98 protein-coding genes, 3 tRNA genes and 2 riboswitches (2 of these 103 cut by a window edge) are annotated in these 115,343 nt (G+C 59.4%); of the genes, 52 read left to right on the top strand and 49 right to left on the bottom strand.

Annotated features, from left to right (window positions below; genetic code table 11):
- Positions 1–636: the 3' portion of a DNA-binding protein gene (locus tag ACRRSD_RS27840; RefSeq protein ID WP_435036433.1), read on the top strand. The gene continues 381 nt to the left of window position 1, outside the view; 636 of the gene's 1,017 nt are visible here — the last part of the coding sequence; its start codon lies beyond the left edge, outside the window; its stop codon occupies positions 634–636.
- Here ACRRSD_RS27840 and gorA read toward each other — a convergent pair.
- Both gorA and galU read right to left on the bottom strand, forming a co-directional pair.
- Complete coding sequence (gorA, locus tag ACRRSD_RS27835) at positions 633–1,991, bottom strand: glutathione-disulfide reductase (protein ID WP_435036432.1); 1,359 nt, start codon at positions 1,989–1,991, stop codon at positions 633–635. The genes ACRRSD_RS27840 and gorA overlap by 4 nt on opposite strands.
- 128 nt (positions 1,992–2,119) lie before the next feature.
- Positions 2,120–2,959: a UTP--glucose-1-phosphate uridylyltransferase GalU gene (galU, locus tag ACRRSD_RS27830; RefSeq protein ID WP_053120371.1), complete on the bottom strand. Its 840-nt coding sequence runs from the start codon at positions 2,957–2,959 to the stop codon at positions 2,120–2,122.
- A gap of 258 nt (positions 2,960–3,217) precedes the next feature.
- Between galU and ACRRSD_RS27825 the strand changes: the two genes are divergently transcribed.
- Together ACRRSD_RS27825 and ACRRSD_RS27820 are read left to right on the top strand one after the other, a co-directional pair.
- The gene (locus ACRRSD_RS27825; RefSeq protein WP_007912238.1) at positions 3,218–3,403 is read left to right on the top strand and encodes a hypothetical protein; all 186 of its coding nucleotides are present in this window, start codon (positions 3,218–3,220) and stop codon (positions 3,401–3,403) included.
- Between the two features lie 142 nt (positions 3,404–3,545).
- The gene (locus ACRRSD_RS27820) at positions 3,546–3,827 is read left to right on the top strand and encodes a hypothetical protein (protein WP_435038555.1); all 282 of its coding nucleotides are present in this window, start codon (positions 3,546–3,548) and stop codon (positions 3,825–3,827) included.
- Positions 3,828–3,830: 3 nt separating this feature from the next.
- Here the strand turns inward: ACRRSD_RS27820 and ACRRSD_RS27815 are convergent, their stop codons facing one another.
- Both ACRRSD_RS27815 and ACRRSD_RS27810 read right to left on the bottom strand, forming a co-directional pair.
- Positions 3,831–4,061: a hypothetical protein gene (locus ACRRSD_RS27815; protein WP_008082673.1), complete on the bottom strand. Its 231-nt coding sequence runs from the start codon at positions 4,059–4,061 to the stop codon at positions 3,831–3,833.
- Positions 4,062–4,132: 71 nt separating this feature from the next.
- Entirely contained in the window at positions 4,133–4,489 is a 357-nt protein-coding gene (locus ACRRSD_RS27810; protein ID WP_116028985.1) for a hypothetical protein, read from the bottom strand.
- Between the two features lie 210 nt (positions 4,490–4,699).
- Between ACRRSD_RS27810 and ACRRSD_RS27805 the strand changes: the two genes are divergently transcribed.
- From ACRRSD_RS27805 to ada, 5 genes are all read left to right on the top strand, one after another.
- Positions 4,700–5,002 carry a DUF1883 domain-containing protein gene (locus ACRRSD_RS27805; RefSeq protein ID WP_007912251.1) on the top strand — a complete coding sequence of 101 codons (303 nt, stop codon included), beginning with the start codon at positions 4,700–4,702 and terminating at the stop codon, positions 5,000–5,002.
- A gap of 28 nt (positions 5,003–5,030) precedes the next feature.
- The gene (locus ACRRSD_RS27800; protein ID WP_095120937.1) at positions 5,031–5,207 is read left to right on the top strand and encodes a hypothetical protein; all 177 of its coding nucleotides are present in this window, start codon (positions 5,031–5,033) and stop codon (positions 5,205–5,207) included.
- Between the two features lie 33 nt (positions 5,208–5,240).
- The gene (locus ACRRSD_RS27795) at positions 5,241–5,375 is read left to right on the top strand and encodes a 2OG-Fe(II) oxygenase (protein ID WP_435036431.1); all 135 of its coding nucleotides are present in this window, start codon (positions 5,241–5,243) and stop codon (positions 5,373–5,375) included.
- 5 nt (positions 5,376–5,380) lie between these two features.
- Entirely contained in the window at positions 5,381–6,046 is a 666-nt protein-coding gene (gene alkB / locus ACRRSD_RS27790) for a DNA oxidative demethylase AlkB (protein WP_435036430.1), read from the top strand.
- An 88-nt stretch (positions 6,047–6,134) separates the two neighbouring features.
- The gene (ada, locus tag ACRRSD_RS27785; RefSeq protein ID WP_435036429.1) at positions 6,135–7,202 is read left to right on the top strand and encodes a bifunctional DNA-binding transcriptional regulator/O6-methylguanine-DNA methyltransferase Ada; all 1,068 of its coding nucleotides are present in this window, start codon (positions 6,135–6,137) and stop codon (positions 7,200–7,202) included.
- Here ada and acuI read toward each other — a convergent pair.
- Positions 7,199–8,182 (bottom strand): acrylyl-CoA reductase (NADPH), encoded by a 984-nt coding sequence (gene acuI / locus ACRRSD_RS27780; RefSeq protein WP_435036428.1) that lies wholly within the window; start codon positions 8,180–8,182, stop codon positions 7,199–7,201. The two genes, ada and acuI, sit on opposite strands and share 4 nt — an antisense overlap.
- 433 nt (positions 8,183–8,615) lie before the next feature.
- Here acuI and ACRRSD_RS27775 point away from each other — a divergent pair, with 433 nt between their 5' ends.
- The 9 genes from ACRRSD_RS27775 (at position 8,616) to ACRRSD_RS27735 (ending at position 16,473) form a co-directional block, all read left to right on the top strand.
- Positions 8,616–9,680 carry an NAD(P)H-dependent flavin oxidoreductase gene (locus ACRRSD_RS27775; RefSeq protein ID WP_435036427.1) on the top strand — a complete coding sequence of 355 codons (1,065 nt, stop codon included), beginning with the start codon at positions 8,616–8,618 and terminating at the stop codon, positions 9,678–9,680.
- Positions 9,681–9,849: 169 nt separating this feature from the next.
- Positions 9,850–10,617 carry a molybdate ABC transporter substrate-binding protein gene (gene modA, locus ACRRSD_RS27770; RefSeq protein ID WP_435036426.1) on the top strand — a complete coding sequence of 256 codons (768 nt, stop codon included), beginning with the start codon at positions 9,850–9,852 and terminating at the stop codon, positions 10,615–10,617.
- Positions 10,618–11,298: a molybdate ABC transporter permease subunit gene (modB, locus tag ACRRSD_RS27765; RefSeq protein WP_435036425.1), complete on the top strand. Its 681-nt coding sequence runs from the start codon at positions 10,618–10,620 to the stop codon at positions 11,296–11,298.
- Between the two features lie 3 nt (positions 11,299–11,301).
- A complete protein-coding gene (gene modC / locus ACRRSD_RS27760; protein WP_435036424.1) occupies positions 11,302–12,381 on the top strand; it encodes a molybdenum ABC transporter ATP-binding protein in 1,080 nt (359 codons plus the stop codon).
- A gap of 72 nt (positions 12,382–12,453) precedes the next feature.
- Entirely contained in the window at positions 12,454–13,491 is a 1,038-nt protein-coding gene (locus tag ACRRSD_RS27755) for a DNA topoisomerase IB (RefSeq protein WP_435036423.1), read from the top strand.
- 147 nt (positions 13,492–13,638) lie between these two features.
- Positions 13,639–15,276 carry an ATP-binding cassette domain-containing protein gene (locus tag ACRRSD_RS27750; protein ID WP_435036422.1) on the top strand — a complete coding sequence of 546 codons (1,638 nt, stop codon included), beginning with the start codon at positions 13,639–13,641 and terminating at the stop codon, positions 15,274–15,276.
- A gap of 71 nt (positions 15,277–15,347) precedes the next feature.
- On the top strand, positions 15,348–15,578 hold the full coding sequence (locus ACRRSD_RS27745) for a hypothetical protein (RefSeq protein WP_435036421.1): 231 nt from the start codon (positions 15,348–15,350) through the stop codon (positions 15,576–15,578).
- Between the two features lie 118 nt (positions 15,579–15,696).
- Positions 15,697–15,927: a hypothetical protein gene (locus ACRRSD_RS27740; RefSeq protein ID WP_008082703.1), complete on the top strand. Its 231-nt coding sequence runs from the start codon at positions 15,697–15,699 to the stop codon at positions 15,925–15,927.
- A gap of 261 nt (positions 15,928–16,188) precedes the next feature.
- Positions 16,189–16,473 (top strand): hypothetical protein, encoded by a 285-nt coding sequence (locus ACRRSD_RS27735; RefSeq protein ID WP_435036420.1) that lies wholly within the window; start codon positions 16,189–16,191, stop codon positions 16,471–16,473.
- Positions 16,474–16,536: 63 nt separating this feature from the next.
- Here ACRRSD_RS27735 and ACRRSD_RS27730 read toward each other — a convergent pair.
- The 8 genes from ACRRSD_RS27730 to ACRRSD_RS27695 all read right to left on the bottom strand — a co-directional run bounded on the left by ACRRSD_RS27730 (position 16,537) and on the right by ACRRSD_RS27695 (position 21,465).
- Positions 16,537–16,623: transfer RNA gene (locus ACRRSD_RS27730), tRNA-Leu, on the bottom strand.
- A gap of 196 nt (positions 16,624–16,819) precedes the next feature.
- Positions 16,820–16,893, bottom strand: a tRNA-Cys gene (locus tag ACRRSD_RS27725).
- A gap of 46 nt (positions 16,894–16,939) precedes the next feature.
- Positions 16,940–17,015, bottom strand: a tRNA-Gly gene (locus ACRRSD_RS27720).
- A 60-nt stretch (positions 17,016–17,075) separates the two neighbouring features.
- A complete protein-coding gene (gene pgsA / locus ACRRSD_RS27715; protein ID WP_007950102.1) occupies positions 17,076–17,636 on the bottom strand; it encodes a CDP-diacylglycerol--glycerol-3-phosphate 3-phosphatidyltransferase in 561 nt (186 codons plus the stop codon).
- A 32-nt stretch (positions 17,637–17,668) separates the two neighbouring features.
- Positions 17,669–19,492: an excinuclease ABC subunit UvrC gene (uvrC, locus tag ACRRSD_RS27710; protein ID WP_435036419.1), complete on the bottom strand. Its 1,824-nt coding sequence runs from the start codon at positions 19,490–19,492 to the stop codon at positions 17,669–17,671.
- 2 nt (positions 19,493–19,494) lie between these two features.
- Positions 19,495–20,136 carry a response regulator transcription factor GacA gene (gene gacA, locus ACRRSD_RS27705; protein ID WP_016984198.1) on the bottom strand — a complete coding sequence of 214 codons (642 nt, stop codon included), beginning with the start codon at positions 20,134–20,136 and terminating at the stop codon, positions 19,495–19,497.
- Between the two features lie 127 nt (positions 20,137–20,263).
- Positions 20,264–20,707 (bottom strand): GNAT family N-acetyltransferase, encoded by a 444-nt coding sequence (locus ACRRSD_RS27700; protein ID WP_435036418.1) that lies wholly within the window; start codon positions 20,705–20,707, stop codon positions 20,264–20,266.
- A complete protein-coding gene (locus ACRRSD_RS27695; RefSeq protein ID WP_435036417.1) occupies positions 20,704–21,465 on the bottom strand; it encodes a carbon-nitrogen hydrolase family protein in 762 nt (253 codons plus the stop codon). The genes ACRRSD_RS27700 and ACRRSD_RS27695 overlap by 4 nt, the downstream gene beginning before the upstream one ends.
- A 616-nt stretch (positions 21,466–22,081) precedes the next feature.
- Here ACRRSD_RS27695 and ACRRSD_RS27690 point away from each other — a divergent pair.
- Positions 22,082–23,158, top strand: coding sequence for a 3-deoxy-7-phosphoheptulonate synthase (locus tag ACRRSD_RS27690; RefSeq protein WP_435036416.1), 1,077 nt, complete (start codon positions 22,082–22,084; stop codon positions 23,156–23,158).
- A 55-nt stretch (positions 23,159–23,213) separates the two neighbouring features.
- On the opposite strand, the gene ACRRSD_RS27685 is transcribed toward ACRRSD_RS27690, so the two are convergent.
- Entirely contained in the window at positions 23,214–24,293 is a 1,080-nt protein-coding gene (locus ACRRSD_RS27685; protein ID WP_435036415.1) for a hypothetical protein, read from the bottom strand.
- Between the two features lie 336 nt (positions 24,294–24,629).
- Between ACRRSD_RS27685 and ACRRSD_RS27680 the strand changes: the two genes are divergently transcribed.
- From ACRRSD_RS27680 to ACRRSD_RS27635, 10 genes are all read left to right on the top strand, one after another.
- Positions 24,630–25,499, top strand: coding sequence for a lipase family alpha/beta hydrolase (locus ACRRSD_RS27680; protein ID WP_435038554.1), 870 nt, complete (start codon positions 24,630–24,632; stop codon positions 25,497–25,499).
- A gap of 97 nt (positions 25,500–25,596) precedes the next feature.
- Positions 25,597–25,878, top strand: a complete 282-nt coding sequence (locus ACRRSD_RS27675; RefSeq protein ID WP_003445034.1) for a peptidylprolyl isomerase — start codon at positions 25,597–25,599, stop codon at positions 25,876–25,878.
- A 132-nt stretch (positions 25,879–26,010) separates the two neighbouring features.
- On the top strand, positions 26,011–27,879 hold the full coding sequence (locus tag ACRRSD_RS27670) for an extracellular solute-binding protein (protein ID WP_435036414.1): 1,869 nt from the start codon (positions 26,011–26,013) through the stop codon (positions 27,877–27,879).
- Positions 27,879–28,940 (top strand): microcin C ABC transporter permease YejB, encoded by a 1,062-nt coding sequence (locus tag ACRRSD_RS27665; RefSeq protein WP_435036413.1) that lies wholly within the window; start codon positions 27,879–27,881, stop codon positions 28,938–28,940. The genes ACRRSD_RS27670 and ACRRSD_RS27665 overlap by 1 nt, the downstream gene beginning before the upstream one ends.
- Positions 28,940–29,962, top strand: a complete 1,023-nt coding sequence (locus ACRRSD_RS27660; RefSeq protein WP_435036412.1) for an ABC transporter permease — start codon at positions 28,940–28,942, stop codon at positions 29,960–29,962. The genes ACRRSD_RS27665 and ACRRSD_RS27660 overlap by 1 nt, the downstream gene beginning before the upstream one ends.
- A gap of 9 nt (positions 29,963–29,971) precedes the next feature.
- On the top strand, positions 29,972–31,546 hold the full coding sequence (locus ACRRSD_RS27655) for an ABC transporter ATP-binding protein (protein WP_435036411.1): 1,575 nt from the start codon (positions 29,972–29,974) through the stop codon (positions 31,544–31,546).
- Between the two features lie 166 nt (positions 31,547–31,712).
- A complete protein-coding gene (locus ACRRSD_RS27650; RefSeq protein WP_435036410.1) occupies positions 31,713–33,119 on the top strand; it encodes a sigma-54 interaction domain-containing protein in 1,407 nt (468 codons plus the stop codon).
- Between the two features lie 296 nt (positions 33,120–33,415).
- Entirely contained in the window at positions 33,416–34,807 is a 1,392-nt protein-coding gene (locus tag ACRRSD_RS27645) for a GntP family permease (protein ID WP_077573126.1), read from the top strand.
- 7 nt (positions 34,808–34,814) lie between these two features.
- On the top strand, positions 34,815–35,588 hold the full coding sequence (gene hbdH / locus ACRRSD_RS27640; protein WP_141129477.1) for a 3-hydroxybutyrate dehydrogenase: 774 nt from the start codon (positions 34,815–34,817) through the stop codon (positions 35,586–35,588).
- A gap of 157 nt (positions 35,589–35,745) precedes the next feature.
- Entirely contained in the window at positions 35,746–37,701 is a 1,956-nt protein-coding gene (locus ACRRSD_RS27635; RefSeq protein ID WP_435036409.1) for an acetoacetate--CoA ligase, read from the top strand.
- Positions 37,702–37,724: 23 nt separating this feature from the next.
- Here the strand turns inward: ACRRSD_RS27635 and ACRRSD_RS27630 are convergent, their stop codons facing one another.
- Positions 37,725–41,573, bottom strand: a complete 3,849-nt coding sequence (locus tag ACRRSD_RS27630; RefSeq protein WP_435036408.1) for a hypothetical protein — start codon at positions 41,571–41,573, stop codon at positions 37,725–37,727.
- Positions 41,574–41,693: 120 nt separating this feature from the next.
- On the bottom strand, positions 41,694–42,803 hold the full coding sequence (locus tag ACRRSD_RS27625; RefSeq protein WP_435036407.1) for a PilT/PilU family type 4a pilus ATPase: 1,110 nt from the start codon (positions 42,801–42,803) through the stop codon (positions 41,694–41,696).
- A gap of 113 nt (positions 42,804–42,916) precedes the next feature.
- On the opposite strand from ACRRSD_RS27625, the gene ACRRSD_RS27620 reads away from it, so the two are divergent.
- Positions 42,917–45,454 carry a PAS domain S-box protein gene (locus ACRRSD_RS27620; RefSeq protein ID WP_435036406.1) on the top strand — a complete coding sequence of 846 codons (2,538 nt, stop codon included), beginning with the start codon at positions 42,917–42,919 and terminating at the stop codon, positions 45,452–45,454.
- A 51-nt stretch (positions 45,455–45,505) separates the two neighbouring features.
- Positions 45,506–45,781 (top strand): peptidylprolyl isomerase, encoded by a 276-nt coding sequence (locus ACRRSD_RS27615; protein ID WP_007912322.1) that lies wholly within the window; start codon positions 45,506–45,508, stop codon positions 45,779–45,781.
- 108 nt (positions 45,782–45,889) lie between these two features.
- Here the strand turns inward: ACRRSD_RS27615 and ACRRSD_RS27610 are convergent, their stop codons facing one another.
- The 8 genes from ACRRSD_RS27610 to ACRRSD_RS27575 all read right to left on the bottom strand — a co-directional run bounded on the left by ACRRSD_RS27610 (position 45,890) and on the right by ACRRSD_RS27575 (position 52,896).
- Positions 45,890–46,828, bottom strand: coding sequence for a sugar kinase (locus ACRRSD_RS27610; RefSeq protein WP_435036405.1), 939 nt, complete (start codon positions 46,826–46,828; stop codon positions 45,890–45,892).
- A gap of 132 nt (positions 46,829–46,960) precedes the next feature.
- A complete protein-coding gene (locus tag ACRRSD_RS27605) occupies positions 46,961–48,175 on the bottom strand; it encodes an amino acid deaminase (RefSeq protein ID WP_435036404.1) in 1,215 nt (404 codons plus the stop codon).
- 39 nt (positions 48,176–48,214) lie between these two features.
- Complete coding sequence (locus tag ACRRSD_RS27600; RefSeq protein ID WP_007912327.1) at positions 48,215–48,979, bottom strand: IclR family transcriptional regulator; 765 nt, start codon at positions 48,977–48,979, stop codon at positions 48,215–48,217.
- A gap of 476 nt (positions 48,980–49,455) precedes the next feature.
- Entirely contained in the window at positions 49,456–49,845 is a 390-nt protein-coding gene (locus ACRRSD_RS27595) for a RidA family protein (RefSeq protein WP_007912330.1), read from the bottom strand.
- A gap of 28 nt (positions 49,846–49,873) precedes the next feature.
- Positions 49,874–50,665, bottom strand: coding sequence for an amino acid ABC transporter ATP-binding protein (locus ACRRSD_RS27590; RefSeq protein ID WP_110719164.1), 792 nt, complete (start codon positions 50,663–50,665; stop codon positions 49,874–49,876).
- Entirely contained in the window at positions 50,662–51,324 is a 663-nt protein-coding gene (locus ACRRSD_RS27585; RefSeq protein ID WP_016984341.1) for an amino acid ABC transporter permease, read from the bottom strand. The genes ACRRSD_RS27590 and ACRRSD_RS27585 overlap by 4 nt, the downstream gene beginning before the upstream one ends.
- A 9-nt stretch (positions 51,325–51,333) precedes the next feature.
- Positions 51,334–51,996 (bottom strand): amino acid ABC transporter permease, encoded by a 663-nt coding sequence (locus tag ACRRSD_RS27580; protein WP_059405928.1) that lies wholly within the window; start codon positions 51,994–51,996, stop codon positions 51,334–51,336.
- A 51-nt stretch (positions 51,997–52,047) separates the two neighbouring features.
- On the bottom strand, positions 52,048–52,896 hold the full coding sequence (locus ACRRSD_RS27575; RefSeq protein ID WP_134177514.1) for a transporter substrate-binding domain-containing protein: 849 nt from the start codon (positions 52,894–52,896) through the stop codon (positions 52,048–52,050).
- A gap of 424 nt (positions 52,897–53,320) precedes the next feature.
- On the opposite strand from ACRRSD_RS27575, the gene ACRRSD_RS27570 reads away from it, so the two are divergent.
- Both ACRRSD_RS27570 and ACRRSD_RS27565 read left to right on the top strand, forming a co-directional pair.
- A complete protein-coding gene (locus ACRRSD_RS27570) occupies positions 53,321–53,728 on the top strand; it encodes a hypothetical protein (protein ID WP_435036403.1) in 408 nt (135 codons plus the stop codon).
- 92 nt (positions 53,729–53,820) lie between these two features.
- Entirely contained in the window at positions 53,821–54,258 is a 438-nt protein-coding gene (locus ACRRSD_RS27565; protein ID WP_435036402.1) for a thioredoxin family protein, read from the top strand.
- Positions 54,259–54,504: 246 nt separating this feature from the next.
- Here ACRRSD_RS27565 and ACRRSD_RS27560 read toward each other — a convergent pair whose 3' ends face one another.
- The 6 genes from ACRRSD_RS27560 to cobW all read right to left on the bottom strand — a co-directional run bounded on the left by ACRRSD_RS27560 (position 54,505) and on the right by cobW (position 65,078).
- A complete protein-coding gene (locus tag ACRRSD_RS27560; RefSeq protein ID WP_435036401.1) occupies positions 54,505–56,064 on the bottom strand; it encodes a TerC family protein in 1,560 nt (519 codons plus the stop codon).
- 377 nt (positions 56,065–56,441) lie between these two features.
- Positions 56,442–58,088 (bottom strand): phospholipase D-like domain-containing protein, encoded by a 1,647-nt coding sequence (locus ACRRSD_RS27555; RefSeq protein WP_435036400.1) that lies wholly within the window; start codon positions 58,086–58,088, stop codon positions 56,442–56,444.
- Positions 58,089–58,262: 174 nt separating this feature from the next.
- Positions 58,263–59,003 (bottom strand): vWA domain-containing protein, encoded by a 741-nt coding sequence (locus ACRRSD_RS27550; RefSeq protein ID WP_435036399.1) that lies wholly within the window; start codon positions 59,001–59,003, stop codon positions 58,263–58,265.
- Complete coding sequence (locus tag ACRRSD_RS27545) at positions 58,928–59,929, bottom strand: ATP-binding protein (RefSeq protein ID WP_435036398.1); 1,002 nt, start codon at positions 59,927–59,929, stop codon at positions 58,928–58,930. Before ACRRSD_RS27545 ends, ACRRSD_RS27550 begins: the two co-directional genes overlap by 76 nt.
- A gap of 223 nt (positions 59,930–60,152) precedes the next feature.
- On the bottom strand, positions 60,153–64,001 hold the full coding sequence (gene cobN, locus ACRRSD_RS27540) for a cobaltochelatase subunit CobN (protein WP_435036397.1): 3,849 nt from the start codon (positions 63,999–64,001) through the stop codon (positions 60,153–60,155).
- 3 nt (positions 64,002–64,004) lie between these two features.
- Positions 64,005–65,078 carry a cobalamin biosynthesis protein CobW gene (cobW, locus tag ACRRSD_RS27535; protein WP_435036396.1) on the bottom strand — a complete coding sequence of 358 codons (1,074 nt, stop codon included), beginning with the start codon at positions 65,076–65,078 and terminating at the stop codon, positions 64,005–64,007.
- 99 nt (positions 65,079–65,177) lie between these two features.
- Positions 65,178–65,389: riboswitch (cobalamin riboswitch) on the bottom strand.
- Between the two features lie 923 nt (positions 65,390–66,312).
- Positions 66,313–66,534: riboswitch (cobalamin riboswitch) on the top strand.
- A gap of 124 nt (positions 66,535–66,658) precedes the next feature.
- Here cobW and ACRRSD_RS27530 point away from each other — a divergent pair.
- The 4 genes from ACRRSD_RS27530 to cobM all read left to right on the top strand — a co-directional run bounded on the left by ACRRSD_RS27530 (position 66,659) and on the right by cobM (position 68,807).
- Positions 66,659–66,856 (top strand): CbtB domain-containing protein, encoded by a 198-nt coding sequence (locus ACRRSD_RS27530; RefSeq protein ID WP_435036395.1) that lies wholly within the window; start codon positions 66,659–66,661, stop codon positions 66,854–66,856.
- An 11-nt stretch (positions 66,857–66,867) separates the two neighbouring features.
- Positions 66,868–67,569, top strand: coding sequence for a CbtA family protein (locus ACRRSD_RS27525; RefSeq protein WP_435036394.1), 702 nt, complete (start codon positions 66,868–66,870; stop codon positions 67,567–67,569).
- Positions 67,566–67,979, top strand: coding sequence for a cobalamin biosynthesis protein (locus ACRRSD_RS27520; RefSeq protein ID WP_435036393.1), 414 nt, complete (start codon positions 67,566–67,568; stop codon positions 67,977–67,979). Before ACRRSD_RS27525 ends, ACRRSD_RS27520 begins: the two co-directional genes overlap by 4 nt.
- An 81-nt stretch (positions 67,980–68,060) precedes the next feature.
- Positions 68,061–68,807, top strand: a complete 747-nt coding sequence (gene cobM, locus ACRRSD_RS27515; RefSeq protein WP_435036392.1) for a precorrin-4 C(11)-methyltransferase — start codon at positions 68,061–68,063, stop codon at positions 68,805–68,807.
- A 144-nt stretch (positions 68,808–68,951) separates the two neighbouring features.
- Here the strand turns inward: cobM and nfuA are convergent, their stop codons facing one another.
- The 3 genes from nfuA to ACRRSD_RS27500 form a co-directional block, all read right to left on the bottom strand.
- Complete coding sequence (nfuA, locus tag ACRRSD_RS27510) at positions 68,952–69,536, bottom strand: Fe-S biogenesis protein NfuA (protein WP_007912592.1); 585 nt, start codon at positions 69,534–69,536, stop codon at positions 68,952–68,954.
- A 57-nt stretch (positions 69,537–69,593) separates the two neighbouring features.
- Positions 69,594–70,616 (bottom strand): acyltransferase family protein, encoded by a 1,023-nt coding sequence (locus tag ACRRSD_RS27505; RefSeq protein WP_435036391.1) that lies wholly within the window; start codon positions 70,614–70,616, stop codon positions 69,594–69,596.
- A 178-nt stretch (positions 70,617–70,794) separates the two neighbouring features.
- Positions 70,795–73,077, bottom strand: a complete 2,283-nt coding sequence (locus tag ACRRSD_RS27500) for a fatty acid cis/trans isomerase (protein WP_435036390.1) — start codon at positions 73,075–73,077, stop codon at positions 70,795–70,797.
- Positions 73,078–73,231: 154 nt separating this feature from the next.
- On the opposite strand from ACRRSD_RS27500, the gene metH reads away from it, so the two are divergent.
- A complete protein-coding gene (gene metH, locus ACRRSD_RS27495; RefSeq protein ID WP_435036389.1) occupies positions 73,232–76,942 on the top strand; it encodes a methionine synthase in 3,711 nt (1,236 codons plus the stop codon).
- 46 nt (positions 76,943–76,988) lie between these two features.
- Here metH and ACRRSD_RS27490 read toward each other — a convergent pair whose 3' ends face one another.
- Positions 76,989–84,209, bottom strand: coding sequence for a dermonecrotic toxin domain-containing protein (locus tag ACRRSD_RS27490; RefSeq protein WP_435036388.1), 7,221 nt, complete (start codon positions 84,207–84,209; stop codon positions 76,989–76,991).
- Between the two features lie 154 nt (positions 84,210–84,363).
- Between ACRRSD_RS27490 and ACRRSD_RS27485 the strand changes: the two genes are divergently transcribed.
- Positions 84,364–84,582, top strand: coding sequence for a DUF2970 domain-containing protein (locus ACRRSD_RS27485; protein WP_134177529.1), 219 nt, complete (start codon positions 84,364–84,366; stop codon positions 84,580–84,582).
- Between the two features lie 5 nt (positions 84,583–84,587).
- Here ACRRSD_RS27485 and ACRRSD_RS27480 read toward each other — a convergent pair whose 3' ends face one another.
- Positions 84,588–85,661 carry an ABC transporter substrate-binding protein gene (locus ACRRSD_RS27480; protein ID WP_435036387.1) on the bottom strand — a complete coding sequence of 358 codons (1,074 nt, stop codon included), beginning with the start codon at positions 85,659–85,661 and terminating at the stop codon, positions 84,588–84,590.
- Between the two features lie 524 nt (positions 85,662–86,185).
- Here ACRRSD_RS27480 and ACRRSD_RS27475 point away from each other — a divergent pair.
- On the top strand, positions 86,186–87,844 hold the full coding sequence (locus ACRRSD_RS27475) for a nitrite/sulfite reductase (protein WP_007912574.1): 1,659 nt from the start codon (positions 86,186–86,188) through the stop codon (positions 87,842–87,844).
- Positions 87,828–88,322, top strand: coding sequence for a DUF934 domain-containing protein (locus tag ACRRSD_RS27470; protein WP_038368934.1), 495 nt, complete (start codon positions 87,828–87,830; stop codon positions 88,320–88,322). Before ACRRSD_RS27475 ends, ACRRSD_RS27470 begins: the two co-directional genes overlap by 17 nt.
- 67 nt (positions 88,323–88,389) lie before the next feature.
- Here ACRRSD_RS27470 and sohB read toward each other — a convergent pair whose 3' ends face one another.
- Positions 88,390–89,424, bottom strand: coding sequence for a protease SohB (gene sohB / locus ACRRSD_RS27465; RefSeq protein WP_435036386.1), 1,035 nt, complete (start codon positions 89,422–89,424; stop codon positions 88,390–88,392).
- A gap of 205 nt (positions 89,425–89,629) precedes the next feature.
- Between sohB and ACRRSD_RS27460 the strand changes: the two genes are divergently transcribed.
- Both ACRRSD_RS27460 and ACRRSD_RS27455 read left to right on the top strand, forming a co-directional pair.
- Positions 89,630–90,340 (top strand): histidine phosphatase family protein, encoded by a 711-nt coding sequence (locus tag ACRRSD_RS27460; RefSeq protein ID WP_435036385.1) that lies wholly within the window; start codon positions 89,630–89,632, stop codon positions 90,338–90,340.
- 63 nt (positions 90,341–90,403) lie between these two features.
- On the top strand, positions 90,404–90,721 hold the full coding sequence (locus ACRRSD_RS27455; protein ID WP_007912567.1) for an SCP2 sterol-binding domain-containing protein: 318 nt from the start codon (positions 90,404–90,406) through the stop codon (positions 90,719–90,721).
- A 142-nt stretch (positions 90,722–90,863) separates the two neighbouring features.
- On the opposite strand, the gene ACRRSD_RS27450 is transcribed toward ACRRSD_RS27455, so the two are convergent.
- The 10 genes from ACRRSD_RS27450 to ACRRSD_RS27405 all read right to left on the bottom strand — a co-directional run bounded on the left by ACRRSD_RS27450 (position 90,864) and on the right by ACRRSD_RS27405 (position 105,096).
- Positions 90,864–92,483, bottom strand: coding sequence for an ABC transporter ATP-binding protein (locus ACRRSD_RS27450; protein WP_435036384.1), 1,620 nt, complete (start codon positions 92,481–92,483; stop codon positions 90,864–90,866).
- A 1-nt stretch (position 92,484) separates the two neighbouring features.
- Positions 92,485–93,507, bottom strand: coding sequence for an ABC transporter permease (locus ACRRSD_RS27445; RefSeq protein ID WP_435036383.1), 1,023 nt, complete (start codon positions 93,505–93,507; stop codon positions 92,485–92,487).
- Positions 93,507–94,571 carry a microcin C ABC transporter permease YejB gene (locus ACRRSD_RS27440; protein WP_435036382.1) on the bottom strand — a complete coding sequence of 355 codons (1,065 nt, stop codon included), beginning with the start codon at positions 94,569–94,571 and terminating at the stop codon, positions 93,507–93,509. Before ACRRSD_RS27440 ends, ACRRSD_RS27445 begins: the two co-directional genes overlap by 1 nt.
- Positions 94,558–96,399: an extracellular solute-binding protein gene (locus ACRRSD_RS27435; protein WP_435036381.1), complete on the bottom strand. Its 1,842-nt coding sequence runs from the start codon at positions 96,397–96,399 to the stop codon at positions 94,558–94,560. The genes ACRRSD_RS27440 and ACRRSD_RS27435 overlap by 14 nt, the downstream gene beginning before the upstream one ends.
- Positions 96,400–96,624: 225 nt before the next feature.
- Positions 96,625–99,279, bottom strand: a complete 2,655-nt coding sequence (locus ACRRSD_RS27430) for a TonB-dependent receptor (protein ID WP_435036380.1) — start codon at positions 99,277–99,279, stop codon at positions 96,625–96,627.
- 118 nt (positions 99,280–99,397) lie between these two features.
- Positions 99,398–99,901 carry an RES family NAD+ phosphorylase gene (locus ACRRSD_RS27425; protein ID WP_095120991.1) on the bottom strand — a complete coding sequence of 168 codons (504 nt, stop codon included), beginning with the start codon at positions 99,899–99,901 and terminating at the stop codon, positions 99,398–99,400.
- On the bottom strand, positions 99,898–100,374 hold the full coding sequence (locus tag ACRRSD_RS27420; RefSeq protein WP_081500502.1) for an antitoxin Xre/MbcA/ParS toxin-binding domain-containing protein: 477 nt from the start codon (positions 100,372–100,374) through the stop codon (positions 99,898–99,900). The genes ACRRSD_RS27425 and ACRRSD_RS27420 overlap by 4 nt, the downstream gene beginning before the upstream one ends.
- 270 nt (positions 100,375–100,644) lie before the next feature.
- On the bottom strand, positions 100,645–103,554 hold the full coding sequence (locus tag ACRRSD_RS27415; RefSeq protein WP_435036379.1) for a TonB-dependent receptor domain-containing protein: 2,910 nt from the start codon (positions 103,552–103,554) through the stop codon (positions 100,645–100,647).
- A 91-nt stretch (positions 103,555–103,645) separates the two neighbouring features.
- Positions 103,646–104,593 carry a FecR domain-containing protein gene (locus ACRRSD_RS27410; RefSeq protein ID WP_435036378.1) on the bottom strand — a complete coding sequence of 316 codons (948 nt, stop codon included), beginning with the start codon at positions 104,591–104,593 and terminating at the stop codon, positions 103,646–103,648.
- The gene (locus ACRRSD_RS27405) at positions 104,590–105,096 is read right to left on the bottom strand and encodes a sigma-70 family RNA polymerase sigma factor (protein ID WP_435036377.1); all 507 of its coding nucleotides are present in this window, start codon (positions 105,094–105,096) and stop codon (positions 104,590–104,592) included. The genes ACRRSD_RS27410 and ACRRSD_RS27405 overlap by 4 nt, the downstream gene beginning before the upstream one ends.
- Before the next feature lie 295 nt (positions 105,097–105,391).
- On the opposite strand from ACRRSD_RS27405, the gene ACRRSD_RS27400 reads away from it, so the two are divergent.
- The 4 genes from ACRRSD_RS27400 to ACRRSD_RS27385 all read left to right on the top strand — a co-directional run bounded on the left by ACRRSD_RS27400 (position 105,392) and on the right by ACRRSD_RS27385 (position 110,543).
- Positions 105,392–107,110, top strand: coding sequence for a hydrogenase maturation protein (locus ACRRSD_RS27400; protein ID WP_435036376.1), 1,719 nt, complete (start codon positions 105,392–105,394; stop codon positions 107,108–107,110).
- A 238-nt stretch (positions 107,111–107,348) separates the two neighbouring features.
- Positions 107,349–108,212 (top strand): LysR family transcriptional regulator, encoded by an 864-nt coding sequence (locus tag ACRRSD_RS27395; RefSeq protein ID WP_435036375.1) that lies wholly within the window; start codon positions 107,349–107,351, stop codon positions 108,210–108,212.
- Positions 108,213–108,324: 112 nt separating this feature from the next.
- On the top strand, positions 108,325–109,470 hold the full coding sequence (locus ACRRSD_RS27390) for a sterol desaturase/SRPBCC family protein (RefSeq protein ID WP_435036374.1): 1,146 nt from the start codon (positions 108,325–108,327) through the stop codon (positions 109,468–109,470).
- Positions 109,467–110,543 carry an SMP-30/gluconolactonase/LRE family protein gene (locus ACRRSD_RS27385; protein WP_435036373.1) on the top strand — a complete coding sequence of 359 codons (1,077 nt, stop codon included), beginning with the start codon at positions 109,467–109,469 and terminating at the stop codon, positions 110,541–110,543. The genes ACRRSD_RS27390 and ACRRSD_RS27385 overlap by 4 nt, the downstream gene beginning before the upstream one ends.
- Before the next feature lie 146 nt (positions 110,544–110,689).
- Here the strand turns inward: ACRRSD_RS27385 and ACRRSD_RS27380 are convergent, their stop codons facing one another.
- The gene (locus ACRRSD_RS27380; RefSeq protein WP_007912545.1) at positions 110,690–110,854 is read right to left on the bottom strand and encodes a hypothetical protein; all 165 of its coding nucleotides are present in this window, start codon (positions 110,852–110,854) and stop codon (positions 110,690–110,692) included.
- Positions 110,855–110,963: 109 nt separating this feature from the next.
- Positions 110,964–111,206: a DUF465 domain-containing protein gene (locus ACRRSD_RS27375; RefSeq protein WP_038368920.1), complete on the bottom strand. Its 243-nt coding sequence runs from the start codon at positions 111,204–111,206 to the stop codon at positions 110,964–110,966.
- Here ACRRSD_RS27375 and ACRRSD_RS27370 point away from each other — a divergent pair.
- Positions 111,205–111,381 (top strand): hypothetical protein, encoded by a 177-nt coding sequence (locus tag ACRRSD_RS27370; RefSeq protein ID WP_435036372.1) that lies wholly within the window; start codon positions 111,205–111,207, stop codon positions 111,379–111,381. The genes ACRRSD_RS27375 and ACRRSD_RS27370 overlap by 2 nt on opposite strands.
- Before the next feature lie 30 nt (positions 111,382–111,411).
- Entirely contained in the window at positions 111,412–111,933 is a 522-nt protein-coding gene (locus ACRRSD_RS27365) for a DUF4142 domain-containing protein (protein ID WP_007912543.1), read from the top strand.
- Positions 111,934–112,242: 309 nt separating this feature from the next.
- On the opposite strand, the gene ACRRSD_RS27360 is transcribed toward ACRRSD_RS27365, so the two are convergent.
- Entirely contained in the window at positions 112,243–112,506 is a 264-nt protein-coding gene (locus ACRRSD_RS27360; RefSeq protein WP_150651223.1) for a hypothetical protein, read from the bottom strand.
- A gap of 247 nt (positions 112,507–112,753) precedes the next feature.
- On the opposite strand from ACRRSD_RS27360, the gene ACRRSD_RS27355 reads away from it, so the two are divergent.
- The 4 genes in view from ACRRSD_RS27355 to ACRRSD_RS27340 are tightly spaced (at most 2 nt apart) and all read left to right on the top strand, a layout consistent with a single transcriptional unit that may run on beyond the window.
- Positions 112,754–113,605 (top strand): STAS domain-containing protein, encoded by an 852-nt coding sequence (locus tag ACRRSD_RS27355; protein WP_435036371.1) that lies wholly within the window; start codon positions 112,754–112,756, stop codon positions 113,603–113,605.
- Positions 113,606–113,607: 2 nt separating this feature from the next.
- Positions 113,608–113,970 (top strand): STAS domain-containing protein, encoded by a 363-nt coding sequence (locus ACRRSD_RS27350; RefSeq protein ID WP_007912539.1) that lies wholly within the window; start codon positions 113,608–113,610, stop codon positions 113,968–113,970.
- Entirely contained in the window at positions 113,967–114,371 is a 405-nt protein-coding gene (locus ACRRSD_RS27345; RefSeq protein ID WP_003225570.1) for an anti-sigma regulatory factor, read from the top strand. Before ACRRSD_RS27350 ends, ACRRSD_RS27345 begins: the two co-directional genes overlap by 4 nt.
- Positions 114,368–115,343, top strand: partial view of an ATP-binding protein gene (locus ACRRSD_RS27340; RefSeq protein ID WP_435038553.1) — the 5' portion only. It continues 35 nt past the right edge of the window; the window shows 976 of its 1,011 coding nt (coding positions 1–976); its start codon is at positions 114,368–114,370; its stop codon lies beyond the right edge, outside the window. Before ACRRSD_RS27345 ends, ACRRSD_RS27340 begins: the two co-directional genes overlap by 4 nt.

Genomic DNA, 115,343 nt, shown 5'->3' with positions numbered 1-115,343 from the left:
CGTGAGTCCGAAGCGCTTGGCAACACGCGGTCTATGCTGCAAACCGAACAAACCCGCAATGCCGGACTGAATCAGGCATTGGCCGACTTTGAATTGCGCCTGAAGGACAAGGACGAGCAGATCCGCTCACTGGAAGAAAAACACCTGCATGCCCGTGACGCGCTGGAGCACTACCGCAACGCCAGCAAAGAGCAGCGCGAGCAGGAACAGAGCCGCCACGAAGCGCAAGTGCAGCAGATTCAGGCCGAGCTACGTCAGGCGCAGCAAAGCGCACTGGTTCGTCAGGACGAGATCACGCAACTGCACCGCGACAACGAACGCCTGCTCACGGAAAACCGTGGCACTCAACGCGAGCTGAGCTTGCTGCAGGATCAGCTCAAGCAAAGCAATCAGCGTCAGGATCAACTGCTGGAGCAAGCGACCCGCGTCGACAGCGAACGCACCCTCCTCCAGGAACGCCTGCGCGTAGCCACACTGGAAAGCCAGACACTCAAGCAGAACGTCGAGGAGCAAACGCTGCTCAATCAGTCACTGGAAAAGGAATTGAACAAGGCTCAAGCGAGCCTGGAAGAAAGCCAGCGTCTGGCGGCTGCCGTTGCGGCAGCGCCAGACTCAGCCAAGCCGAAAGACGCTTAAGCGCCGACCGGCGTACGCATGGTGACGAACTCTTCGGCGGCCGTCGGGTGTACCCCGATCGTGTCGTCGAAGTCGCGCTTGGTCGCGCCAGCCTTCAACGCAATCGCCAAACCCTGAACGATCTCGCCAGCGTCCGGGCCGACCATGTGACAGCCGAGGACTTTGTCGGTCTTGCCGTCGACCACCAGTTTCATCAGGGTTTTTTCCTGGCACTCGGTCAGGGTCAGCTTCATCGGCCGGAAACGGCTCTCGAAAATCACCACCTCGTGACCAGCTTCGCGCGCTTCCTCTTCGGTCAAACCGACCGTGCCAATGTTTGGCAAGCTGAATACCGCGGTCGGGATCATCTTGTAATCCACAGGACGGTATTGCTCTGGCTTGAACAGACGTCGCGCTACGGCCATGCCTTCTGCCAGGGCCACAGGCGTCAGTTGCACACGACCGATGACATCGCCCAGCGCCAGAATTGACGGCTCGCTGGTCTGGTACTGCTCGTCGACTTTGATAAAGCCTTTGTCGGTAAGCTGCACATCGGTGTTTTCCAGGCCCAGATTGTCGAGCATCGGGCGGCGGCCTGTGGCGTAGAAAATGCAATCCGCTTCCAGTACGCGACCATCCTTGAGGGTGGCTTTCAAGCTGCCGTCAGCCTGCTTGTCGATGCGCGCGATGTCGGCATTGAATTGCAGATCCAGACCACGCTTGGTCAGCTCTTCCTGTAAGTGTTTGCGTACCGAACCATCGAAGCCGCGCAGGAACAAGTCACCGCGGTACAGCAGCGTAGTGTTCGCGCCGAGGCCATGGAAAATCCCGGCGAACTCGACCGCGATGTAACCGCCGCCCACCACCAGCACACGCTTTGGCAGCTCTTTGAGGAAGAACGCCTCATTGGAACCGATCGCGTGTTCGCGCCCCGGAATCTCCGGAATCTGCGGCCAGCCACCGGTGGCGATCAGAATGTTTTTCGCAGTAAAACGCTCGCCATTCACTTCAACCTCATGCGGGCCAACGATCTTCGCGTGCGCTTCATGCAGGGTCACGCCGCTGTTGACCAGCAGATTGCGATAGATGCCGTTGAGGCGATTGATCTCGCGATCCTTGTTGGCGATCAGCGTCGCCCAGTCGAAATTCGCCTCACCCAGGCTCCAGCCAAAACCGGACGCCTGCTCAAAGTCTTCGGCGAAATGCGCGCCGTACACCAACAGTTTTTTCGGCACGCAGCCAACGTTGACACAGGTCCCGCCCAGATAACGGCTCTCGGCCACCGCCACTTTCGCGCCGAACCCGGCCGCAAAACGCGCAGCGCGCACACCGCCGGAACCGGCACCAATCACATAAAGGTCAAAATCGTAGGCCATTTCTATCTCCTCGGCAGGGGATCAGCATACCTGCAGACACCCATTGGGCAAGCACTGCCAGTCATATGGGGGCGCAAAATGAAAAAACCCGCCGAAGCGGGTTTTTCTTACCAACCGATCAAGCGCTCTTAGTAAGCCTTGCCAGTCTTGTAGAAGTTCTCGAAGCAGAAGTTGGTCGCTTCGATGTAGCCTTCAGCGCCACCGCAGTCGAAACGCTTGCCTTTGAACTTGTAGGCCATGACGCAGCCGTTCTGGGCTTGTTTCATCAGGGCGTCAGTGATCTGGATTTCGCCGCCCTTGCCTGGCTCGGTCTGCTCGATCAGGTCGAAGATGTCCGGGGTCAGGATGTAGCGACCGATGATCGCCAGGTTCGACGGCGCGTCTTCCGGCTTTGGCTTCTCGACCATGCTGTGCACGCGGTAGATGTCGTCGCGGATCATCTCGCCGGCGATCACGCCGTACTTGCTGGTTTCCTGCGGATCGACTTCCTGGATGGCGATGATCGAGCAGCGGAACTGCTTGTACAGTTTGACCATCTGGGTCAGGACGCCGTCGCCGTCGAGGTTGACGCACAGGTCGTCCGCCAGGACCACGGCGAACGGTTCGTCACCGATCAGCGGGCGACCGGTGAGGATCGCGTGGCCCAGACCTTTCATTTCGGTCTGACGGGTGTAGGAGAACGAACACTCGTCGAGCAGTTTGCGGATACCGACCAGGTATTTCTCTTTGTCGGTGCCTTTGATCTGGTTTTCCAGCTCGTAGCTGATGTCGAAGTGGTCTTCCAGAGCACGCTTGCCACGACCGGTGACGATGGAGATTTCTGTCAGGCCAGCGTCCAGAGCTTCTTCAACGCCGTACTGGATCAGTGGCTTGTTTACCACCGGCAGCATTTCTTTAGGCATGGCTTTAGTCGCTGGCAGGAAGCGAGTACCGTAACCGGCTGCTGGGAACAAGCATTTCTTGATCATATAAGTCCTTGAAAGGGCTGTGTGTACGAGTTTCGGCGCAGTCTAATCAGGCGGCGTGCACCTTACAATGCCCCGCACTGGCTAACCGATGCCAACATAGAGAAATATTCTCGCCGATAGTTCCATCGACATCCGGGCGCAGCCAGATCAGCGTAGCTCAAAGCTGCCGGCAAACTGAATCACCATACGCTCATCGTCCCCCAATGTGAGCATTTGCCGGTATCATGGCGCCTTTGAACCAGCGAACGAGACAGATAGATGGCCGCGGTAAAAATCATCAATGGGTATGTGATCGACAAGAAAGACGGCAAGTGGACGCTGACCACCACCAATGGCGAGCACATCGCCGGGCCTTTCGACAGTGAGCAAATGGCGACCGATGTTGCTTCCGTATTCACCGACACTCCGGCATCGGCCAAGCGCCGTGGCAAAGATCAGGACTGATCAGCCCCGACACGCCCCAGCCCTGCCCTTGTGTAGGGCTTTTTTGTGCCCGCTGACAAACAAGTGGCCAAACGCTATAACCTTTTCACACCGGCGCTGTCAGAGCGTCTAGTCCCCCTCGCTGAAGACCACGAACATGACCCTGAAAAAACTTCTGCCACTGATTGCGCTATTGGCACTGGCCGGCTGTGCCACCTCGCAACCCACGTACCTGAACAATGGCGAACAGGGACTGTCGATCGACTGTTCCGGCGAAGCCAACTCCTGGGCGACCTGCTATGAAAAAGCCGATGCCTCCTGCGCGGGCACTGGTTACCGCATCGTTGGCACTGACGGCACGCCACAGCCGAAGGAAAGCGACAAAACCCTGGGCGTCGATGTCGGCAATTACAAAAACCGCAGCGTTGTCGTGGTCTGCAAATAGACCTTACATATGAATTTCGGCGAATTTGATCCCGAGTCCGCGCACGACTTCGATCAGATCGTCGAGACGGTTGAAGGATTCGACTTCGTCGTTATCGTCCACCAGAAAGTAACTGCGGCCGGCGCTCTTCTTGAAAAACACGATCCACTCCCCCGGATTCGCCGGGTTCTGGATGACATGGGTGGCAGAGATCAGGCCCTCTACGTGGCGCTCCCGTACTTGCTCTCGCTTCATCGCGACTCCAGAAATGAAAATGCCGTCACAGCATGACTGCGACGGCATCGGTGCTGATGACTGTCAGTCTATCAGCCGGAAATACACGCATTGGCGGCCTTTTGCACGTCACGCGGGCGAACCGGCACATTCGACATGCGCTCATGCAATTTGATGCTGCTGCCGCCGGAGCGATCTTCGATATCAAACACCGCTGCGGCGCCGGTGGAAAGTTTCCCCGGCACGATGACCCGAACCCCGTCCTTGTGCGGCTGCACTTGCAGCGCGCCACGGCTGTCTGCCAGTTTCTCGGCCAGACACTGGGCATATTCATGGGGTTTCTTGCCGGAGATCACGCTCATGGTCGGCAGCGTTTCATTGATTTCGGAAACACTCGCACAACCACCCACAGCCAGAACCAACGGCAGACACACCACACCCCACTTCATACAAAACCTCCGTTAAAGACCGTCCGACAGCACAAATGCCGTTTTTCTCCGGGGCCTTCTGCATTTAACCCGCATCCGATTGCGAATATCTGTTCAAAATTGTCAAACCAACGCCCGACGGCCAGATAATAACCCGTGCGGGCTGATAAACTGCGCGCAATTACAAGCTATCGTTTTGATTTTGTAGAAAAAGCCCTTCTGGAGGCGCCCATGAAATTCATTCACCAGCGCGAACACCTCAACGAAGACGACATCGTCGTCATCCAATGCTCGCAAATGTGCAACATCCGTCTGATGAACGACGCCAACTTCCGCAGCTTCAAGAATGGCGGCCGTCACACCTATCACGGCGGCGCCTTCGACACCTTCCCGGCCCGTATCACCGCGCCGAGCACCGGTTTCTGGAACATCACCATCGATACCGTCAACCGACGTGCGATCAGCGTGACCCGCAAGCCGACGCTGACCCACTCGATCAAGATCATCCGTCGCTCCAGCACCAAACTCAGCTGAGACACGTCGCTCAACCAGAAAGGAATGCATGACCGTGGCCCAAACGACCAAATACGTCATCAAGTACAAACTCAACGGTGAACGCCGCTTCGAGTTCGCGCAACTGGAAAACGGCACTGAAGAAGAAGCCAAAGTTGCCCTGGACGCGATTCACGGTCAGAGCGACGACGTGATCAGCGAAATCAGCGTCAGCAAAGCACTGTAAGACACGACAGCGAATTCGACCGCACGCGGCGGAGTGTTCTGTCGCGAGGACAGATCCAGACTGACTGCTTCGACCATGAGTCAAGGAGTGACCGTGCGTCATGGCGTCAGTCGCATGCACAGTGGAAAAAGGCATACCCTAGGCATCATCTTTCACCACGTCACCTGAGCACCATGCAACCGAACACTTTCGATCTGTTCGCCGATCATGAACCCGAACAACGCCCCCGCGCCGAGAAGATTGGCGAGCAATCGTGGCTGCTGCATGGGTTCGCCCTGCCATTGATCGAGCAGATCCTGCCGGCGCTGGACGCAATCCTTGTCGCAGCGCCGTTGCGCCACATGGTCACGCCGGGCGGCTTCAGCATGTCGGTAGGCACCAGCAGTTGCGGGCCATTGGGTTGGATCACCGATCGCCACGGTTACCGCTATTCAAGCGTCGACCCGCTCAGTGATTTGCCATGGCCAGCGATGCCGGAAGTATTCTCGACGCTGGCGCAATCGGCAGCGGCGCAAGCCGGATTTTCTGGCTTCAACGCCGATTCCTGCCTTATCAACCGCTATGTCCCCGGCGCGAAGATGTCGTTGCATCAGGACAAAGACGAAAAGGCCTACAGCGCACCGATCGTTTCGCTGTCACTCGGGTTACCGGCCATGTTCCTTTTCGGCGGCTTCAGTCGCAGCGACAAGAGCCAGCGCATTGCCTTGCTGCATGGCGACATGGTGGTCTGGGGCGGCGTTGATCGCTTGCGTTATCACGGTGTGTTGCCGATCAAGCAGGGCCGGCATCCGCTCCTGGGTGAACAGCGGATCAATCTGACCTTTCGCGTCGCCGGATAATCTGCAAAAAGTTTGACCGCAAGGCTCGGAGTGTTGCGCCTTGCGATGCTGGTTAACCTGAATCGAACAGGTCAACGGACAAACCATCATGAAAACGCTTTCTGCCCCCTTCAAGACCGAAAACGATCCACGCTGGGCCGCTGTGGTTGCGCGAGATCCACAGGCGGACGGGCAATTTGTCTACGCGGTGAAAACCACCGGCATCTACTGCCGCCCGAGCAGCCTCTCCCGCTTGCCGAAACCGCAGAACGTGGTGTTTTTCGATACGCCTGAACAGGCCGAAGCCGCCGGCTATCGGCCGAGCAAGCGTGCCAGTAAAGATCAAAGTGACGTCGCCGCGCAACATGCCGCGACCGTCGCCATTGCCTGCCGCCACATCGAATCCGCCGAGACATTGCCGGCGCTCAACGAACTGGCCGCAACCGCGGGTCTGAGTCCGTTTCACTTCCATCGCGTGTTCAAGGCCGCGACAGGGTTGACGCCCAAAGGCTATGCGACAGCCCATCGCTCGCGCAAAGTCCGTGAGCGCCTGGCAGACGGCGGCTCGGTGACGGGTGCGTTGTACGACGCGGGCTTCAATTCCAACAGCCGTTTCTATGAAACAGCGGATCAGTTGCTTGGGATGAAACCCGGCGATTATCGCGCTGCGGGAAAGAACAACGACATCCGTTTCGCTGTCGGCCAGTGCTCGCTAGGAGCGATTCTGGTGGCGCAAAGCGAGCGTGGGGTGTGCGCGATTCTGTTGGGTGACGATCCGCATCAACTGGTGTGCGATCTGCAGGATCAGTTTCGTAAAGCCAACCTTATTGGCGCCGATGCCGGGTTCGAACAACTGATCGCCAGGGTCGTGGGCTTTATCGAGGCCCCGGCGCTTGGCCTGGATCTGCCGCTGGACGTTCGCGGCACTGCATTTCAGGAGCGCGTGTGGCAGGCGCTGCGGGAAATCCCGGCGGGTCATACAGCCAGTTACGCCGAGATTGCCCAACGCATCGGCGCACCGACCTCCATGCGGGCGGTGGCGCAGGCTTGCGGGGCCAACCGTTTGGCGGTGGCCATCCCGTGCCACCGCGTGGTGCGCAGCGATGGCAATCTCTCGGGTTATCGCTGGGGTGTCGAGCGCAAGCGTCAGTTGCTGGAGCGCGAGACGCAGCCTTAGCGATTGACGTCCACCACAACCCGTCCGCGAAGCTGCCCGGCGAGCAATTCTGGCGCCGCATCGATGGCTTCACTCAGGCCGATTTCATGGCTGATCAATGCCAGCAAGGAGAAATCCAGATCCTTGGCCAGACGACCCCACGCTTCCAGGCGCCGCGCCTTGGGCTGGGTCACGCTGTTGATGCCGGCGAGGGTCACGCCACGCAAAATGAATGGCGCCACCGAAGCCGGGAAGTCCATGCCTTGCGCCAGACCACAAGCGGCAACGGTGCCCTCGGAACGAGTGCTGGCGCAAGCATTGGCCAATGTATGACTACCGACCGAATCGATCACCGCTGCCCAGCGCTCTTTGGCCAGTGGCTTGCCGGGCACTGACAAGGTCGCGCGGTCGATGATTTCACCGGCGCCTAACTGCTTCAGATACTCATGCTCGGAGACACGGCCGGTGGATGCGACGACGCGATAGCCGAGCTTGCTCAGCAACGCGATGGCGAAACTGCCAACGCCACCATTGGCCCCTGTGACCAACACTTCACCCTGATCCGGCGTCACGCCATTACGTTCGAGTGCCAGAATGCACAGCATCGCCGTATACCCAGCCGTACCGATGGCCATGGCTTGCGCCGCGGTAAAGGCCTTGGGTAATGGAATCAGCCAGTCGCCATTAAGTCGCGCCTTCTGCGCCAGACCACCCCAGTGATTCTCGCCGACACCCCAGCCATTCAGTAGCACCTGGTCACCCACCTTATAGTCGGGGTGCGAACTGGCTTCTACCGTGCCCGCCAGGTCGATCCCTGGCACCATCGGAAACCTGCGCACCACCGGACTGCTGCCGGTAATCGCCAGGCCGTCCTTGAAGTTCAGCGTGCTGTACGCAACGGCCACGGTGACATCGCCTTCGGGCAATTGCTCTTCGTTGATCTGTTGCAGGTTGGCGCGGTAACCGCTGTCGTCTTTGTCGATCACAATGGCGTTGAACATGACTGCCTCGCATGACTGTTTTCAGAATGTCGTGCCTTGAAATACCACATCGCAACACCCTGCCACATTCGACTTTGCGCCAATCGGCGAAACCGCCGGGTATTTCCATGGCGGGCGACTATGCTTTTTCGACGGTCGTGGCATTCGTGTCGACAACAGCAATTGGTACGCAGTCGAAAATGGCATCTGGTTCTCCGCCACCAGCGTGAGCGGCCCTTGGGTGATGGCCTGCTCCGTGTCGGCGGGCGATCAGCGCACCAATGACTTTCACAACTCCTCGCAATTCATGAATCACTCGTTTGGCGGCGGATTTCATCGACGCTGAAAAACTGCACGGGTTGTTCTGAATTTCGAACTGGCTGCGAATCCGCTTTTGCTGTTAAAAACCGGATCTGCCGTCCCTGCCCGTTACCTCGTTCGGAGAACAGCTTTCATGAGCCAATGGCCAGACACCCGCATTCTTGACCTGCTCGGCATTGAATTACCGATCATCCAGGGCCCGATGGCCGGTGCAACGAATTCGTCCATGGTCATCGCCGTATGCAACGCCGGGGGCCTGGGTTCGATGCCGGCGGCCATGCTGAGCATCGAGCAATTGCGCGAAGAGCTGAAAACCATTCGCCAACACACTGACAAGCCCTTCAACGTGAACTTCTTCTGCCACCAGCCACCGGCAGCCGATGAGCAACGTGCGCATGCCTGGAAGCAGTTGCTGGAACCGTATTACCGCGAACTGGGCGCCGATTTCGATGCACCGACACCAGTCTCCAACCGGGCACCGTTCGATGCGGCAGCCTGCGAGGTACTGGAAGAATTTCGGCCTGAGGTCGTCAGTTTCCATTTCGGTCTGCCAGAGAAATCCCTGCTTGATCGGGTCAAGGCAACCGGAGCGAAAATTCTCTCCTCGGCCACCACTGTCGATGAAGCGATCTGGCTGGAACAGCACGGCTGCGACGCGATTATCGCCATGGGTTACGAGGCCGGCGGCCATCGCGGCATGTTTCTCAGTGATGACCTGAGCAGTCAGGTCGGCACGTTTGCCTTGGTGCCTCAGATAGTCGATGCGGTAAAAGTGCCGGTGATTGCCGCCGGAGCCATTGCCGACGCACGCGGCGTGGCGGCGGCGTTCTTGTTGGGTGCCTCAGCGGTACAGGTCGGCACGGCCTATCTGTTCACGCCAGAAGCGAAAGTCAGCGCTTCTCATCACAAGGCGTTGCGCACCGCCAAGGACAGCGAAACGGCGATCACCAATCTTTTCACCGGGCGGCCGGCGCGGGGCATTCTCAACCGCGTCATGCGTGAGCTGGGACCGATGTCGCCGAAAGCACCGGCATTTCCCTTGGCTGGTGGGGCGCTGATGCCGTTGCGAGCAATCAACGAGGCAGAGTTTGCCAACCTCTGGGCCGGTCAGGCCTTCACCTTGGGCAAAGACATTGGTAGCGCTGACCTGACCCGGCAACTGGCTGAAGGTGCGCTGGCAAAACTCACTCGTCAGTGACGCCAGACAGAGTGAGGATTCAAGCATCCTCACTCCGGTTTTAACCAACACTTCCTGTTTGGCGGCATTTCGCTATATATTTCGCTATATAGCGAATCCACCCTCGTATCGGCGCAGTTCGCCTCCAACAATAGCTGCCCGCTGCACTCGCCAACAACGGAGCTGTTACATGCCCATTCGTGCCTCACGTTTTGCCCCAACCTGTCTGGCCTCTTTGCTTGCGGTCTTCGCCGTGGGCGCAGTTCAGGCTGATGAAGTGCAGGTGGCGGTTGCAGCCAATTTCACCGCGCCGATCCAGGCCATCGCCGCTGATTTCGAAAAAGACACCGGGCACAAACTGGTCGCAGCCTATGGCGCTACTGGGCAGTTCTATACCCAGATCAAGAACGGTGCGCCGTTTGAAGTGTTTCTCTCCGCAGACGACACCACCCCGGAAAAACTCGAAAAAGAAGGCGACACCGTCAAAGGCTCGCGCTTCACCTACGCCATCGGCACCCTGGCGTTGTGGTCGGCGAAAGAAGGTTATGTCGATGCCAAAGGCGAGGTGCTGAAAAAGAACGAGTACCAGCACCTGTCCATCGCCAATCCAAAAGCCGCGCCATATGGCCTCGCGGCCACGCAAGTGCTGGAAAAACTCAAATTGACCGAAGCCACCAAAGCCAGGATCGTTGAAGGCCAGAACATCACACAGGCTTACCAGTTCGTCTCGACCGGTAACGCCGAGCTGGGCTTTGTCGCCCTGTCGCAGATCTACAAGGACGGCAAAGTCAGCAGCGGTTCGGCGTGGATCGTGCCTGCGAGCCTGCATGACCCGATCAAACAGGACGCGGTCATTCTGAACAAAGGCAAAGACAACGCCGCCGCCAAAGCGTTGGTCGAATACCTCAAAGGCCCGAAAGCCGCTGCGGTGATCAAATCCTACGGGTACCAGCTGTAAATGGCGCTGACGAGTGCCGATTTCGCGGCGATCTGGCTGACCCTGAAACTGGCGTCCCTGACCACCGCGATTCTGCTGGTCGTCGGCACTCCGATTGCCCTGTGGTTGTCGCGCACCCGTTCGTGGCTGCGCGGCCCGATCGGGGCGATCGTCGCCCTGCCCCTCGTGCTGCCACCGACCGTGATCGGTTTCTATCTGTTACTGATGATGGGCCCGCACGGTTTTCTCGGCCAATTCACTCAATGGCTGGGCCTGGGCACTCTGACCTTCAGCTTCACTGGACTGGTGATCGGCTCGGTGATCTATTCAATGCCGTTCGTGGTGCAGCCGTTGCAGAACGCGTTCTCGGCGATCGGCACCCGCCCACTGGAAGTCGCCGCGACCTTGCGCGCCAATCCATGGGACACATTTTTCAGTGTGATCCTGCCGCTGGCGCGTCCTGGTTTTATCACGGCGGCGATACTCGGCTTCGCGCATACCGTCGGTGAGTTCGGCGTGGTGCTGATGATCGGCGGCAACATTCCCGACAAGACCCGCGTGGTTTCCGTACAGATCTACGACCACGTCGAAGCGATGGAATACGCGCAGGCCCACTGGCTGGCCGGGGCGATGCTGGCGTTCTCGTTTCTGGTGTTGCTGGCGCTGTACTCCAGCCGCAAGACCCGCGCAGGCTGGAGCTGATTGATGATTGATGTACGTCTGAACATTGCCTATTCGGGTTTCAGCCTCGATGTCGACCTGAACTTGCCCGGCCGAGGCGTGACTGCGCTTTATGGGCATTCCGGCTCGGGTAAAACCACCTGCCTGCGTTGCATCGCCGGGCTCGAACGCGCCGATCATGGCTTTATCCAGATCAACGACGAAGTCTGGCAGGACAGCGACAACGGCATTTTCGTCCCGCCACACAAACGCGCGCTCGGCTATGTATTTCAAGAAGCCAGCCTGTTCCCCCACCTGTCGGTGCTGGCCAATCTGCAATTCGGCCTCAAGCGTATCGCCCGATCCCAGCGTCGTGTCGACATGGCGCAGGCCACCGAACTCTTGGGCATCGGCCATTTGCTCGAACGTCATCCGCAGCATTTGTCAGGTGGCGAACGGCAGCGCGTCGGCATCGCTCGTGCCCTGTTGACCAGCCCGAAACTGCTGCTGATGGACGAACCGCTGGCGGCCCTCGACAGTCAGCGCAAACGTGAAATCCTGCCGTACCTGCAACGCCTGCATGACGAACTGGAAATTCCGCTGTTGTACGTCAGCCATGCGCAGGACGAAGTCGCGCGGCTGGCTGACCATCTGGTGTTACTCAGCGAAGGTAAAGCGCTGGCCAGCGGCCCGATCGGCGAAACCCTTGCGCGCCTGGATCTGCCGATGGCGATGGGCGATGACGCCGGGATAATCATTGAAGGCCAGGTGAGCGCTTACGATGCGCAATATCAATTGCTGAGCCTGCAATTGCCGGCCACCGAGATGAGCATTCGCGTCACACATGCACCGATGGATGTAGGCCAGACCCTACGCTGCAAAGTGCACGCCCGCGACATCAGCCTGAGCCTGCAGAACAGCGAGTTCAGCAGCATTCTCAACCGACTGCCGGTGACCGTGGTCAGCGAGCAATCGGCCGACAACGCCGCTCATGTGCTGATTCGCCTGGATGCGGGTGGCACCCCGCTGCTCGCACGCATCACACGCTACTCCCGGGACCAGTTAGGCGTACATCCGGGCCAGCATTTATGGGCGCAGATCAAAGCAGTCGCAGTCCTCGCCTAAATCATTCGGCACCACGGCAACGGCGTGCGGTCAATCGCTTTACAGACCGCCGCGCCATTAAAGGAAACTGCCATGCCCGACACCGTGCTGACTGCCGAATTGCCATCCGACCTGCATTACGTCGATGACACCCAGCCCGGTATCACCCGCAAGAAACTGCGCGGCAAGTTCTGCTACTTCGAACCGTCAGGCCAGCGCATCACCGACATCGACGAAATCAAACGCATCAATGCCCTCGCCGTGCCGCCGGCCTATACCGACGTGTGGATCTGCCCTGACCCGCGCGGTCATCTGCAAGCCACCGGCCGTGATGCCCGTGGCCGCAAGCAATATCGTTATCACGCGCGCTGGCGTGAGGTGCGCGATGCAGACAAGTATTCGCGCCTGCGCGAGTTCGGTCTGGCCTTGCCGAAACTGCGCAAGCAACTGGAAGCGCTGTTGGCCGCGCCCGGCTTCAGTCGCGACAAAGTCATGGCCACGGTGATCACCCTGCTCGACGCCACACTGATCCGGGTCGGCAATACCCAATATGCTCGCGACAACCGCTCCTACGGCCTGACCACCCTGCGCAGCCGACATGTCGAAGTCAACGGCAGCGCAATCCTGTTCCAGTTTCGCGGCAAAAGCGGCATCGAACACCAGATCACGGTCAAGGATCGCCGCCTGGCGCGCATCATCAAGCGCTGCCTGGAAATTCCAGGACAGAACCTGTTTCAGTATCTGGATGAAAACGGTGAGCGACACACCGTCAGTTCTTCCGACGTCAACGCCTACCTGCAAACCCTGACCGGTGCCGATTTCACCGCCAAGGATTACCGCACCTGGGCCGGAAGCGCTTTGGCATTGTCGGTCTTGCGTGAATTGCAGTGGGCATCCGAGACCGAGGCCAAACGCCATGTGGTGGAGATGGTCAAAAGCGTCGCCAAGCAACTGGGGAACACGCCGGCGGTGTGCCGCAAGTGCTACATCCATCCCGCGGTGGTGGAAAAATTCATGCTCGGCGCCCTCGCTGAACTGCCTCGTCCACGCGTGCGCAAAGGCCTGCGTGCCGAGGAAGTGGCGTTGGCGATGTTTCTCGAGCGCATGAGCGAAATGACCGACGCCCCTTGATCCACTGTAAAACGTCATCTAGGCTAACGACCTTCTCCTCCTCCCCGGACGACCGCAGAAGTGAACAACCCCGCCTCCTAAAAAATGTAATCGCGACACGCCGCTCTTGGCGCTTGTCAGTTTTCACGACATTTTCTGGAGGTGCCGATGACTCACGTCTCGCGTACAGCCGCACTCGTTTCCCTGAATAAACTGGGCTTTCAGTTCGCCAATGGCGCAACACTGTTTGAAGACCTGAATCTGAATTTCGATCATCAACCGACCGCTATCGTCGGGCGCAACGGTGTCGGCAAAAGCGTGCTCGCACGCCTGATTGCCGGACAGTTGCAGCCCACCTTCGGCGACGTGATACGTTCAGTTCCCGCGCATTACGTCGCGCAGACTTTTGTTATCACACCCGAGCAAAGCGTGGCCGAAGCAACGGGAACGACCCAGGTGTTCAGCGCACTGGAGCGACTTAAGCTTGGTGACGCCACTGCTGACGATTTCAATCTTATCGACGAACGCTGGGATCTGGCGGAGCGCCTGCGCCAGATGCTCGATGAGGCCGGGTTGGACGACATCACCTCTACGGACCTCACCGAAAATCTAAGCGGTGGTCAGCAGGCCAGAATTGCCCTGATCGGCGCGCTGCTGAGTCCGGCGCAAATGCTCGTACTCGACGAGCCGACGAATCACCTCGACGGTGCCGGTCGACAATGGCTGAGGAGCGCGCTTGAACGCTGGCGTGGCGGCCTGATCGTCGTCAGTCACGACCGGCAATTACTGGAGCAGATGCAGCGAATCATCGAACTTACGCCTACGGGGGCAAGCGTTTTCAGTGGAGTGTTTTCGGTATTCGACGAGCAGCGCCGAATACATCGACAGGCAGCACAGGCGCAACTCGATCAGGCTCGCACCGAGCGTCAGCGCGAACGCACGCGGTTACAACGCGAGCACGACACTATTCAGCGCCATGCCGCCGGCAGCCGGCGCAATGCGCAAACCGCCAACGTTTCGGGCTTCGAGCGGGCAGCCATGAAAGCGGCCGCGCGGGAAATCATGGGGCAGGTAAAGGTCGGCCACCAGGCACGCAAATCCGATCTGGATGAACGCGTCCGTGAGGCGTATGCAAACGTCCAGCCGGACGACAGCGTGCTGATCAATCTTCCGGGTAGCGTGGTTCCAGGCAATCGCCGGGTGTGCACACTCATCGACGCCTGTTTGCCATGGTTGTCCGCAGATGCGCCCAGCTCTCGGCTTGACCTCACCATTCAGGGGCCAATGCGCATTGCTGTCAGCGGTCATAACGGTTGTGGCAAATCGACGCTGTTGAAATTGCTGGCTGGCGAGTGGGCGCCGGTGAGTGGCGAGTGCATCACGCATGTGCCTTTTGCCTTTCTCGATCAACAGTTGAAATTGTTGAATGACGACACCTCCATTGTTGATCAATTGCAGGCACAGCAAACGCCTTTGAGCGAAGGTGAGTTGCGCAGCTTCCTCGCTCATCTGCAACTGGACGCACAACGTGTCACCCGGCCATGCGCCTCACTCAGTGGCGGCGAACGCTTGAAGGCAGCCCTCGCGTTGGCGTTGTGGCGCCAGACGCCCGCGCAATTACTGCTGCTGGATGAGCCAACCAATCATCTGGACCTGGAATCGGTGCAAGCTTTCGAACACGCCTTACAGACATTTCCCGGTGCGATAGTTGTGGTTTCCCACGATCAGGCATTTCTACGGGCGTTAAATCCAAGCCATCAGCTGATCTGGCACTTCGAAGGCTGGCGTTGGCAACCGACGAGCTGAGCTGTGTATTTTTTGCACGATTGCCGAGGGCTTCTATAGTTGATCTGACACGAATCAGCTGCGGTGACGCCATGGAAGACATTTTCGTCGTGAAGCGTTGCAACAAGATCATTATTCACGGTCGACGCGCCGGAGACAGTCCGCATGATCCAGCCGAAGCGCAGAGCTGGTTTCGCATCCGCGATACGCGTACGGGCGGTTTCATCGGCGATGGCTATGACAAAGAGGAAGACGCACAGCGCGAATGCAAGCGTCTCAACGCAGCGAGTTCCCCACTACCGGCCCGCGAGTCATCCGGCTGATGCCGATCAGAAGCGGGTCTATACTGAAACCAGCTGAAGGAGCGGCGCCCCACGGCAGAAGGCTCGCAACACGCGGGCTTTTTGCTGCAGCTCAGGTTTCATTGAACGGAGGTGTTCCATGTCCGAAAAAGAGTCCATCACCACCCTCCTCACCTTGCTTGACGCTCGCCAAGCGCGCCTCGCGGCCGCCTGCAAAGAGATCGCCGACTGGGTCGACCACCAAGGCGGACATCCGACTGCCCTGCGCATCCGTGACCGGCTGAACGATATAGAGAAGGATGCTCCGCTGATTCGCAATACGCTGTCGGCGCTCAAACCTGTCGATCGGCCGCTGCCTCGGTTCAGATGACAGCGACCTCGCCAAGGTCTCAGGATTTTGCCTGAAAAGCGGTGACACACAGGTCACCGCGCATTTGCCTGTCCGAGTTGCTTATTTTCCCGCGATTGCGGTTTTTCACATAACGATCACATCTGCGCGGCTACAGTGAAATCACTCCTTTGCACCCCCCTCACCCGCCCGCATGCGGGTGTTTTTTTGCCTGCGCCGCATTGCCGAACGGCACAGGAGGTGAGTTGTCCAAATTAATACACGTCGCAAAGGAGACAGTTCATGGTTATCCATTTCAACGTTGACGGGCATCTCGCCTGTGGCCACAAAGGCAAACAACTGTCGGCAAGCCAAGAACTCAATCGTGTGAAATGCCGCAGCTGCCGCAGTACCGATGCCTACAAACAGGCACGAAAAGATCAGCGTAATGCCGCCCGCAGATTGGCCCGCCAGACCAAAGCCACGCACAGCGAAGCAAACTGGCGAGCAGAATGGATCGAGCGGCTGACTGCAATGGCCGGACTTCAGCGCTTGCCTCGGGGTTTTAGCGGGCAGGCGTTCGTTTAGCCCTGCATAAAAAAGGCAAAAAAAGGCCTGCATGAGAAAACTCATGCAGGCCTTTGATATTCATGGTGCCCGAAGCCGGAATCGAACCGGCACGCCCTTACGAGCGGGGGATTTTAAGTCCCATGCGTCTACCAGTTTCGCCATTCGGGCGGTAGCGCGGTACTGCTCTCCTCCGCTATACAGTCGCAATCCTGAAAGGATCCAACCTTGAACAGCAGAGCGGGAAATATATACATCACTTCCCGGTGAAGCAAGTTTGCAATGGCCGTATTTCAAGACTAAATCTTGCAACGCAGTGCAAATAAAAAAGCTCCGTAAATCATGGATCTACGGAGCTTGTTTATAGTGGAGGCCGAGGTCGGAATCGAACCGGCGTAGGTGGATTTGCAATCCACTGCATAACCATTTTGCTACTCGGCCTCAAAGCATTTGCTGTCAGTAGCACAACAACAAATACGTACAAACTTGGAGCGGGAAACGAGACTCGAACTCGCGACCCCGACCTTGGCAAGGTCGTGCTCTACCAACTGAGCTATTCCCGCTTGGTGATGCGCATTCTATAGAATTAAGAAGCTCCGTCAACCCCTTGATTCAAAAAAGTTTTATTTCTTTTCGACATCGGTCTTCAGGTGCGGCCAAGCGGCGCGAAGGTATTGAACCATCGACCACAACGTCAGGCCGGCAGAGACCATCAGCAAGGCATAACCCAGGATAACCCAGAAACTGAAGTCCTTTGGATTGGCCAGCAGGATCACCAGTGCGAGCATCTGCGCGGCGGTTTTCCATTTACCGAGATTCGAAACAGCTACGTGGGCACGGGCACCAAGTTCGGCCATCCATTCACGCAAGGCCGATACCACAATCTCGCGACCGATGATGACAGCAGCCGGCAGCGTGAGCCAGAGATTGCCGTGCTCCTGGACCAGCAGCACCAGTGCTACCGCAACCATGAGTTTGTCGGCGACCGGATCGAGAAACGCACCGAACGGAGTACTTTGCTCCAGACGACGGGCCAGATAACCGTCCAGCCAGTCTGTCGCTGCCGCAAAGGCGAACACCGAGGCGGAGGCCATGTAACTCCACTGGTAAGGCAGATAGAACAGCAAAATGAAGATCGGGATAAGCAGGACGCGTAGAACGGTAATCAGATTAGGGATATTCATCGGCACAACTGGCTACGAGGTGAAGGGGCATTCTACTCGCTATGCAGGTTCGCATAAATCGACTCTGCGAGCTTTTTACTGATCCCCGGGGCTTTGGCGATCTCTTCGATGCTTGCACGAGACAGCTCCTGCAATCCACCAAAATGTTTCAACAAATCGCGACGCCGGGTCGGCCCGACACCCGCAACGCCTTCCAGCGTTGACGTACGGCGGGTTTTGCCGCGGCGGGCGCGGTGCCCTGTAATCGCGAAGCGGTGGGCCTCATCGCGGATCTGTTGAATCAGGTGCAGCGCCGGCGAATCGCCTCGCAAGGTGAACTCATGCGCTGCATCATTTAGATACAACGTTTCGAAGCCGGCCTTGCGCGTGGCGCCCTTGGCGACACCGAGCAGGATCAGATCCGGCACGGCCAACTCGTTGAGAACATCTCTAGCCATCGACAACTGGCCCTTGCCACCGTCGACCAGCAAGATGTCCGGCAACTTGCCCTCGCCTTCCTTGAGTTTGCTGAAGCGTCGTGTAAGGGCCTGATGCATGGCGGCGTAGTCGTCTCCCGCCGTAACCCCTTCGATGTTGTAGCGCCGGTAGTCCGACTTGATCGCGCCTTCCGGGCCAAACACTACACAAGACGCGACCGTTGCCTCACCACTGGAATGACTGATGTCGTAGCACTCCAGGCGCTGCGGCGGCTCATCCAGGTTCAACACTTCGGCCAAGGCCTCAAACCGCGCGGCAGTGTGTTGACGGTTGGCCAGGCGTGCGCCCAACGCCTGCTCTGCGTTGGTCACCGCCAGTTGCTGCCAGCGCGCACGAGTACCGCGAACCCGATGACTGATGGTCAGTTCGCGGCCACGCAACTCATGGATCGCCTCGATCAACGTCGGAAAATCTTCGTGAACCACATTGACGATCAGTTCACTCGGCAAATCCCGTTCAGGGCTGCTGATGAAGTATTGGCCGAGAAACGCGGCCATGACTTCCGACACATTCTCTTCGATACCGACTTGCGGAAAGAAATTCTTGCTGCCCAACACGCGTCCGCCACGGACGCTGATCAAATGCACGCAGGCACCACCGGGGTTGACGAATGCCGCGATGACATCGATATCCCCCGTACCGCCTTCCATGCTTTGCTGATCCTGGACCCTGCGCAACAGCGCGATCTGATCGCGCAACTCGGCAGCCCGCTCGAACTCCAGGTTGATTGCCGCCTCCTCCATCGCCGTCGACAATTCGTTGGTCAGCGCGTGACTACGCCCCTCAAGAAACATGACCGAGTGACGCACGTCTTCGGCATAAATCTCAGGCTCGACCAGCCCGACGCAAGGTGCCTTGCAGCGTTTGATCTGATACTGCAGACATGGCCGCGTACGGTTCTTGTAGTAGCTGTCTTCACATTGGCGAACGAAGAAGGTCTTTTGCAGCAGACTCAGGCTTTCGCGTATGGCGCCGGCGCTCGGATAAGGACCGAAGTACTTGCCCTTGGCTTTTTTCGCCCCGCGATGAATGCTCAGGCGCGGAAACTGCCCGTCGGAAAGAAACACGTAGGGATAGGATTTGTCGTCGCGCAACAGGATGTTGTACGGCGGCCGCCACTCTTTGATCAGTGTTTGTTCAAGCAGCAGCGCTTCGGTTTCGTTGGCGGTAATGGTCGTTTCGACCTGCGCAATGCGACCCACCAACGCAGCGGTTTTAGGCGCCAGACCGGTTTTGCGAAAGTAGCTGGCCAAGCGTTTTTTCAGATTTTTGGCCTTGCCCACGTACAGCAGGCGTGCATCGCTGTCGAACATGCGATAGACGCCCGGGCGCCCACTGACTGTCGAGAGAAACGCGCCGGAATCGAATGTGTCAGTCATGGTCAGAGGCTGGCATCAACCATGCCGTGACGAACCGCCAACAGTGTCAGCTCGACGTCGCTGCTGATCGAAAGCTTCTCGAAAATACGGTAGCGATAGGTGTTCACGGTTTTCGGCGACAGGCACAACTTGTCGGAAATGATCTGTACTTTCTGACAGCCGACAATCATCAACGCGATCTGAATTTCCCGCTCGGACAAGGCATCGAAAGGAGAATCGTTGGACGGTTGAAAGGATTTGATCGCCAATTGCTGGGCGATTTGCGGACTGATATAGCGTTGACCGGCAAACACCAGGCGAATCGCCTGAACCATTTCCGGCAAACCCGCACCCTTGGTCAGATAACCCGCAGCACCTGCCTGCAGCAAGCGTGTCGGAAAAGGATCCTCCTCACACACCGTAACAGCGACCACTTTGATATCCGGGTGACTGCGCAACAGTTTGCGCGTGGCTTCGAGGCCGCCGATGCCTGGCATCTTGACGTCCATCAACACCACATCGGGCTTCAACTCTCGGGCCTTGATCAGGGACTCTTCCCCGGATTCGGCCTGGCCAACCACCTGCAAGCCATCGATATCGGCCAGCATACGTGTAATGCCTGTGCGAACGAGATCATGGTCATCGACCACTAGCACCCTAATCAAGCAGACACCTCGCGATATGGTCATATTGGGATGCCGGACACCTTAGCAAAAAGTGCCACACAGACCTAGCGGAAAGCGTCATTTAAAAAGTTTCAATTCATCATTGAAGGCTTGCCGGCTGCGGGTTTCAGAGCACAGGTGTACTGATATCAAGCTGCATTCGCAGAAAACACTCGTCCGCGCCCTGAACCTGTAGGCCTTTTCTCTCGTACAAGTTTCTCGCCGGATTATTCTCGAATACGGTCAGTCGTACAGCCGGGCGTCTTTCTTTGCGGGCCATGTCGATAACCTGATCAATCGCCCAGGAACCAGCGCCCTGCCCCTGAAGCGTTTCAGCAATCTGCAATTCACGGATATAGAGCGCACGCAGATCCCGGCTGAGACTGAGAAAACCCACCGCCAGATCACCCCGCACTATCAACCAGCTCTGTCGCCCCGGCCACGCTACGTCAAATGCTTCGTCCTGCCATAACAGGTCATGGTCAATGTAATAGCGCAGCATGTTCTGACAGGTGAGATCGCGGGCAAATGCCAGGTCTTCTGGAGTCGCAAGACGTAAGTGGAATTTCATCGGGCTTGCGTAACAGGAACAACCCGTCCCTGCCATATACCTTCTTTGCGCTGAGCGACGACCAGAAGATCGCCCGCCCCCGGAGCTGCAACGATCAGCGAACCGTCTTCAGACCAGATGCAACTACGCCCAGCGGATTGCCAACCGCCGGTCAGCCCGCCGTGATTGGCCATTAGAACAGCCATCGAGTGTTGCCTGGCGTAGCCCTGAAGTATTGCCGTATCGACTGCGTAACCTTTCTCGCTGATCAATACGCCGGCTGCGTACAGGTTGGCGCCCCGATCGGCGGCCGCCGCGGCATGGCTGGCATGCGTGAAATCGGCGCACACCGCCAACGCGACGACGTCCCCGCCGATATTCAGCGTCGGGCCACCGAAACCAGGTGCAAAAACAAGTTCCTCGCCCGTGTGCAAATGCTGCTTACTGTAAACACCGAGAGAGCCATCAGCGCCCAGAACCAGAGCGCCAATGCGCACCGAATCATTGTCCTCCAGCCGAATTGGCATGCCGACAACGGCAGTTACCCCAAGCTTTCGGGCCAAATCCCCAAGAGGTTGCAACACGGCATCTTGCGGTTCGATCGCCAACGCTGCGGCCGGTTTTCCTTCATAGCCAGTCAGCGACAACTCGGGAAAAACCAGCAACTCGACACCCTGCTCCGCTGCGGCCTCAATGAAGCGGCAATGTCTTGCAATGTTCCCGGGGAGATCCCCGGCAAGGGAGAGGCTTTGGGCTGCGGCAATGGTCAGTGTCGACACGGTTCATCCTTGGCAATCAAGCAAAACGCTGAGTGTCACCACTCTTGCCCAAATCAGGCAATAGGCATTTTGTTGAGCGCGCGATAGCAATTTCTGATTGCTGAGCCGCATCGGCCTCTAGTAAGCTCGGCCCATTCATCGGAGACAGACCATGCTCAGCACCCTTTCACAGCTTCGTACCGCCAGCGCCCTGCGCTCGGTTGCGGCTGCCCGGGTGAATGACGTTTGCGCTCCGGTCAGCTTTTATTTTGGGTATTGGTTTAGCCACTGGCGCGCCTGATACCCAAACGGCGCCCATAACAACGGGTCGCCTACCAGAGATTTCTCAACCCCCGGTCGGCCTCCCGACCGGGGGTTTTGCTTTTTCAGCCCCGAATTTTTTCAGCACCACACCAGACACTTTGAGGATTCACGAAATGAACTACGCCACTTATTACCGTTACGACAGCTTTAGCGCCTGGCGATTTACCAGCTTCCGCTCGGGACAGCCTGCCGCCTCCGATCGGTCACCTACAGGTGGCAAGCACACACATATAGCCAATACGGCCAACTGTCGAACACCCCAATAGGGCCGAGCGTGCGGGACGAACCCGCCGCCAGCCCAGGAAGACCGAATATGAACTCGTCCGTTTCTGCTCTGCCACTGTCCACGCTGAACTCTGCCAACGAAGCATTGACCCTGCGTCTGCCCAGCTCGTTGCAACTCAAACAGCAATTGCCTCTGAGCAATGCCTTAAGCCTGCAAGTCGCCGGCCATCGCCAGGCAGTTCGTGCCATTCTCAATGGCCAAGATCCGCGACTGCTGGTTATCGTTGGCCCCTGCTCCATCCACGACCCACAATCGGCACTCGAATACGCCAGCAAACTCGCTCGACTGGCTGAAGCAGTCAGCGGCGAGATGCTGCTGGTGATGCGGGCTTACGTCGAAAAACCGCGTACGACGGTCGGCTGGAAAGGTCTGGCCTACGACCCGCACCTGGATGGCAGTGATGACATGGCTGGCGGCCTTACTCTGTCACGCGAACTGATGCTGGAAATGATCCGGCTCGGTTTGCCAGTGGCAACTGAGCTGTTGCAACCCATGGCTGCAGGCTACTTCGATGACCTGCTTAGCTGGGTGGCCATTGGCGCCCGTACCACTGAGTCGCAGATCCACCGGGAAATGGCCAGTGGCTTGAGCATGCCGGTAGGCTTCAAGAACGGCACCGACGGCGGTGCCGCCATTGCCGTTGACGCCATGCGTTCGGCAGCCCATCCGCACCGGCATTTCGGCGTCGATAGCCAAGGGCATCCAGCCATCATTCAAACGCCAGGCAACCCCGACACCCATCTGGTACTGCGCGGTGGCCATAAAGGTCCGAACCATGATCGCGAAAGTGTGGCCAACATCCACGCCGATCTGAACCGCCTGAAAATTCCCGGCCGGATCATGGTCGACTGCAGCCACGCCAATAGCGGCAAGGATCCTTCACGTCAGCCAGGCGTATTCAACGAAGTACTGGAACAACGCTTGCAGGGTGATCGAGCACTCATCGGCATGATGCTCGAATCTCACTTGTTCGAAGGCTGCCAGCCGCTCAGCCCATCCTTGCAATACGGTGTTTCGATTACCGATGGTTGCCTTGGTTTCAGCGCAACGGAACACTTGCTGCTTGACGCCGCGCAGCGTCTCTCCGCAAACGCCATAGGTTGAGTATCGGGCTCGCCCTCCGGACTCTTCAAGAACCGGAGGGTTGGCCACGTTACCGCTAGGCCTCCACTCGTACCTGCGTCACCGCGGATTCCTGACTGACATCGTCCAGACGTTCAACCGTGTAGGCCACTCGCACAGTCGTGCCATGGTGCTCACGCCAGAACCGGTGCGGAACGATAAAGATCAGCGGTTTTCCTGCGGTCTCCCGAGTGATCTCGCGGTCATCCCGGTGATTGAAAAGATCCCCGTCGCACTTGAGATACACCAGCTCGCCTTCCTGCGTCCGGGCATTACCAATCACGATGGTGACGCCATCGACCGAATCATCGTTCAACAGCACGCCATCTTCAGCTTCAAGCACATCGGGAGCATCCAGCTCACCTTGGCAGAACGGAGTGATGACAACTCTCGCGAGTTCGGATTCGCGAACCGCTCCCCCGGCTTGTTCGACTTGATAGCGCACCACCACCTCGCCAGCGAGATGCGCAGCAATGTGCGCTCCATCGATCCAGAATGACAGCACGTCTGCAACAGCAAAGTCTTCTACCTTAAGTCTGTCGCTGAACGTTGCAGGCGATTCATTTGCGCCCCACATCAACGTAACCCGGTCTCCTGCAGCCATTCTGGCGTAAGGCTGGAGCACGACAAGCGTGCCTTCCTTTACTCGCGCCGGATCCAGTGTTCCTCCGATCGCACCCTCGACAATCGGGGCAAGCAACTGTGGGTGTGTATCTCCCACTGACAATTGCAGGCGTGCGGAAAACGCAGGGGTGGAAGAACCCGCACTGAGCAATTTCCAATAGACCTCCAGCGAACCGCCATCCAGCGCCGCGATATGCAACCTTTTGATAACGAAAACGACATCCTTGCCGACCTGGGCTTCGCTGACATAGCGCACCATCTCGTGCTGATAAGCAAAACCCTCGATATCGAGACCTTCCCAACTCAACGCCAACTGATCGCCGCAGGCCATATTTGCATACGGGGCGATACGGACAACGACCGTGCCCAGCGAAGGATCAAGCGTGGCCCCCTCCAGGGAGTCAAGGGTTGCCGCTGGCAGCAGTTCATTCGACACGCGGGGACTGACGGGGTGGCGCATCCGGTAGCAAAACTCGACTTCGTGCGTGTGCATTTAGTGGCTCCATTCCTTGGAAAAAACGCCGTGTTCATGGACGGCGTCGACAGCCAACATTGAACGTGATCCCGCCCATTTTCGATGTCAGCCTAATCCGCCGCAGGCACACAGCAATTGCCTCGAACTCGGTAGGCAAACTTCACAAATTCCCCATCAACCAAGCGAAAGATGGCGGCAACTTCCGATTCGGATCTCACAAGAATCTGAAAATTCGCACAGCTTCTAGTCCAGATTCAACGGCCAAGAGAAGCCTCTTCTGACTTCTTCAACGGGATGAGTGTTTTAGAGTGGCCACCGGATTCCCCGATGAACTTCTGTGAAAAAGGTAAGAACATGCAACGGAATGCTTCAACTCGCTATCCCGTCCTGTTGGTACACGGCCTGTTCGGATTCGAGCGCATCGGTCATTTCGAGCTGTTCCATGATGTAAAGGACGCTCTGAAAACGGCCGGCAGTCGAGTGTTTGTTCCACAGCTTTCTGCCACTCATAAAAACGAAACAAGGGGTGAACAACTGCTTGCACAGATTGATCGTGTTCTGCGAGGCACAGGTGCCGACAAAGTCAACCTCATCGGACACAGCCAGGGCGCACTGGCTGCCCGATACGCTGCGGCGCTTGCACCACACGCGGTAGCCTCGGTGACTTCCGTCAGCGGTCCGAACCACGGTTCGGAGCTGGCCGATTTTTTGCGCAAGGCACTGGTGCCCGGGCGACTGCCGGAGGCGGTCGCCCAGAATGTGGCGACACTGTTTGGCAATTTTCTTTCGCTGCTCAGCGGCAGTGCGACGTTGCCACAGAACGCGCTGGCGGCACTCAATGCTCTGACGACCGAGGGCGTGGGCGATTTCAACGACAAGTTTCCGCAAGGATTACCCGAAACCTGGGGCGGCCACGGCGCGGAACAGGTCAACGGTGTGCACTATTACTCCTGGAGCGGCGTTCTGACCGCCGACAATCCGCCGACACTCGATCCGACACGAAGCGTTTGCCATGCGCTATCGCAATACTTCATGACCGAGACCGAACAGAATGATGGTTTCGTCGGCCGCTTCAGCTCTCACCTGGGGCATGTAATCCGCTCCGACTATCCGCTGGATCATCTGAACAGCCTGCGCCGCTCGCCCGGCTCAGTCACTACCCTGCCCGATCCGATTGCACTGTACGTTGAACATGCCGCACGTTTGCGGGCCGCGAATCTCTGAGCAAGGTCGCGGACAACCGAACGGAACTTTGCCGAGAATTCGCCCACTGAATCCGGTAGGCTCCACACTTTACTGAAATAGATTGGAGAGTTTCCCCATGGCAAAAGCCACTGCCCGCCACATCCTTGTTGCCAGCGAAGACAAGTGCAACGAACTCAAGGCCCAGATCGAAGGCGGCGCCGATTTCGCCGAAGTCGCCAAGGCCAACTCCACCTGCCCGTCCAGCCGTCAGGGCGGTGATCTGGGCTCGTTCGGTCCTGGCCAGATGGTCAAGGAATTCGACACCGTGGTCTTCAGCGCGCCAATCAATGTCGTGCAAGGTCCGGTGAAGACTCAGTTCGGTTATCACCTGCTCGAAGTCACCAGCCGTCAGGACTGATCCGTCGTCTGATAGCTCGCCAACGGCCCGCCTTCTGGTGGGCCGTTGTGTTTCAGTTACATATACGGCTGGCGACTGACGCGCCTCTCGCGTACAACTTGCGCCTATCGATTCCCGGTTCCAAGGCTGACAATGCGACTGGTTTTCCCCACATTGATGCTCACCGCCCTCGCCCTGCTGACGGGCGCCACCGGCGCGAACGCTGCACCACAACACGCGTTGACCGTTTATGGCGAACCCGCCAAGTACCCTGCCGGCTTCAGTCATTTCGACTACACCAACCTGCAAGCTCCCAAGGGTGGGACCATGCGCCGCTCGGCCATCGAGATCGGCCACTTTGACCACATCCTCCCTTATATAGACAAAGGCATCGGCGTCACACAGATCGACGGTTTGCTCTATTCGCCGCTGGCCCAGCGTTCACTGGACGAGCCTTACACGGTTTACGGGCTGGTCGCGCAAAAGATGGAGCGCTCGGACGATGGTCTGTCGCTGCGGTTCTTCATCAATCCCAAGGCACGTTTCGCCGACGGCAAAGCGATCACCGCTGAAGACGTGCGCTACACCTACGATTTATTGATGACCCAGGGCAGCCTGCGTTATCGCACCCAGTTTGCTGACGTCAAAGGCATTGAAATCGAAGCACCGCTGATCGTACGTTTCGACTTCAAGAGCAATGAAAACCGCACCCTGCCACTGGACGTCGCGACCCTGCCGGTATTACCCGAGCACTGGTGGAAGAGCCGCGACTTCGCCGGTGGTGGCGGTTACGAAGCGCCACTGGGCAGTGGCCCCTATCGAGTCGGCAAAGTCGATTCAGGGCGCAGCATCACCTTTGAACGCAACGCCGACTGGTGGGGCAAGGATCTGCCGGTCAGTCGCGGCCTCTACAATTTCGATCATTTCAGCATCGAGTACTTCGGTGATACCGACGTCGCCCGGCAAGTGCTGCGCGGTGGAGCCTATGACTACAACCGAGAGTTCTCGGCCACTGGCTATTCAATCGGCTACGACAGCCCGGCGCTGAGCGATGGGCGTTTGCAAAAGGCGCATCTGGCCACCGAGGCGCCGCAGTCGGCCCAGGGCTTTGTGTTCAACCTGCAGAAACCGATGTTCGCCGATCGTCGCGTGCGCCAGGCCCTGGCCATGCTGTGGGACTTCGAGTGGAGCAACCGGCAGATGATGCGCGGCATGTATATTCGCCAGCAGAGCTACTTTTCCAACACGCAACTGGCGGCAAGCGAACTGCCCGATGCCCAGGAGTTGAAAATCCTTGAACCGCTGCGCGGCCAGGTTCCGGAGGAGGTTTTCAGCAAAGTATTCGAAGCGCCGAAAACCGACGGCAGCGGCGTTATTCGTGACAAACAGTTGCAAGCCCTTGAATTGCTCGAGCAGGCCGGCTGGAGACCCGATGGCGATCAATTGGTAAATGCCCAGGGCGAGCCACTGAGCTTCACCTTCCTGGTCAGCCAGAACGGTATGGATCGCTTGTTGCTGCCGTACAAGCGCACGCTGAAACAGATCGGCATCGACCTGAATATTCGCCGTATCGACTCCTCGCAATACGTCAATCGTCTGATGAGCCGCGACTACGACATGATTGTCACCGGCTACCCGGTAAGCACTTCGCCGGGGGGCGAATTGCTCAATTACTTCGCCTCCGCATCGGCCAACGACCCGGGCGCGAACAACTACATGGTGTTGAAAAATCCGGCAGTGGATACGCTGATCAATGGGTTGATTCGCGCGTCCACGCAGTCTGACATGCTGCATTACGCCCATGCCCTGGACCGGGTACTGCAATGGAATTACTACTGGATTCCCAACTACTATCCACCGGGCACCTCGACCGTGTGGTGGAACCGCTTCGGCATACCGTCGGTGCAAGCCAGCAATGACGAAGCCATCGAGAGCTGGTGGGAAATCAGCAGCACGCCGCTGACCAATCAACAGATGACGGCCGAGAAGATCGCCCGTGGCAGACCCGGAGGGCCGCACTGATGTGGGGTTACATACTGCGGCGTCTGCTGCTGATCATTCCGACGCTGGTGATCATCCTGCTGGTCAATTTCGTGATTATCCAGGCCGCGCCCGGCGGACCGGTAGAACAGGCCATCGCCCACCTGCAAGGGATCGGCGGTGCCAGTGTCGGTGGCGGCGCCAGCGAAACCATGAGCGGCACCTCCCGCGCCAGTCGCGGCCTCGATCCACAGTTGATCAAGGACATCGAAAAACAGTACGGCTTCGACAAACCAGCCCACGAACGCTTGTGGCTGATGCTGAAAAACTACGCGCAACTGGATTTCGGCAAAAGCTTCTTCCGTGGCGCGACAGTCACCGATCTGATCCTGGAAAAAATGCCGGTGACCATTTCCCTCGGGCTGTGGGCGACGCTGATCACCTATCTGGTGTCGATCCCGCTGGGTATCCGCAAGGCTGTGCGCCATGGCAGTCATTTCGATATATGGAGCAGCACGGCGATCATCATTGGCTACGCGATGCCGGCGTTTCTGTTTGCGATGTTTCTGATCGTGGTGTTTGCCGGCGGCACGTCGCTGAACTGGTTTCCGGTGCGGGGCCTGGTGTCGGACAACTTCGAATCACTGTCGACCCTCGGCAAGATTGCCGATTACTTCTGGCACCTGGTGCTGCCGGTGACGGCGCTGGTGATCGGTGGTTTCGCCACGCTGACGATCCTGACGAAAAACTCGTTTCTCAATGAGATCACTCGCCAGTACGTGGTCACCGCGCGCGCCAAAGGCCTGAGCGAGCGTCGCGTGCTGTATGGCCATGTGTTCCGCAACGCCATGCTGCTGGTGGTTTCCGGTATACCCCAAGCGTTCATCAGCGTGTTCTTCGCCGGTTCCTTGCTGATCGAAGTGATCTTCTCCCTCGACGGTCTCGGGCGCATGAGCTACGAAGCAGCGGTATCGCGGGATTATCCGGTGGTGTTCGGTTCGCTGTTCATCTTTACCCTCTTCGGCCTGCTGATAAAACTGGTGGGCGACCTGTGTTACACGCTGGTCGATCCACGCATCGACTTCGCCGCGAGGAACGCCTGATGTTCAAGCTCTCGCCTCTGGGCCGTCGGCGCTTCGAGCGCTTCAAGAAAAACCGCCGTGGCTGGTGGTCGCTATGGCTGTTTATCGGCCTGTTTGTGCTGACACTGGGCGGTGAGCTGATCGCCAACGACAAGCCTCTGGTCGTCAGCTATCAGGACCAATGGTACTTCCCGGTATTCAAGCGCCACACCGAGCAGGAGTTCGGCGGGCAACTGCCGTTCCAGGCCGATTATCGCAGCGACTATGTGCAGAATCTGATTCGCAAGGATGGCGGCTGGCTGCTATTCCCACCGATCCCGTTCAGTGACGACACGCCGAACTACGACCTCACCAAACCGACGCCGAGCCCGCCAACGTCGGTCAATTGGCTAGGCACGGACGATCAATCGCGAGATGTGCTGGCGCGGGTGATTTTCGGCGCGCGGGTGTCGATTCTGTTTGCCTTGATGCTGACCTTTGTCAGCGCCCTCATAGGCATTGCTGCCGGGGCATTGCAGGGCTACTACGGCGGCTGGGTCGATTTGCTCGGGCAACGCGTGCTGGAAGTCTGGTCGGGGTTGCCGGTGCTGTACCTGCTGATCATCCTCTCCGGTTTCGTCGAGCCGAATTTCTGGTGGTTGCTGGGGATCATGGCGCTGTTTTCATGGTTGGCGCTGGTGGATGTGGTGCGCGCCGAGTTCTTGCGCGGGCGCAATCTGGAGTACGTCAAAGCTGCCCGTGCGCTGGGCCTGAGCGACCGCAAAGTGATCTTCCGGCACATTCTGCCCAATGCCATGAACGCGACACTGAGCTACTTGCCGTTCATTCTGACCGGGGCGATTTCCACCCTTACCGCGCTGGATTTCCTTGGTTTCGGCATGCCCGCTGGCAGCGCCTCGCTGGGCGAGTTGATCGGTCAGGGCAAACAGAATCTGCAAGCACCGTGGCTCGGGTTGACGGCGTTTTTCACCCTGGCGCTGATCCTTTCTTTATTGGTGTTCATCGGCGAAGCGTTGCGTGACGCGTTCGACCCTCGATCCTGAAGCGTGGCCATGACTGACAACCTGATTGAAATCCGTAACCTCAACGTTGCCTTCCATGGCCAGAGCGTGGTCCGCGACCTGTGCCTGGACATTCGCCCCGGTGAGTGTCTGGCGCTGGTGGGCGAATCGGGCTCGGGCAAATCGGTGACCGCCCATTCGATTCTGCAATTGCTGCCCGAAAGCGAAGCGCAAACCACTGGCAGCATTCGCTATCGCGGACAGGAGCTGATCGGCGCCGATCCCAAGGTCTTGCGCGAGTTGCGCGGCAACCGTATCGCGATGATCTTTCAGGAGCCGATGACCTCGCTCAATCCGCTGCACACCATCGAAAAGCAGATCGGCGAAACCCTGCTGTTGCACCGTGGCCTCGGCGGCAAAGCAGCGCAGGCGCGGATCCTCGAACTGCTCGGGCTAGTGGGCATCCAGAAACCCAAGGAACGCCTCAAGGCTTACCCGCATCAACTTTCCGGCGGACAACGCCAGCGGGTGATGATCGCCATGGCCCTGGCCTGCGAACCGGAGCTGTTGATCGCCGATGAGCCGACTACCGCGCTCGACGTGACGGTGCAGCGCAAGATCCTGCTGCTGCTCAAATCCCTGCAACAACGCTTGGGCATGTCGCTGCTGCTGATCAGCCACGACCTCAATCTGGTGCGCAGCATTGCGCAACGTGTGTGCGTGATGAAGGCCGGGCAAATCGTTGAACAGGCTCCCTGCGAAGTCCTGTTTACTGAACCGAAGCATCCTTATAGCTGTGTGCTGCTCAACGCCGAACCCGAAGGCGAAGCGTTGCCTCGAGATGAGCGCGAAAACGTGCTGGAAGTCGACGATTTGAAGGTTGAGTTTGTCGTCGGCGGCGGCCTGTTCCAGCGCAAACAATACCTGCGGGCGGTGGACGGCATCAGCTTGAGTATCCAGCGTGGCAAGACGTTGGGCATCGTCGGCGAATCCGGTTCCGGCAAGTCGACACTGGGTCAGGCGATCCTGCGGTTGCTCGACTCCGAAGGCAGTATCCGTTTTCAGGGTGAAGCGCTCGACGGCCTCAATCAGAAACAGATGCGCCCGTGGCGGCGGCAGATGCAGGTGGTGTTTCAGGATCCGTTCGGCAGCCTCAGCCCACGAATGTCGGTCGCGCAGATCATCAGCGAAGGCCTGGAAGTGCATTGCGAGTCGAGCGCTGACGAGTGCGATGAGCAAGTCATCCGCGTGCTTGAAGAGGTCGGCCTCGACCCGGAAAGTCGCCATCGCTATCCCCATGAATTCTCCGGTGGTCAGCGCCAGCGCATTGCTATCGCGCGGGCTCTGGTGCTGAAACCGGCGCTGATTCTGCTCGACGAGCCGACGTCGGCGCTGGATCGCACGGTGCAAAAACAAGTGGTCGCCCTGCTCCGCCAGCTTCAGGAAAAACACGGTTTGACCTATCTGTTCATCAGCCACGATCTGGCGGTGGTGCGCGCTCTGGCCCACGACATGATTGTGATCAAGGACGGCAAAGTGGTCGAGCGTGGTGCCAGCCATGATGTGTTTGATGCGCCGCAGCATCCGTATACCAAAGAGCTGTTGGCGGCGGCGCATACGGGGTAGGCGTCATATGTGTTCGGCTTGAAACCGGGTCGAGGCTTTCGCGAGCAGGCTCGCTCCCACAAGGTTCGCGCCGGACACAAAATTTGGGAACGACCCAATCTACTGTGGGAGCGAGCCTGCTCGCGAAGGGGCCGGCACAGGCCATACACAATCAGGATCAGCCTCCATGAACACCACCGAAAGCCTCAAGGACTACCAACGGGTTCGCACCTTGGCGATCCGTTCGCTATTCGAGATCATCGAGCAATCCAGCGAAGGCACGGTGATTGTCGATCGTGATGCGAACATCGTCTGGATGAACGAGCGTTACGCCCGGCGATTCGGTCTCGAATCGGCTGCAGGCGCGATCGGCAAACCCTGTGAAAGCGTGATCCCCGGCAGCTTGTTGCGGGAAGTCGTGCGCACCGGCCGCCCCATTCTTCTGGACATGCAGGACACGCCGAAAGAGCCTTTGGTGGTGATGCGCCTGCCGATCCACGACGACGCCGGTGCGGTGATCGGCGCGATCGGTTTTGCCCTCTTCGACGAGTTGCGCACGTTGTCACCGATGCTCAAACGTTACTTGAGCATGCAGGAAGAACTGGCCTCGACCCGTTCTCTGTTGCGCGCCCGACAGACCAAATACAACTTCGCTCATTTCATCGGCACCAGCGCCGCCAGCCTTGAAGTCAAACGTCGTGCCCGACGCAGTGCCAGTGCCGAGTCGCCAGTGCTGCTGCTCGGCGAAACCGGCACCGGTAAAGAGTTGCTGGCCCAGGCTATTCACAGCGCCTCGCCACGGGCGCACAAAGCGTTCGTCAGCATCAACAGCGCGGCGATTCCCGAGGCACTGCTGGAGGCAGAATTTTTCGGCACGGCGCCCGGCGCGTTTACCGGCGCCGACCGCAAGGGCCGCACCGGCAAGTTGCAGATCGCCCAGGGCGGCACGCTGTTTCTCGACGAGATTGGCGATATGCCGCTGCCCTTGCAAAGCAAACTGCTGCGCGTGTTGCAGGAAAAGGAGTTCGAACCGGTCGGCTCCAACGAGGTGATTCAAAGTGACGTGCGCGTGATAGCCGCGACTTCGACCGATCTGCAAGCGGCGATCAAACGCGGTGAATTCCGTGCTGATTTGTACTATCGCCTGAATGTGTTGCCGATTCAGGTGCCGCCGCTACGTGAACGTCTTGATGACCTGCCGGCGCTCAGCGAAGCGATTCTTGAAGAGCTGCGCAGTCAGCATGAGCTGCACCGGGATGCTCTCGAACTGCTCGGGCAACACGCGTGGCCGGGGAATATTCGCGAACTGCGTAATGTTCTCGAACGGGCGGCGTTGCTCAGTGATGACTTGATGCTGACCGAGCAGGATATTCGTGCGGCGATTGGCACGTTGACGCCGGTTGAACGTGCGCTGGCGCCGATGGCTGAAGCGTTGACGACCGAGACTTACGCGCAGGCGCGGGAGCGATTTGATCGGCAACTGATACAGGCAGCACTTGAGCAATATCAGGGTAAAGTGCCGGAAGCTGCGGCTCGACTGGGGCTGGGGCGTTCGACGCTGTACAAGAAAATGGTGGCGTTGGGGATTGCCTGAGTCTCTATATAGAGACAATGATCTCTTTCTGTAGATGGATTGTTTGAAGATCAAACGATCGCAGCCTTCGGCAGCTCCTACAGGGGAAATTCGCGCTCGTACTGTAGGAGCTGCCGAAGGCTGCGATCTTTTCGGTTTAACTTAGTCTCTAAAACGAGATAAAACCGTTGAAAACTTTTATCCACAACCAGTTAATTCCATATATTTCAACAACTTAGATATCTGGCACAGATCTCGCTAACGCCTCTCCCACACCCGTTCCACCCACAAAAATAACAATTCTGGAGAGACACACCATGAGTGTGATCATTGCCTTGGCGGCCCTCGCGCTGCTGATGCTCGCCGCCTACCGTGGCTACAGCGTTATCCTCTTCGCCCCGATTGCCGCCCTCGGCGCTGTCCTGCTCACCGACCCTTCCGCCGTCGCCCCTGCGTTCACCGGGGTGTTCATGGAGAAAATGGTCGGGTTTATCAAACTGTATTTCCCGGTTTTCCTGCTCGGCGCCGTGTTCGGCAAGTTGATCGAACTGTCGGGGTTCTCCCGCTCGATTGTCGCTGCGGCCATTCGTTTGCTCGGCACCAAACAAGCAATGCTGGTAATCGTGCTGGTCTGCGCCCTGCTCACCTACGGCGGCGTGTCGCTGTTCGTGGTGGTCTTCGCGGTTTACCCGTTTGCTGCCGAGATGTTTCGCCAGAGCAATATCCCCAAACGGCTAATCCCGGCCACCATCGCCCTCGGCGCGTTCTCGTTCACCATGGACGCCCTGCCCGGCACGCCGCAAATCCAGAACATCATCCCCAGCACATTCTTCAATACCACCGCGTGGGCGGCGCCGTGGCTGGGCGTGATCGGCACGATTTTCGTGTTCTGCGCCGGCATGCTGTTTCTGCAGCGTCAACGCAACAAGGCTCAACGCGCTGGCGAAGGCTACGGCACTGAATTGCGCAACGAACCGGAAACCGCTGAAGACCTGAAACTGCCAAACCCATGGATTGCCCTGTCGCCGCTGCTGGCAGTGGGCATCATGAACCTGCTGTTCACCCAGTGGATTCCGCAGTGGTACGGCAAGACTCACAGCCTCGCGCTGCCGGGCATGGCCACGCCGGTCACCACCGAAATCGCCAAACTCACCGCGATCTGGGCGGTGCAAGCGGCGTTGCTGGTGGGCATTCTGATGGTCCTGGCGTTCGGCTTTCAGGCGATTCGCAGCAAGCTCGCCGAAGGCAGCAAAAGCGCGGTCAGCGGTGCATTGCTGGCGGCGATGAACACCGCGTCGGAATACGGCTTCGGCGCAGTGATCGCGTCGCTGCCGGGCTTTCTGGTGCTGGCGGACTGGCTCAAGCAAATACCCAATCCATTGGTCAACGAAGCCATCACCGTGACCCTGCTCGCCGGTATCACCGGTTCCGCATCGGGCGGCATGAGCATTGCGCTGGCGGCGATGTCCGAGCAGTTCATCAGTGCGGCCCACGCGGCGAATATTCCGCTGGAAGTGCTGCACCGCGTCGCCGCGATGGCCAGTGGCGGCATGGACACCCTGCCACACAACGGCGCGGTCATCACCTTGCTTGCGGTGACGGGACTGACCCACCGCGAAGCCTATAAAGACATTTTCTGTATTACGCTGATCAAGACCCTGGCGGTTTTCGTAGTGATCGGCACTTTCTACGCCACTGGCATTGTGTGAGGTATTCATGACGACTCTTTCCGGCAAGACCGCACTGGTTACCGGCTCCACCAGCGGCATCGGCCTGGGCATCGCACTGAGCCTGGCCAAGGCTGGTGCGAATCTGATTCTCAACGGTTTCGGTGATGCATCGACAGTCATCGCCGAAGTCGCCCGGTTCGGCGGCAAGGTCGGCCATCATCCAGCGGATGTCAGTGACCCGGCGCAAATCGCCGAGATGATCGCCTACGCCGAACGCGAGTTCGGCGGTGTCGACATTCTGGTCAACAACGCCGGCATCCAGCATGTCGCCGCCGTGGAAGAGTTCCCCGTCGAGCGCTGGGATTCGATCATCGCCATCAACCTGTCCTCGGTGTTTCACAGCACGCGCCTGAGCCTGCCGGGGATGCGCGCCAAAGGTTGGGGGCGGATCATCAATATCGCCTCGGTGCATGGTCAGGTCGGTTCGACCGGTAAAGCAGCTTATGTGGCCGCCAAGCACGGCGTGATCGGTTTGACCAAAGTGGTCGGCCTGGAGACCGCGACCAGTAACGTTACGTGCAACGCGATCTGCCCGGGCTGGGTGCTGACCCCGCTGGTGCAGAAGCAGATCGATGACCGCGCGGCCAAGGGTGTCGATCCGCAACAGGCGCAGCATGATTTGCTGGCCGAGAAACAACCGTCGCTGGAGTTCGTCACGCCGCAGCATCTGGGCGAACTGGTGTTGTTCTTGTGCAGCGAAGCTGGCAGCCAGGTGCGCGGGGCGGCGTGGAATATTGATGGTGGGTGGCTGGCCCAATAGCACAGCCATCCTCCTCTGTGGGAGCGAGCCTGCTCGCGAAATCGGTGGGTCAGCCAATGAAGTCGTTGAATGTGCGGACGTCTTCGCGAGCAGGCTCGCTCCCACAGGTGTCATGTGTTCGCTCGACCTTGTGCATGAATAAAACAAGAGGCAAACAATGTCCGACATCCTCTGGCAACCCGACGCCAACCGAATCGCCCAATCGCGCATGGACGCTTTCCGTCGTGCGGCCAATCAACGCCATTCACTGAAACTTGACAACTACCCCGCCCTGCACCAATGGAGCATCGAGCGGCGTGAGGAGTTCTGGCAGGCGATCGTCGATTTCTTCGATATCCGCTTCCACACACAACCGGATGCCGTGCTGCGTGAAGGCGCGCAAATGCCGGACGCCGAGTGGTTTCCCGGCGCCACGCTGAACTTCGCTGAACACCTGCTGCGTCGTCGCGACGATGCGGTGGCGGTAGTAAGCGTGGCGGAGAATGGCCAGCGCGAACAGTTGACCTGGGCCGAACTCGCCGAGCACGTCGCCGGATTTCAAGCGAGCCTGCAAGCCGCCGGCGTTGGCCTCGGCGATCGCGTCGCAGCGTGCATGCCGAATACCTGGCAGACACTGGTGGCGATGTTGGCCACCACCAGTCTCGGCGCGATCTGGTCGTGCTCCTCGCCAGACTTCGGCACCCACGGCGTGATCGACCGCTTCGGCCAGATCGAGCCGAAGCTGTTGATCACCTGCGCCGCTTATCGCTATGCCGGCAAGACCATCGACCAGACCGACAAAATCAACGGAATACTCGAACAACTGCCAACGTTAAGGCAGTTGATCATCGTGCCGTACGCCCACCCGCACGCCCACGTCGAGGCTTACCGGACTTGCGCCGAAGTGGCCCTGTGGGATGAATTCTATCAAGCCGGCGGCGAGCCGGATTTTGTCCCGGTGCCGTTCAATCATCCGCTGTACGTGCTGTATTCCAGCGGCACCACCGGTGTGCCGAAATGCATCATCCACAGCACCGGCGGTGTACTGCTGCAGCACGTCAAGGAACACGGCCTGCACTGCGATCTCGGCCCGGGAGATCGGCTGTTTTACTACACAACGTGCGGCTGGATGATGTGGAACTGGCTGGTCTCGGCGCTCGCGGTCGGCAGTGCCGTGGTGCTCTACGACGGCTCGCCGTTTCACCCGGACAACCAGCGTTTGCTCGACTTGATCGACGACGAACGCATCAGCGTGTTCGGCACCAGCCCGAAGTTTCTCGCCACCCTGGAAAGCAGCGGTGCCAAGCCCCGCGAAAGCCATGATCTGGGCAGCCTGAAAACGCTGCTGTGTACCGGCTCGGCGCTGTCACCGCAAGGCTACGACTTCGTTTATCGCGACTTCAAACCGGATATATGTCTGGCGTCGATGTCGGGCGGCACTGACATTGTTTCGTGCTTCGTCAATGCCAATCCGCTGTTATCCGTGCGGCGCGGCGAGATCATGGGCAAGAGCCTGGGCATGGCCGTGGAAGTCTGGAACGATGCCGGTCAGTCGGTGATCGGTGAAAAAGGCGAACTGGTCTGCACCCGACATTTCCCGGCCATGCCGATCGGCCTGTGGAATGATCCGGACGGAGCAAAACTGCGGCAATCGTATTTCAGTCTGTTTCCCGGTGTTTGGGCACAAGGCGATTACGCTGAACAACGGCCGCACGGCGGGATGCTGATTCATGGCCGCTCCGACGCGGTACTCAATCCGGGGGGCGTGCGCATCGGCACGGCGGAGATTTACCGTCAGGTCGAGAAAGTCACAGAAGTGCTGGACAGCGTTGCCATCGGTCAGCAGTGGCTGGATGACGTGCGGGTTGTGCTGTTTGTGAGATTGCGTGAAGAGTTGACACTGGATGAGGCGCTGGAGCAGCGCATCCGCGAGGTGATCCGCGCCAATACCACACCAAGGCATGTACCGGCGAAGATCGTTGCAGTGACGGACATTCCGCGCACCATCAGCGGCAAAATTGTCGAACTGGCCGTACGCGAAGTGGTACATGGACGGCCAGTGAAGAACACCGATGCGTTGGCCAATCCCGAAGCGCTGGAGCAGTTTCGGGATCGGCGGGAGCTGGAGATCTAGTACAAGAGATTTGTGCCAGATGACTACACCGGTCTGGTCCAGCCTTCTTCCAGGGGCGGATCAGTCAGATCGTGGGTAGATGTGGCGTTCAGTTTGATCAATACAGGTCCGGTAATCGTGCCATCGACACTGTTGTCAATGGCTGCGCGTAGCACTCGCAAATTGCTTTCGAACGTCACTTTATCGGTGCTCATCTGGCTTAGGAGTGAGGTGAGCACTGCCAGAGAATCGGCGTTTTCAAAGGCTTTGGTACTTGGGTGAAAGACGTTGCTGGAACCTGCAACCGCCAGTCGCCCCAAGGCAAGATCAAGCAGTGCAGTCACGTCCAGCTGTTGCCCACCCTTGGTAACGCCATCAACATCCAGGGCATAACCGACATCATTGTTCTGGACGATCCCGTGAAATAACTCGTGAATCACATCGTCCGCTACTACGTCATGGTTCATGCCCTTATCGATGAACTGTCGATTGATATTGGGCGTATTGATCTGGATGAACGGAATCGGGCTCTGCCCACCGGCGCGCTTCCATTGCTGGTAGGCCCGCACATCAAACTCAGCGATGTCGTTCGTCTCCTTGAGCGGATCAAGAACGAAGTTGCTCATGGAAACGCCGGCAAAATCTGCCCTGACCAACCGCAGATAATCCAAAACACGATTCGCCGCATCGCTGGAAGTCTGGCCCATCAATATTTTTATCAGCGCATCGCGCTCAGCCCGGTAGTCATGGTTAGTCAACACACTGATCGCACTTTCTATTTTCGCCCGTACCCGCGGCAAGCTTTGCTCGATGAACAGTCGTGTATAACTGACGGGCAAGGTGTGATTGGCACGCGTTAACCGAAGTGAGGCAGTGAAGTTGAAATGCCCCAAAGCCGGCCCCCAGGGCTTGCCCAAACGATCCAGTGCATACCACTTGTAGTTATTGCGCGCCGCCAGCACCGTGAGCGTGTCGGAAGCTGAAGCATTCGGCCGCCATGTACCATGTGCTGCTGAAGTATTATCCGCTGAGCGGATCAGGTTCTTGCCTTTATTACTGCCGTGCAGCGTGGTCAATTGAGATTTGGCCAGTCCCAGCAGTTCCAGCGTAGGCTTGCTGAATCGCAGTAATCCCTTGTGTACGAGTTTACCGACGCCGTACACCGCCGTGGGTACGCCATCCACCGGATTGAAAGCAGAGACGGAGGTCGCCACCACAAGTTTGGTCACGCGCGCGGCTTTGCTGGCCGCAGAGATTGCCTTGGCGGAAATGCTCAAGGCTTTGACACCGGCGCCATAGAATGCGCCTCCCAAAGCAATGGCATCCATGAGGCAACCGTAGATCCCGTCTACGACTCGATTGTGCTCACCCGTTGATATGTCCTCGATACATTTTTTGAAAGGCACGGCCAGATCAACGAAGTAAGTGGCGATTCTCTCGCCTTTTGCCCGCTCTGCTTCGAGTTCCGTTGGCTCCGTGGCCGCCGCTACCAGTTCTTCAAACTTGATCACAGGATGATGATTGATGATGAACTCGGCCAGGCGCACGAGTTGTGGATTGCTGAAGTTCTTGTAAGCACTCTTCTGCAGCTGGATCGGGTTGGCAGCAGCGCTCAGCACGCCGAGTTTTTCAGCAATGGCCTGACCAGATCCTGAAATGAAGTCTGGAGAATCGCCATGTAAGTACTTGGAAAAATCAATATTGAAAGACGTTTTAGCGATAGGGTCATCTTGTTCCTTCAGATCACCATTGAAATCCAGTCTGGCGGCTTTCTGGAACAAGCCTCGCCTGACCAGTTCATTACCAAGCTGATTATTCTTTACCAGTTCGCCCCGCAACGTAAACAACTCATAGGCAGTCAGCTCCGCACCATTTGACACGCACATCAATAGTCCGAAACGCCCGGTGGCAGCATCCTTGCCTTGCCGTGTTTCATAGTCCACCTCATAAGTAAAAGGTCCGGCGATACGAAACGACGAAGTTTCAATCGCATGGTCGCGGAAGGTGAAGAAGGTAACGGTGCCTTTCAGAAAGGCCTGCAGATCCCTATGTGGCATGTTGGAAAGCGCCAGTTTCACCGTGGCAACCAACGAGCGATTGAGGTTTTCCAGATAGACCCGCAACTGGCGATGAAACTCTTGGTCATTCGGGCGCAGGCGACGTAGCCGTGGAAATTCTTCGTGGATACTCACAACCGAAGGGTCGTGACGTTTGGGCCGTTCGTAGTTGGTCACACCACCATGCAAGGAAGGAATATTGGAGTAGACGTTATCCGGGAGGATTTCCGGCCGATCCCAAGCCCCTCCAGACAGATCGCCGGACATATGCAAATCGATCATGCAGGCGGCCGTCGGAGACGCGCCGAGGCCCGGATGCTGGTGAAGTATTTTTTCTTCCAGAAAGTCACACAGCGGCGCGGCATCTTCCAGCGCTTCTTTTGCGATCAGGCGCCTGTCCGGCAGCCGGCCGAAGCGCGGAACGAAGTGGTCTGCATACTCCTGGAATGCAGACAGCGCACGCTCTGTGGTTTCCTTTTCCTTATTCGCCAACTCAGACGACGTCACCACATCATTGATCAATGCCCAATCGATCATCGGGCCGATCATTGCCATATCACGCAGGTGCAGCTGCGCCTCACCCAGTGGCTCCAGTTCGCCATAGGCGACTATTTGTGCATAGCTCATTACCCGCGCCGCGCCCTTTCGCACAGACTCGGCCAAGACGACGGCGCGGCAATAACTCATCCATTCCACCGAACCCATCAATAGCGAAGACGGAATACCCTTGACCAAAAACTCCGGAGCAATACCCGTCAGCAACAAGTGCGCAGCGACCGCTGCCAAACTCGCCGATGCCATTTGTTTGGCTACCAAAAACGCCCGTAACTCCTGGCAAATAACGGTGGCCTGGCGGCCGACATTGCTCGGTGCATAAAGCTGCAAGCCTGCGATGGACTTGCGAGCGGAGTTACCGCCAATCGATGGGTCGATATCCAGCAACAGGGCAGTTACCAATAACTTGGCGAGACCACGATTTGATGGTATCTCTCCCGGCTGCGAACCCAGCCACTGCAGTTTTTGCAGATAAGCCGTGGCCAGCTCACGCGCGTAGTCATGGCTGAGTACACGGACAATCCACCCGTCAGCATTCTTTTCGGTGACGGCTGTTTGTCCGGTATGACGGTGCAGAACGTCCAATAGCTTTTGGCCTGCTCCCACCAGTTGCGTTGTTACCGAACGTATGGCACGGCATTGTTCGGCAGACAGCACAATCAGCGAATGATCTTCTGCATCCAGCAACTCCCAGAAATTACCGAGCGAATCCACCTGCGGATTGAATTCAAAGTAACCGATCAGATTCTGTGTTTGCGACAAGGTTTGCGGGACTGGTAAATTGTGAAACTTCAGCCATTGATCAATGTTGACGTCATCGGCGTCGTAGATATATCCACAAGCCTGCTTGGCGATATCACCGACCAGCAGAACATTTTGATAAAGCCGGGTACGCTGGGGAATATTATCGAGATCTACTTCATGCCATTTCCCGGTTTCCTTTCGAAAGACTTCGACCCTACTGTTTTGATTTACTCTGACCAAAACGGTATTAAGTGCACGATGGCGACGTAGCTCGCTCATAATCAGGTCGTTGTCGAGCAATTTGCTCCAGAGCATACGCCCGGGATTAAAAATCTCATGAAAAGACGATCCCGCCTGGACATCAACGGCGTAGCCCTGCCAGCTATAAACCGGATCAACGCCTTGTTCTTTGACTGCATCGCGCAACTGAGCAAGTACCGCCTCTCGCTCTTCAGCGTCAATTGCTTGTCGGCGCTGCTGCTGTTGATGGGCAACGCTGTAAGACTTGAATAACTTCCCTGTACTTTCAGACAACATCATGGCTTCCTTATAAATATAGATACGCTCTAGCTGAGCAAGTAAAGTTAACCCCACCCATCGCCAGAGACGCCATCAAACATTTATAAGCTCATATGTAAGCAATGCAAAAAACATCAACTATTCCAACAAACCCCAACCATCACTCCCGCCGCCCGCACCACTCCCGCCCTCAACCTTCAGCTTGATTTTCAACTTTAGATTGGTTCCGGAGTCGGCATGTTTCATCACCTCCTCTTCGTTAACAACATGACTCTCAAACAAATCGAACAATGATTGATCAAACGTCTGCATACCCTGCGCCACGGATTTTTCCATAATCGTTTTAAGTTCGCCCAATTCATTACGATGTATCAGATCTCTGATAGTCGGCGTTCCCAGCATGACTTCCACCGCTGCCCGTCTCTGCCCGTCAACCGTGCGCACTAGTCGTTGGGAAACACAGGCTTTAAGATTATTGCCCAATGTCTGCAACAACTGCGGCCGCCGCTCTTGCGGAAACATATTGATAATCCGGTCGAGCGCCTGATTGGCGTTAATAGCGTGCAACGTCGAGAGCACCAAATGCCCGGTATCGGCGAATGCCAAGGCATGTTCCATGGTTTCGCGGTCGCGGATTTCGCCGATCAGCACCACATCCGGTGCCTGACGCAGGGTGTTTTTCAGGGCGGCGTGGAAGCTGCGCGTATCAACCCCGACTTCCCGTTGATTGATGATCGAACGCTGGTGGCGATGGATGTACTCGATCGGGTCCTCGATGGTGATGATATGCCCGCAGCTGTGGCGGTTGCGGTGGTCGATCAGCGCGGCCAGCGAGGTTGATTTACCGGAATCGGTGGCACCGACAAAGAGGATCAACCCTTGTTTGAGCATGACGGTTTCGAGCAGTACCGCCGGCAGTTTCAGATCAGCGAAACGCGGAATGTCGAGTTTGACGTTACGGATGACGATCGATACATCGTTGCGCTGTTTGAAGATATTCACGCGAAAGCGGCCGATGCCCGCTCGCGAAATCGCCAGGTTCATTTCCAGATCCCGGTCGAACTCCCGTCGTTGCTCGGCGTCCATCAGGGAGGCAGCGATGGCGGCGGTTTCACCGTTTTTGAAAGGCAGTTCGCTCAAAGCCGTGAGCACGCCGTCGATACGCGCACTGGGCGGTGCGCCCGTGGAGAGGAACAGATCCGAACCGTTTTTATTGGACAAAACTGACAACAGTGCATCGATTTCCATGGCAAAAAGCACCCGCGAAGCATTCAATGAACAGAAAATGACCTGCGCTAAGCGCAGTTCAACTGCAACAATGATAGACGTCGCCTCACCGAACCACGCTCAGGACTGATGTAATGAATGCTGTACCGAACACCGACGACGCTCAGGCACTGATCGCCCGTACCGACTGGAGTCGCGGCCCGCTGGGCGCTGCCGGCAGCTGGCCGCAGAGCCTGCGTACGGCGGTGGACATCGTGATCCACTCGCCCATGCCGATGCTGTTGTTGTGGGGTCCGCAACTCACGCAGATCTACAACAACGGTTTCGCCCTGCTCGCCGGGCACAAGCATCCGCACGCTTTCGGACAGCCTGCGCACCAGATCTGGCCGGAACTTCGCGACTTTACCGACCCGATTTACAGCGCCGTCCTACAAGGCCAGGTACGCACCTACAGCGAAAGACGTTTCACTCTGCAGCGCGAAGGCAAGGAGTCGGACTTCTGGCTCGATTTGACCTACAGCCCGATCCGCGATGAAACCGCGCAAGTCGCCGGCATTCTGGTTACGGCCATCGAAACCAACGAGCGCCGACGCATCGCTCTGGAACTGCAGCGACGTTCCGAAGAAAGCCTCAAGGCCCAACGCGAAACCGAGGAGCGCCTGCAACTAGCCCTCGCCGCCACCGATGCCGTCGGCACCTGGGATTGGGATATTGGCGAAGATCGCTTTATCGCCGATGCGCACTTCGCTCAGTTGCATGGCATCGACCCCAGCCTTGCCAGCCAGTTGCCGATCAGCGATTACTTGCAAGGCGTGCACCCTGAAGATCGCGCGATGGTCGCGCGCAGTATCAAACACTGCATCACCTACGGCACCGAATACGCTGAGGAATATCGCTTGCTGCAGGCCGACGGCGAGGTGCGCTGGGTGTTTGCCCGCGGGCGATGCTACAAGGATCACCATGGCCGGCCCGTGCGTTTCCTCGGAGCGGCGCTGGATCTGACCGAGCGCAAACACACCGAACAGGCGTTGCGCCAGAGCCAGACCGAGCTGCAACTGATCATCAACGCCATGCCGATCCTGATCAGTTACGTTGATCGCGAAGAACGCTTCCGCCTGAACAACGCGGCCTATCTCGATTGGTATGGCCTTACGCCGCAGGAACTCTACGGGCGCACGATTCGCGAAGTCATCGGTGAAGAGGCGTATTTCCTGCGTCTGCCTTACATTGCCGAGGCGCTGGCCGGCAGACCTTGTTCATTCAGCCTGTACACCCCGCACCGTGATGGCAGCAATCGCCACGCGCTAATGAATTACCTGCCACGTTACGGTGCCGACGGCGCGGTGAACGGTTTCTACATCTTTGTTATCGACGAGACCGAGCGCAAGAAAACCGAAGAAGCCTTGCGCAATCTCAACGAAACTTTGGAAGAACGGGTCAGCGCCCGTACCGAACAATTGGCCCAGGCCAACCAGCGTTTGCAGAACGAGATGTTCGAACGCGAGCGCGCCGAAGATGCCTTGCGCCATGCGCAGAAGATGGAGGCTGTCGGTCAGCTCACTGGCGGTATCGCCCACGACTTCAACAACATGCTCACCGGGATCATCGGCAGCCTCGATTTGATGCAGCGCTACATTGCCAATGGCCGGGCCGACGAAATTGGTCGTTTTACCGAAGCCGCCGTGTCATCGGCCAATCGTGCAGCGGCGCTGACCCATCGTTTGCTGGCGTTTTCGCGGCGCCAATCGCTGGATCGCAAAACCCTCAACGTCAATGAACTGGTGCATTCGCTGGAAGATCTGATTCGTCGCACCAAGGGCGATCCGATCGAACTCACCCTGCGTCTGGCCGAGAACGTGTGGCCGATCAGCACCGACGTCAGCCAACTGGAAAACGCCCTGCTCAATCTGGTCATCAATGCCCGCGATGCGATGCCCGAGGGTGGCGAGCTGCTGATCGAAACGGCCAACGTCTATCTTGACGGCAGCGACATCACCACGCTCGAACCGGTCAAGGCCGGCGACTACCTGATGCTGGCGGTCAGCGACAACGGCACTGGCATGACGCCCTCGGTGCGTTCCAAGGCATTTGACCCGTTCTTCACCACCAAGCCGATTGGCCAGGGCACCGGGTTGGGGCTGTCGATGATTTATGGGTTCGCCCAGCAGTCCGGCGGCCACGTCAGCCTCGACAGCCTGCCGGGCCAGGGCACGTGTGTGCGCCTGTACTTGCCGCGCTTGTTCGGCGTCGAACCGGAACGGCCGGCCATCGTGGCCGTTGAGCAACCGTCGGCGACGGCGACCGGTGAAACCGTGATGGTGGTCGAGGATGACCCGGCGGTGCGCATGCTGGTGCTCGATCTGCTCCGGGAGTTGGGTTATCAGGCCCACGAAGCCGAAGATGCCAAGACCGCCCTGCCGCTGCTGGAATCCGATCTGCGCGTGGATCTGCTGGTCACCGACGTCGGCCTGCCAGGCATGAACGGCCGGCAACTGGCGGAAATCGCCCGTCAACATCGACCGGGCCTCAAGGTGCTGTTCATGACCGGTTACGCACAGAAAGCCGCCGAGCGTCAGGGTTTTCTCGAGGATGGCATGGACATGGTCGCCAAACCGTTTGCCATTGAGTTGCTGGCCAGCAAGATCCGCACGATGATCAGCCAAACCCCGTGACTTGAGGCATAATCCGCGCCCCGCCGTCACCCCGTTATCAGGTACCGCAAGATGAAAGCCCAAGCCCGCCACATTCTGGTGAAAACCGCCGAAGAGGCCGAACAGCTCAAACAACGCATCGCCAAGGGTGAAGCGTTTGATGTGCTGGCGAAGAAATTTTCGACCTGCCCGTCCGGCAAGCGCGGCGGCGATCTGGGTGAAGTGCGGCCGGGGCAGATGGTCGGCGCGATTGATGCGGTGATTTTCAAAAAGCCGCTGCGCACGGTGCATGGGCCGATCAAGAGCAAGTTCGGGTATCACTTGGTGCAGGTGTTTTACCGCGATTGACGGGTTGGCTTCAGGGCCTCTTCGCGAGCAAGCTCGCTCCCACATTTGGAATGCACTCCCCTGTGGGAGCGAGCCTGCTCGCGAACCGATTGCGCAGCAAGCGGCCATTCAAACCTGCTTAGGAATCAATGCCCCCGGCACCTGAATCACCTTGCTGGCCAGCAGATGCCCGGCCTCGGCGGCCTCCGCCGGACTGCCACCCGATAGTCGACTGGCCAGATACGCCGCACTGAACGAATCCCCCGCCGCCGTGGTGTCCACGACCTTTTCAACCCGCTGCGCCGGCACTTCAAATGCCTCTCCATCACAACGAATCAGACACGCCTCGGCGCCACGCTTGAGCACCACTTCCGGCGTGCCGAATTGCGCGTAAGCGCCAAACACCGCCACGCAATCGGCGAAACCGAACAGCGCCTGTTCGTCATCCACTGTCAGCAACGCCAGATCGACGTAAGGCAACACGCTGCGATACGCCGCTCGCGCGTCTTCTACAGACGCCCATAAACGTGGCCGGTAGTTGTTGTCAAAGACGATGCGCGCATCACGCTGGCGTGCTTCGATCAGCGTCTGGATCAGTTTCTCCCGGCCCAGCGCACCGAGCACTGCCAGAGTTATGCCGCTGAAATACAGCACATCGTAATCCGGCAACGCGGCCAGAATCGGCGCGGCGGCGGGCGTGGTGAAACAGTCGCGAACCGCCGCTTCGTTGCGCCAATAAAGAAAACGCCGCTCGCCATTGGCATCGGTCTGAATGCAATACAGGCCAGGCAAGCGTCCGGGTAGACGTTGTACCAGATCGAGGCCAATGCCTTCATCGGACCAGATCTGGCACATGGCATCGCTGAAGCTGTCATCGCCCAATGCGGTGACGTAATCAACCTGCGCCTTGTCGCCCATCGCGCGGGAAAGATACACCGCAGTGTTCAAGGTATCGCCGCCGAAACTTTGCTGCAGGCTGCCGTCGGCGCGTTGCTGCAGTTCGATCATGCATTCGCCGATCAGGGCGATGCGCGGGGTGTTCGGGCCCAGGGGGCTGAGGGTGTTCATCTTGTGCTGTCTCTGGTTGATCGATAGTGTCTGGACTGGCGCCTTCGCGAGCAGGCTCGCTCCCACAATTTGGAATGCATTCCCCTGTGGGAGCGAGCCTGCTCGCGAATGGCCGCGACTCGGTCTCAAGCTTTAGAAACAGGTCTCCATGCTCTCGATCACCGACAACTGCTCATCCACCAACAACCCCACACGCCACTTGTCGAACGTCAGGCACGGGTGCGACGTACCAAAGGAAATGATGTCACCCACGCGCAACTCAACGCCCGGCGCCACAGTCATGAACGCGTGTTGATCCATCACCGCCGTAACCTTGCACGCACCGACGTCATCGCCCAGCGCCGGCACCACGCCGGCCTTGTAACGCAGCAGCGGCACCGGCAAACCGGCATCGAACGCAACATCACGTTTGCCCAGCGCGATCACCGCAAAACCCGGCTCCGGCAGCGACTGCACGTGCGCCCAGACTTCCAGCGCCGGATGCAGGCCTTCGTGCAGATCGCTGCGGCGGTCGAGCACGCAGCACTGCGCTTCTTTGTAGATGCCATGGTCATGCGCCACGTAACTGCCCGGACGCAACACGCTGAGGAAACGCCCGGCGGCGTTCTGCGCTTCGAAGGATTCAGCAATCAGGTCGTACCACGCCGAACCCGAGGCGGTGATGATTGGCTTGGCGATGGCGAACGCGCCGCTGTCCTGCAACTGCACCGCCAGACGCACCAGCGACGCGGCAAATTCACGAATGCCGCTGATCGCGTGATCACCGTGAATCACCCCTTCGTAACCTTCGATACCGGTCAGGGCCAGCGCCGGTTGCGCGTTGATGGCCTTGGCCAGTTCGATGACTTCCTGCTCGCTGCGGCAACCGCAACGGCCGCCGACCACGCCATACTCGATCATCACGTTCAGCTTCGCCCCGCGCGAGGCGAAGTAGGCGCCGAGGTCGGCGACGTTGTCCGGATGATCGACCATGCAATAGAAATCGAACGACGGATCTGCCAGCAGGTCGGCGATCAACGCCATGTTCGGCGTGCCGACCAGTTGGTTGGCCATCAACACCCGGCGCACGCCGTGGGCGTAAGCGGCGCGGGTCTGGGTCGCGCTGGCGAGGGTAATGCCCCAGGCGCCGGCGTCGAGCTGACGCTTGAACAGTGCCGGGGTCATGCTGGTTTTGCCGTGGGGCGCCAGTTCCGCACCGCTGTCGCTGACAAACTTCTGCATCCAGCGGATGTTGTGCTCCAGCGCTGCGCGATGCAGCACCAGCGCCGGCAGACTGACGTCACGCGTCAGGTGCGCGCCGATGGCGGCGTCGCCCTTTTCCCCGGCAGTATTGATGGCAGTCGTCATGGTCGAACTCCTCACTTTCGCGGCCGCAGGCAGCCGTGGTTATTCGTTGATGCGCCGGGCGAGGCTGTTGGCGCTCTCGATCAGCACCCGGCGATAGTCGTTGTAATTGTTTTTCGCATCGGCCCGTGGCGCGACGATGCACAAGGTGCAAATGGCCACGCCTTGCGGGTCTTTGACCGGCGCGGCGAAGCAATGGGTGAAGGTGTCGGCGACACTGTCGAAGGAGAAAAATCCATCGATGCCGGCCTGACGGATCTCCGCCAGAAAACGTTCCAGCGGCAGGCGTTCGCCATCGGGCAGGATGAAGTCGTCTTCGTCGATCAGGTCGATGATCTGTTGATCGCTCAAGTGCGCGAGCAACAGACGCCCGGAAGCCGTCCACGGGATGGGCGCGTTTTCACCGATGTCGGAGGAAATACGGAAATGCCGCTCGCCCTCCTTCATCAGTGCCACCGTGTATTTACGGCCGTTGAGCAGGCACATCTGCGCGGTTTCATGGGTCTGGCTGACGATCTCCTGCAAGGCGTGATCGGCCTCGCGACTGAGGTCGAAGTGACGTAAGTGCGCCTGACCGAGAAAGTACAACTGCCGACCCAGATAGACGTGACCGTCCTTGCCCACTGGCTCCAGAATCCGTCGTTCCAGCAGCGAGGCGACCAGTTCGTAGACGGTGGATTTCGGGCTGCCGATGCCGTTGGCGATGTCATTCGGGCGCAGTGGCTGGCCGATCTCCTTGAGGAAATCGAGGATATCGAACGCCCGGTCCAGACCGCGAGCCCGGCGCTTGATGGTGTCTTCGGTCATTTCAGTGGTTTCCATTCAGAGTCGCCGGATGGTAACTGGCCCTTGGGGTTGTGTCAGTCGGATTGCTGCCCTCACCCCCCGCCCTCTCCCAGAGGGAGAGGGAGCCTGACTGCATCGATGCACATGTTGTGGTCAGCCGCCAAATCTGCATCGATAGGGATCATTCCCCTCTCCCAGAGGGAGGGAGCCTGACTGCATCGATGCACATGTTGTGATCAGCCGCCAAAACCTGCATTGATAGAGATCAGTCCCCTCTCCCAGAGGGAGAGAGCCTGACTGTATCGATGCACATGTTGTGATAAGCCGCCAAAACCTGCATCGATAGAGATCAGTCCCCTCTCCCAGAGGGAGAGAGCCTAACCGTATCGATGTAAATGCAAGCGTCATACGCAAAATCCGCATCGATACAGATCAGTCCCCTCTCCCTTGGGAGAGGGTTAGGGTGAGGGGCTGCGGCCTAAGCAACGCAGCAATTTTCAAGCCTTTTTCTTGTACGCGATGCAGTCGATCTCGACCTTGCAATCAACCATCATGCTCGCCTGCACACAGGCCCGCGCCGGGGCATGTTCCGGCTTGAAGTACTCGCCAAACACCTTGTTGAAACTGCTGAAATCCCGTGGATCGTCCAGCCACACGCCGGCCCGCACCACATCCTCCAGACCATAACCGGCCTCTTCGAGAATCGCGATCAGGTTCTTCATGGTCTGGTGAGTCTGTTCGACGATGCCGCCGACAATGATCTCGCCATCCACCGCCGGCACCTGGCCGGATACGTGCAGCCAGCCATCCGCTTCAACGGCGCGAGCGAATGGACGGGGCTGGCCGCCCGCGGCGGTGCTGCCAGTGCCGTAACGGGTAATGCTCATGGGTACTTCTCCTGATTCAAAACGGAAGTTAAAACCGCGTGCTCTTGAGAAACTCAGCCAGACGCGGCGATTGCGGGCGTTCGAACAGTTCCTTGGGAGGCCCCTGCTCTTCGATTCGCCCCTGATTCATGAAAACGATCTTGTCCGAGACCTCGAAAGCGAAACGCATTTCGTGGGTCACCAACAACATGGTCATGCCGTCCTCGGCCAGGCCCTTGATCACGTTGAGCACTTCGCCGACCAGTTCCGGATCGAGTGCCGAGGTGACCTCATCGAACAGCATCAAACTCGGGTTCATCGCAATCGCCCGGGCAATCGCCACGCGCTGTTGCTGACCACCGGACAACTGGCCGGGAAAGTGATTGCGCCGCTCCAGCAAGCCGACGCGCTCCAGCCATTTTTCCGCGAGGACCACGGCTTCGTCCTTGTGCATCTTCTTCACCTTGAGCAGGCCCAGGGTAACGTTCTGCAACGCAGTCAGATGCGGGAACAGGTTGAACTGCTGGAACGCCATGCCGGTCATCGCGCGATGGCGGGCGATGACTTTTTCCGCATGCCGAACGCGCTTGCCGTTGACCTCGTCGTAACCGATGGATTCACCGTCGAGCAGAATCTGCCCGCCCTGGAACTCTTCGAGCATGTTCACGCAACGCAACAGCGTGGTCTTGCCCGAACCGCTGGAGCCGATCAGCGTCACCACGTTGCCGCGCTGCATGCTCAGGTCGACACCTTTGAGCACTTCGACTGCGCCGTACTGTTTGTGCAGGCCACGGATGTCCAGCAACGCCTGAGGCTGTGAGGAAACTTGAGCTTGAGTCATGGCAGGGCCACCCGTTTTTCAATGTGCCGGCCGAGTAATTCGATGCCGTAGTTGATGACGAAGAACAGAAAACCGGCGAACAGGTAGAACTCCAGCGTCATGAAGTTCCGGGCGATGATCTGTTGCGTGCTGAGCAGCAGTTCGGCGACGCCGATCACCGAGAGCAAGGTCGAGGCCTTGACGATTTCGGTGGACGAGTTGACCCAGGTCGGCAGGATCTGCCGCAGCGCCTGAGGCAACAATACGTAGCCAAGGGATTGATAGAACGTCAGGCCGATGGCCTGGCTCGCTTCCATCTGCCCGCGCGGCAACGCTTGCAGCGCACCGCGCACGATTTCGGCAACGTGGGAACCGCAGAACAGCGTCAGGCCCAAGGCCCCGGCCTGAAACGCGCTGATCTGCCAGCCCAGTGCCGGCGCCATATAGAAGCAGGCCAGTACCAGCACGAACACGGGCGTGCCGCGAATCAGATCAACGTAAAACCGAAACGGTGCGCGCATCCAGAACTTGCCGTACGTCAGCACCAGACCGGCGACCACGCCGAGCATCGTGCCGAGCAGGATCGCCAGCGCTGACACTTGCACACTGGTCAAAAAGCCCTGCCACAGTGGCTCCCGCGCAATCCACAATTCATGTAACCAACTGGGAGATTCGTACATCGCAGCCTCCTATCGGCGGATCGCCAGACGCTGCTCGAGGTAACGCAGCAGCATGGCAATGAGGTAACAGGCCGCGACATACAACGCCGTGGTCACCAGCCAGGTTTCGATCACCCGGTAGCTCTCGACGTTGATCTTGCGCGCGTAATAGGTCAGCTCCGGGACTGCAATTGCGGCGGCCAGCGAGGTGTCCTTGAACAGCGAAATGAAGTTGTTCGACAGCGCCGGCAAGACATTGCGCAGCATCACCGGCACGGTGACGTAGGCCTTGACCTGCCACTCGCCGAGACCGATCGCCAGCCCGGCTTCGCGCTGCCCTTTAGGGATGCTCAGCAAACCGCCGCGGAACACTTCGGTCAGGTACGCCCCGGCGTACAACGACAGGGTGATGATGAACGACGGAATCTTGTCCAGACGAATGCCCAGGCTTGGCAAGGCAAAGTAGATCAACAGAATCAACACCAGAATCGGCGTGTTACGGATCACCGTGACGTACACCGAAGCCAGCACCCGCAAGGCGCGATGCTTCGAGAGCAAAGCGAACGCCATCAGCAGGCCGATCACGCAGCCGATGGCGATTGACACCAGCGCCAGTTCAAGGCCCAGACCGAGCCCCGCCAGCAAGGTGTCGAAATCGCGCCAGACGGCGGCAAAGTTCAACTGATAGTTCATGGTCAGCAGTACCTTGAGCGGGGCGACGTGCATCGCCCCACTCTCACGGGATCATTTGAATTCGACGGGGAAACCGATCGCTGGCGACGGCAGATCTACACCGAACCATTGCTTGAACGAGGCGGCATAGGTCGGGAATTCAACGCCGGTCATGGCTTCATGCAGCGCGGTGTTGACGAAGTTCAGCCAGTCCTGATCGCCGCGTTTAACCGCGCACGCGTAAGTCTGCGGGCTCCACGCATAGCTCGGGCTGCGGTAGCGGCCAGGGTTCTGCACCATCAGGTATTTCACCGAGGACTGGTCGGTGGCGGCGGCATCGGCGCGGCCGGAGTTCACCGCCTGATACATCAGATCAACACTGTCGTACTGATCGACCTTGGCTTTTGGCAACGCCTGATGCACCAGCTCTTCGGCATAGACGTTTTGCAGCACGGCCACGGTGACGCTGTCGCCGGCGGCTTGCAGGTCTTCGATTTCCTTGTACTTGCTGTTATTCGGCAGCAACAGGCCAACGCCTTCGCGGTAGTACGGCAGGGTGAACGCCACCTGCTGCGCACGGCTGGCGGTGACGGTGATGAACTGGCAGCTCATGTCGACCTTGTCGGTGAGCAGATTGGGAATCCGCGCATCGGACGACTGCACCACGAACTCGACTTTGCTCGGGTCGTTGAACAGACCTTTGGCGACGATCCGCGCGATGTCGATATCGAAGCCCTGTAACTTGCCGTCCGCGCCCTGAAAGTGCCACGGCGCATTGGTGCTGCCGGTGCCCACGATCAACTTGCCTCGGGCCAGAACACTGTCGAGCTTGCTGTCGGCTGCCTGGGCCATACCCATGACAGCGGACGAAGCCGCAAGAACAAGAACACACGCTTTGAACAACGAAGGACGGCGATGCATGGCAAGCACTCCAGAATGGTGTTTATTCCGCTATACCGGAACTCGGTTTGTTACTGCGGAATAGACAGCAGAAAGTGTGCCATAGCTTTGGCAATAAAACCCAGGTCTTCAGAAACATTAATCGGTTCAACAAGTTAGCCCGCGGATCTGCGCGCGACTATTGCCAGTAAAGGTTTGACCGGCACTATTGAGGGCAAGCGAGTGGGAAGTAACGTCACATTCAAGGGCATGTGCGCGACCGATTGATGCACACATAAAACAATGAATCGGACTTGAAAAATGGACTGACTACAGGTAACCGCTCGTCGGATTTGCGGCTCAACCTGTCAGAGTTGACAGTTGTTGACCGGTGAATTGATAGGCCTACTGGTTTGGACCGAACGGGTCAGGAGACGAACCCAAAATCTCAATAAGGATTTTTGAAATGGCCAATCTGATTAAAAACGGTGATTTCGCCAATCAAGGCGATCACTGGACCGCAACCAATCCAACAAACGTCAGTTATGTGAATGGTCACTGCATTATCGCCACACCTGACTCCATCAGTCAGGACGTTAAGCTGGGTAACGAAGGTGGCGGGCTATTTATGGTGTTTGCAAGAATGAAAACACTACGTGGTTATGCTGGCCGCATCACTGTTCAGCCCATTCCGACAGGAGATCCGGTTTACCTTGAGGTCGGCGGGCAACAGCAGGAATGGACACTCAAATGGCAAATCTTCACTGCGCCGCTTGCGACTCTCGCGTTCAAAGTCACTGCTGAATCCAATGATGGCACATTTGATCAACTCGGCTCTTACTTCGGCGATATCACGCTATCCAAGTTGCTCTGAGCCAACGCTATTAAAAGCGAGCGTTCTTTCACATCGTGACAGCTCGCTTTTTACCGTGAACGCACCAGCGCTGTATTCCGAGAGGAGTTTCAATGAACTCGACAATCCCTTTCGCAACCTTGCCGGCCACCTATCAAAAAACACTGAAAACCTGGCGCCCGGTCATCCTTTATTTCGCCAACGAACATTGCCCCGCCTGCGAGTGGGCCGGGCCGATCTTTCGCCAGACGGCCGAGCCATACCGGCATCGCGCCAATATCTACATGCTCAATACCAGCGAGTCCCCGCGCCATCCGCTGGTCACCGGGACGCCCACCGTGCTGTTTTACAAGAACGGCCGGCTGGTGAAAAAACTCAAGGGCATCGGCACGGAAGAAACCCTCGCACGGGATTTCGCCGAGCACATCGGCAAGACCAAAGCGCCCGTTGCCGCCCGCAAACAAACGCATGATCTGCCTTGGCTGCGTCAGACACTTCGTACTCTGCGCACTGTTGCACGTGCTCGCCTGCGAAAATTCCTCAACCGGTGACCACCAGTATCGATAAGACCCGGGTCGAGGATTGCGATTCGCTGAATCAGGCGCTGCTCAAGGCGTAAGAGGCGTTGTTTGCGTCAAAGCATAGGGGGAAGGATCGCTACACTTTTCATCAGTGAATACTGCGGTGCCTGACCCCAAGCATTCGCGAGCAGGCTCGCTCCCACATTGAAACGCATTCCATTGTGGGAGCGAGCCTGCTCGCGAAGAGGCCGGCACAATTAGTAGAGAACTCCAGAATTACGCTGGTGCGCGCTCCAAAAGCACCCGTGTCACCCGCCGCTCTTCTACCGCTTTGACCGTCATCTGCCAGCCTGCATGCTCCAGGCGATCACCGATGACCGGGAGACGATCCAGCAGGCTCATCACCAACCCGGCCATGGTCTGATAGTCCTCAGTCGCCGAGGCGCCAAACCCGGTGCGTTGACGCACACGCGCCAGGTTCAACGCGCCGCTGACGATGAACCCGCCCTGCTCCTCGATCACGTCCGGGCCTTCGATCTCGCTGGCGTCCGGCAGCTCACCGGCGATCGATTCGAGAATGTCGGTCATGGTCAACACACCGACAAAATCACCGAATTCGTTGACCACGAAGGCAATGTGCGTTGAGGCCGCGCGCATCTGCTCCAGCGCATTGAGGATCGAATAGCTGTCGAGCAGGTTGAGGGTCTTGCGCGCCAGATGTTCCAGATTCGGTTCGGCGCCGGCCAGATACTCCTTGAGCAGTTCCTTCTTGTGCACGAAGCCCAACGGTTCATCCACCGCACCGTTGCGAATCAACGGCAGACGCGAGTAGGACGAGTGCATCAAGCGGGTACGAATCGCCTCGCGGTCATCGGCCAGATCAATCGTGTCGACATCGGCGCGCACGGTCATCAGTCCGCGAATCGGGCGCTCAGCCAGTTGCAGTACGCCGCTGATCATCACCCGTTCACGGCGGTCGAACAGTTCCGCGCTTGGCGCGTCACCGTCGTCGAGCAGGTCGGAGATCTCCTCGCCAACCTCTTCCGCCGCTAGTTTGCGCCCGCCCAGCAAGCGCATGACCGCATGCGCCGTGCGCTCGCGAATCGGCCGCAGGCCTTGCATCGAACGTTTGCGTCGAGCGCGGGCGATCTGGTTGAACACCTCGATCAGAATCGAGAAACCGATCGCGGCGTACAGATAGCCTTTCGGAATGTGGAAGCCCAGACCTTCGGCCGTCAGGGCAAAACCGATCATCATCAGGAAGCCCAGACACAGCATGATCACCGTCGGGTGCGCGTTGACGAAACGCGTCAACGGCTTGCTGGCGACAATCATCAAGCCGATCGAGATGATCACCGCGATCATCATCACCGCCAACTCATCGACCATGCCCACGGCGGTGATCACCGCATCGAGGGAGAACACCGCATCGAGCACCACGATCTGCGCAACGATCGGCCAGAACATGGCATAAGCAGCGTTGGTCGTGCGCTCACCGATGTGGCCTTCAAGGCGCTCGTGCAATTCCATGGTGGCCTTGAACAGCAGGAACACACCACCGAACAGCATGATCAGGTCGCGGCCGGAGAAGCTCTTGTCGAACACCTCGAACAAAGGCTGCGTGAGGGTGACCAGCCAGGAAATACTCGCCAACAGACCAAGGCGCATGATCAGCGCCAGCGACAGACCGATAATCCGCGCACGGTCACGTTGATGCGGCGGCAGTTTGTCCGCGAGGATTGCGATGAACACCAGGTTGTCGATACCCAGCACCAGTTCCAGCACGATCAAAGTCAACAAGCCTAACCAGGCTGTGGGATCCGCTAACCATTCCATAAAACGTCTCTATCTCTCTCGGTTGATTCAGGCTGCCGGACACGGCAAAGCGCAACGCAAAGGCTCTGGGGCCGCGTTATCTACGATAGTCGGGTGTCGGAAAACTGGATGCTGCGAGTGCGTCAAGACCGCGCCATGGCGCGAGGGGAAGGTACGACTGGGAGGCTCCGAGAGGGTGTTCATGCAAATCCTGAATGAAAAATGGCCTTGGAGCGTACAGGCATTGGGAACATTTCCTACAGAGGCAAATCATTTCAAAATCTGTAATCCGCCCCGAATACCTCTGTAGGAGCTGCCGCAGGCTGCGATCTTTTGATTTTGATTCTTAAAAACAAGATCAAAAGATCGCAGCCTTCGGCAGCTTCTACAGTACGGTTTCAGCGGCCGGCAAAACGCAAACGCGACAACTGGCGCAAATCCCCTTCGAGGTAGTAATCGTTGGTCCAACTGTCGTCTATCGCCAATGGACTCACCTGCTTCAACGCCAGTTTCTTCGCGAAATAACGAAAGCGGTAATTCTCGTAGAACCGCAGCAGTTCCAGACCATAGCGGTCGGCAAGATCGGTATCGCCGCGAATGATCAGGTAGTTTTCGTCATTGCCGTTACTGGCCGAAGCGCTGAGGTTGTGGCTGCCGCTGATGATCGTCGGCGTGTCCGTGGTGAAGTCGGTGACTACCGCTTTGGTGTGCACCAGGAGATTGCCTTTCTGGCCTTTCATGTTCTCGCGCAGCCAGCCTTCCAGCCCGGTATTGAGCAACGCGGTGGCGGCGAATTCGGCGCTGCGGTCGGCATGGAAGCCAGTGATGCGGCTGGCCGTGTTCTGCAGGCCATAACGCAAAATGTCATCGTGGGGCTGGCCAAGCAAGGCGTTGAGAATTGCGTCGGGCAGCGAGAACGCGGTGACGAACAGCACGTCCTTTTTCGCAGCACCGATGATCCGCACAAACTCCTGCAGATCCGCGCCGCCGGTGCGCGGTGAAAACCCGGCGAACAAAGGTTGCTGCGGATTCATCGGGTTGTGTTCAGTCACCCAGTCACGGGTTGCGCCGATATCATCCGGCTGCGCCCAGATCTGCTCGAACGTCTGCAGATAGCTGGCGGCGATCGATTCATCATCCAGCACATGCACCACGTTGGCCTGACGATAAACGCCGTTGGCGGTGAAGTTGGTGCTGCCACACAAAACCGCTTCAGGCTGACGCTCCTCACTGGCATCGACGCGGCTGAGGACCATGAACTTGTTGTGAAAGATGTTGTGGGTCACTCGCCCGCGTTTGCTCGCCGGAGGCAGTGCCGCCAGGCTCGCTTCGTTGATCGTGGTGTCTTCGTCATCTGGCCGGGCGTGATACAGCACCCGCACCTTCACGCCCCGCGTGAACGCCGCGTTCACCGCATCGACGATCGCCTGCAATTGATATTCGTAAATGGCAATGTCCAGCGCCCACTGGCCATCGACGGCACGCGCGATAAACCCGAGCAAGCGTGCGAGCAAGCCGTTTTCCAGCCATTGCCGTAGCGCGTCGGGCCAGGCCTCGATGGGCAGATTCTTGTTGGCGCTGATCAGCGCGTCCAGCTCGGGGAACTTGCGCTGGAAGGCCTGACTGGCGGCGACAGCACGATTGAATATCACGCTTTGATTGCTCGGCTGACCGTCATCGGAGGTAATCGTCAGCTGCAGCGACTCACCCAACTGCACGGCATCCGCAGTGCCGTAGGCCAGATGCACGCGATAGTGAAGGGTCATGCCCGGATTGACCGCGTAATCGGCCCAGCGAAATTTCTGCAGCGGGGCTTTATCGCTTGGGGTGGCGTGGAACTGGGGGAAGGTGTGAGCCTTGTTCGGGAAGGTCAAGCTGTTGAACAGGAACAACCACGGTTTGCTGCCCTGCTGCTTTTCGATGGCAAATCCCAGCAAGCCCTTGCGCCGCGGTTCGGCCAGATCCATGGCCAGCAGCACGCCGTTGGTGCCGGCGTAGGCTTTGACGCGGAAATCGTCTGCGGGGTTTTTGACCAGTACGCGCATCGCTCACTCCTTGTGATTGGGCTGGGTGCAGCATAGTGCAGTGATGCGGTTTCTGGTTGGTTGGCTCCAGACCGGGTCGATGCAATCGCGAGCAGGCTCACTCCTACAGGGGAACGCATTCCAAATGTAGGAGTGAGCCTGCTCGCGATGAGGCCCGACCAGTCGCAAAAAAACTCAGAGAGAAATCAGCTCATCAATATGTCGATACTCTGCACTCAACGCTGAAGCCAGATCCCGTGCCCGACCCAACCGGATCGGGCCGCGCTCGATATCGATCAACAACCCCGGACACGCCAGTGCCGGCAATCCTGACCACTGTTTCAAACGCCCATCGGTCACCACCAGCAACCGCTGCTGCTCGGCAGGAAAACGCTTGCGCCGCACCGCCAGCCATTGCTCTGCCTGCCCCAGCGCCGCCAGCAACGGTGTGCCGCCGCCCGCGCCCAAAGCCTCCAGCCAGACACGCAAACCACTGGACGCCTTCAACCCTTGCACCTGCCATTTCGGCGCCGAGCCACTGGCCGTCAACAAGGCCAGGCGCGCACGCTGGCGATAGGCATCATCGAACAGTTGCGCGAGCAAACCTTTGGCATCGCTCAAGGCGTGATGGCGTCGCGTCGAGGCGGAGGCATCGACGATGACCAGCCACAGTTCATGCGGCGAGCGCGTGCGCAGTTGAAACAGCAGATCTTCACGTCCCTGAGGACGCCCGTTGAGCAACGTGCCCGGCCAGTTCACCGTACCGTTGCGAGCGACATGACGCTTGCCTTGGCGTCCGTTGTCCAGCCGTCCGGCGCGGGGTCTGGCATTCGCCCCCGCGTCGGATCGGGGGCGAATGCCTAAAGCTTTTTTGGCCAGCTCGGCACTTCGCGTCGCGCGCCCGTGGCGAGCGCGGGCGCCGGCATGTCGCCCCACTGGCCCTGGCCTTCACTCGACGAGGCTTGAGTCTCGGCCGGCGACTGAGCCGGTTGTTGCGGACTCGAAGGCGCTTGCTCACGACGACGATGGCGCAGGGCAAACTCGGCCACGGCGTCGATATCTTCTTCGCCAATCACCGCAGCCCCACGCCATGCCGCGTGAGCACGAGCGGCGCGTAACCAGACCAGATCGGCACGCAGTCCATCGACCCCGGCAGCAAAACAACGCTCGGTGATCTGCGCCAGCGCGGCATCGTCCAGCGCAATATCAGCCAAGGCAGCGCGAGCATTTTCGCAACGCAAACGCAGGGCTTGTTGCTCAGCTTCCCACTGCGTGCAGAACGCTTGCGGGTCGCTGTCGAAATCCAGTCGCCGACGAATGATCTGCCCGCGTTCGGCCGGTGCGGTGTGGCCGCCGAGGGCGACGTTCAAGCCGAAGCGGTCGAGCAGTTGCGGACGCAGCTCGCCCTCTTCCGGGTTCATCGTGCCGATCAGTACGAACTTCGCCGAATGCCGATGGGAAATACCGTCGCGCTCGATCAGGTTGGTACCGCTGGCGGCGACATCGAGCAGCAGGTCGACAAGGTGATCAGGCAGCAGATTGACTTCATCGACGTAGAGCACGCCGCCGTCCGCCTTGGCAAGTACGCCCGGTGAGAATTGCGCGCGGCCCTCGCTGAGGGCGGCGTCGAGGTCGAGGGTGCCGACCAGACGTTCTTCGGTGGCGCCCAGCGGCAAGGTGACAAACTGGCCGCTGGCGAGCAGATCGGCCAGGCCACGGGCCAGGGTGGATTTGGCCATGCCACGCGGGCCTTCGATCAGCACACCGCCGATTTTCGGGTCGATGGCGGTGAGGCACAGGGCGAGTTTCAGGTCATCGGCGCCGACCACGGCGGAAAGAGGGAAATGCGGGGAGTCGGTCATTTGGTTTTTCTCTGTCGTGGTCATTGGTGTTCTTGGCGTTGTGGTGTGTCAGTTGGGATGGCCCTCACCCTAGCCCTCTCCCGGAGGGAGAGGGAACTGACCGAGGTGTTCTGGCGATTTACGCCGACCTGATATATCGAGCCGAGCTCAAGTTTTGACAGCAACATAGATCGGCCCCCTCTCCCTCCGGGAGAGGGCTGGGGTGAGGGTAGCTTTTGAGCGGCTACATATCTTCCTCAATATCCAGCAGCAGATTTTCCAGCGCCTCTTTATAAGCCCCCGGCTCCTGCCACATCCCCCGCTGTTGAGCCTCCAACATGCGCTCGGTCATGTCCCGCAGCGCATGCGGATTATGCTCGCGCACAAACTCTCGAGTCGCCGGATCCAGCAAATAAGCATCCGCCAACAACGCGTACTGGTGGTCATCGATCAACTGCGTCGTCGCATCAAACGCGAACAGGTTATCAACCGTCGCGGCCATTTCGAACGCGCCTTTATAGCCGTGGCGCTTGACCCCGTCGATCCATTTCGGATTGGCCGCTCGCGAGCGAATCACCCGGTTCAGCTCTTCTTTCAGCGTGCGAATCTTCGGCAGATCCGGCTGACTGTGATCGCCGTGATAACTGGCCGCCGCCTCGCCACGCAGGGTTTCCACGGCAGCAAGCATGCCGCCCTGGAACTGGTAATAGTCGTTGGAATCGAGCAAGTCGTGCTCGCGATTGTCCTGATTCTGCAGCACCGCTTGCACCTGACTCAGGCGCTGCGCGAATTGTTCACGGGCGGCGGTGCCTTCGTCGGAACCACCGTAAGCGTAGGCGCCCCAATTCAGATAAACCTCGGCCAGATCGTCGCGGCTCTGCCACAAACGCCCGTCGATAGCGCCCTGCACGCCCGCACCGTAGGCACCGGGTTTGGCACCGAAAATCCGCCAGCCGGCCTGACGCCGCGCGGTGTCTTCATCGAGGCCCGATTGCAGCAGTTCATCGCGCTCGGCGCGCACTTTTGCCGCCAGCGGATTGAGATCGTCCGGCTCGTCCAGTGCCGCCACTGCTTGCACAGCGGCGTCGAACAGGCGGATCAGGTTGGCAAAGGCATCGCGGAAGAATCCGGAGACTCGCAGCGTGACATCCACACGCGGACGGTCGAGCAGGCTCAACGGCAGAATCTCGAAATCATCGACACGCTGACTGCCAGTGGCCCACACCGGACGCACGCCCATCAACGCCATCGCCTGAGCGATGTCGTCGCCGCCGGTGCGCATGGTTGCCGTGCCCCAGACCGACAGGCCCAGTTGGCGCAGGTGATCGCCGTGGTCCTGCAGGTGACGCTCAAGAATCAACGTTGCTGACTGGAAACCGATGCGCCATGCGGTGGTAGTCGGCAGATTGCGCACGTCGACCGAGTAGAAATTACGGCCGGTCGGTAACACGTCGAGGCGACCACGACTGGGCGCGCCGCTCGGGCCGGCGGGGACGAAACGGCCGCTGAGGGCGTCGAGCAGGCCGCGCATTTCGGCGGGACCGCAGGCGTCCAGGCGCGGGGCGACGACTTCGCGCAGGTGGTCAATGATTGCACTGACTTCAGACCACCGAGGTCCCTGTGGGAGCGAGCTTGCTCGCGAAAGCTGTGTGTCAGTGAATGAAGTGCTGGCTGACACGACGCCTTCGCGAGCAAGCTCGCTCCCACATGGATCGTGCAAAGCTTGGAAAATCAGCTGTGTGGCAAACAGTTCAAGACGTTCGCGGGTGTCGCCGGCGGTGCGCCAGACTTCCTCGCTGATCGATTGCAATTGATCGGGACGCGGGCCTGTCCATGGATCGGCCAACGCACAATCGAGCGGATCGAAACCCAGTTCGAAGGCTTTGGCCAGTGCGCGCAGCAGGCTCGATTGCGCGCCCTTCCCGTCTCCGCGTGGAATGCGCAGCAGCGCCAGCAACGTATCAATACGCAAACGCCCGGTCGGCGATTCACCGAACACGTGCAAACCATCGCGGATCTGCGATTCCTTCAGATCACACAAATAAGTATCCAGACGCGGCAACCAGATCGCCGCATCGGCGTCGCTGTCGAGCGCGGCATCGAGTTGCAGTTCGCGGTCGATCTGCGTCTCGCGGACCAATTGCAGAATGTCGCGCTGCAGCTCACGGGCGCGGCGCGGATCGAGCAACTGCGCTTCGTAATATTCGTCGGCCAGCAGTTCCAGATTGCGCAGCGGGCCGTAGGTTTCGGCGCGGGTCAGCGGCGGCATCAGGTGGTCGATGATAACCGCTTGCGTACGCCGTTTGGCCTGCGCGCCCTCACCCGGGTCGTTGACGATAAACGGATAGATATTCGGCAGCGGCCCGAGCAGCGCATCCGGCCAGCAATGCTCCGAAAGGCCCACGCCTTTGCCCGGCAGCCATTCGAGGTTGCCGTGCTTGCCAACGTGAATCACGCCGTGGGCGCCGTAGGTGTTGCGCAGCCAGAAATAGAACGCCAGATACGCATGCGGCGGCACCAGATCCGGGTCGTGATAGACCGCGCTCGGATCGACCTGATAACCGCGTGCCGGCTGGATGCCGACGAAGGTCAGGCCGAAGCGAATGCCGGCGATCATCATCCGCCCGTCGCGGCACATCGGATCGTTTTCTGGCGTTCCCCAACGCGCAACCACAGCCGCACGATTAGCTTCAGGCAGTGTGTTGAACATCGTCAGGTAAGCGTCCATCGCCAGACTTTGCTGGCATGGTCGCTGATCAATGGTGTCGAGATCGTTGCTGACGCCACCGAGCAATTGCTGGATCAACGCAGTGCCGCTATGCGGCAACTCTGTCGTGACCGGATAACCTTCGACCTGCAACGCACGCAGAATATTCAGCGCCGCTGCCGGTGTGTCGAGACCGACGCCATTACCGATGCGTCCATCACGAGTCGGATAGTTGGCGAGGATCAACGCAATGCGTTTTTCGCCATTCGGCACCCGCGCCAGATCGATCCAGCGTCGCGCCAGTTCAGCGACGAAATCCATGCGCTCAGGCTGCGCGCGGTAGCAGACCACATCGGACTGACTGCGCTCGCTGCGCCAAGCCAGATCCTTGAAGCTGATCGGTCGGCTGATGATCCGCCCGTCCAGCTCCGGCAAGGCAATATGCATGGCCAGATCGCGCGGGCCGAGGCCTTGCTCGCTGGCGCGCCAGCCGGGCTCGTTGTCCTGCGCGCAGATTGCCTGGATCACCGGAATATTGCGGCGGAACGGCCGCAGATGCGGCGCTTCGGGGCTGGACTGGGCGAAACCGGTGGTGTTGAGGATCACCCCCGCCTCGACCTCGTCCAGCCAATCCTCGACCGCCGCCAGGCAGCCGGGTTCTTTCAGGCTGGCCACGGCGATCGGCAGCGGATTCAACCCCGCCGCCTGCAAGCGCTGGCAGAACACATCAATGAACGCGGTGTTCGCCGCTTGCAGATGCGAGCGGTAAAACAGCACCGCCGCCACCGGGTTTTCCGGCAACCATTCGGCTTGCCAGTCACTCAGTGCAGCGGAGGTTTTGTTCGGGTGGTAAATCGCCGTACGCGGCAGGGTCTGCGGTTCTTCCCAGGTGTAATCACGGGCGAGCCAACGGTTGGCCAGACAGCGGAAGAAATCCAGCGCATTGCCCATACCGCCCTGACGCAAAAACTGCCAGAGCCGATCACGATCTTCGGCATTGACGGTGCTCAAGTCGCTGAGTTCCGGGTCGGGCCGATCATCGCCCGGCACCAGAATCACCTGCACACCGCGCTCGGCCAACTCGATCAAACGCTCGACACCGTAGCGCCAATAAGCGATGCCGCCGTGCAGCGAAATCAAAATCACCTTGGCGTGGCGCAGCACTTCATCGACGTACAGATCGACCGAAGCATGATTCTGCACCTGCATCGGGTTGGCCAGACGCAGGCTCGGGTAATCATCGGGCAACTGCTGCGCGGCTTCGGCGAGCAGCGCCAGGCTGGAGTCGCCGCTGCACAGGATCACCAGCTCGGCGGGGGTTTGGCCAAGGTCGGCAATGTTGTCATCCGAGACGAAACCGCCGGGCTGGGTCCTGAGCAGGTGCATGGCTTAAACGCTGAGCGCGGCGCGCAGTTGCGCTTCGAGTTGCGCCGCGTCGAGTTGCTGACCGATCAACAGCAGACGCGTGACGCGCGCTTCCTCGGCGCCCCATTGACGGTCGAAGTGCTTGTCGAAACGCGTGCCCACGCCCTGGATCAACAGACGCATCGGCTTGTTCGGAATGGCGGCGAAACCTTTGACCCGGAGGATGCCGTGCTTGACCACCAGTTGCGTCAGCGCGTCGAGCAGCAGGCTTTCGTCGGCTTGCGGCAGTTCGATGGAGATCGAATCGAAGGCGTCGTGATCGTGGTCATCGTGATCGTCATCACCTTCACCATGGTGGTGATCGTGATGGCTGTGGCGGCTGTCGATGTGTTCTTCGGAACCGGCGCCGAGGCCGATCAACACGTCCAGTGGCAGACGACCGTTGCTGGCTTCGATGATCTTCACCGCTGGCGGCAGCTCTTCGGCGACTTCAGCGCGAACGCGAGCCAGATCTTCCGGGCTGGTCTGGTCGGCCTTGTTGAGGATGACGAGGTCGGCGCTGGCCAGTTGGTCGGCGAACAGTTCGTGCAGTGGTGATTCGTGATCGAGGTTCGGATCGAGTTTGCGCTGGGCATCGACCTGATCCGGGAACGCAGCGAAGGTACCCGCAGCGACGGCCGGGCTGTCGACCACGGTGATCACCGCGTCAACGGTGCAGGCACTGCGGATTTCCGGCCACTGGAAGGCTTGTACCAGCGGTTTTGGCAGGGCCAGGCCCGAGGTTTCGATGAGGATGTGGTCGAGGTCGCCGCGACGCGCAACCAACTCGCGCATCACCGGGAAGAATTCTTCCTGAACGGTGCAGCACAGGCAGCCGTTGGCCAGCTCGTAAACGCGGCCGGTGGCTTCTTCTTCAGTGCAACCGATGGTGCATTGCTTGAGGATTTCACCGTCAATGCCCAACTCGCCGAACTCGTTGACGATCACCGCGATGCGACGGCCCTGCGCGTTATCGAGCATGTGCCGCAGCAGCGTGGTCTTGCCCGAACCGAGGAAGCCGGTGACGATGGTGACGGGGAGTTTGGCCAGTGTTTTCATCGGTATGCCCTTTGGCAAGCGGCGGGCATACGGGACGAGAACCGGCCACGCGCGTGCGCGCCGGAAGCGTTCGCCACCGGATCACCCCGCCCGGTTGTAGTGAGAATCTGTGACGAGGCAGGTCTCCTGGCTGACGGCGTTCAGGCGCGGGGCCTGGCGTTTGCTGCGCCTTCCCGCGGGCTCATCAGTTGAGCTGGCAGTGGCGTGGCAGCGAACATCACCGTTCACAGTTGCGGGGGCAGCCGCGGCATTGACCGCGTTCCCTTCTTAGCTTCGGCAACGGCCGAAGAACCTCGAATGCGCAAGGCTACGCATCGGGTGGTTATGGGTCAATGGGGTTGGGGTTTGGTTATGTGAGCATATCCGTTGCTTCGGGTGCCGCCGCTGGCGGTTTCGCTCTTACAGCGAGTCACCTTTTCCAAACGCCGGAGTGCCGGCCCAGCGAAAAGGTAACCCAAAAGGCTTTGCCCCGGCGTACGGCACTTCGCTGAGGCTCAGTGTTCCCTCGCTACGGTGTCCATCCGGGGGCATCGCCTACGGTTTGCTTCGCTGCACCTCCTCTCGATGTGTTCGACTTCGTCGAACGGCGCTGCGCGCCTACCCCCGGATGAACACCTTCGCTCGGCCTGCCGAAGGGGCAAAAAAGCCAGATCAAGAGCCAAAGCCAGATCAAGAGCCCCTCACCCTAGCCCTCTCCCGGAGGGAGAGGGGACTGACCGAGGTGATTGCGAGAGATACGCCGACGTGCGATACCGCGTTGAACTCAGATTCTGACAAGCCCACAAATCGGCTCCCTCTCCCTCGGGAGAGGGCTGGGCGGGCGGCGTTCCGATGAGGGGCAGCAACAACGCAAATCAAAGCCGAACACCCGCGCTCTTCACCACTCAATAGGCCGAGTGTCAGCTCGCCTGCTCTTGATCTTGATCCACGGGCGACGTCGGAAGGCTGAGTGGAGGGATTGATCCGGGCGTGGGAGCGCAGCGACCGTTTGGCGCAGCCAAACACAGCGGGAGGAGGTGCAGCGAAGCAAACCGGAGACGCTGCGCCCGGATCGATCCCGGAGCGAAGGAACCCCGAGCCCCAGCGAGCGGGCCGCACGTAGGAGCAAGCCCTTTTGGTTACTTTTGGGGCGTTTGCCAAAAGTGACCCGCCGTAAGGGCGGAACCGTAATCAGCCACACCCGCAGCAACGGATATACACCCAAAAATTGACCAAAACCCCACCCCCATGCTCTCCTACACACCTTGTTACGGGTGCCCTTCACAGGGTGAAACGGGAAACCGGTGACTCATGTGCTTTACTCAAGCCCATGTCAGTCCGGTGCTGCCCCCGCAACGGTAAGCGAGCGAAGCGTCAAAACCACTGTGTCCGCAAGGCATGGGAAGGTGACGCTTGCAGGTCGGCCTGACGCCAACCCCTCGTGAGCCCGGAGACCGGCCCGCAACACACAGCCCGCATTTGTGCGTCGCTGAACATAACAAACCCGCGGTGGGCGGGCGCTGTTCGAACCTCTGCGAGCCAGACCCGCAGGGGTTTTCATGCGCTCTGATTCACCCGCTGACACTCCAGAGGGAAGCGCCATGTCGATCATCAGCAGCACCGGCAGCAACACGGACAAAATTTCCAGCAGCACCACCCTGAGCCAACGCCTGACCGCCGCGATCTTTGCGTCGATCCTCGGTGCCAGCCTGGTCTACTTCGCCGGTTTCTCGCACATTGAAGCGGTGCACAACGCCGCCCACGATACCCGCCACAGCGCCGCGTTCCCGTGCCACTGAGGCCTGCCGACATGATCAAGCGTATTGCGCAAACCGCAGGTTTCACCGGCCTGCTGGCCGCCCTGCTCCTCACCCTGCTGCAAAGCTTCTGGGTATCCCCGCTGATTCTTCAGGCAGAGACCTTCGAGAAAGCCGAACCGGTTGCAGAAGTTCACGAACACGCCGCCGGCACCGCTGCGCACACCCACGACGCCGAAGCCTGGGAGCCGGAAGACGGCTGGCAGCGCGTGCTTTCGACCACGGGTGGCAATCTGGTCGTGGCCGTCGGTTTTGCTCTGATGCTCGCGGGCCTTTACACCCTGCGTGCGCCGACCAAAACCTCGCAAGGCCTGCTCTGGGGCCTGGCCGGTTACGCGACATTCGTCCTGGCACCGACGATGGGCCTGCCACCGGAATTGCCGGGCACCGCCGCCGCTGATCTGGCCTCGCGACAGATCTGGTGGATCGGCACTGCCGCTTCGACCGCTGTCGGCCTGTCGCTGATTGCCTTCAGCCGTCACTGGCTGATGAAGATCCTTGGTGTCGCCATCCTCGCGGTGCCGCACGTGATCGGCGCGCCACAGCCGCAAGTGCATTCGATGCTCGCACCCGAGGCCTTGGAAACTCAGTTCAAAATCGCTTCGCAATTGACCAACGTAGCGTTCTGGCTGGCCCTGGGCCTGATCAGCGCCTGGTTGTTCCGCCGCAAAAGCGACGGCCAATACCACGCATGACCGATGACAGCGCAGCGCCGACCTTCGTGATCGGCCTGGGCTGCCAGCGCGGCTGTCCGGCCAGCACGCTGCGCGCCTTGCTTGATCAAGCGTTACAGGCCCATCGCATCGAGCTTGTAACGGTCAAGGCCTTGGCCAGCATCGACTTGAAGCGCGACGAGCCGGGCCTGCAAGAACTGGCTGCACAACTGGCCTTGCCCTTGCTGTACTTCAGCAGTGAAGAATTGGCCAGTTACCAGCAACGACTCAGTCACCATTCGCAAATCGCCTACGAACGCACCGGTTGCTACGGCGTGGCGGAAAGTGCTGCGCTGGCCCTTGCCGAACAGCTGATTCAGGCACCGGCAAAACTGCTGATTTCCCGACAAAAATACGCTCAGGCCACGCTGGCATTGGCCGGCGCGGCGTAAAATCCCGATAATCCCCGTCATTGATCATGAGCGTTGTTCATCTGCAACGCTGCCGTGCCCTCTTTTACTCAGGATTCAACGATGACCGTCTACTTCATCGGCGCCGGCCCCGGCGACCCGGAATTGATCACTGTCAAAGGCCAGCGGCTGATCCGCAGTTGCCCGGTGATCATCTATGCAGGCTCGCTGGTACCGGCGGCGGTGCTCGATGGCCATCAGGCTGAGACGGTTGTGAACAGCGCTGAGTTGCATCTGGAACAGATCATCGATTTGATCAAAACCGCGCATATCCAAGGCCAGGATGTGGCACGGGTGCATTCCGGCGATCCAAGCCTGTATGGCGCAATCGGCGAGCAGATCCGTTATCTGCGTGAGCTCAATATCCCGTTCGAGATCATCCCGGGAGTGACGGCAACGGCAGCCTGTGCGGCGTTGCTTGGCGCGGAGCTGACTCTGCCGGACGTGTCGCAAAGCGTGATTCTGACCCGCTACGCCGACAAGACCGCCATGCCGGCAGGCGAAGAACTCCGCAGTCTGGCGCAGCATGGCGCGACCATGGCGATTCATCTGGGGGTCAATCATCTGGAGAAGATTCTGGCGGAACTGCTGCCGCATTACGGTGCCGACTGCCCGATTGCGGTGATTCACCGGGCGACGTGGCCGGATCAGGATTGGGTGGTGGGGACGCTGGCGGATATTGCCGGGAAGGTTGAGGCCAAAGGGTTTCGGCGTACGGCGTTGATTCTGGTCGGCCGGGTGCTGGGCAGTGAGGTGTTTAGCGAGTCATCGCTGTATCGCGCCGGGCATGCACATCTTTATCGCCCATAAAGGCCCTTTCGCGAGCAGGCTCGCTCCCACATTTGACCGCATTTCAAATGTGGGAGCGAGCCTGCTCGCGAATGCATTCCTGAATGTCACCCATAAAAAAACGGCGCTCACGAGGCGCCGTTTTTCATGTCCGCAGCGAACACCTTAGTAGTAGGCGTTTTCTTTCTGCGTGTGGTCGGTCACGTCGCGAACGCCTTTCAGCTCAGGGATGCGCTCGAGCAGCGTGCGCTCGATGCCTTCCTTCAAGGTCACGTCCGCCTGGCCGCAGCCCTGGCAGCCGCCACCGAACTGCAGCACGGCGATGCCGTCCTCAACCACATCGATCAGGCTGACCTGACCGCCGTGGCTGGCCAGCCCTGGGTTGATTTCGGTCTGCAGGTAGTAGTTGATACGCTCGTTGACCGGGCTGTCGGCATTGACCATCGGCACTTTGGCGTTTGGCGCCTTGATGGTCAGCTGGCCGCCCATACGGTCGGTCGCGTAGTCGACAACGGCGTCGTCAAGAAACGCTTCGCTGAAGTGATCGATATAAGCGGTGAAGCTTTTCAGCCCCAGCGCGGTGTCTTCAGGTTTTTCTTCGCCCGGCTTGCAATAGGCAATGCAGGTTTCGGCGTACTGGGTGCCAGGCTGGGTGATGAAGACGCGGATGCCGATGCCCGGGGTGTTCTGCTTGGAGAGCAGATCGGCCAGGTAATCGTGGGCGGCGTCGGTAATGGTAATAGCGGTCATGGAAACTCCTCGCAGGCTTGGGCGCAGTTTACGCCAATCGTTGCGCCGGACAAAGTCCTAGTATTTTTGTCGGGAAAGATTCTCGTCAGCCTCGTCGTCGATTCGCGCCTTGAGCCAGTGATAGCTGCGTTTTTCCACCCATTCGTAGCTCAACCAGGAGCCGACGCCGATGGCCAGCGCGCACACGACAAACATCAAATACGGATTGATAGCGTAGCGCCGCGCGATGAATCCACCCGCCGACAACACCAGAACGTGCATCAGGTACACCGAATACGAGCAATCGCCGAGCAGTTTGAGTACCCGACTGCGCTCGACATAGCGCTCAAGTGAGATACACGCCATCACCAGCACAGCGCTCGGCACACCCCAGTTCAGCAGCCTCGGCGCCGGTGGCAAGTGATAGATCGTCAGCAATACCGCCACGATTGCCGCTAGCGGCAGCCACAGTCCCGCACCGATCCAGCCCCGGCGATAAAGCATGCCAATGCCAATCCCCAGCAGGAATTCATAGACGATGTCCGAACGATAGAACTCGCTGATCCAGCCAAACCCGGTCCAGGTCTGACACACGGCGAACAACAGCGCCGCGACCACCAGCAGACGCACCTGCAAACGGAACAGCAGCGCCCAGGCAAACAGCACGTAAAAGAGGATTTCGTAATTCAGCGTCCAGCCGACATTCAGCGTCGGATAGATGCCGTAGCCGCCGGGGTTCTCGGTAGGAATGAACAGCAACGACAACAGCAGATGGCCCCAATCCACGGTCTGATCCGGTAGCAACGGCTGGGCAAACACCACCAGTAGCGCCATCAACAGCGTGTACAGCCAGTACGCCGGGACGATGCGAAACAGCCGATACAACAGAAAACGCGCCGGCGGCAGCGGTTTGTGCTCGGTCGAGAGGAAAATCACCAGACCGCTGATGACGAAGAAGACATCGACGCCCACCGCGCCTTTGTCGATGAACAGTTGCCCGATCGGTCCGCGTGACTTGAAGTCGAAGAAAATCTGCATGAAGTGGTGGCAGACCACCGTCCACGCCGCAAGCGCACGCAGGGCTTGCACTGAAATCAACATCACCTGCTCCCGATCACACCCTCAAATTCACCTCAATCCCTGTAGGAGCTGCGGCACGCTGCGATCTTTTGATCTTGATTCTGAAAGATCAAAAGATCGCAGCCTCGTTTCACTCGACAGCTCCTACAGGGGATTTGTGTGTTACCTGAATCTGTGACAGTCGGCCTGTTTCAAATGATCAAAGATTCTCGTAGCGGTTCATGTCCAGCACGCCCTCTTCCACCGGGTCGGTTTCGTGGATGTACTGACTCAAATCGTGGAAATAGAACCAGAATTGCGGATGGCTGCGACGGATCCCCCAGCGTTCAACGATTTTCTCGAAACTATTGGCATCCTTGGCGTTTTCCATCGCATCGACAAACGCCGGCACCTGATCAGCGGGAATGTTGAAGATGAAGTTCGGGTAACTGCTGAGCACGCCCGGGTAGATGGTCAGCGTGTCCAGCCCTGGTTGATAGCGCAGCGACTCACCGAGCAGGAACGCCACGTTGCTATGCGCGCGGTTGCGCAACAGGCTGTATACCTCGCGTTTGCCGCTGGCGGTTTCAACGCGCAGCAGGGTCGCTTCAGGGAGATGATCAATCACCTTCAAACCGGCCGCCGGGCGCGACGTCAGGCGGCTCAACGCCTGTTCGGCATTTTGCAGGGCCGGGTCGATATTCGGCCGCGAGCAGTAAGCGCCATCACAGCGGTTGATCGGGTCAGGCCGCGCATTGAGATCGCCATAACGCGCCAGCAATTGCATGGCGAAGTCGTGTTTCGGGTCTTTCTCGTCGAGTTTCAGCGCGGTCGGTTTGTCGTCGTCAATGGCCTCGTAATCGAGCCACATCTTGAACTGGCCGCTGCTCTGGTACCAATCGTTGAGGTAATCCTCGCGGGAATCGGCGGGCATCAGGCGCAAGAAGTTCTGCTCAGCGCCGTTGCGGATCAGGTCGAAATACAAACGGGTTTGCGCCTGATGGGAGACGTTGCCGAATACATCGAAATTGACTGCCAACTGGTAGTAGGTGCGTTCCAGCAGCGGATAGTCGAACAGCCACATGGTTTGCGGCACTTCACCGATCAAGCCTTTGGTCACCGAAGCGCTGTCGAAGTGGCGGAAGATGCTCAGCAACGCGTTGTCGTTGCCGGCCCACAGGGTCGACCAGCTCGGCGCGGGCAGATCGGCGTAGCTATCGCGGCGCAACGCCTCGTACTCGTTACGTTTGTTGCGGTAGTTGTGCCACAGGCTCAGGACGCTGCCGACATCGTCGTTCTGCCCCGGCATGGCCAACAATGGCGTGGTCTGCCCGCGATAGTTCGGGTCGGTGATATAGAGGTCGTGTTCAGGTGCCTGGAACAGCGCCCAGAAGTTATCGCGGATCACGTCGGTCGCGATCTGGCCCCGGCACACCGGGCCGCGAATAAAGGTGCGGACGAAGTATTCGGCGTTGTCGAGCATGAACTGATAACGCGCCTGGGCCGGAATCGCTTCGAACGTCGCGAATGGATTGGCGCGGCTCTGCGGGCCGTAACCGGGCAAGGCATTGACCTGCCAGTTGCCGCTGTAGAACAGGCTTTTCACCCGCGCCATCTTCGCCGCGCTCAGCGGATAGGTGATGTGGGTTTTATGCACAATCACGCCCTGCACCGGCCACAAGCGGTAATACACCTGAGTGCCCGGATCGTCGTTCGGGCGGCGGGTGGCGATCAGGTCGATCGGCTGACCGGTGGGCGTGCGCGAACGTACCCACTGGAAGTAATGCCCCGGCTCGCCATCCTTGAAATAGATGTGCGCGAGGTACCAGTGCTCGTACAACCAGCGGCCGACCAGACTCTGCCGCGCGCCAGGCATGTTCAGCAGGTTTTCCCACTGGACGATTTGCAGCGCCTCTTTGGCGCTCGGTGCCAGGCCTTGCTCGTCAATCGGCGCACCCGAGGCCAGCCAGCGCTGCAACGTCTGGTATTGCTGGTCGGTCAACCCGGTCACCGCCAGCGGCATGCCTTCTTTCGGGTGGGCGCCGGCGTAGCCCTCAAACTCGGCGGGCAGCGCGCACATGTTCTCGCGATTCAGGCCCAGCACGATGTCTTGCGGAAGTTTGGCGTTCGGTGTCAGCGGCGTCTTGTGCCCCAGTTCGAGCATCCGCGCCATCAACGCCGCCTGACTGCCCTGGGCATCGAGCACCGAATAGAAGTCTTTCTGCTGCCAGGCACGTTTGCCAAAGGCGTCGTAGAACAGCCGAGTGGTCGGTGCCGCTTGCCTGCGCTCGCCATCATAGACCGGCATCTTGCTCGCGCCACGGGCCGCGCCCTCGCCACTGCCCAGATTCAACTGGCAGGCCGAGTCGTAGCAGGCATGGCAGGCCACGCACTTCTCGGTGAAGATCGGCTGAATGTCACGGCTGTATGAGATCGTGGGCTCTTGCGCCACGGCGCCCCAGCTTAAGAACAGCAAAACAATGCTGATGACGCGGTACGACATGCCCTGATCCCGATCCTGAAAAAAACGCCGCGAGTCTACAGTATGACGCTCGTACCAACATGAGCGATATTCATGCAAAAGCCCCACATGCTCTAAAACTGCACAGGTTTGCTATGATCCCGCTCCTTCGTAATGGTCTTTCCGAGTAGTCCAAATGTCCGATCGCAGCGTTCGCCTTCAAGCTCTCAAGCAAGCTCTCAAAGAGCGCATCCTGATACTCGACGGCGGCATGGGCACGATGATCCAGAGCTACAAGCTCGAAGAACAGGATTATCGCGGCAAACGCTTTGCGGATTGGCCGAGTGACGTCAAGGGCAACAACGACCTGCTGGTGATCACCCGTCCGGACGTGATCGGCGGCATCGAGAAAGCTTATCTGGATGCCGGCGCCGACATCCTCGAAACCAACACCTTCAACGCCACGCGCATTTCCATGGCCGACTACGGCATGGAAGAACTGGCCTACGAGTTAAACGTAGAAGGCGCACGTCTGGCCCGCAAGGTTGCCGACGCCAAGACCGCCGAGAACCCGGACAAGCCGCGTTTCGTTGCCGGCGTGCTCGGCCCTACGAGTCGCACCTGCTCGCTGTCGCCGGACGTCAACAACCCCGGCTACCGCAACGTCACCTTCGATGAGCTGGTGGAAAACTACACCGAAGCCACCAAAGGCCTGATCGAGGGCGGCGCTGATCTGATCCTGATCGAAACCATTTTCGATACCCTCAACGCCAAAGCGGCGATCTTCGCCGTGCAAGGCGTGTTCGAAGAGCTGCACATCGAACTGCCGATCATGATTTCCGGGACCATCACCGACGCCTCCGGCCGCACCCTTTCGGGCCAGACCACCGAAGCGTTCTGGAACTCGGTGGCGCACGCCAAGCCGATTTCGGTAGGTTTGAACTGCGCCCTCGGCGCCAGTGAACTGCGTCCGTACCTGGAAGAGCTGTCGAACAAGGCCAGCACCCACGTTTCCGCACACCCGAACGCCGGCCTGCCGAACGAATTCGGCGAGTACGACGAACTGCCGTCGGAAACTGCCAAGGTCATCGAAGAATTCGCCCAGAGCGGTTTCCTCAACATCGTCGGCGGCTGCTGCGGCACCACGCCGGGGCACATCGAAGCGATCGCCAAAGCCGTCGCCGGTTACGCGCCGCGGCAGATTCCGGACATTCCCAAGGCTTGCCGCCTCTCGGGTCTGGAACCGTTCACCATCGATCGCAGTTCGTTGTTCGTTAACGTCGGCGAGCGCACCAACATCACCGGCTCGGCGAAATTCGCTCGGCTGATCCGTGAAGACAACTACACCGAGGCGCTGGAAGTCGCCCTGCAGCAGGTCGAAGCCGGCGCGCAGGTGATCGACATCAACATGGACGAAGGCATGCTCGATTCGAAGAAGGCCATGGTGACCTTCCTCAATCTGATCGCCGGTGAACCGGACATCTCGCGCGTGCCGATCATGATCGACTCGTCGAAATGGGAAGTGATCGAAGCCGGCCTCAAGTGCATCCAGGGCAAGGGCATCGTCAACTCGATCAGCATGAAAGAAGGCGTCGAGCAGTTCATCCACCACGCCAGACTGTGCAAGCGCTACGGCGCGGCCGTGGTGGTGATGGCGTTCGACGAAGCCGGCCAGGCCGACACCGAAGCGCGCAAGAAAGAGATCTGCAAACGTTCCTACGACATTCTGGTCAACGAAGTCGGCTTCCCGCCGGAAGACATCATCTTCGACCCGAACATCTTCGCCGTCGCCACTGGCATCGAAGAGCACAACAACTATGCGGTCGACTTCATCAACGCCTGCGCCTACATCCGCGACGAACTGCCGTACGCGCTGACTTCGGGTGGCGTGTCCAACGTGTCGTTCTCGTTCCGTGGCAACAACCCGGTGCGTGAGGCGATCCACTCGGTGTTCCTGCTGTACGCAATCCGCGCAGGCCTGACCATGGGCATCGTCAACGCCGGTCAACTGGAGATCTACGACCAGATCCCGCAGGAGCTGCGCGACGCCGTTGAAGACGTGATCCTCAACCGCACCCCGGAAGGCACCGACGCCCTCCTCGCCATCGCCGACAAGTACAAGGGCGACGGCAGCGTCAAGGAGGCCGAGACCGAAGAGTGGCGCAACTGGGACGTCAACAAGCGTCTGGAACATGCGCTGGTCAAGGGCATCACCACGCACATCGTTGAAGACACCGAAGAGTCGCGCCAGTCGTTCGCGCGCCCGATCGAAGTGATCGAAGGCCCGCTGATGTCCGGCATGAACATCGTTGGCGACCTGTTCGGCGCCGGCAAAATGTTCCTGCCGCAAGTGGTGAAATCCGCCCGCGTGATGAAGCAGGCCGTGGCGCACTTGATCCCGTTCATCGAACTGGAAAAAGGCGACAAGCCGGAAGCCAAGGGCAAGATCCTCATGGCGACGGTGAAGGGCGACGTGCATGACATCGGCAAGAACATCGTCGGCGTAGTGCTCGGTTGCAACGGCTATGACATCGTCGACCTCGGCGTGATGGTGCCGGCAGAGAAGATTCTGCAGGTGGCCAAAGAGCAGAAGTGCGACATTATCGGTCTCTCTGGTCTGATCACACCGTCGCTGGATGAAATGGTCCACGTTGCTCGCGAGATGCAGCGTCAGGACTTCCATCTGCCGCTGATGATCGGTGGCGCGACCACTTCCAAAGCGCACACCGCGGTGAAGATCGAACCGAAGTACAGCAACGATGCCGTGGTTTACGTGACCGACGCCTCCCGCGCCGTGGGCGTGGCCACACAGTTGCTGTCGAAAGAACTCAAGGCCGGTTTCGTCGAGAAGACCCGCCTGGAATACGTCGATGTGCGCGAACGCACCTCAAACCGCAGCGCCCGCACCGAGCGCTTGAGCTACGCCGCCGCGATCGCCAAGAAGCCACAGTTCGACTGGGCGACCTATCAGCCAGTCAAACCAACCTTCACCGGCAGCAAGGTCCTCGACAACATCGACCTTAAAGTGCTGGCCGAATACATCGACTGGACGCCGTTCTTTATTTCCTGGGACCTGGCCGGCAAATTCCCGCGCATCCTCGAAGACGAAGTGGTCGGTGAAGCCGCCACCGCGCTGTACAAGGACGCGCAGGAGATGCTCGCCAAGCTGATTGACGAGAAGCTGATCAGCGCCCGTGCAGTGTTCGGTTTCTGGCCGGCCAATCAGGTGCATGACGACGACATCGAGCTGTACGGCGATGACGGCCAGCCATTGGCCAAACTGCATCACCTGCGCCAGCAGATCATCAAGACCGACGGCAAACCCAACTTCTCGCTGGCCGACTTCGTAGCACCGAAAGACAGCGAAGTGACCGATTACGTCGGCGGTTTCATCACCACCGCCGGCATCGGCGCCGAGGAAGTGGCCAAGGCTTACCAAGACGCTGGCGACGACTACAACTCGATCATGGTCAAAGCCCTCGCCGACCGTTTGGCCGAGGCCTGCGCCGAGTGGCTGCACCAGCAAGTGCGTAAAGAGCACTGGGGTTATGCCAAGGACGAAGTCCTCGATAACGACGCGCTGATCAAAGAGCAATACAGCGGCATCCGCCCTGCCCCGGGTTATCCGGCCTGCCCGGATCACACTGAGAAAGCGGCGCTGTTCGCCCTGCTCGATCCGGAGGCTGAAGAAATGCGCGCCGGCCGCAGCGGTGTGTTCCTCACCGAACACTACGCGATGTTCCCGGCGGCAGCGGTCAGCGGCTGGTACTTCGCCCATCCGCAGGCGCAATACTTTGCCGTGGGCAAGGTCGACAAGGATCAGGTGCAGAGCTACACCTCGCGCAAGGGCCAGGAGTTGAGCGTGACCGAGCGTTGGCTGGCGCCGAATCTGGGTTACGACAACTGAACCGCCTAGGATCTGAGAGCGTCCGCTCTCAGATCCGCGCCACCCCTCACTGGCTCCCTGACGGTCCCGGTCGGGGTGATGAGGGCGCAGGCAGTGGCACATCCACGACCACCTTCGCCAACACCTTCAGTTCATTGCGGGACAACGCCTTCAGCCTGTCCGCGCGAGCCAGCGCCAACTCAATCTCAAGCCGGTTCATCGCTTCCACATAGCGCTCGCGGGACGCCTCATCAACGTGTTTGTCGGGGTGAGCATCCTCGACTTCTTCCTGACGTCGCGTGGCATTGCGTTCCAGTACCGTGAATGCGTCGGGGTAGCGATCCTTCATGTAACTGACCCAATAATCCCGCGAAATCAGATCGTCGAGAAACAGGTCTGACGCTTCATCGGCCAGTACCGCCGCCCGGGCGTCGATCAAGCTCTGCCCGGCAATCGGGGTGGCGAACAGCGCGTGTTCCGGTTGACCCGGTAGTTCCAGCCCGTCAGGCCAGCCTCGGGTCATGCCGATCCGAAAGTGCAGACGGATTTCCGCTCGGTCCTGAAAATGCCCGGCGGCCTCTGCCAGCCTGTCGACCCGCTCCAGGCGAAACAGCCGTCGCGTCAGATCGAGCAAGGCCCGACCGCGCAGGTCCGGGCGCTCACGGGGAATATCGCGCAGGGCGGTATATTCATACGCGCGAGTTTCCAACTCGCTGAACGTCAGGATCCGTCCATCAGGACAGGCGCCATGGGTTTCGGCGTTATGGAACATTAATTCGCGCAGTTCGGTGTTTTCGCTGGCTGCTTCCATGACACGCCACAATCGATGAGTCAGATCGGCACGTGCGAGGCGGAAGTCAAGGGTATGACGCAGCAGGTACACCAGCTGAAAAAAGCGCTCGTGATTCGGTTCTTCCGCCAACCGCGCCCAGAGTATTTTTCGGCTAGCGGCCAATGCCGCTGGTGAGTCAGCAAGCCAGGTATTCAATGCGGCAGGAGAGATATGCCGGGCCGAATCAAAAACCTCTTCGACCGGAGCTATCTGCGCATGCGGATCAAAGACCTCCGCGCCTTCATCGACATCGTTGCCATCACTGCCCATGTCCGAAACGCCGCTTTCGTCGACGCCAAACACTTGCGCATCGATCATCCCTTCGATGTCTTCGCGGGCGATACCGAGTACCTCCGGCAAGTGATTGACCCGGCTGTGAAATCTCAACCGCTGCAGTGCGACAAGTGACAGCTCCGTGTTTTCGGACAAATCAGTGCCGGCGACGAGCTGCGCATGGTTACCATCGAAGATCGCTTCGGGAATGTCGGTGATGTCGTTGCCACTGAGGTTTAACGTGCGCAGGTTCGGCGCGTCGAGGACCCCGCTCGGCCAATCAGTCAGCTCGTTGAAGCGCAGATCCAGGGTGTCGATGGCGCCGAATGCTGGCGGGGCGAACGCGTGCAGATTGTTATAGCTCAAGTCGAGCCACCGCAACCGCGCACCGCCGATCAAGGGATAGACACTGGCCGCGCTGGACAGGTCGCAATACTGCATGTCCAACCGCCGAAGCTGATTCATGTGCAGCACCGACTCTGGCACGATCAGCAGCTCGTTACCGCTGATGATCAGTCGCCTGAGGCTGGCAAAGCCTTGCAGGAAACTACTGGCGCCGGCGCCCGTCATTCCGACGCCACTGACATCGAGCATTGTCACTCCGGGAAGCGGCACCGCCAGGCCCGGCATATCGCCGGTTTGCAACCCGCTCAGATTGAGGATCAAGCCCTCCTCGCCGGGGTTGTGGCTGAGTCCCGCCAGCCATGCCTCGCGAATGCGCAGCGCAGCGCGGGAACGGCTTCGCGCAGACGCCCGACGCTCGCCCGCAGGCGCTCCCCGCGTGTAGAGCCAGTCATTCAACTGGCGGGTCAGCCCTTCACAATGCTGGTGCCATTGGCTGATCTGCGCATCGATCTGCCCATCGGTCAGCCCGGTTTGCCGCAGATTCTGCAATATCTGCACGGCGCGCTCTTGGGACACGCTCGTATGCAAACACTGCAATTGCGTCACTCTCCCGGCGTCCCCCGGAGAAACGGCAGCGCGTTCGGGGAGTGCCAATAACAACTCCGTCATCGTCCAGGCTGACTGCCTCGGCAATGTGTCGGCAGGTACTGGCTCCCCGGCAAATCGCCTCAACGTGCCGTCAGACAGACCGTTGGCCCGTTCAATGCGCTGTAACGCAGTGTTCAGTGATACCTCGCCTTCAGGACTGAAAGCGTTACCGCTCAAATTGACTTTCATCAGCGCGTTGGGGTCGGCCAAGGCTTGCGGCGAAAGCGACGCGATGGCGTTGTCACGCAAATCGAGCCAGTACAACCGCTCAAGGCTTTCAGCACCGGCAGGCCAGGCTCGCAGATCGGTGGCTCGCAGATTCAGCGCCTGAAGCTGGCGCATGGCGCTCACATCCAATTGGCCCAGCGGATTGCCTTGCAGGTTGAGCCTGCCGAGCCGTCGCAGACCATTGAATTGCGCCTGCACCGCCGGGGTGACGACGATGCGATTGTTCGACAAATCGACTTGCCTCAATGAAGGCAGATCAGTGGCGACAAACGGCAATTCGGCGAAAGTGTTGCCAGACAGGATAAGGTTTTCGGTCGCGCTGAACCCTCTGACAAAAGCCCGCGCTTGCGCAGCAGGAACGTCCAGTTGCCGCAAACGCAGCGTGCGGATGTGCGTAAAGCTGCCGGCCGGCAATCGCGGCAGGTCGACGACATTTTGTGTGCTCGGGTATTCAATCAGACCGACACCAGCTTCAGGCAGCTCGAACGTTGCAACGTCGCCGGGTACGCCGTAATGCTGGCGCAGGGCAGCATTCCAGCTTCGTTTGAGGGCCCGCAGTGTGGCGGCGTTGCGCCCGGTTGCCCACTGCCACCGCAACCCTGCAAAACGCATCCCCTCGGCATTCGCTGGCAAATAGAACTGCGCAAAGATTGCATCGTGCTCCGCCCTGAGCCGGGCAATCGCCGCCATCCTTGCCTCGGGCGTCACCCACGCGGCATCGAAGCTTGCCGGCAAAGGATCGTGCAGATCCGGCAAGGTCGCCATGAAGTCCAGTTCGGCGCGGCAGTACTGGCTGACCATTTGGTTCAGATCGACCAGATGGCCGAGTTCGCCGGAGTAGTTGCGCACGTACTCGTAAGCGCGCATGAACTGCGCCGGGGCCAATGCCCCCCAGTCCAGCGACAGTCCGGCCCACAGCCGTTCCTGTCCGCTGTACAGGGAATCCGGCAGCGCGCGAATGGCGGTGTGGCTCAGATCCAGGCGTTGCAGTTGCTCAAGCCGTTCGACGGATGCCGGCCATTCCCATAACGCGTACGGCGCATCGATGCGCACGCTGCGCAGGCGACGCAAAGCGCCAAGATCCAGTGCATGCAAGCTGCGGGCGTCGAAGCCGGCATAGTCAATATGCAGCGTTTCCAGCGAAGTGAGCGCACCCAGGCTTGCCGGAAAATCTGCCGCCAGTGCTGGGGCGTGAGAGGAAAAACGCAGGCTGACCAGGCGGTGCATCTGGCCGACCGCCGACGGCAAAGAGGTGAGCGGCCGGGTTCTGGAGGCCAGGTAATCGATACCGCGCTCCATGTTGCCGATCGCCAGATGAGTCACTTCGGGAAAACGCGCCAGAAAGGCATTCGCGTTGCCGTCGGTCAAGCCGTTTCCAGCCACCGACAGTTCGCGCACGTGGAGAAAGGAATTGGTCAACACTGGCAACGGCTCATCACAGACCAGTGACAGGCGCGCAGCTTGTGCACTGTGTTCGGCCAGCGGCGCATTGCGCCAGGCCTCGCGCAGCGCTTGGGCTACTTGTAATCGGCCCTCGGCCGCCGCACTGCCACTCGGCCCGGCCTGCCATTGTTCAAGCGCAGTGTTCAGTCCTTCCCATTCGCGCCGGCGCGCCTGCAGCAGTGAGTAGATTTGCCTGTCGCTCAAGCCACGGTGCTGGTTAAGGAAAGCCTCCGCCTGTCGCGGGCCTGGGTAGAGTTCGTTGATCCGCATCAGCAGTGAAGGGCGCAGGCCAGTGCCTCGTCCGCTGGCGTAATAGCCGCTCAACGTGGCGCTGACTCGGGTCGGCGCTTTAAAGCTTTTGGCTTGCGGCGTCAGCAACTGTGCTAAGTCGTCGCGGTGCGTGCGGGCGGATTCGATGACTTTGCGTTGTAACTCATGGCTTTGGCTGCCATCGCTCAACCCTAGCGCGGACGCCTCCTCATCCGGCAAGACACGCATGATCGCGCGATAAAAGCTCTCACCCTGTCGGGCTGTGCCATTGAGCGGTTCCCCTCGCTCATTGAAGGCCCGATAGAACGGCCCCTCCTTGATCAGATATTTCCTGTTGGGTGCAATGGTATCGCCCAGGCTGTCGAGCAGTGCCCCGGTCAGGCTGCCCTCACGAATTTCCAGGCGCAACATCTGCGGCCAGCCCGGCAACCTGGCCAGCGTGTGCAGCGCAAGTCGGCGGCTATCCGCCGATGAGAGACTTTCGCTGTGCAAACCGGCAAATGAACGCACTTGCCGGCCCTGATGGGCATACCAGCGCGCCTCTTCGAGCATTTTCAGCGGTGCCCGTCCCCTGCTTTGCAGGCGTGTCAGCTCGGCTGGAGTGGCGTGATCGAGCACATCCTGCGCGGCGGCATCGCTCAGCCCCGGCGTTTCGCGCTGCAAAATACGCACGTGCGGATTCACCGGTTCAGTGCCGCGATACAGGTCATCAACCATCGAGGCCTGGCGCCTGGCGACATGATCCGCCAGTTGCCGGCCGAACGCCTCGGGTCTGCCCGGGCGGAACTGCGCAGTGTCCCTGCCGAGCAGATAGCTGATCTCGTTTTCTTCCAGCGTCGCGAGGATTCGCGTCGGCAGTTCTCCGTTCAGCACCTGCGCGCGCGTGAGCTGAATCGACGGTTTACTGCTAACCCCGGGCACGAGTTTTTCGGCGCCGTAGCGAGTGGGCAGCCCCGACAAGTCGGGCTCCGAGAAGATCTCCAGTACCCGGTCGTATGGCCAGCGCGGCATTTCGGTGACCTGCGGCAACGCGTACAGATAACGCTTATCGATCGGTGCCGCACCGCGCAGTTGCTCGACAATTTGCGCGACCTCGGTATCTGCTTTGAACAAGCGCATGGCATCGCGCAACGCTGGCGGCGCTGGCGCGTGATCCAGGTGCATCTTGCGCAGGGTGCTTTCGCTGACGCCGCTGATATCGGCCAGCGTCAGCAGCGTCTCATCGGAAAAACCATCGGTTACATGCCCCATGCGCCGCAACAGCGTCAGGCGACTCCAGCGCATAGGCTGTTCCAGCGTGTGCCGCCAGGCGCCCCGGCCATTGTGTTCAAGCACAGGTTGGTAAGCGTTGGACTCGCCGGGGTGTTTGATGCGCCACTGCGAGGTCGACGGATCGATCAACTGCTCGTAGACCTTGTCACCCTGACGGATGTAGGTTTTACCGTTGAGCCGATACTGGCCCAGCGCATCCGGCCCGATCGCGTCTTGCAATGTAATTTCTTGCTCATAGCCGCTCAGGTCGGGCTTCCAAAGGCGTGTCTCGCCGTCAGGCAAGGTCACCGGGTGCATCTCGTCGATTACAGGCTCCGGCGCGACCGCTGTGAGCTTGCCGAGCAGCGCTCCCCCCACGCTCATCGCGCCGATCAGTGCCAGGTTTTCCGCCACATCCACCAAGTGCGCTTTGGCGGCATGCTTGTCACCCTCGCTCCACTCGACCGCGCCTTCGAAGGTTTCGTACAGCAACTGCCCGGCCATCACCCCCATCATGATCTCGCCCAGTACCGGCACGAACATCGACACCAGATTGAGCGTCAGCAGCCCTATCTGTAGCAGCGCCGCTAATCGGGCATCGCGCTCCCTGGCGTCGACATCCTTGGACGGCACCGCATGGCTGCGGGCATCGGCCAGCACTTTGTCGCGATGCTGCTCGTAGAGCCGGGCCCACAAGTCGCTGTTTTCCGCCCAAGGATCGCGTTCATCGAGCGGCATGATCGAGATGCCGATATACGGATCAGGTTCCGGTTCCATCCACGGATATTCGGGGGGCAACTCCCTGATGTGGGTAAAAGGAAAAACCGGACTAAAAGCCTCCGGAACTCTGCGCCAAAGCGTGCTGTAGAAATTGATCGGGGTATCGGCAGACTCACGGACAAACTGGCTGAAATAGTAAGAACGCTTGTCGTAAGGCAGAAACTGGCTGAAAAAACGTTGGTAGGCCGTCGGCTCCGGGCTTTTCGCTGACTGTGCATCGCGGGCGGTAAACAGCCGCTTGAATGTTTCCTCCATTTGCGCCCCGGTATAGCGCTTCAGCGGATGCTCGGGATCATGGGGCACATACAGAATCACCGACTCACCAGCGCGGCGCTTAGGTCCGATCACAAAGGCGATACAGCCAACCAGTCGCTGGCGCATCAGGCCCAGATCGGCAAACCAGACCGGCATTGCGCCCATCACGGGGTGTTTTTCGCCGGCGATGACCGAAAGGATCATCGCGTGATCCTGCGGACGAATGTCCATGGTCAGCAACGCGTGTTCAGCAGCCGCGCGCAGGCTGGCCTTCTGGCTGGCGATGAATTGCTCGCGCAAGGTGTTTGCCATGACTGGGTTCGTAGTATGGAAAAACGCCTTTAGATGCGCTTGATACCGCGCGCCAATATCGAGCGAGCGGCACAAGCGCAGAAAATTCGTCACGGTCAGGTTAACCTTCACCGGCGCGTATGCGCCGGGCGTGGTTTCCTCTGCAAACCCCGAGCTGTCATGAAAGGCGCCGGGCAGGCATTCGCTGACTTCGAAATTGTGCAACGCAGCTTGCAGCAGGGTCAGACTCAAGACTTCGAAAGAGCCGATTTCAACTCTGAAAATACCCAGGGCCATTGGTCGCCTGAGGCTTAGCAAGGTTTTGTCTACGTCAATGTCGACCTTGTAGTGTTTTTTTAACGCGCGGGTCAGTATCGGCCGGGCAAACGCGTCGATGTCCTTGAGCGGTGACATCGTTTTGTCCAATGCAGACTGTGCGGCGAGACTGGCCTTGAAACAGTCGTCCAGCGCCTTGCGCTGCGGTACCGACGCTTGTGTATACCACTGCGGCAGCAGCACGCCGGCCTGTCTGATCGCGGCCTTTCTTTGCGCGCTGGCGTCGATAAGCCATTGCGGCAGCGCACCTTCGAGGTACTCGGCGTGAAGGCTGTCCGTGGCCAAGGGTCTGTTTGGCGCTTTCTCGTCCGGGCGGGGGCTGAAATGGGTGGGCATATATCGCTCCTGTGAATGGAGCGTCAGCAGACCATCTCGGGCGATTGCCTTTGCGGTAGATATTTAACGCAACGAGGCGCACTTGTAACTATGTGTCAGGCTGGCCCGCGTATTTTGACTAAGCTTGTAGGGCACGGCTTACGTGGAGGGATTTATGGACGATCCAGTCGACAACAAACCACCGACTTTCTGGCAGATGCTGCACAGCGTAATGGCGGCGGCGTTCGGGGTGCAGAGCGGCAAGAACCGGGCAAGGGATTTCACCCATGGCAAGCCCGGCCATTTTGTGATGCTGGGCATTCTGTTCACGGCGGTGTTTGCATTGACGCTGTTTGCCATCGTCAAACTGGTGCTGCATTTCGCCGGGGTCTGACGCGGTCAGCGCATCAGGGTTTGCAAGGTGAACGGGTAGCGATACGACGGCGGTTGCCCCTTGGCCGAGAGCTTGCGGAAATTCACCCCGTAGTTCGGCAACTTGCCCATGGCCAGCATTTGTCGGGCGTGCGCTGCGTCGATCAACTGCAACAGGGGAATCTGCCGGTCACGACCGCCGTATTGATTCAACTCGACACCCTGTTCAACGTCATGCAACTCGACCAACGCCCAGCCACCCAAGGTGAAATGCCCGCCGACCAGCGCGCTCAGGCGCCCGTCGACCAATGCCTGCAAGGCTGCGGGTGACGTGTTGACGGCGCTGAACAGGGCATCTTTGCCGGGGACTTTGCCGGTCTCGGCATACGCACGCATTGCGCCAAACGCCATTTCATCATTCGCCGACCATACCAGCGACACCTTCGGATAACGCGCGAACAACTGTTTGGCCTGTTCGTAGGCACGCTCTTGCGTCCAGCCGCTATACACCAGTTGCCGCAGGCGTGTCTGTGGATGTTCGGCCAGCGCCCGCTGCATGCCGCGCTCACGCAATTGCGCCGAAGGGGTGACCTTCAGCCCCGAGAACGCCAACACTTCAATCGGCTCAGCGCCTGACGGCAAAGGATGCCGACGAATCAGCTCCTTCATCATCAGGTAACCGCCCTCCTCGTCGTTCGGCACCAGGCTGCCGATGCGATCGTCCCGCTTGCCAAGCAGCGCCTGCTGGTCAGGCGTCAGCGCAGCATTGACCATAAACAGCTTCACACCGCTGTTCTCGGCCAGACGCAGAATTTGCGGGGCAACGTATTGTTCGTTGACGAACACCAGGTACTCGGGACGATTCGGCCCCTGCAGCGCGAGGCGCGCCTGAGCCAGCGTCAGTTCGGGCTGGCGCTGTGAGTAGAGAATCTGCAGATCGATACCCAGATCATGGGCGGCGGCCTGCATGAATTGCGAATAGCTGACCCAGAAGGCTTCCTGCGTCGAACCCGGATTCAAAAACAGCACAGACTCTGCCCGCGCGCCCGCCTGGAACAGCGCGCCGCACAACAGGAGACTGATATGGAAAAGCTTGAACATGAAACATCCGGGCCCAAGGAAAAATGGCCGCGCATTATAGCCATCGATCCACCGGCTATTGATGCCTGATCCCGTTTTTGTCCGACAATTCGTCGGGTGCGGGCCCGGAGGGGTCGTTTACTGATGGCTGACCCAGAATACCGCTGTTCCTACTACGAGAATGATCAGGAACAAAATGGCCCACGCATCGACACTACTGTCGCTTTTTCTTGCCTTGGTCGGATTGCTCATTGCATCGCCTCTTGTCGGTTTTATCGGTGATTGCAGAAAGACTCGACCACAGTTAAGACGATGATTGTCCGCACGACAAATGTGGGTTAGTTGACAGCCATTCTCGTTAGGCGATTTGGTTCTTTACATATACTCAAACATCACTTTTGCGCATAACTGCAAACGGGTATATTGCCCCGGCTCCGTTAGGGAGTGCGCGGCCGTGCGCGCAGAATTGCAGAGGCACAATCGGACTCCAGCAAGCGAAAACGCAGTGCTACTCCGAATGGCCCAAGCCTGAGAACAGGACTTATATGTACGTATACGACGAGTACGATCAGCGGATCATCGAGGACCGCGTCAAGCAGTTCCGTGATCAGACCCGACGCTATCTGGCAGGTGAGCTGAGCGAAGAAGAATTCCGCCCCCTGCGCCTGCAAAATGGCCTGTACATCCAGCGCTTCGCGCCGATGTTGCGGGTGGCGGTGCCTTACGGCCAGCTGACTTCGCGTCAGACGCGCATGATGGCCAAGATTGCCCGCGATTACGACAAGGGCTACGCCCACATCAGTACGCGGCAGAACGTGCAGTTCAACTGGCCGGCGGTGGAAGACATCCCGGACATCCTCGCTGAACTGGCCACCGTGCAGATGCACGCGATCCAGACCAGCGGTAACTGCCTGCGCAACGTCACCACCGACCAGTTCGCCGGCGTCGCTGCCGACGAAGTGATCGACCCGCGCCCATGGTGCGAAATCGTCCGTCAGTGGACTACGTTCCACCCGGAATTCGCCTACCTGCCGCGCAAATTCAAAATCGCCGTCAACGGTTCGACCGCTGACCGTGCCGCCATTGAAGTTCACGACATCGGCCTTGAGCCGGTGCACAACGCCGCTGGCGAACTGGGTTTCCGTGTACTGGTCGGCGGCGGCCTCGGTCGTACGCCGGTGGTTGGCGCGTTCATCAACGAGTTCCTGCCGTGGCAGGACCTGTTGAGCTACCTCGACGCCATCCTGCGGGTCTACAACCGCTACGGCCGTCGCGACAACAAATACAAGGCGCGGATCAAGATCCTCGTCAAAGCCCTTACGCCTGAAGTGTTCGCGCAGAAAGTCGATGCGGAAATGGAACACCTGCGCGGTGGCCAGACCACATTGACCGACGCCGAACTGCAGCGCGTCGCCAAGCACTTCGTCGATCCGGACTACAAGGCGCTGGACAACCAGACCGCTCAGTTGGCCGAGCTTGACAAAGAACATCCGGGTTTCGCCCGCTGGCGCACCCGCAACACCCTGGCGCACAAGAAGCCGGGTTATGTCGCCGTGACCCTGTCGCTGAAGCCGACCGGCGTTGCGCCAGGCGACATCACCGACAAACAGCTTGATGCCGTCGCCGATCTGGCCGACCGCTACAGCTTCGGTCAACTGCGCACCTCGCACGAACAGAACATCATTCTGGCCGATGTCGAGCAAAGCCAGTTGTTCACCCTCTGGGGCGAACTGCGTGAAGGCGGTTTCGCCACGCCGAACATCGGCCTGCTGACCGACATCATCTGCTGCCCTGGCGGTGATTTCTGCTCGCTGGCCAACGCCAAGTCGATCCCGATTGCCGAGTCGATCCAGCGTCGCTTCGACGACCTCGACTACCTGTTCGACATTGGTGAGCTGGACCTGAACATCTCCGGTTGCATGAACGCGTGCGGTCACCACCACGTCGGCCACATCGGCATCCTCGGCGTCGACAAGAAAGGCGAAGAGTTCTATCAGGTCTCCCTCGGCGGCAGTGCCAGCCGTGATGCGAGCCTGGGCAAGATCCTCGGCCCGTCCTTCGCTCAGGAAGCCATGCCTGACGTGATCTCGAAGCTGATCGACGTGTACGTTGAACAACGTACCGAAGACGAACGCTTCATCGACACTTACCAGCGTATTGGCATCGACCTCTTCAAGGAACGCGTCTATGCAGCGAATCATTAAGAACAACGAGGTCGTCGACGAAACCTGGCACTTGCTGCCCAAGGATTTCAACATCGACGAGATCAGCAACTGCGACGATCTGATTGTTCCGCTGCAACTGTGGCGCGAACACAGCCGCATGCTCAAGGCTCGCGACGGCGGTCTGGGTGTGTGGCTGGACGCCGACGAAGAAGCCGAAGAAATCGGTGAAGACGTCGCCGAGTTTCAGGTAATCGCGCTGAATTTCCCGGCGTTCACTGACGGCCGCAACTACTCCAACGCCCGCCTGCTGCGTGACCGTTACGGTTTCAAAGGTGAACTGCGGGCGATTGGCGACGTGCTGCGCGATCAGTTGTTCTACATGCACCGCTGCGGTTTCGATGCCTTTGCCATCCGTGCGGATAAAGACCCGTACGAAGCGCTTGAAGGCCTCAAGGACTTCTCGGTGACGTATCAGGCTGCCACTGACGAACCGCTGCCGCTGTTCCGTCGCCGCTAAGTCTTTAGCTTTAGCGCGGACAAAAAAACGCCGGTCATGTGACCGGCGTTTTTTATGCCTGTTGGATTTACCAGAAGCGCTGCTGGGTCAAGCGACTCCACCAGCTCAGCAGCACACGGTCGACTGAACCGCTGGCGGCCATGCCAATGCGCTCTTGCAGGCTTTTGCGTTCGGCATAATGCAGGTGATAGACCTCGGCCTTTTTCGCCCGGTCTGCCAGATATTCATCGCTGGTCTTGAGTTCATCGACCAGTTGCTTATCCAGCGCCGCGACGCCGAGCCAGACTTCACCAGTAGCGACATCGTCAATCGCCAGTTGCGGGCGATAGCGGGCGACGAAATTCTTGAACAGTTGATGGGTGATGTCGAGGTCTTCCTGGAACTTCTCCCGGCCCTTCTCGGTGTTTTCGCCAAACACGGTCAGGGTGCGTTTGTACTCGCCGGCGGTGAGGACTTCAAAGTCGATGTCGTGCTTCTTCAGCAAGCGGTTGACGTTGGGCAACTGCGCCACCACGCCGATCGAGCCGAGAATCGCGAACGGCGCGCTGATGATCTTCTCGCCGATGCACGCCATCATGTAGCCGCCACTGGCCGCGACCTTGTCGATGCACACGGTCAACGGCACGCCGGCCTCGCGGATACGCGCCAGTTGCGACGACGCCAGGCCGTAGCTGTGGACCATGCCGCCACCGCTTTCCAGACGCAGGACCACTTCGTCCTTGGGTGTGGCGAGGGTCAGCAGCGCGGTGATTTCGTGGCGCAGGCTTTCAGTGGCCGAGGCCTTGATGTCGCCGTCGAAATCCAGCACGAATACACGGGATTTGACTTCAGCAGGTTGTTTCTTCTGCTTCTTCGCGCTTTTCTCGGACTTGGCCTCGCCTTTGCGCAAAGCCTTGAGCTGATCCTTGTCGAGCAAGGTCTGCTCCAACCGCTCACGCAGGCCCTTGTAGAAATCATTGAGTTTGCTGACCTGCAACTGCCCGGCAGATTTGCGCCGGCCTTTGCTGCGCAACGCAGCAAAACTGGCGAGCACTACCAGAATCGCTATCACCAACGTGACGGTCTTGGCCAGGAAGCTGGCGTATTCGGTGAAAAACTCCACAGAGACTCCTTAGAACAGTGCGTGGATGTGAAACACACGCGGGATGGTTCCAGCATACCCATGCGCCGGCTCATCGGCCAGCCGTGAAACCTCTGGCAACACCCCTGTAACGGGCATTTCAAACAAGCGTATGTTTTTTCATTGACAGCTACCCGTCATCCTCATAACCTCGCCACAACCTTCAACGTACCGGGATGACGCGGACGTGGGCAGCATCTACTTGATTCGACATGGCCAGGCCTCCTTTGGTGCAGACGACTATGACGTCCTGTCGCCGACCGGTGTGCGCCAGGCAGAAATCCTCGGTGAGCACCTTGCTGAACTGGGTATCAGCTTCGATCGCTGCCTCGCCGGTGACCTGCGTCGTCAGCAACACACGGCCACCAGCGCGATGGCGCAATTCGCCGCCAAAGGCTTGCCGATACCAACCCTGGAAACCGACTCCGCATTCAACGAGTTCGATGCCGACGCGGTTATCCGTGCCCTGCTCCCGGACATGCTGGCGGACGAGCCGGAAGCCCTCGACATCTTGCGCAACGCCGCGCAGAACCGTGGCGAATTCCAACGCATTTTCGCCCTGATCATCGAGCGCTGGCTGGCCGGCACTTACGACACGCCGGGGCTGGAAAGCTGGTTGGGTTTCGTCGAACGCGTTCAGGCCGGGCTGCAGCGGATTCTTGATCTGGCCGATAAAAACCAGAAAATCGCCGTGTTCACCTCCGGCGGCACCATCACCGCCCTGCTCCACCTCATTACACAAATGCCTGCCCGACAGGCCTTTGAACTGAACTGGCAAATCGTCAACACCTCGCTCAACCAACTGAAGTTTCGCGGTCGCGAGGTGGCTCTGGCCTCCTTCAACAGTCATGCACATCTGCAGCTGTTGAAGGCTCCGGAACTCATCACTTTCCGTTGAGTCCGGTTAGCTGTGAACCTTGCTGTAATCAACCAGCTCCTATTACCAAGAAAGGATCGAACCATGACCTCCGTAGCCGATGCCGTAAAAGCAATGCAAGCCAAGTTCAACCCAGCCGCTGCTGCCGGTCTGGATCTGGTCTTCGGTTTCAACATCACTGACGAAGACAAGCAGTACTCGCTGATCGTCAAAGACGGCACCTGCGATATCCAGGAAGGCGAAAACCCGGACGCCAACTGCACGCTGGTGCTGGACAGCGAAACCCTGAAAGGTATCGTCAGCGGCGAAACCGACGGCATGCAGGCTTTCATGGGCGGCAAGCTGCGCGTTGAAGGCGACATGATGCTGTCGATGAAACTGTCCGAGCTGTTCCCGTCGTAAGATCGCGTTCAGTGACACAAGAATCCCGCCTTCATGGCGGGATTTTTACATTCGGGCGCTGAGGTCTACTGTTTATGCTCAAAACCTGTGGGAGCGAGCTTGCTCGCGAAGGCATCAACTCAGTCGTCATCACCGTTGCCTGTCACATCGCATTCGCGAGCAAGCTCGCTCCCACATTTGATATAGGGTCGTCAGTGAACGAAGCGGCCAGTAGCTCCCGGGTATACGGGTGCTGCGCCGAATGAAACAGCGCATTTGTCTCGCCACGCTCCACCACTTCACCTTCCTTCATCACAATCAAGTCATGCGCCAACGCGCGCACCACCGCCAGATCGTGGCTGATGAACAGGTAAGTCAGGCCATGTTCTTGCTGCAAACGTCGCAACAACCCGACGATCTGCTTTTGCACCGTGCGATCCAGTGCCGACGTCGGCTCATCCAGCAGGATCAAGTCGGGCTTGAGCACCAGTGCCCGGGCAATGGCGATGCGTTGCCGCTGACCGCCGGAAAACTCGTGGGGATAGCGATGACGGGTGGCCGGATCGAGGCCCACTTCACGCAGCACATCAATCACCGCCCTCTCACGCTCGCCGATACTCAAATCGCTGTGCACCTGTAAACCTTCAGCGATGATCTGCTCTACGCACAAGCGTGGACTGAGGCTGCCAAACGGATCCTGAAACACCACTTGCAGACGTTTGCGTAGCGGCCGGAGTTGTTTGCCGCTCAAATGCTCCAGCGCCTCGCCTTGAAAGCGAATACTGCCTTGCGCGTCGAGCAAACGCAGAATCGCCTGGCCCAGCGTCGACTTGCCGGAACCGGATTCGCCGACAATCCCCAAGGTCTTGCCGCGCTGAAGATTCAAGTCGATGCCGTTGACCGCGTGCAAGTACGACTTCGCGCGCAGCCATCCGCCGCCCAAACGGAAGCGCACATTGAGATCACGCACCTCCAGCAAATCCTCAGCGGGTTCCCGACACAACGCCTCGCCCCCCGGCTCGGCGTTGAGCAACTCAATGCTGTAAGGATGCTGCGGCGCACTGAACAACCGTTCACAGGGCGCCTGCTCGACTATCAATCCGCCACGCATGACCGCCACCCGCTGAGCAATATTGCGCACCAGATTCAGATCATGACTGATGATCAACAACGCCATGCCCAGCCGCTCTTGCAGTTCTTTGAGCAGCAACAAAATCTTGCGTTGCACGGTCACGTCCAGCGCCGTGGTCGGCTCATCGGCGATCAGCAACTGCGGCTCGCAGGCCAGCGCCATGGCGATCATCACCCGTTGTCGCTGACCGCCCGACAGCTGATGCGGATAGGCCTTGAGCCGTTCGCGGGGGCGCTGAATACCCACCAGTTCGAGCAACTGCACAATTCGCTGACGCGCCGCCGTCCCGGCCAGCCCTTTGTGCAGCGCAAGGCTTTCACCCAGTTGCCGCTCAATCGTGTGCAAAGGGTTCAGCGAACTCATCGGCTCCTGAAAAATCATCGCAATGCGGTTGCCACGCAATTGCCGCAAGTAGCGTTCATGCACGCCAAGCAACTCTTCGCCGGCATAGCGGATGCTGCCGTCAATCTGCGTGATGGCCGGGTCAAGCAATTGCAGAATGCTGTGCGCCGTCACCGATTTGCCCGAGCCGGATTCCCCGACCAGCGCCAGGCACTCGCCGGGGCGGATATCGAGGTCGATGCCGTGCACCACAGATTGGCCATTGAAGGCGACGCGCAAGTCACGTATTTCGATCAGATGTTCTGGCATATCAAGTCCTCGGATCAAACGCATCGCGGCAGGCTTCGCCGATAAATACCAGTAGCGAAAGAATCAGCGCCAAGGCAAAGAATGCGGTCAGGCCAAGCCACGGCGCTTGCAAATTGCTTTTGCCCTGGGCGATCAACTCGCCCAGCGAAGCGCTGCCGGCCGGCATGCCGAAACCGAGAAAATCCAGCGCCGACAAGGTCGCAATCGCGCCGGTGAGAATGAACGGCAGGTAGGTCAGCGTTGCGCTCATGGCATTGGGCAGGATGTGCCGAACGATCACTTGCGCATCGCCGACACCCAGCGCCCGCGCCGCTTTCACATACTCCAGACCGCGACTGCGCAGGAACTCGGCCCGCACCACATCGACCAGGCTCAGCCAGGAAAACAGCGCCATGATCCCCAGCAACCACCAGAAATTCGGCTCGACAAATCCGGACAGAATGATCAGCAGGTACAACACCGGCAGCCCCGACCACACTTCCAGCACGCGCTGACCGATCAGGTCGACCCACCCACCGTAGTAGCCCTGCAACGCCCCGGCGGCGATGCCGATCAGCGCACTCGCCGCGGTCAGCGCCAAGGCAAACAACAGCGACACGCGCGTGCCGAAAATCACCCGCGCCAGCACGTCGCGCGCCTGATCATCGGTGCCCAGCCAGTTGTCGCCACTGGGCGGACTCGGTGCCGGCTCCGTGAGGTCGTAATTGACCGTGTCGAACGCGAACGGGATCGGCGCAAACCACATTCGCCCGCCCTGCCCCTCGATCAACTGCCGCACCTGAGCACTGCGATAGTCCGGTTGAAACGGCAGTTCACCGCCGAAGTCCTGCTCGGTGTAGCGCTTGAACGCCGGGAAATACCAGTCGCCCTGATACGTCACCAGCAGCGGTTTGTCATTGGCCACCAGTTCACCGCCGAGGCTCAGGCCGAACAGCGCAAGAAACAGCCACAACGACCACCAGCCGCGCCGATGCGCCTTGAAGCGCGCCCAGCGACGCTGACCGATTGGAGATAACGTCAGCATCAGGCAGCCCTCGCGGTGAAGTCGATGCGCGGGTCGACCAGCGTGTAACAAAGGTCGCCGAGCAGTTTTATCAGCAGGCCGAACAAGGTGAAGATGAACAGCGAGCCGAACACCACCGGGTAATCGCGCGCGACCGCCGCTTCGTAACTGAGACGACCGAGACCATCGAGGGAAAAGATCACTTCGATCAGCAGCGAACCGCCGAAAAACACCGTCACCAAGGCTTGCGGCAAACCGGCGACGACCAGCAGCATCGCGTTGCGAAACACATGGCCGTACAACACCTGCCGTTGACTCAGTCCCTTGGCCCGCGCTGTGACCACGTACAGCCGTGAGATCTCGTTGAGAAAACTGTTCTTGGTGAGGATCGTCAACGTGGCGAAACCGCCGATGACCAAGGCAATCACCGGCAACACCAAGTGCCAGAAATAGTCGGCCACCTTGGCCCACGACGACAGCTCGGCGAAGTTGTCCGAGACCAGTCCGCGCACCGGAAACCAGTCCAGCGCCGTGCCGCCGGCAAACACCACGATCAGCAACAGCGCGAAGAGAAACCCTGGTAGCGCGTAGCCGATGATGATCGCCACACTGCTCCAGACATCGAACGCCGAACCGTTGTGCACGGCTTTGCGAATGCCCAGCGGTATCGACACCAGATAGGTGATCAGCGTCGCCCACACACCCAACGACAACGTCACTGGCAACTTCTGCCAGATCAGTTCGGTGACGCTGGCACCGCGAAAGAAACTCTGACCGAAATCCAGTCGCGCATAGCTTTTGAGCATCAGCCACAAGCGCTCGCTGGCGGGTTTGTCGAAGCCGTACTGACGCTCGATATCGGCCACCAGTTTCGGGTCCAGTCCTCGGGTCGCGCGGGATTCGCCACCAACAGTTTCGACATGGCTGGAACCCACCGCCGCGCCGACGCCAATGCCCTGCAAGCGCGCAATGGCCTGCTCCACCGGGCCACCGGGCGCGGCTTGCACGATAACGAAATTGACCAGCAGGATCGCCAGCAAGGTCGGCACGATCAGCAGCAGACGCCGCAGGCTATAACCCCACATGGCTGAACTCCTTGTGCATCTGCGCTGACGTCAGTGCAGTCGGGCTGATTTCCCACCAGGTGTCGAGACCGGCGTCGTACAGCGGGGCAATCGCCGGTCGGCCGAAACGGTTCCACCAAACCGTGGAGATCCCCGGCGGGTAATAGTTGGGCACCCAGTAGTAGCCCCACTGCAACACCCGATCCAGTGCATGAGCATGGCGCAGCAGACTCTGGCGATTGTCGGCCTGCACCAGCCCTTCGAGCAGTGCATCGACGGCTGGATCACGCAGCACCATGTAATTGTTCGAGCCGGGATCAGCGGCGCCGTCGGAGCCGAAGTAATTGAACATCTCGCGCCCCGGCGCCTGACTCACCGGGTAACCGGCGACGATCATGTCGTAATCGCGATTGCGCACGCGGTTGGTGTATTGCGCGGTGTCGACCTGACGAATATCGAAGCCGATGCCGATCTGCGCCAAGTTGCGTTTGAACGGCAATAACAGCCGTTCGAAACCTTTCTGGCCATTGAGAAACGTGAAGTGCAGAGGCTCGCCATTGGCGTTCACCAACTGATCGCCCTGAGGTTTCCAGCCAGCGGCCTCCAGCAGTTTCAGTGCCTGCAATTGTTCAGCGCGGATGTTGCCACTGCCGTCGGTTTTCGGTGCTTCAAACACCGTGGTGAACACTTCATCGGGAATCTGTCCACGCAACGGCTCAAGAATCTTCAACTCTTCGGCATCCGGCAACGCGGTGGCCGCCAGGGCGCTGTGGGAGAAGAAACTGTGCTGGCGCAGGTACATGCCGCGCATCATCTGCCGGTTGGTCCATTCGAAATCCCAGAGCATGGCGATCGCCTGGCGCACGCGACGATCCTGAAACGTCGGTTTCTGCAGGTTGAAGACAAAGCCCTGCGCGCCTTGAGCAGCACCGGGCGCAAGATGTTCACGGAGCAATTTGCCTTGTTCCAGCGCGGGCCCGGCGTAACCGATGGTGAAGCTGGTGGCGGAGAATTCACGGTTGTAATCAAAGCCGCCGGCCTTGAGCACTTGCCGCGACACGTCGGTGTCGGCGAAGAACTCCACGCTTAACTGATCAAAGTTGTACAAGCCCCGAGTGATCGGCAGATCCCTGGCCCACCAATCCTGCACCCGCTGGAATTTCACGCTGCGCCCGGCATCCACCGCGCTGATGCGATACGGGCCACTGCCCGGCGGAATCTCGAAACCGCCACCCTCGGCGAAATCACGTGTCCGCCACCAATGTTCGGGCAGCACCGGCAGTGTCGCCAGGTCCAGCGGCAAGGTGCGGCTGTCGTTGTTCTTGAAGAGGAAGCGCACCTGCGTCGGCGACTCCACGACGACTTCAGCGACATCGCGAAACTGCTGGCGGTATTTGAGGCTGCCCTGGGTGATGAACAGGTTGAAGGTGTAGCGCACGTCTTGGGCAGTGATCGGCGTGCCGTCGTCGAAACGTGCCTTTGGGTTCAGGTAGAAGCGTATCCAGCGGCGATCCGGATCGAGCTCCATCTGCTGCGCCACCAGACCATAGACGCTGTAGGGTTCGTCCTTGCTGCGATAGGCCAGTGGCGCGTAGAGCCAGCCATCGATATCGGCCACGCCAGTGCCTTTGTCGGTGTAAGGAATCAGGTGATCGAACGGGCCGCTCTCCAGCGAAGACCGGCGCAGGCTGCCGCCCTTCGGTGCATCGGGGTTGGCGTAGGCCAGGTGCTGGAAGTCGGGGGCGTATTTGGGAGGTTCGCCGTACACGGTTAACCCCGGTTGCGGGGCGGCCCAGCTGAACGGAGTCAAAAGCGCGAAAGCGCTGAATAAAATGAGCCTGGAGAACATGGGCAGATCCTTTTACACGGTGTCGCTGACGGCCTCTTCGCGAGCAAGCTCGCTCCCACATGGATCTTCTGTGAACTCAAATCCCTGTGGGAGCGAGCTTGCTCGCGAAAGCGTCAATGCAGTCAACACACCTTCTGCCTACCTGTGATGTGCAACAGGCCGGCGATTTTTATAGAGCAGGCTTTAGATCAATCGGTGACTAAAACCCGCCACAACTGACCACTTTCAAAACTTGTAACTGACCCGCGTGTACAGCGTCCGGCCAAACGGATCGCCGTATTTCGGGTCGTAGCCGCTCTGGAACGTGTACGTCTGGTTGCTGAACGGTGGCTCGCGGTCGAACAGGTTTTTCGCGCCGAGGGTTACGCTCAGGGTTTTGCGCCAGGTGTAGGTGCCGGCCAGATCCCAGACGTTGTACGAGCCGACGTAATCGTGAGTGTCGCGATCGGAGTCGTGGTAACCGCTGGTGTAACGGTTGGTCAGGGCAGCGCCGAACGGGCCGTAATTCCAGCTACCGGTGAGGCTGTGCCGCCAGCGCGCCACGGCGCCCGCCGAAGCAAAGTCGCCGCCACGGAAATCACCCAGTTTGTCGATGTAGTCGCCCTTGAGTTGTTGCTGGTAGTCATAGCGGGTGACGTAAGTGCCTTGCAGGCCGATGCCGAAATTGCCGTACGGCGTGCTCGGCAAACGGTAATCGAAGCTGACATCGACGCCATTGGTCTTGATCTTGCCGAGGTTGGCCAGCCCGGTGACGATGTGATCGATGGAGCCGTCCGGCTTGCGGATCAGGCGATCCGGGTACAGCTCAGGATTTTCGAACACCGCCGACTCGGGGAACTCGGCAATCTGGTTGGCGATGTCGATCCACCAGAAATCCAGCCCGGCGCTCAGGCGCTCGAACGGCTGGTAGACAAATCCGAGGGTGACGTTACGCGCAGTCTCCGGGCTCAAGTCGGTATTGCCGCCGCTGGTGCGATTGAACTGCTGCGCGCAGTCGCGGTTGGCGATGCCGCCGTTGCTCGGATTACCGCCAGCGCACAAACGTGGGTCGTTGTAGTTGGCGTTGGTGAAACTGGTAAAGGTCGGGTTGTACAACTCATACAACGACGGCGCGCGAAAGCCTTCGCTGTAGGCACCGCGCACCACCAATTCCTTGAATGGCTGGAAGCGGAACGAGTATTTCGGGTTGGTGGTGCTGCCGAAGTCGCTGTACTTGTCGTGGCGTACGGCGGCAGACAGTTCCAGGCTGTCGAGCACCGGCACGTTGACCTCGGCGTATTCGGCGGAGACGCTGCGATCCCCGGCAACGCTGCCGTTCGGATCAACACCAAGGCTTTGCACGTCGCCGGCAAACTGCGCGAAATCCTGATGGAAGTCTTCTTTGCGATACTCGCCGCCCAGTGCCAATGCCGAAGGGCCGGCGCCGAACCAGTCGCCGATTTCACGACTGATGCGCCCGTCGATGGCCTTCACCCGCCCGACCGCCGTGGCGTAATCGCCGTCCACCGCGTTGGCCGCCAACAGCGCCGAACCGGCAGCTGTCTGCGGGCCGAACGGGTTGATCACGCCATTGGCAATACCGGCGCTAACGGCACGGTCATTGACGTAGCCGTCCTGAATGCTGTTGACCACTTTGTTCTGGTTGTATGAAGCGCCGATGTTGTAATCCCAGCCGACCAGCGTGCCGTCGAAACTCAGCAGCAAGCGCTGACTGGTGTTGTCGTCTTCGTGCTGACGCGCGCCAACCGCGGTTTCGCGCCAGTTCACATCGACCGGTTGCGTCGGGTCGAGGGCAAAACCGTTCGGCCCTGGGGTGATGCCGTTGCCCGGATAGAACGCCGTGCCGGGGTTGACCTGATTACCCATCAAGGTGCCGGGGCCGATTTGCGTACGGTTTTCGTTTTGCGCCCAGAAGTATTCGAGGCTGACGTTGTGATCGTCGGACAGCTTGCCGGTGGCTTTGGCGAAGGCCGAAGTCTTCTCCGTTTCCGGCACCAGATCGAGGTAATTCCACAAGCTCTGGCGGCAGATACCGTTGCGCGCCAGCAATCCCGGTGCGTTGCAGCCGGAGCCGGCCAAAGGGTTAGTGGCGTTACTGCCCTGACTCCAGTTGGCCGGCGAGGCGGTGCCGGACGTGTAGTCGAGTCCACGGTTCGGCTGATAGTTGTAGGTGTAGCCGCGATCCTCAGCGGCCAGGCGTTGCTGCTTGTCGTAACTGACCACGCCGAACACGTTGAAGCGATCATCCTGCAAATCACCGAAACCCCAACTGCCGCTGAAGTTACGGCTTTCACCGCCACCCGAATGGGTCGGCGTGTCGTAGTTGGTGCTGATCTGCCCTTCGGTGAGGCTGGTCTTGGTAATGAAGTTGATCACCCCGCCAATCGCGTCGGTGCCGTACAACGCCGAGGCGCCATCACGCAGCACTTCGACACGGTCAATGGCGGCGAACGGAATAGTGTTGAGATCGACACCCGAGCCATTGATTGCGTTGGTCGCGTTGTTGCTCAGACGACGGCCGTTGAGCAGCACCAAGGTTTTATTCGGGCCAATGCCACGCAGGTCCGCATACGACGCGCCGCCACTGCTCGACCCTACCGAGCGACCGGAACCCACTGAAGACTGGTTGGCGGATATCCGGCTGACCAGTTCCTCGGTGGTGGATACGCCCTGCTCGCGCAGCTCTTCTACGCGCAGGATGGTCACCGGCACGGCAGTTTCTGCATCGACCCGACGGATTGCCGTCCCCGTGACTTCGACGCGCTGCAGTTGAGTCGTCGGTTCGGATGCCGTGCTGTCGGAGGCAATCGCCGGCAGCGTGTTGATCGCCAGCAGCAAGGCCAGGCTCAAAGGTGATTTGACGGGTGAAAACTGAATCATGAACAGCCATCCCTGCGTTTTGGTTTATGCAGGGATGTGCGATAAAGAATAAGGATTTATAGAGGCCGGTTTAGACCGTTGGGTGATGAGGTTATGCACAAAATGCCGTGCGTCCGTATCAAGCCAATGTCACTTCCCTCAACAACCGGGTATCCAGGCCAAACCGCTCCTGGGAGACCATCTTGAATTGCCCCTCTGCCAGGTCGCAGCTCACCAGCAGATTCCACGAGTGGCGGGTTGCCGCCGAGGGAATCAGGACAAATGGGTGCTCATCCAGTAAAGCGTCGGCAAACCGCTGTTGATTGGGAGACGGCCACGCGGGACTCAACCAGTAAGGATTCGGTACCTCTTCGGGCTGAACGACTTTGACCCGTGCATCGCGGATGACCTCGAAGCACGTCAGCACATAGGGCTCTCTGTCCAGTGCATCAAAACTATTATTGGCTGCTACCTCCAGAATGGCCGAGGACGGGTCGACAGATGCATAGACGACTCGCCGGCCAGGCGCATTCCATCGACCGCCCTTCAGTTTTGAACCCATCCCGCTGTCCCACGTCTCTCCGTAGGCCTCCTGATCCAGGCGCCAGCCATACCAGTGCCCTTCCCAGGGCAAGGGATTCATGGGTAACCCCCGTACAGGAGCTGACACAAGTATTGCTCGACCATCTGGAAACCCAGTGGGTGGCGGGTCAGTTCCAACGGTACGTAGCCGTTAAGGTAAGGGGTGGGTTTTTGCATCCATATCTCCGCCTGTGACAGCCCCCCGAACGCCCGAGTGGCCATCTCCAGCACCAGCGCATATTGGTAGGCGACGACACTCTGCTGCGAGTCAAGCCGTATCGATTTGCCTTCCTTCAACAACCGCTGCACGGTTCTGACAGACCTGCCGGTGATGCGTTTGACCATGTCTTCGCGCAGGTACATTTCGGAAGTTGAAAGCATGTTGACGACGTCGCTCAGCTCAAAGCCCTGGTCGGTAAGGCGGACAATCAGCATGGCATCGTCACCGAGGTCCTGGCCATGCACGAGCAAATCGACAGGCTTGCCCGCGACCTTCTTTAGCCCCGTCAGCCGGGGCGTTTTTGGCGTGGGCATTGCGACATCCTCCATGGGGCATCTGGCGCGATCGTCGATCCAGAAGTTACGCAGGGAATAAGCAGGCGTTTCATGCTCGATGTGTGGGGTACGCATAATCGATCCTTTATCTGGGAACCTGAGCGTTCAAGCCGCTCAGCGACTTCAATGTCAGGTCCGATGCTATAGATCGCGCTTCCGACGACCAACCTGAAAAAGTCGTCGGAAATATCCCCTGCCTGCCGCAAAACCTGGCTTTTTCCGTAGGACGCCAAGGTGAGATTCCCGCCATCAGCCGCCGAAGTGATAACTTACATCGAGCCACCATTGCCGCCCGTACGGGTCATAGTTGCCGGTCGGGTAATACGGCCACCCTGCCGAGTCATCGTGTTTAACCTGATTGAGCACGTTGTTCACGGTCAGCCCGACACTCGCCCGGTCATTGAGCTTGTAACGCGCACTGGCGTTGAACACCGTCCACGGCGACAGACGCCCGTCTCCCGCGCCATTGGTGACCGAGCCGTAACGAATGCCCATCAGCGTCGCTGTGGCCTTCTGGTAATCCCAGGTCAGGCTGGCGTTGACCTTGCTGCGCCAGTCGTAGTTGGTGCGTGAGGTGCGCCAGTCTTGCGTGGGGGCTTCTTCCGATTCCTTGTAGTAATGCGAAAGCACCAGGGTATAGCCCAGCGCCGAACTGAACGCGCCGTACTGCCCGGCGCCCCAGCGGATGTTGCTCTTGAAGTCCAGACCACTGACCCTCTCGCTGGCGGCGTTGATCGCGTTGACCCGCACGCGATTCAACTGGTTCGGGTCGACCGCAGCATTGCCAGCGTTGCGATCGATGCGCGCCAGCGTCGATTGGCAGTTGGCCGAGTTAATGTCCTGGGTGCCGTTGCGGCACTCGTTCTCTTGTTGCAGCAAGCGATTTTCATCGACGGTGGTCAGCAGATCATCGATCTCGACACGCCAGAAATCCGTGGAGAAATCGAAGTTGCGCGAAGGCGACCAGACAAAGCCGTAGGTCCATGATTTACCGCGTTCCGACTCCAGGTTCGCCGTGCCGCTTTGGGTGTAGTCGACGCGCCCGCGATCACAGGCGCCCTCCACGCCCTGACTGCAACCGTAGTAATCGATTTGCGCCGGGTAGTAGCCGTTGCTGTCGGACTGATAGATGTAATTCAGATCCGGCGCACGAAAACTGGTGCCGTAGCTGCCGCGCAGCAACAGGCTCGTCACCGGGCGCCACTCAAGCCCCAGGTTGTAGGTTTTCTGCTGTTCGGTGCGGCCACTGAACTTGTATTGGTCCCAGCGCCCGGCGGCGGTCGCCAGAATCGTGTCAGTCACCGGAATGCTGAACTCGCCGCCCGCCGCATAACGTTTACGCGAGCCGCCGGAACTTTGCTGTGGGCTTACGCCGTAAAAGGTGCCGTCATTGAGGCCGTCATCCGGATCGACGCGGTATTCCTGTTTGCCCGCCTCCAGCACACCGGCGAAACCCACGGGGCCGGCCGGCAGATCGAACAGATCACCGTTGACCGAAGCGTTGTAACTGGTCGACACCGATTTGCTGCTCTGGGTCAGGTTGCCGCGAAACTGCTGCCATTCCTGCGGCGTCAGCGGCCGGTCGAGCCGCGAGGCGTCCGGGGCGAACACCGGATAACCACCGCTCACACCCAACTGCGGGCCGAGATAGAAATCCTGCATCGATGACAGCGGTGTGTAACGGGTGGTTCTGACGCTGCGATATTCCGAGCGATTGGCCGCCAGATCGTAGCTCCAGCCGGTGTCGGCGATCTTGTCCGAAAGACCGAGGGTGCCGGTCCACGAGGTGTCGCGCCACTTGCTGTTGTTGCTTGTGCGGCCACCGATTTCCTCTTCACCGAAGCGTCGATACCAGCGCTCCAGATTGCCGCTGTTCTGGTTGATGAAGTCCGGCGAGGTGAAGGTCGGCCCGCGTGTGTTGTTCTGGATGTGGTCGAGGCCGTACATAAAATCGGCGAAGACCTGGCCGCTGTCGCTGAAATGCCAGGTGCCGCGGGTGTAGCCGTCGTAGTTTTCCTTCTGGGTCTGTACGGTCCAGTAATCGTTGTACATCTGATCGGTGCGGCAGCGCCCGCCACTGTTGACCAGTTTGTTATCGAAGGTGCCCTGATAAGCACCGCAACCCGGCCCCAGATAACGACTGTTGCTCAGGTCGCGGCGGTAACCGACGTCCGCCAGCGGGCCGTTTTGCATAAAGCCCCGGTCATCGGCCCAGATCGGATCGCGGTTAGTCAGCTCCAGACCGAACAAGCCGTCAAAATCCCCCCAGCTGCCGCCCCCGCTGATCTGCAAGCGCTGGTTGTCGCCACCGCCGCGTTCGCTGGTGCCACCTTTGAGATTGACGTCGACGCCGTTGATCTTGTCCTTGAGGATGATGTTGACCACACCGGCAATCGCGTCCGAACCGTAAATCGCCGAGGCACCGCTGCTGAGAATTTCGATGCGTTCGATGACCGCCGATGGAATATTCGCCAGGTTGGTGAAGTTGACCTTGCCGTCGTACGGCGTCGGGTAGTCGGCCACGCGACGGCCGTTGATCAACACCAGCGTATGGTTCGGGCCGAGGCCACGCAGGTTGAGCGCGCTGGCCGCCGGTTGCCAGGTGTTGCCGTAATCTTCGCCTTGGGTCATGCCGGTGTTTTGCGTTTGCGTCGCGAGGGCGTCGTAAACGTTTTTATAGCCGCGCGCTTCCATTTCTTCGTGGGTGATGACGTTGACCGGCGTGGCGCCATCGCTTTGCGCGCGGGCAATGCGCGAGCCGGTGACGGTGACTTTTTCCATGCGGTAATCGGCACTGGTGACCGGCGCGACGCTGGTGACTTTAGTCGGTCCATCGGCTTCTCGAACCATCAGGCCTTGAGCGATTTGCTCGACTTGCAGGCCGCTGCCGAGCAAGGCTTTTTCGACTGCCTGACGACTGCCCAACGCACCGCGCACTGCCGCACTGCGTTTGCCCTGCACCAGCTCCTGACTGAACGAAATCGGCACACCGCTCTGCCGCGAGATGTCCAGCAGCACTTCATCCAGTGGTCCGCTGGCGATGTCGAAGGTGAACACCGCCGCAGCAGGTTCCTGAGCGACTGCCGCCAGTGGACTGAGGCCCAGCGCCAAGGCAGCGGCGAGGGTCAATCGAGGTAATTGTTGTTTGAATGAGAACATCGAAGGTTTTCCCTGTTGAAGGCATCTGCAGGGAATGAGCAGCGGGCCAGCGCTTTTTATAGGGCGGCGATTAGGCCAAGAAGTTATGGGTTTATAACCGCGCGTCGATACTCACCCAGTACGGGTTATGCCAAGTGACGCGGATCGGCAGCGAGCGCTCCAGCAATTGCAACGTGCGCTCACTGTCATCGAGCGGATAGAGGCCGCTAAGGCGCAGGTCGGCGACTTCCGGGCTCAGATGCAAGATGCCGCGACGATAGCGGCGCAGGCTGTCGATGACCTCACGCAGAGGCCGGTCGCGGACTTCCAGACGCCCCTGCACCCAGGCACTTTCCTGGCCGTTGCTGCGTTCCAGCGCCAGCAACCCGGCGCCGTTGAACAGCAGACTCTCGCCAGCCTGTACCACTTGCCGGGCGCCACTGGCGGAGACCACTTCGACCTGCGAATGGAGCAGCACCAATCGCGTCGCCTCCTCGCTGTACTGCACGACAAACCTCGTCCCCAGCGCCCGCATGCGACCGTGCTCGGTCTCGACCACAAAGGGCCGCGTCGGCTCTTTCGCCACATCGACCAGCAACTCACCGCTGCGCAACGCGAGCAGCCGTTGATGACGGTCAAACAAAGGCACCACACGACTGCGCGCATTGAGCGTCAGCGCACTGCCGTCCGCCAGGGTGAAGTTACGGCGCTCACCAGTCCCGGTCGACAGCTCCCCCGCCTCCGGCAGCCAGCCGTAACGTCGCCCGAGCAACCCGGCCAACAGCGCAACACCGAGCACACTCAGACTGCCGCTGATAAAGCGTCGACGGCTCGACGGCGCATTGAGACTGTGCAGCAAACTGCCGCGCGGTACGCTGCGCAGGCTCGGGTTACGCAGCAGATTGAGGCCGCCGCCCATTTGCTCGATGACCTGTTGATGGCGTGGATCGGCAACCCGCCACGCTTCAAACGCTGCCCGTTCAGCCATGCCCGCCTCGCCCGACTGCAACAACGCCAGCCATTGCGCTGCCTCGTCGATCACCGCCTCGTCCGGCCTCATGCCTGCATTGCCTGATGGCAACGCTTGAACGCTTCGACCATGTATTGCTGCACACGACTGGTCGACACCCCGAGGCGCTCGCCGATCTCGCTGTAGGTCAAGCCGTCGAGTTGGTGGTAGAGAAACGCCGCTTTGGCCTTGGCCGACAATCCATTGAGCAGGCGATCGACCGCCAGCAGCGCTTCGATCACCAGCGCCCGTTCTTCCGGGGATGGATGCACCGGTTCGGGCGCCAGCACCAGACTCTCCAGATAGGCGCGTTCAAGGTCCTGACGGCGCCAGCCTTCGTACACCAGCCGCCGGGCGATGGTGGTCAGCAGCGCACGTGGCTCGCGAATAGCCGTGGGGTCCGGCAGTGCCAGCACCCGCAAAAAGGTTTCCGAGGCAATGTCCTGCGCACTGTGCGGGCAACCCAGCGTGCGGCCAACGGCAGCGCACAGCCAGCGATAGTCCTTTTGGAACATCTGCCCGATGACCTGGTAATGCGGGTTGTATCCACCCATGCCTTGCTCCCTGAAACGGGTCCCACCCGCTGCGAAAACCATCGTTCTGCCGGGATCGTCCGGCTCTGATCAGGCGCGACTGTGCAATAGCCTCGAAGACATTTGAAGTAATAAAAAATCAGCACAAGCAAACCATTGAGCATAAGCCGCTTCGTCGCCACAGAAACATTGGCTGACAGAACGTTGACCTCGGTCACTGGCGCACGGCCGACCACTGATTAATCTCGCGGCTCCATCGAAGGCCAGGGACGGCTCACCGAGAGCCGCGGCTGAATCCACTCAAGGAAGAGCAATCATGCGATCACTCAACATCATTCTGCTGTCGTCGGCATTCAACGGCCTGACCCAACGTGCCTGGCTGGAACTGCGCGAGGCCGGGCACTCACCCAGCGTCGTGTTGTTTACCGATGAACAGGCTGTGTGCGAACAGGTCGAGAACAGCGGCGCGGACCTGGTGATCTGCCCGTTCCTCAAGGATCGTGTACCGCAGGCGCTGTGGAGCAATACCCAGCGGCCGGTGGTGATCATCCACCCCGGCATCGTCGGCGATCGCGGCGCCAGTGCCCTCGACTGGGCGATTACCAACGAGCTGCCGGGTTGGGGCGTCACCGCGTTACAAGCGGTCGAGGAAATGGACGCCGGGCCGGTCTGGGCCACTTGCGAATTCAACCTGCCGGCGGGCCTGCGCAAATCCGAGCTGTACAACGGTCGGGTCAGTGATGCGGCGATTCGTTGTATTCGCGAAGTGGTGGAGAAATTCGTCGAAGGCTTTGAGCCGGTTGCCCTCGACTATGCCGATGCGCAAGTGCGCGGGCGCTTGCAGCCGAACATGAAACAGGTCGACCGCAGTTTCAGCTGGCACGACTGCGCGCGCTTCATCAAACGCTGCATTGATGCCGCCGACGGCCAGCCGGGCGTGCTGGCGAGTCTGGCCGGCGGTCAGTATTACGTGTACGACGCGCACCTCGATTCGCGCAGCGGCATGCCCGGCGATATTCTCGCGGTGCATGACGATGCGGTGCTGGTCGCGGCCGGCGATCAAAGCCTGTGGATCGGCGCACTGCGGCGCAAACCGCAACCCGGCGAGGAGACCTTCAAGCAACCGGCGCGGCACTTGTTGGCCGGGCAGTTGAGCGACGTGCCCGTGCTGGACTGGTCGGTCGCCACGCAGCCGTTCAGTGACGAAGCGTATCAACCGATTCGTTATCGAGAGTCCGGCAACGTCGGTGAGCTGACCTTCGAGTTCTACAATGGCGCCATGAGCACCGAGCAATGCCAGCGCATGGTCGCGGCGCTGCGCTGGGCCAAGTCCCGTGAGACTCAGGTGTTGCTGATCAAGGGCGGGCGCGGCAGTTTTTCCAACGGCGTGCATTTGAACGTGATCCAGGCCGCGCAGGATCCCGGTGCCGAAGCCTGGGCGAATATTCAGGCGATCGACGATGTCTGCGCAGAACTGCTGACGGCTCGGCAACTGGTGGTCAGCGGCGTCACTGGCAACGCGGGCGCCGGTGGCGTGATGCTTGCGCTGGCGGCCGACATTGTCTTTGCCCGCGCCGATATCGTGCTCAATCCGCATTACAAAAGCATGGGGTTGTACGGTTCCGAATACTGGACCTACAGCCTGCCCCGCGCGGTCGGCCCGGCGATGGCCGAGCAGTTGACCCAGGCCTGTCTGCCGGTGAGCGCGGTGCAGGCGTGGCAACTGGGCATGGTTCAGGAAATCGGCCCGCGCTGCCCGGACGAGTTTTCTCTGTGGTTGCTGCAACGGGCCAACGGCGTGCTGAGCGATCCGACCTATGCGGCGGTGCGCGAGCGCAAGGCGCGGGTTGATCAGGTGTTGATCCAGCAATGCCGCGAAACCGAGTTGCAGGAGATGCAGGAAGACATGCTCTACAACCGCAATCAATTTGCCGAGAAGTGCCGAAATTTTGTCTACAAGCGCAAGGTGTGTGGCACGCCGGCGCGGTTGATTGAGGAATGGGCGCGGGTGCGTTTGACCGAGTTGGCCAGTTGATTTTGGCGGTGACTGCTTTCCCCTCACCCTAGCCCTCTCCCAAGGGAGAGGGAACTGATTGGGGGATGCTGTAGAGGTTCGCCGACATGAACGACCTCTACTGAATCCATAATCGCTTCGGTCTTTCAGGTCGATGTATGACGCAAAACACTTCGGTCAGTCCCCTCTCCCTCCGGGAGAGGGTTAGGGTGAGGGGCTTTTGCCGTTACAATGCCGCACCTCAAACACCGGCCCGCCCATGGACATCGATCTCGCTCGCACCTTTCTGGAAATCGTCCGCCACGGCAGCCTCGCCGCGGCCGCGCAGAAGCTGTTCGTCACGCAAACGGCGATCACCGCCCGGGTGCAGAAACTCGAAAGCCAATTAGGCAGCACGCTGTTCGTGCGCAACCGCGCCGGGGCGAAACTGACGCCCAATGGCGAGGCCTTTGTGGTCTACGCCAATCAACTGGTGCAGACCTGGGAAGCCGCGCGCCGCGACCTGCCGCTGCCCGAGGGTTATCACAACGTGCTGCACATCGGTGGCGAAGTCAGTCTGTGCAACCCGTTGATGCTCAGTTGGGCGGCGCAGCTGCGCGAAAAGATTCCGGGGCATGCCCTGCGCATGGAAATCCGCGACGGCGAAAATCTGCTGCGTCAATTGGAACTCGGTGTGCTCGACGCCGCGCTGGTCTATCAGCCGGAATACTGGCCGGGCTTGCAGGTCGAGCAGGTGCTGGAAGAAAAACTGATTCTGGTGCGCGCCCCCGATCGTCCCGATCCCTACGTCTACATCGACTGGGGCCCGGACTTCCGCCGTCAGCATGACGCCGCCCTGCCGGAAAAAGCCAAAGCGGCGCTGAGTTTCAACCTCGGCCCGCTGGCCCTGCAATACATTCTCGAACACGGCGGCAGCGGTTACTTCCGCACCCGCGTGGTCCGCACTTATCTGGAAAACGGTGCCCTGGAAGCGGTGACCAAAGCCCCGGAATTTGGCTACCCGACCTACCTCGTTTACTCACGTGATCGCGATTCGGCGACGCTGCAGCAAGCCTTCAATCTGCTGCGCGAAGTGATCCGCACCGATGACGACTGGTCGCAACGCTGGAACCCGCTGAGCTGAACCGGCAGCTTTGCACCGGAGCATGGCGCATGTGCCATCAAGGTCCGGCCTGCACAAACGGCCGGATCGGCTAATCTGCCGGGTATAACAACAATACCCGCAGGTGACCGCAGTGAGGCAGACCACCGAGATATTCCGCAACCGCTACCGCGCGGCCATTCATCCGCTGTACAACCCGTGGCTGCATGGCGCCTTCGTGCTGCTGTTCGGTGTGCTGGCCATTGCTGCGTTCTGGAGCAGCGTGCAGCAGGTCAGCTTGCTGGAATGGCTGACGGTGCCGTTGACCCTGCTGCTGTTCAATTTCGGTGTGTACATGGTCCACCGCCATCTCGGTCACCACAAAAAGACCTTCGCAAAAATGTTCTACGCCCGGCATGCCGGCGATCATCACAGTTTTTTCACGCCCGGCCACATGACCTACGAAAATGCCCGCGACTGGCGGGTGATCCTGTTCCCCGCGTGGCTGATCGTGCTGCACACACTGCTGATTACCCTGCCGCTGTGGTGGCTGTTGGCGCAGGTAAACGGCAACGTTGCCGGGCTGTTCGGCGGTTGCATGGTGCTGGGTTATCTGACTTACGAAATATTCCACGCCTGCGAGCATTTGCCGGCAGACAACCCTTTGGCACGCCTGCCATGGATCCGCCAGATGCGCCGCTTGCACGAGTTGCATCACCGCCGCGAGCGCATGCAGGAGCGCAATTTCAACATCGTCCTGCCGTTGATGGACTACCTGTTCGGCACCCTTTACCGGGAGCCGGAAACCGCCCCTTTGAGCTACGCGAGAATGCCCATGACCCGCATCCAGCACACGATCGACATCGCTGGCGAACCCAATGCCGTACTTGCCTACGCCGCCAGTGTCGGGCGCTGGCCGGAGTGGCATCCCTCGTCGCTGAAGATTGATGGCGCCCACGGCCCACTGCACGCAGGCTCGCGCTTTGAAGAGGACATTCATGCCGGCGGGCGCGAAGGCCATTTGAGTTGGGAAGTCACCGAGTATTTGCCCGGTCGACGCTGGTGCGCGCGAGCGCAAGGCGATCATGGACTGTCGTTGCTGCTGACCTATGAATGCAGCGCCGACGACAGCGGTACACGATTTGTCCGCACGCTGGATTATCGCTTCGACGGGTTGGGCATGCGCATCGCCAATCACCTGCTGCTCAAGCGCCGCATCGAGCGCGAATCTACCGCGTCGATGCTGGCGCTGCGCGACATGGCCGCGAAATACCTGGCCTCGGCGAGGGCCAGCGCGTGAAGCTTCGTCATCTGCTGTTGTTGCTGGTGCTCATCGTTATCGGGTTCCTATTGTTGATGCCCACCAAAGTCGAACCGGTGGCCTGGACACCGCAGCCGGCGCCATCGCTAAAAGAAGGTCTCTACGCCGAGAACCAGAAACTCAAAGCCGCAGCGCAGGTCGGGCCGAGCGACATCGAAGGGCCGGAAGCCTTGCTGCTGGAGAGTGACTTCCTGATCACCGGGCTGCACGACGGCCGACTGATCCGCACCAGCCTCGACGGCCAGCAACGCAAAGTCCTCGCCGACACCGGTGGACGCCCACTTGGGCTGGCCCGGCACCCGAACGGCTTGCTGGTGATTGCCGATGGGGTCAAAGGCTTGCTGTCCCTTGATGCGCAAGGTCAATTGATTCCTTTGACCACTGATGCCAATGGGCTTGCGTTTGGCTTCACCGATGACGTGGCCATCGACAAGTCGGGGCATTACGCCTACTTCAGCGATGCCTCCAGCCGCTGGGGCTACGGCCACGACGGCGAGGCGATCATCGAGCACGGCGGCGACGGACGCCTGCTGCGCTATGACTTTCAGAGCGGTAAAACCAGCGTGCTGCTCGATAAGCTTGAGTTCGCCAACGGCGTGACCCTCGGCCCGGACGATGCTTATGTGCTGGTCAACGAAACCGGCGCTTATCGCATCAGCCGCTATTGGCTGACCGGGCCGAAAGCCGGCACTCACGATTTGTTCATCGATAACTTGCCGGGGCTGCCGGACAACCTCGCGTTCAATGGCAGCAATCGGTTCTGGGTGGCGTTGTACGCGCCGCGCAATGCTCTGCTCGATGGCACGGCGGGGCATCCATTCGTGCGCAAGATGATCGTGCGGGCGTTGACGGTATTGCCGAAACCAGTGGAGAAGCGCGGGTTTGTCTTGGGGCTGGATCTGGAGGGCAAGGTGATTGCCAATCTGCAGGATGCCAGCAACGGCAATTACTCGCCGATTACCACGGTGCGCGAGTATGGGCCGTGGTTGTATTTTGGCTCCTTGAAGGCGACGCATATGGCGCGGATGCCATTGGATGCGGCCCTTGAGTGAACCTGAGTATTTGAATTGCACGGACTGACGTCTTCGCGAGCAGGCTCGCTCCCACATTGGATTGTGTTGAGCACAAATGCTGTGGTCAGAAAAGAACCCTGTGGGAGCGAGCCTGCTCCGGGCGGCGTTCCGACGAATGCGGTCTGTCAGTTGCTCGACTTGTCGAACTTGTCCGGATCTTCGTCTTCAGGAAGATCCTCGTCCGGTTCTTCTGGGTTGGCCGTGGTATGCGCCGGGCTGTTGGGTTCTGGATGCGTGGGAACCGGGTCGAATGCGCCCTGCTCTTCACTGGGGAATTTCGGATCGTTCATAAGGCACCTCGCAAAGAGTCGCTGATGGAAGACTCTGTACATTCGAGGTGCCGGTCGTGGCTGTCGTTCCCGTCAATCCGCAACCGTAGGTCGGCGGATCATTGGAGAATCAGGAAGGCGCCTGTAAATGGCTGACGATTTCGTCTTTGACCTTCAGGCGTTTCTCTTTGAGCTTTTTCAATGCGTCGTCGGTGGGGGCATCTGAAGTGGCCGTTTCGGCCTTGACCACCTCTGCATCGGCTTGGGAGTACTTGTTGATCAGTGAATCCAGTCGTGGATCCTGGGTGCGTTTTTGCTGGATCTCTTCCTTCGTGCAACTCAAGTCCTGAAACAGGTCATGGGGAACCGGCATGGAACACCTCCGTCAGTTGATCGGCTGGCCAACGCGACCGATTGCGCTGGCCAGCTATCAGAATGGCCTCGGTTACACGGTTCTGTCGACCACCTGTCAGACCAGCGGTGCCCGTTCGTCGCCCTGTCGCAAATGCGATCAAACCTTTTTTCGCCGCATCGCCTCCATTGGTTAACACCAACAACAACTGCGTGGAGATACACCAATGGACGGATTCAACCTGCGTCATCTGGTTTTGGCTGTCGCTTTGAGCAGCGGCATGGGCAGCGCGTTTGCCGCCACTGACAATGACTTTGTCGATAATGCCGCGGCCGGCGGGATCGCTGAAATCGAAACCAGTCGCCTGGCGCTGGAAAAAAGCCAATCGGCCGACATCAAGGCCTTCGCCAATATGATGATTACCGACCATGGCAAGGCCAACGATGAGCTGGCGACCATTGCCAAGGCCAACGACATCGAAGTTCCGGACACCACGACACTGGTCAAACAGGCCAAGGAAAAAATCCTCGAAGTGCGTGATGAATCCTTTGACGCCGCTTACGCCAACAATCAGGTGAAGGCGCACGAAGAGACCATCGAGCTGTTCAAGAAACAAGCCAATACCGTGACTGATGACAAGGTCAAAGGCGCTCCTGAACTGAAGGCGTTTGCGCAGAAAATGCTGCCGGCGCTGGAAAAACACCTGGCGGCGGCCAAGGAGCTGCAGGCCAAGCATCCGAGCAAGTAAAAGCTTTACCCTCACCCCAGCCCTCCCGAAACGTCGGACCGCCCGGAGGGAGAGGGAGCCGACCGAGTTGGATGTTCGAGTTACGCCGACCTGAAAGTCTTGCTTGAACTCAGGTTATGAACAGCCGCTGACCTGAAATCTCGAGTCGAACCTGGCTTTTGAAAGGCACCGAGATCGGCTCCCTTTCCCCCTCGCCCCCCTTGGGGGAGAGGGCTGGGGTGAGGGGGATCGGTCTAAACCACACTACCAGACTCAAGCGAAAAAAAAGGCCGCATCCAGATAGATGCGGCCTTGTCATATCCGCCGAAATCAACCGCCATCGGTATCAATATCGGCATCCGTCTCCTCCCCCGGCTTCGCCCGATCCGGCTGCGGTTCGAAGCCTGGACTGAACTCATTGTCGTTGTCCGTGTGCTTGTTCTTCTGATCCACCGCCGGATCGCCACTTTGCGCCTGCCCGCCATCGCCCTGCTGCTGCGTCGGCACCGGCTGCCCCGGCACCTGCGGGTCGATCGCCGGATCATTGCGATTGATCGGTTCGCCAGATTGGCTCTGCTTCGTTTGCTCGTTCATGGCCACCTCGTTGGTCAGACACCCCGACACACATCCGCCGGGTGTTAAAGATTCGAAGCCTGCTCCGCGCCATCGTTCAAAACATCGCCGCTTGCGGCCCCGCCGACTAGAGTTACCGGGACGTTACTTGCGCCAGATCAAAAATATGCGTGCGTGAACGAACAACTATTTCGAACGGCAAATGTCGATCACTTCGCGGCGATCATTTTCACGATCGCCCCCCAATTCGCGACGGAGCAACAGGCACATGGCAGCACTGCAGAACAGCACACTCGATGCGATGAAAAACAAACAAGCACAACTGCTGGGCGAATGGATCAATGGCCTGCAAGCCAGCGGCGCCACGCGTAACCTGAAAGATCACGATCTGCAGCAACAGACCAGCGAGTTCCTGCAACTGGTGGTCAGTGGCATCGAGAACGACAACGGCACCAACATCGCCGCACCCGGTTGGGAGACCACCCGCCAGTTTCTCGAAAAGCTCTCCCACAGCCGCGCCCTGCTCGGCCAGGATTCGCAGCAGACCGCCAGTTTCATCTTCGCCCTCAAAGGCCCGTTGTTTAACCTGCTGCAGAGCCATTACAAAGACCAGCCTGCGCTGCTCGCCGAACAGCTCTGGGAAGTCTCCGAACTGCTCGACGCCTTCGGCATGCACACCATTCGCACCTTCCAGAAATCCCGCGAAGCGGTGATCAAGCGTCAGCAGGAAGAACTGCTGGAGCTGTCGACCCCGGTGGTCAAGCTGTGGGACGGCGTACTCGCCCTGCCAATGATCGGCACTCTCGACTCGCAGCGTACGCAAGTGGTGATGGAGTCGCTGCTGCAACGCATCGTCGACACCGGTTCGGAAATCGCCATCATCGACATCACCGGCGTGCCGACCGTCGACACATTGGTCGCGCAACACCTGCTGAAAACCGTTACGGCGATTCGCCTGATGGGCGCCGACTGCATCATCAGCGGCGTGCGTCCGCAGATCGCGCAAACCATCGTCCACCTCGGCCTCGACCTGCAAGGCGTGGTGACCAAGGCCAATCTGGCCGATGCGCTGAAACTGGCCCTGACCCGTCTGGGTGTCAGCCTCGTCAAGACGGTATAAGCATGGAACGTATCCCGATTCTCCAGATGGGCAAGTTCCTGCTGGTGACCATTCAGGTCGACATGCATGACCAGCTCGCCCTCACCTTGCAGGACGACTTGTCCGAGCGCATCAGCAAGACCTCGGCGCGCGGGGTGTTGATCGACATCTCGGCGCTGGACATGGTCGACTCGTTCATTGGGCGGATGATCAGCACGATCTCCGGCCTGTCAAAAATCATGGACGCCGAAACCATGCTGGTCGGCATGCAGCCGGCGGTGGCGATCACCCTGGTCGAACTGGGCCTGACACTGCCCGGTGTCAGCACGGCATTGAACGTCGAGCGCGGGATGAAGCTGCTGCAGGAACGAGTAGACCGGCAATGACCGTACGCAGCAGCGGCACTCAACCCATCCACATCGAGCAGGATGTCGTGCTCGCGCGCCAGACAGCACGCAAACTGGCGACCGAATGCGGAATGCGCCTGATCGACCTGACGAAAATGGTCACGGCCGTCAGCGAACTGGCGCGTAACACCATGGTTTACGGTGGTGGCGGCGACATGGACTGGCAGATTCTCGATGAAGATCACAAGGTCGGTCTGCGCCTGACCTTCCGCGACGAAGGCCCGGGCATTGCCGACATCAAACTGGCGATGACCGACGGCTGGACCTCCGGCAGCGGCATGGGCCTGGGTCTGACCGGGGCAAAACGCCTGGTCGAAGAGTTTGAACTGGACACCGAGCCCGGCAAGGGCACTCGCATAACGATTACCCGATGGACATGAATATCAGCGGGTCGATGACCCAGGTATTACTGATCGAGGACAGCAGCCAGATCGGCCACGCCCGGCGCACGGCGCAACAACTGGCCGAACAACACGGCTTTGACGAAAGCGATGCCGGGCGTGTGGCACTGGTGGCGACGGAGCTGGCGAGTAACGTGCTCAAGCACGCCAGCCACGGTGAAATGCACCTGCGGGTACTGCCGCGCAGCAATGGTTTTGGCATTGAACTGCTCGCCATCGACCGCGCGCAGGGCTTTGACCTGGAGGCTTGTCTGGCTGACGGGTTCTCGACGGGTGGCACTCAAGGCATCGGCCTCGGTTCGATATCGCGTCAGACCGAAGTGTTTGATGTGTACGCCGATGCCCGTGGCGCGGTGTTATTGGCGCGGATTTACCCACGCACAGACCGCGAGCCCGACGTGCGCTTTGGCGTCAGCCAGCACTCGTTGCACAACGATCCGGCTTGCGGCGATGTCTGGCACCTGGCGTATGACAACGGCAGCATCAGCGCGCTGATCATCGACGGTCTCGGTCACGGAGAAGACGCCGAACGCGCCGGCCGCGCTGGCGCTGAAACCTTCGCCCTGACGCCATTTGCCGAACCGGTCATGCTGATGGAGGACCTGCACCGCGACATGATCGGCACTCGTGGCGGCGCCGTCGCGTTTACCCAGTTCGATGCTCGCCGCGACAACCTGACCTTTGCCGGCGTCGGCAACATCGGCGCCAGCCTGATCAACGCCGACAAATCCCGTGGCCTCGCCTCGCACCCGGGCATTGTCGGCGTGCAATACCGGAAAGCCCGGCCCTTTGACTATGCTCACGTGAACGGACATCTATTGATCATGTACAGCGACGGCTTGCAGTCCCGTTGGAATCTTCAAGACTACCCCGGTCTGGTGCACCGCCACCCCGCCGTGATAGCCGGCGTCCTGCACCGCGACTTCTGTCGCGGGCGCGACGATGTAACGG

It is taken from the genome of Pseudomonas neuropathica (genome assembly GCF_051174785.1).
GTDB classification, from domain to species: Bacteria; Pseudomonadota; Gammaproteobacteria; order Pseudomonadales; family Pseudomonadaceae; genus Aquipseudomonas; species Aquipseudomonas neuropathica_A.
The sequence above is the reverse complement of the archived record's forward strand: the minus strand, read 5'-3'. Positions and strand labels throughout refer to the sequence as shown.

Excerpts from the sequence above, each read along its gene's own strand:
- gorA (WP_435036432.1), bottom strand. The coding sequence starts at position 1,991 with ATGGCCTACGATTTTGACCTTTATGTGATTGGTGCCGGTTCCGGCGGT.
- galU (WP_053120371.1), bottom strand. The coding sequence starts at position 2,959 with ATGATCAAGAAATGCTTGTTCCCAGCAGCCGGTTACGGTACTCGCTTC.
- ACRRSD_RS27825 (WP_007912238.1), top strand. The coding sequence starts at position 3,218 with ATGGCCGCGGTAAAAATCATCAATGGGTATGTGATCGACAAGAAAGAC.
- ACRRSD_RS27815 (WP_008082673.1), bottom strand. The coding sequence starts at position 4,061 with ATGAAGCGAGAGCAAGTACGGGAGCGCCACGTAGAGGGCCTGATCTCT.
- ACRRSD_RS27810 (WP_116028985.1), bottom strand. The coding sequence starts at position 4,489 with ATGAAGTGGGGTGTGGTGTGTCTGCCGTTGGTTCTGGCTGTGGGTGGT.
- ACRRSD_RS27805 (WP_007912251.1), top strand. The coding sequence starts at position 4,700 with ATGAAATTCATTCACCAGCGCGAACACCTCAACGAAGACGACATCGTC.
- ACRRSD_RS27800 (WP_095120937.1), top strand. The coding sequence starts at position 5,031 with ATGACCGTGGCCCAAACGACCAAATACGTCATCAAGTACAAACTCAAC.
- alkB (WP_435036430.1), top strand. The coding sequence starts at position 5,381 with ATGCAACCGAACACTTTCGATCTGTTCGCCGATCATGAACCCGAACAA.
- ada (WP_435036429.1), top strand. The coding sequence starts at position 6,135 with ATGAAAACGCTTTCTGCCCCCTTCAAGACCGAAAACGATCCACGCTGG.
- acuI (WP_435036428.1), bottom strand. The coding sequence starts at position 8,182 with ATGTTCAACGCCATTGTGATCGACAAAGACGACAGCGGTTACCGCGCC.
- ACRRSD_RS27775 (WP_435036427.1), top strand. The coding sequence starts at position 8,616 with ATGAGCCAATGGCCAGACACCCGCATTCTTGACCTGCTCGGCATTGAA.
- modA (WP_435036426.1), top strand. The coding sequence starts at position 9,850 with ATGCCCATTCGTGCCTCACGTTTTGCCCCAACCTGTCTGGCCTCTTTG.
- modB (WP_435036425.1), top strand. The coding sequence starts at position 10,618 with ATGGCGCTGACGAGTGCCGATTTCGCGGCGATCTGGCTGACCCTGAAA.
- modC (WP_435036424.1), top strand. The coding sequence starts at position 11,302 with ATGATTGATGTACGTCTGAACATTGCCTATTCGGGTTTCAGCCTCGAT.
- ACRRSD_RS27755 (WP_435036423.1), top strand. The coding sequence starts at position 12,454 with ATGCCCGACACCGTGCTGACTGCCGAATTGCCATCCGACCTGCATTAC.
- ACRRSD_RS27750 (WP_435036422.1), top strand. The coding sequence starts at position 13,639 with ATGACTCACGTCTCGCGTACAGCCGCACTCGTTTCCCTGAATAAACTG.
- ACRRSD_RS27745 (WP_435036421.1), top strand. The coding sequence starts at position 15,348 with ATGGAAGACATTTTCGTCGTGAAGCGTTGCAACAAGATCATTATTCAC.
- ACRRSD_RS27740 (WP_008082703.1), top strand. The coding sequence starts at position 15,697 with ATGTCCGAAAAAGAGTCCATCACCACCCTCCTCACCTTGCTTGACGCT.
- ACRRSD_RS27735 (WP_435036420.1), top strand. The coding sequence starts at position 16,189 with ATGGTTATCCATTTCAACGTTGACGGGCATCTCGCCTGTGGCCACAAA.
- pgsA (WP_007950102.1), bottom strand. The coding sequence starts at position 17,636 with ATGAATATCCCTAATCTGATTACCGTTCTACGCGTCCTGCTTATCCCG.
- uvrC (WP_435036419.1), bottom strand. The coding sequence starts at position 19,492 with ATGACTGACACATTCGATTCCGGCGCGTTTCTCTCGACAGTCAGTGGG.
- ACRRSD_RS27700 (WP_435036418.1), bottom strand. The coding sequence starts at position 20,707 with ATGAAATTCCACTTACGTCTTGCGACTCCAGAAGACCTGGCATTTGCC.
- ACRRSD_RS27690 (WP_435036416.1), top strand. The coding sequence starts at position 22,082 with ATGAACTCGTCCGTTTCTGCTCTGCCACTGTCCACGCTGAACTCTGCC.
- ACRRSD_RS27685 (WP_435036415.1), bottom strand. The coding sequence starts at position 24,293 with ATGCACACGCACGAAGTCGAGTTTTGCTACCGGATGCGCCACCCCGTC.
- ACRRSD_RS27680 (WP_435038554.1), top strand. The coding sequence starts at position 24,630 with ATGCAACGGAATGCTTCAACTCGCTATCCCGTCCTGTTGGTACACGGC.
- ACRRSD_RS27675 (WP_003445034.1), top strand. The coding sequence starts at position 25,597 with ATGGCAAAAGCCACTGCCCGCCACATCCTTGTTGCCAGCGAAGACAAG.
- ACRRSD_RS27670 (WP_435036414.1), top strand. The coding sequence starts at position 26,011 with ATGCGACTGGTTTTCCCCACATTGATGCTCACCGCCCTCGCCCTGCTG.
- ACRRSD_RS27665 (WP_435036413.1), top strand. The coding sequence starts at position 27,879 with ATGTGGGGTTACATACTGCGGCGTCTGCTGCTGATCATTCCGACGCTG.
- ACRRSD_RS27660 (WP_435036412.1), top strand. The coding sequence starts at position 28,940 with ATGTTCAAGCTCTCGCCTCTGGGCCGTCGGCGCTTCGAGCGCTTCAAG.
- ACRRSD_RS27655 (WP_435036411.1), top strand. The coding sequence starts at position 29,972 with ATGACTGACAACCTGATTGAAATCCGTAACCTCAACGTTGCCTTCCAT.
- ACRRSD_RS27650 (WP_435036410.1), top strand. The coding sequence starts at position 31,713 with ATGAACACCACCGAAAGCCTCAAGGACTACCAACGGGTTCGCACCTTG.
- ACRRSD_RS27645 (WP_077573126.1), top strand. The coding sequence starts at position 33,416 with ATGAGTGTGATCATTGCCTTGGCGGCCCTCGCGCTGCTGATGCTCGCC.
- hbdH (WP_141129477.1), top strand. The coding sequence starts at position 34,815 with ATGACGACTCTTTCCGGCAAGACCGCACTGGTTACCGGCTCCACCAGC.
- ACRRSD_RS27635 (WP_435036409.1), top strand. The coding sequence starts at position 35,746 with ATGTCCGACATCCTCTGGCAACCCGACGCCAACCGAATCGCCCAATCG.
- ACRRSD_RS27630 (WP_435036408.1), bottom strand. The coding sequence starts at position 41,573 with ATGTTGTCTGAAAGTACAGGGAAGTTATTCAAGTCTTACAGCGTTGCC.
- ACRRSD_RS27625 (WP_435036407.1), bottom strand. The coding sequence starts at position 42,803 with ATGGAAATCGATGCACTGTTGTCAGTTTTGTCCAATAAAAACGGTTCG.
- ACRRSD_RS27620 (WP_435036406.1), top strand. The coding sequence starts at position 42,917 with ATGAATGCTGTACCGAACACCGACGACGCTCAGGCACTGATCGCCCGT.
- ACRRSD_RS27615 (WP_007912322.1), top strand. The coding sequence starts at position 45,506 with ATGAAAGCCCAAGCCCGCCACATTCTGGTGAAAACCGCCGAAGAGGCC.
- ACRRSD_RS27610 (WP_435036405.1), bottom strand. The coding sequence starts at position 46,828 with ATGAACACCCTCAGCCCCCTGGGCCCGAACACCCCGCGCATCGCCCTG.
- ACRRSD_RS27605 (WP_435036404.1), bottom strand. The coding sequence starts at position 48,175 with ATGACGACTGCCATCAATACTGCCGGGGAAAAGGGCGACGCCGCCATC.
- ACRRSD_RS27600 (WP_007912327.1), bottom strand. The coding sequence starts at position 48,979 with ATGACCGAAGACACCATCAAGCGCCGGGCTCGCGGTCTGGACCGGGCG.
- ACRRSD_RS27595 (WP_007912330.1), bottom strand. The coding sequence starts at position 49,845 with ATGAGCATTACCCGTTACGGCACTGGCAGCACCGCCGCGGGCGGCCAG.
- ACRRSD_RS27590 (WP_110719164.1), bottom strand. The coding sequence starts at position 50,665 with ATGACTCAAGCTCAAGTTTCCTCACAGCCTCAGGCGTTGCTGGACATC.
- ACRRSD_RS27585 (WP_016984341.1), bottom strand. The coding sequence starts at position 51,324 with ATGTACGAATCTCCCAGTTGGTTACATGAATTGTGGATTGCGCGGGAG.
- ACRRSD_RS27580 (WP_059405928.1), bottom strand. The coding sequence starts at position 51,996 with ATGAACTATCAGTTGAACTTTGCCGCCGTCTGGCGCGATTTCGACACC.
- ACRRSD_RS27575 (WP_134177514.1), bottom strand. The coding sequence starts at position 52,896 with ATGCATCGCCGTCCTTCGTTGTTCAAAGCGTGTGTTCTTGTTCTTGCG.
- ACRRSD_RS27570 (WP_435036403.1), top strand. The coding sequence starts at position 53,321 with ATGGCCAATCTGATTAAAAACGGTGATTTCGCCAATCAAGGCGATCAC.
- ACRRSD_RS27565 (WP_435036402.1), top strand. The coding sequence starts at position 53,821 with ATGAACTCGACAATCCCTTTCGCAACCTTGCCGGCCACCTATCAAAAA.
- ACRRSD_RS27560 (WP_435036401.1), bottom strand. The coding sequence starts at position 56,064 with ATGGAATGGTTAGCGGATCCCACAGCCTGGTTAGGCTTGTTGACTTTG.
- ACRRSD_RS27555 (WP_435036400.1), bottom strand. The coding sequence starts at position 58,088 with ATGCGCGTACTGGTCAAAAACCCCGCAGACGATTTCCGCGTCAAAGCC.
- ACRRSD_RS27545 (WP_435036398.1), bottom strand. The coding sequence starts at position 59,929 with ATGACCGACTCCCCGCATTTCCCTCTTTCCGCCGTGGTCGGCGCCGAT.
- cobN (WP_435036397.1), bottom strand. The coding sequence starts at position 64,001 with ATGCACCTGCTCAGGACCCAGCCCGGCGGTTTCGTCTCGGATGACAAC.
- cobW (WP_435036396.1), bottom strand. The coding sequence starts at position 65,078 with ATGAAAACACTGGCCAAACTCCCCGTCACCATCGTCACCGGCTTCCTC.
- ACRRSD_RS27530 (WP_435036395.1), top strand. The coding sequence starts at position 66,659 with ATGTCGATCATCAGCAGCACCGGCAGCAACACGGACAAAATTTCCAGC.
- ACRRSD_RS27525 (WP_435036394.1), top strand. The coding sequence starts at position 66,868 with ATGATCAAGCGTATTGCGCAAACCGCAGGTTTCACCGGCCTGCTGGCC.
- ACRRSD_RS27520 (WP_435036393.1), top strand. The coding sequence starts at position 67,566 with ATGACCGATGACAGCGCAGCGCCGACCTTCGTGATCGGCCTGGGCTGC.
- cobM (WP_435036392.1), top strand. The coding sequence starts at position 68,061 with ATGACCGTCTACTTCATCGGCGCCGGCCCCGGCGACCCGGAATTGATC.
- nfuA (WP_007912592.1), bottom strand. The coding sequence starts at position 69,536 with ATGACCGCTATTACCATTACCGACGCCGCCCACGATTACCTGGCCGAT.
- ACRRSD_RS27505 (WP_435036391.1), bottom strand. The coding sequence starts at position 70,616 with ATGTTGATTTCAGTGCAAGCCCTGCGTGCGCTTGCGGCGTGGACGGTG.
- ACRRSD_RS27500 (WP_435036390.1), bottom strand. The coding sequence starts at position 73,077 with ATGTCGTACCGCGTCATCAGCATTGTTTTGCTGTTCTTAAGCTGGGGC.
- metH (WP_435036389.1), top strand. The coding sequence starts at position 73,232 with ATGTCCGATCGCAGCGTTCGCCTTCAAGCTCTCAAGCAAGCTCTCAAA.
- ACRRSD_RS27490 (WP_435036388.1), bottom strand. The coding sequence starts at position 84,209 with ATGCCCACCCATTTCAGCCCCCGCCCGGACGAGAAAGCGCCAAACAGA.
- ACRRSD_RS27485 (WP_134177529.1), top strand. The coding sequence starts at position 84,364 with ATGGACGATCCAGTCGACAACAAACCACCGACTTTCTGGCAGATGCTG.
- ACRRSD_RS27480 (WP_435036387.1), bottom strand. The coding sequence starts at position 85,661 with ATGTTCAAGCTTTTCCATATCAGTCTCCTGTTGTGCGGCGCGCTGTTC.
- ACRRSD_RS27475 (WP_007912574.1), top strand. The coding sequence starts at position 86,186 with ATGTACGTATACGACGAGTACGATCAGCGGATCATCGAGGACCGCGTC.
- ACRRSD_RS27470 (WP_038368934.1), top strand. The coding sequence starts at position 87,828 with ATGCAGCGAATCATTAAGAACAACGAGGTCGTCGACGAAACCTGGCAC.
- ACRRSD_RS27455 (WP_007912567.1), top strand. The coding sequence starts at position 90,404 with ATGACCTCCGTAGCCGATGCCGTAAAAGCAATGCAAGCCAAGTTCAAC.
- ACRRSD_RS27450 (WP_435036384.1), bottom strand. The coding sequence starts at position 92,483 with ATGCCAGAACATCTGATCGAAATACGTGACTTGCGCGTCGCCTTCAAT.
- ACRRSD_RS27445 (WP_435036383.1), bottom strand. The coding sequence starts at position 93,507 with ATGCTGACGTTATCTCCAATCGGTCAGCGTCGCTGGGCGCGCTTCAAG.
- ACRRSD_RS27440 (WP_435036382.1), bottom strand. The coding sequence starts at position 94,571 with ATGTGGGGTTATAGCCTGCGGCGTCTGCTGCTGATCGTGCCGACCTTG.
- ACRRSD_RS27435 (WP_435036381.1), bottom strand. The coding sequence starts at position 96,399 with ATGTTCTCCAGGCTCATTTTATTCAGCGCTTTCGCGCTTTTGACTCCG.
- ACRRSD_RS27430 (WP_435036380.1), bottom strand. The coding sequence starts at position 99,279 with ATGATTCAGTTTTCACCCGTCAAATCACCTTTGAGCCTGGCCTTGCTG.
- ACRRSD_RS27425 (WP_095120991.1), bottom strand. The coding sequence starts at position 99,901 with ATGAATCCCTTGCCCTGGGAAGGGCACTGGTATGGCTGGCGCCTGGAT.
- ACRRSD_RS27420 (WP_081500502.1), bottom strand. The coding sequence starts at position 100,374 with ATGCCCACGCCAAAAACGCCCCGGCTGACGGGGCTAAAGAAGGTCGCG.
- ACRRSD_RS27415 (WP_435036379.1), bottom strand. The coding sequence starts at position 103,554 with ATGTTCTCATTCAAACAACAATTACCTCGATTGACCCTCGCCGCTGCC.
- ACRRSD_RS27410 (WP_435036378.1), bottom strand. The coding sequence starts at position 104,593 with ATGAGGCCGGACGAGGCGGTGATCGACGAGGCAGCGCAATGGCTGGCG.
- ACRRSD_RS27405 (WP_435036377.1), bottom strand. The coding sequence starts at position 105,096 with ATGGGTGGATACAACCCGCATTACCAGGTCATCGGGCAGATGTTCCAA.
- ACRRSD_RS27400 (WP_435036376.1), top strand. The coding sequence starts at position 105,392 with ATGCGATCACTCAACATCATTCTGCTGTCGTCGGCATTCAACGGCCTG.
- ACRRSD_RS27395 (WP_435036375.1), top strand. The coding sequence starts at position 107,349 with ATGGACATCGATCTCGCTCGCACCTTTCTGGAAATCGTCCGCCACGGC.
- ACRRSD_RS27380 (WP_007912545.1), bottom strand. The coding sequence starts at position 110,854 with ATGAACGATCCGAAATTCCCCAGTGAAGAGCAGGGCGCATTCGACCCG.
- ACRRSD_RS27370 (WP_435036372.1), top strand. The coding sequence starts at position 111,205 with ATGGAACACCTCCGTCAGTTGATCGGCTGGCCAACGCGACCGATTGCG.
- ACRRSD_RS27375 (WP_038368920.1), bottom strand. The coding sequence starts at position 111,206 with ATGCCGGTTCCCCATGACCTGTTTCAGGACTTGAGTTGCACGAAGGAA.
- ACRRSD_RS27365 (WP_007912543.1), top strand. The coding sequence starts at position 111,412 with ATGGACGGATTCAACCTGCGTCATCTGGTTTTGGCTGTCGCTTTGAGC.
- ACRRSD_RS27360 (WP_150651223.1), bottom strand. The coding sequence starts at position 112,506 with ATGAACGAGCAAACGAAGCAGAGCCAATCTGGCGAACCGATCAATCGC.
- ACRRSD_RS27355 (WP_435036371.1), top strand. The coding sequence starts at position 112,754 with ATGGCAGCACTGCAGAACAGCACACTCGATGCGATGAAAAACAAACAA.
- ACRRSD_RS27350 (WP_007912539.1), top strand. The coding sequence starts at position 113,608 with ATGGAACGTATCCCGATTCTCCAGATGGGCAAGTTCCTGCTGGTGACC.
- ACRRSD_RS27345 (WP_003225570.1), top strand. The coding sequence starts at position 113,967 with ATGACCGTACGCAGCAGCGGCACTCAACCCATCCACATCGAGCAGGAT.